The 112,782-nt window shown below is 75.1% G+C and carries 101 protein-coding genes (2 of these 101 only partly in view); 38 read left to right on the forward strand and 63 right to left on the reverse strand.

The features are described from left to right. Both RMN56_RS31860 and RMN56_RS31865 read right to left on the reverse strand, forming a co-directional pair. Positions 1-71: the 5' portion of a sensor histidine kinase gene (locus RMN56_RS31860; RefSeq protein WP_313721572.1), read on the reverse strand. Its footprint begins 1,435 nt before the window's first position; the window shows 71 of its 1,506 coding nt (coding positions 1-71); its start codon is at positions 69-71; its stop codon lies beyond the left edge, outside the window. Next, positions 49-789: a response regulator transcription factor gene (locus tag RMN56_RS31865; RefSeq protein ID WP_376787252.1), complete on the reverse strand. Its 741-nt coding sequence runs from the start codon at positions 787-789 to the stop codon at positions 49-51. Before RMN56_RS31865 ends, RMN56_RS31860 begins: the two co-directional genes overlap by 23 nt. A gap of 140 nt (positions 790-929) precedes the next feature. Between RMN56_RS31865 and RMN56_RS31870 the strand changes: the two genes are divergently transcribed. Then, complete coding sequence (locus tag RMN56_RS31870; protein WP_313721574.1) at positions 930-1,883, forward strand: SDR family oxidoreductase; 954 nt, start codon at positions 930-932, stop codon at positions 1,881-1,883. After that, positions 1,880-2,677, forward strand: a complete 798-nt coding sequence (locus RMN56_RS31875) for an alpha/beta fold hydrolase (protein WP_313721575.1) — start codon at positions 1,880-1,882, stop codon at positions 2,675-2,677. Before RMN56_RS31870 ends, RMN56_RS31875 begins: the two co-directional genes overlap by 4 nt. A 6-nt stretch (positions 2,678-2,683) precedes the next feature. Here RMN56_RS31875 and RMN56_RS31880 read toward each other — a convergent pair whose 3' ends face one another. Further along, positions 2,684-2,911 (reverse strand): DUF8847 domain-containing protein, encoded by a 228-nt coding sequence (locus RMN56_RS31880; protein WP_313721576.1) that lies wholly within the window; start codon positions 2,909-2,911, stop codon positions 2,684-2,686. Positions 2,912-3,062: 151 nt separating this feature from the next. Here RMN56_RS31880 and RMN56_RS31885 point away from each other — a divergent pair, with 151 nt between their 5' ends. Both RMN56_RS31885 and RMN56_RS31890 read left to right on the forward strand, forming a co-directional pair. Further along, positions 3,063-4,007, forward strand: a complete 945-nt coding sequence (locus tag RMN56_RS31885) for a serine/threonine-protein kinase (RefSeq protein ID WP_313721577.1) — start codon at positions 3,063-3,065, stop codon at positions 4,005-4,007. 75 nt (positions 4,008-4,082) lie between these two features. Next, positions 4,083-4,511, forward strand: a complete 429-nt coding sequence (locus RMN56_RS31890; RefSeq protein WP_151464846.1) for an OsmC family protein — start codon at positions 4,083-4,085, stop codon at positions 4,509-4,511. Positions 4,512-4,515: 4 nt separating this feature from the next. Here the strand turns inward: RMN56_RS31890 and RMN56_RS31895 are convergent, their stop codons facing one another. Then, positions 4,516-5,466 carry an endonuclease/exonuclease/phosphatase family protein gene (locus tag RMN56_RS31895; protein WP_313721578.1) on the reverse strand — a complete coding sequence of 317 codons (951 nt, stop codon included), beginning with the start codon at positions 5,464-5,466 and terminating at the stop codon, positions 4,516-4,518. Between the two features lie 331 nt (positions 5,467-5,797). On the opposite strand from RMN56_RS31895, the gene RMN56_RS31900 reads away from it, so the two are divergent. Further along, positions 5,798-6,640 carry a hypothetical protein gene (locus RMN56_RS31900; RefSeq protein WP_313721579.1) on the forward strand — a complete coding sequence of 281 codons (843 nt, stop codon included), beginning with the start codon at positions 5,798-5,800 and terminating at the stop codon, positions 6,638-6,640. A gap of 7 nt (positions 6,641-6,647) precedes the next feature. On the opposite strand, the gene RMN56_RS31905 is transcribed toward RMN56_RS31900, so the two are convergent. The 5 genes from RMN56_RS31905 to RMN56_RS31925 all read right to left on the reverse strand — a co-directional run bounded on the left by RMN56_RS31905 (position 6,648) and on the right by RMN56_RS31925 (position 11,000). After that, positions 6,648-7,133, reverse strand: coding sequence for an ATPase (locus RMN56_RS31905; protein ID WP_313721580.1), 486 nt, complete (start codon positions 7,131-7,133; stop codon positions 6,648-6,650). Between the two features lie 119 nt (positions 7,134-7,252). Then, positions 7,253-7,699, reverse strand: a complete 447-nt coding sequence (locus RMN56_RS31910) for a response regulator (RefSeq protein ID WP_091266200.1) — start codon at positions 7,697-7,699, stop codon at positions 7,253-7,255. Positions 7,700-7,771: 72 nt separating this feature from the next. Continuing rightward, positions 7,772-8,119 carry an STAS domain-containing protein gene (locus tag RMN56_RS31915; RefSeq protein ID WP_313721581.1) on the reverse strand — a complete coding sequence of 116 codons (348 nt, stop codon included), beginning with the start codon at positions 8,117-8,119 and terminating at the stop codon, positions 7,772-7,774. An 86-nt stretch (positions 8,120-8,205) separates the two neighbouring features. After that, positions 8,206-9,255: a cobalamin B12-binding domain-containing protein gene (locus RMN56_RS31920; RefSeq protein ID WP_313721582.1), complete on the reverse strand. Its 1,050-nt coding sequence runs from the start codon at positions 9,253-9,255 to the stop codon at positions 8,206-8,208. Beyond that, positions 9,252-11,000: a PP2C family protein-serine/threonine phosphatase gene (locus RMN56_RS31925; protein ID WP_313721584.1), complete on the reverse strand. Its 1,749-nt coding sequence runs from the start codon at positions 10,998-11,000 to the stop codon at positions 9,252-9,254. Before RMN56_RS31925 ends, RMN56_RS31920 begins: the two co-directional genes overlap by 4 nt. Positions 11,001-11,256: 256 nt before the next feature. On the opposite strand from RMN56_RS31925, the gene RMN56_RS31930 reads away from it, so the two are divergent. Together RMN56_RS31930 and RMN56_RS31935 are read left to right on the forward strand one after the other, a co-directional pair. After that, positions 11,257-11,589 carry an STAS domain-containing protein gene (locus RMN56_RS31930; protein ID WP_313721585.1) on the forward strand — a complete coding sequence of 111 codons (333 nt, stop codon included), beginning with the start codon at positions 11,257-11,259 and terminating at the stop codon, positions 11,587-11,589. Between the two features lie 46 nt (positions 11,590-11,635). Then, positions 11,636-11,983 carry an STAS domain-containing protein gene (locus tag RMN56_RS31935; RefSeq protein WP_313721586.1) on the forward strand — a complete coding sequence of 116 codons (348 nt, stop codon included), beginning with the start codon at positions 11,636-11,638 and terminating at the stop codon, positions 11,981-11,983. A 59-nt stretch (positions 11,984-12,042) separates the two neighbouring features. Here the strand turns inward: RMN56_RS31935 and RMN56_RS31940 are convergent, their stop codons facing one another. Continuing rightward, a complete protein-coding gene (locus RMN56_RS31940; RefSeq protein WP_313721588.1) occupies positions 12,043-12,357 on the reverse strand; it encodes a hypothetical protein in 315 nt (104 codons plus the stop codon). Positions 12,358-12,542: 185 nt separating this feature from the next. Between RMN56_RS31940 and RMN56_RS31945 the strand changes: the two genes are divergently transcribed. The 3 genes from RMN56_RS31945 to RMN56_RS31955 all read left to right on the forward strand — a co-directional run bounded on the left by RMN56_RS31945 (position 12,543) and on the right by RMN56_RS31955 (position 15,545). Further along, positions 12,543-13,517 carry a DUF2267 domain-containing protein gene (locus RMN56_RS31945; protein WP_313721589.1) on the forward strand — a complete coding sequence of 325 codons (975 nt, stop codon included), beginning with the start codon at positions 12,543-12,545 and terminating at the stop codon, positions 13,515-13,517. Positions 13,518-13,587: 70 nt separating this feature from the next. Further along, the gene (locus tag RMN56_RS31950; RefSeq protein ID WP_313721590.1) at positions 13,588-14,379 is read left to right on the forward strand and encodes a spermidine synthase; all 792 of its coding nucleotides are present in this window, start codon (positions 13,588-13,590) and stop codon (positions 14,377-14,379) included. A 41-nt stretch (positions 14,380-14,420) separates the two neighbouring features. Beyond that, positions 14,421-15,545, forward strand: a complete 1,125-nt coding sequence (locus RMN56_RS31955) for an AI-2E family transporter (protein ID WP_313721591.1) — start codon at positions 14,421-14,423, stop codon at positions 15,543-15,545. Positions 15,546-15,561: 16 nt separating this feature from the next. Here RMN56_RS31955 and RMN56_RS31960 read toward each other — a convergent pair whose 3' ends face one another. The 3 genes from RMN56_RS31960 to RMN56_RS31970 all read right to left on the reverse strand — a co-directional run bounded on the left by RMN56_RS31960 (position 15,562) and on the right by RMN56_RS31970 (position 19,753). Beyond that, complete coding sequence (locus RMN56_RS31960; RefSeq protein WP_313721592.1) at positions 15,562-16,860, reverse strand: NAD(P)/FAD-dependent oxidoreductase; 1,299 nt, start codon at positions 16,858-16,860, stop codon at positions 15,562-15,564. Positions 16,861-16,902: 42 nt separating this feature from the next. Continuing rightward, the gene (locus RMN56_RS31965; protein WP_313721593.1) at positions 16,903-19,053 is read right to left on the reverse strand and encodes an amylo-alpha-1,6-glucosidase; all 2,151 of its coding nucleotides are present in this window, start codon (positions 19,051-19,053) and stop codon (positions 16,903-16,905) included. Between the two features lie 166 nt (positions 19,054-19,219). Next, entirely contained in the window at positions 19,220-19,753 is a 534-nt protein-coding gene (locus RMN56_RS31970; RefSeq protein ID WP_313721594.1) for a GNAT family N-acetyltransferase, read from the reverse strand. Positions 19,754-20,198: 445 nt separating this feature from the next. Between RMN56_RS31970 and RMN56_RS31975 the strand changes: the two genes are divergently transcribed. The 3 genes from RMN56_RS31975 to RMN56_RS31985 all read left to right on the forward strand — a co-directional run bounded on the left by RMN56_RS31975 (position 20,199) and on the right by RMN56_RS31985 (position 24,845). After that, complete coding sequence (locus RMN56_RS31975) at positions 20,199-21,425, forward strand: MFS transporter (protein WP_313721595.1); 1,227 nt, start codon at positions 20,199-20,201, stop codon at positions 21,423-21,425. A gap of 208 nt (positions 21,426-21,633) precedes the next feature. Further along, entirely contained in the window at positions 21,634-23,205 is a 1,572-nt protein-coding gene (locus tag RMN56_RS31980; RefSeq protein ID WP_313724913.1) for a glycosyltransferase family 4 protein, read from the forward strand. After that, on the forward strand, positions 23,187-24,845 hold the full coding sequence (locus RMN56_RS31985) for a glycosyltransferase family 2 protein (protein ID WP_313721596.1): 1,659 nt from the start codon (positions 23,187-23,189) through the stop codon (positions 24,843-24,845). Before RMN56_RS31980 ends, RMN56_RS31985 begins: the two co-directional genes overlap by 19 nt. A gap of 28 nt (positions 24,846-24,873) precedes the next feature. Here RMN56_RS31985 and RMN56_RS31990 read toward each other — a convergent pair whose 3' ends face one another. The 4 genes from RMN56_RS31990 to RMN56_RS32005 form a co-directional block, all read right to left on the reverse strand. After that, positions 24,874-25,167 (reverse strand): DUF6510 family protein, encoded by a 294-nt coding sequence (locus RMN56_RS31990; RefSeq protein WP_313721598.1) that lies wholly within the window; start codon positions 25,165-25,167, stop codon positions 24,874-24,876. 17 nt (positions 25,168-25,184) lie between these two features. Continuing rightward, entirely contained in the window at positions 25,185-25,946 is a 762-nt protein-coding gene (locus RMN56_RS31995) for a ferredoxin reductase (protein WP_313721599.1), read from the reverse strand. 1 nt (position 25,947) lies between these two features. Further along, on the reverse strand, positions 25,948-26,547 hold the full coding sequence (locus RMN56_RS32000; protein WP_313721600.1) for a sulfite oxidase-like oxidoreductase: 600 nt from the start codon (positions 26,545-26,547) through the stop codon (positions 25,948-25,950). Between the two features lie 85 nt (positions 26,548-26,632). Further along, a complete protein-coding gene (locus RMN56_RS32005; protein ID WP_313721602.1) occupies positions 26,633-27,652 on the reverse strand; it encodes a TerC family protein in 1,020 nt (339 codons plus the stop codon). A 250-nt stretch (positions 27,653-27,902) separates the two neighbouring features. Here RMN56_RS32005 and RMN56_RS32010 point away from each other — a divergent pair, with 250 nt between their 5' ends. Beyond that, positions 27,903-29,051: a CaiB/BaiF CoA transferase family protein gene (locus RMN56_RS32010; protein ID WP_313721603.1), complete on the forward strand. Its 1,149-nt coding sequence runs from the start codon at positions 27,903-27,905 to the stop codon at positions 29,049-29,051. A 12-nt stretch (positions 29,052-29,063) separates the two neighbouring features. Here the strand turns inward: RMN56_RS32010 and RMN56_RS32015 are convergent, their stop codons facing one another. Next, the gene (locus RMN56_RS32015) at positions 29,064-29,468 is read right to left on the reverse strand and encodes a DUF2267 domain-containing protein (protein WP_313721604.1); all 405 of its coding nucleotides are present in this window, start codon (positions 29,466-29,468) and stop codon (positions 29,064-29,066) included. A gap of 158 nt (positions 29,469-29,626) precedes the next feature. Here RMN56_RS32015 and RMN56_RS32020 point away from each other — a divergent pair, with 158 nt between their 5' ends. Both RMN56_RS32020 and RMN56_RS32025 read left to right on the forward strand, forming a co-directional pair. Further along, positions 29,627-29,896, forward strand: a complete 270-nt coding sequence (locus RMN56_RS32020) for a DUF2795 domain-containing protein (RefSeq protein WP_151465257.1) — start codon at positions 29,627-29,629, stop codon at positions 29,894-29,896. A 9-nt stretch (positions 29,897-29,905) separates the two neighbouring features. Further along, positions 29,906-30,568 (forward strand): DUF1345 domain-containing protein, encoded by a 663-nt coding sequence (locus tag RMN56_RS32025; protein ID WP_313721605.1) that lies wholly within the window; start codon positions 29,906-29,908, stop codon positions 30,566-30,568. 241 nt (positions 30,569-30,809) lie between these two features. Here the strand turns inward: RMN56_RS32025 and RMN56_RS32030 are convergent, their stop codons facing one another. From RMN56_RS32030 to RMN56_RS32045, 4 genes are all read right to left on the reverse strand, one after another. Further along, on the reverse strand, positions 30,810-31,505 hold the full coding sequence (locus tag RMN56_RS32030) for a hypothetical protein (RefSeq protein ID WP_313721606.1): 696 nt from the start codon (positions 31,503-31,505) through the stop codon (positions 30,810-30,812). A 32-nt stretch (positions 31,506-31,537) separates the two neighbouring features. After that, a complete protein-coding gene (locus RMN56_RS32035) occupies positions 31,538-32,509 on the reverse strand; it encodes a pirin family protein (RefSeq protein WP_313721607.1) in 972 nt (323 codons plus the stop codon). 85 nt (positions 32,510-32,594) lie between these two features. Then, complete coding sequence (locus RMN56_RS32040) at positions 32,595-33,539, reverse strand: toast rack family protein (RefSeq protein ID WP_313721609.1); 945 nt, start codon at positions 33,537-33,539, stop codon at positions 32,595-32,597. A 125-nt stretch (positions 33,540-33,664) separates the two neighbouring features. After that, the gene (locus tag RMN56_RS32045; RefSeq protein ID WP_313721610.1) at positions 33,665-34,213 is read right to left on the reverse strand and encodes a hypothetical protein; all 549 of its coding nucleotides are present in this window, start codon (positions 34,211-34,213) and stop codon (positions 33,665-33,667) included. Between the two features lie 835 nt (positions 34,214-35,048). On the opposite strand from RMN56_RS32045, the gene gdhA reads away from it, so the two are divergent. The 3 genes from gdhA (at position 35,049) to RMN56_RS32060 (ending at position 37,914) form a co-directional block, all read left to right on the forward strand. After that, positions 35,049-36,386: an NADP-specific glutamate dehydrogenase gene (gene gdhA, locus RMN56_RS32050; RefSeq protein WP_313721611.1), complete on the forward strand. Its 1,338-nt coding sequence runs from the start codon at positions 35,049-35,051 to the stop codon at positions 36,384-36,386. 164 nt (positions 36,387-36,550) lie between these two features. Next, entirely contained in the window at positions 36,551-37,486 is a 936-nt protein-coding gene (locus RMN56_RS32055; protein ID WP_313721612.1) for an alpha/beta hydrolase family protein, read from the forward strand. Continuing rightward, on the forward strand, positions 37,483-37,914 hold the full coding sequence (locus tag RMN56_RS32060) for a hypothetical protein (RefSeq protein WP_313721613.1): 432 nt from the start codon (positions 37,483-37,485) through the stop codon (positions 37,912-37,914). The genes RMN56_RS32055 and RMN56_RS32060 overlap by 4 nt, the downstream gene beginning before the upstream one ends. 75 nt (positions 37,915-37,989) lie before the next feature. On the opposite strand, the gene RMN56_RS32065 is transcribed toward RMN56_RS32060, so the two are convergent. Beyond that, the gene (locus RMN56_RS32065) at positions 37,990-38,742 is read right to left on the reverse strand and encodes a DedA family protein (protein ID WP_313721614.1); all 753 of its coding nucleotides are present in this window, start codon (positions 38,740-38,742) and stop codon (positions 37,990-37,992) included. 205 nt (positions 38,743-38,947) lie between these two features. Here RMN56_RS32065 and RMN56_RS32070 point away from each other — a divergent pair, with 205 nt between their 5' ends. Beyond that, positions 38,948-39,775: an MOSC domain-containing protein gene (locus RMN56_RS32070; RefSeq protein ID WP_313721615.1), complete on the forward strand. Its 828-nt coding sequence runs from the start codon at positions 38,948-38,950 to the stop codon at positions 39,773-39,775. A gap of 10 nt (positions 39,776-39,785) precedes the next feature. Here the strand turns inward: RMN56_RS32070 and RMN56_RS32075 are convergent, their stop codons facing one another. The 5 genes from RMN56_RS32075 to RMN56_RS32095 form a co-directional block, all read right to left on the reverse strand. Next, a complete protein-coding gene (locus RMN56_RS32075; RefSeq protein ID WP_313721616.1) occupies positions 39,786-41,240 on the reverse strand; it encodes a serine/threonine-protein kinase in 1,455 nt (484 codons plus the stop codon). Between the two features lie 133 nt (positions 41,241-41,373). After that, positions 41,374-41,577 carry a hypothetical protein gene (locus tag RMN56_RS32080; protein WP_313721617.1) on the reverse strand — a complete coding sequence of 68 codons (204 nt, stop codon included), beginning with the start codon at positions 41,575-41,577 and terminating at the stop codon, positions 41,374-41,376. Positions 41,578-41,579: 2 nt separating this feature from the next. Then, positions 41,580-42,626: a LacI family DNA-binding transcriptional regulator gene (locus RMN56_RS32085; RefSeq protein WP_313721618.1), complete on the reverse strand. Its 1,047-nt coding sequence runs from the start codon at positions 42,624-42,626 to the stop codon at positions 41,580-41,582. Positions 42,627-42,713: 87 nt separating this feature from the next. Continuing rightward, complete coding sequence (locus RMN56_RS32090) at positions 42,714-43,601, reverse strand: Sco1979 family transcriptional regulator (protein ID WP_313721619.1); 888 nt, start codon at positions 43,599-43,601, stop codon at positions 42,714-42,716. A gap of 111 nt (positions 43,602-43,712) precedes the next feature. Further along, positions 43,713-43,967 carry a DUF397 domain-containing protein gene (locus tag RMN56_RS32095; RefSeq protein ID WP_313721620.1) on the reverse strand — a complete coding sequence of 85 codons (255 nt, stop codon included), beginning with the start codon at positions 43,965-43,967 and terminating at the stop codon, positions 43,713-43,715. A 250-nt stretch (positions 43,968-44,217) separates the two neighbouring features. Here RMN56_RS32095 and RMN56_RS32100 point away from each other — a divergent pair, with 250 nt between their 5' ends. Continuing rightward, positions 44,218-44,853 (forward strand): GGDEF domain-containing protein, encoded by a 636-nt coding sequence (locus RMN56_RS32100; protein ID WP_262285270.1) that lies wholly within the window; start codon positions 44,218-44,220, stop codon positions 44,851-44,853. A 10-nt stretch (positions 44,854-44,863) separates the two neighbouring features. On the opposite strand, the gene RMN56_RS32105 is transcribed toward RMN56_RS32100, so the two are convergent. Together RMN56_RS32105 and RMN56_RS32110 are read right to left on the reverse strand one after the other, a co-directional pair. Continuing rightward, complete coding sequence (locus RMN56_RS32105; RefSeq protein WP_313721621.1) at positions 44,864-45,358, reverse strand: type II toxin-antitoxin system PemK/MazF family toxin; 495 nt, start codon at positions 45,356-45,358, stop codon at positions 44,864-44,866. 122 nt (positions 45,359-45,480) lie between these two features. Further along, positions 45,481-46,767, reverse strand: coding sequence for an MFS transporter (locus RMN56_RS32110; RefSeq protein ID WP_313721622.1), 1,287 nt, complete (start codon positions 46,765-46,767; stop codon positions 45,481-45,483). A 75-nt stretch (positions 46,768-46,842) separates the two neighbouring features. Between RMN56_RS32110 and RMN56_RS32115 the strand changes: the two genes are divergently transcribed. Continuing rightward, on the forward strand, positions 46,843-47,808 hold the full coding sequence (locus RMN56_RS32115) for an ArsR/SmtB family transcription factor (protein ID WP_313721623.1): 966 nt from the start codon (positions 46,843-46,845) through the stop codon (positions 47,806-47,808). Positions 47,809-48,039: 231 nt separating this feature from the next. Continuing rightward, the gene (locus RMN56_RS32120; protein ID WP_313721624.1) at positions 48,040-48,462 is read left to right on the forward strand and encodes an OsmC family protein; all 423 of its coding nucleotides are present in this window, start codon (positions 48,040-48,042) and stop codon (positions 48,460-48,462) included. A 26-nt stretch (positions 48,463-48,488) separates the two neighbouring features. On the opposite strand, the gene RMN56_RS32125 is transcribed toward RMN56_RS32120, so the two are convergent. Further along, positions 48,489-49,226 carry a class I SAM-dependent methyltransferase gene (locus tag RMN56_RS32125; RefSeq protein WP_313721625.1) on the reverse strand — a complete coding sequence of 246 codons (738 nt, stop codon included), beginning with the start codon at positions 49,224-49,226 and terminating at the stop codon, positions 48,489-48,491. A 56-nt stretch (positions 49,227-49,282) separates the two neighbouring features. Here RMN56_RS32125 and RMN56_RS32130 point away from each other — a divergent pair, with 56 nt between their 5' ends. Continuing rightward, on the forward strand, positions 49,283-49,801 hold the full coding sequence (locus RMN56_RS32130; RefSeq protein WP_313721626.1) for an NUDIX hydrolase: 519 nt from the start codon (positions 49,283-49,285) through the stop codon (positions 49,799-49,801). Between the two features lie 40 nt (positions 49,802-49,841). Further along, on the forward strand, positions 49,842-51,077 hold the full coding sequence (locus RMN56_RS32135; RefSeq protein WP_313721627.1) for a hypothetical protein: 1,236 nt from the start codon (positions 49,842-49,844) through the stop codon (positions 51,075-51,077). Between the two features lie 40 nt (positions 51,078-51,117). Here RMN56_RS32135 and RMN56_RS32140 read toward each other — a convergent pair whose 3' ends face one another. From RMN56_RS32140 to RMN56_RS32190, 11 genes are all read right to left on the reverse strand, one after another. Next, a complete protein-coding gene (locus RMN56_RS32140) occupies positions 51,118-56,607 on the reverse strand; it encodes a non-ribosomal peptide synthetase/MFS transporter (protein ID WP_313721628.1) in 5,490 nt (1,829 codons plus the stop codon). After that, positions 56,607-59,726, reverse strand: a complete 3,120-nt coding sequence (locus RMN56_RS32145; RefSeq protein ID WP_313721629.1) for a non-ribosomal peptide synthetase — start codon at positions 59,724-59,726, stop codon at positions 56,607-56,609. Before RMN56_RS32145 ends, RMN56_RS32140 begins: the two co-directional genes overlap by 1 nt. 55 nt (positions 59,727-59,781) lie before the next feature. Next, positions 59,782-59,970 carry an MbtH family protein gene (locus tag RMN56_RS32150; protein WP_313721630.1) on the reverse strand — a complete coding sequence of 63 codons (189 nt, stop codon included), beginning with the start codon at positions 59,968-59,970 and terminating at the stop codon, positions 59,782-59,784. Position 59,971: 1 nt separating this feature from the next. Next, on the reverse strand, positions 59,972-60,925 hold the full coding sequence (locus RMN56_RS32155; protein WP_313721631.1) for a TauD/TfdA family dioxygenase: 954 nt from the start codon (positions 60,923-60,925) through the stop codon (positions 59,972-59,974). 26 nt (positions 60,926-60,951) lie between these two features. Beyond that, positions 60,952-66,411, reverse strand: coding sequence for a type I polyketide synthase (locus RMN56_RS32160; RefSeq protein WP_313721632.1), 5,460 nt, complete (start codon positions 66,409-66,411; stop codon positions 60,952-60,954). 46 nt (positions 66,412-66,457) lie between these two features. Further along, positions 66,458-69,958, reverse strand: coding sequence for a non-ribosomal peptide synthetase (locus RMN56_RS32165; RefSeq protein ID WP_313721633.1), 3,501 nt, complete (start codon positions 69,956-69,958; stop codon positions 66,458-66,460). Further along, positions 69,955-72,258, reverse strand: coding sequence for a lantibiotic dehydratase (locus tag RMN56_RS32170; protein WP_313721634.1), 2,304 nt, complete (start codon positions 72,256-72,258; stop codon positions 69,955-69,957). Before RMN56_RS32170 ends, RMN56_RS32165 begins: the two co-directional genes overlap by 4 nt. Then, positions 72,255-75,374: a thioesterase domain-containing protein gene (locus RMN56_RS32175; protein WP_313721635.1), complete on the reverse strand. Its 3,120-nt coding sequence runs from the start codon at positions 75,372-75,374 to the stop codon at positions 72,255-72,257. Before RMN56_RS32175 ends, RMN56_RS32170 begins: the two co-directional genes overlap by 4 nt. After that, a complete protein-coding gene (locus tag RMN56_RS32180; protein ID WP_313721636.1) occupies positions 75,371-78,826 on the reverse strand; it encodes an AMP-binding protein in 3,456 nt (1,151 codons plus the stop codon). The genes RMN56_RS32175 and RMN56_RS32180 overlap by 4 nt, the downstream gene beginning before the upstream one ends. A 338-nt stretch (positions 78,827-79,164) precedes the next feature. Next, positions 79,165-79,560 carry a DUF2267 domain-containing protein gene (locus tag RMN56_RS32185; RefSeq protein ID WP_313721637.1) on the reverse strand — a complete coding sequence of 132 codons (396 nt, stop codon included), beginning with the start codon at positions 79,558-79,560 and terminating at the stop codon, positions 79,165-79,167. A gap of 158 nt (positions 79,561-79,718) precedes the next feature. Further along, a complete protein-coding gene (locus RMN56_RS32190) occupies positions 79,719-80,117 on the reverse strand; it encodes an NUDIX hydrolase (RefSeq protein WP_313721638.1) in 399 nt (132 codons plus the stop codon). Between the two features lie 193 nt (positions 80,118-80,310). Here RMN56_RS32190 and RMN56_RS32195 point away from each other — a divergent pair, with 193 nt between their 5' ends. Both RMN56_RS32195 and RMN56_RS32200 read left to right on the forward strand, forming a co-directional pair. Then, positions 80,311-80,703 (forward strand): hypothetical protein, encoded by a 393-nt coding sequence (locus RMN56_RS32195; RefSeq protein ID WP_313721639.1) that lies wholly within the window; start codon positions 80,311-80,313, stop codon positions 80,701-80,703. 48 nt (positions 80,704-80,751) lie between these two features. Then, a complete protein-coding gene (locus RMN56_RS32200; protein WP_313721640.1) occupies positions 80,752-82,893 on the forward strand; it encodes a molybdopterin-containing oxidoreductase family protein in 2,142 nt (713 codons plus the stop codon). Positions 82,894-83,047: 154 nt separating this feature from the next. Here RMN56_RS32200 and RMN56_RS32205 read toward each other — a convergent pair whose 3' ends face one another. The 3 genes from RMN56_RS32205 to RMN56_RS32215 form a co-directional block, all read right to left on the reverse strand. Further along, the gene (locus tag RMN56_RS32205) at positions 83,048-84,412 is read right to left on the reverse strand and encodes an MGH1-like glycoside hydrolase domain-containing protein (RefSeq protein ID WP_313721641.1); all 1,365 of its coding nucleotides are present in this window, start codon (positions 84,410-84,412) and stop codon (positions 83,048-83,050) included. Positions 84,413-84,489: 77 nt separating this feature from the next. After that, positions 84,490-85,308 carry a sugar phosphate isomerase/epimerase family protein gene (locus RMN56_RS32210; protein ID WP_313721643.1) on the reverse strand — a complete coding sequence of 273 codons (819 nt, stop codon included), beginning with the start codon at positions 85,306-85,308 and terminating at the stop codon, positions 84,490-84,492. Beyond that, entirely contained in the window at positions 85,305-86,345 is a 1,041-nt protein-coding gene (locus RMN56_RS32215; RefSeq protein ID WP_313721644.1) for a zinc-dependent alcohol dehydrogenase, read from the reverse strand. The genes RMN56_RS32210 and RMN56_RS32215 overlap by 4 nt, the downstream gene beginning before the upstream one ends. 251 nt (positions 86,346-86,596) lie before the next feature. Here RMN56_RS32215 and RMN56_RS32220 point away from each other — a divergent pair, with 251 nt between their 5' ends. The 5 genes from RMN56_RS32220 to RMN56_RS32240 are packed head-to-tail and all read left to right on the forward strand — an operon-like array spanning position 86,597 to position 90,966. After that, the gene (locus tag RMN56_RS32220; protein WP_313721645.1) at positions 86,597-87,856 is read left to right on the forward strand and encodes an ABC transporter substrate-binding protein; all 1,260 of its coding nucleotides are present in this window, start codon (positions 86,597-86,599) and stop codon (positions 87,854-87,856) included. Next, complete coding sequence (locus RMN56_RS32225) at positions 87,853-88,815, forward strand: carbohydrate ABC transporter permease (RefSeq protein WP_313721646.1); 963 nt, start codon at positions 87,853-87,855, stop codon at positions 88,813-88,815. The genes RMN56_RS32220 and RMN56_RS32225 overlap by 4 nt, the downstream gene beginning before the upstream one ends. Then, entirely contained in the window at positions 88,815-89,681 is an 867-nt protein-coding gene (locus RMN56_RS32230) for a carbohydrate ABC transporter permease (RefSeq protein ID WP_262285375.1), read from the forward strand. The genes RMN56_RS32225 and RMN56_RS32230 overlap by 1 nt, the downstream gene beginning before the upstream one ends. Before the next feature lie 35 nt (positions 89,682-89,716). Continuing rightward, positions 89,717-90,319: a phosphatase PAP2 family protein gene (locus tag RMN56_RS32235; protein ID WP_313721647.1), complete on the forward strand. Its 603-nt coding sequence runs from the start codon at positions 89,717-89,719 to the stop codon at positions 90,317-90,319. 44 nt (positions 90,320-90,363) lie between these two features. Then, positions 90,364-90,966, forward strand: coding sequence for a class I SAM-dependent methyltransferase (locus RMN56_RS32240; protein WP_313721648.1), 603 nt, complete (start codon positions 90,364-90,366; stop codon positions 90,964-90,966). A gap of 40 nt (positions 90,967-91,006) precedes the next feature. Here RMN56_RS32240 and eccB read toward each other — a convergent pair whose 3' ends face one another. Then, positions 91,007-92,389, reverse strand: coding sequence for a type VII secretion protein EccB (eccB, locus tag RMN56_RS32245; protein ID WP_313721649.1), 1,383 nt, complete (start codon positions 92,387-92,389; stop codon positions 91,007-91,009). A gap of 173 nt (positions 92,390-92,562) precedes the next feature. On the opposite strand from eccB, the gene RMN56_RS32250 reads away from it, so the two are divergent. Then, the gene (locus RMN56_RS32250; RefSeq protein ID WP_313721650.1) at positions 92,563-93,168 is read left to right on the forward strand and encodes a class I SAM-dependent methyltransferase; all 606 of its coding nucleotides are present in this window, start codon (positions 92,563-92,565) and stop codon (positions 93,166-93,168) included. Positions 93,169-93,184: 16 nt separating this feature from the next. Here RMN56_RS32250 and RMN56_RS32255 read toward each other — a convergent pair whose 3' ends face one another. Continuing rightward, positions 93,185-94,189, reverse strand: a complete 1,005-nt coding sequence (locus RMN56_RS32255) for a zinc-binding dehydrogenase (RefSeq protein ID WP_313724914.1) — start codon at positions 94,187-94,189, stop codon at positions 93,185-93,187. Positions 94,190-94,398: 209 nt separating this feature from the next. Here RMN56_RS32255 and RMN56_RS32260 point away from each other — a divergent pair, with 209 nt between their 5' ends. The 3 genes from RMN56_RS32260 (at position 94,399) to RMN56_RS32270 (ending at position 97,164) form a co-directional block, all read left to right on the forward strand. After that, the gene (locus tag RMN56_RS32260) at positions 94,399-95,112 is read left to right on the forward strand and encodes a polyamine aminopropyltransferase (RefSeq protein ID WP_313721651.1); all 714 of its coding nucleotides are present in this window, start codon (positions 94,399-94,401) and stop codon (positions 95,110-95,112) included. Positions 95,113-95,184: 72 nt separating this feature from the next. Then, positions 95,185-95,361, forward strand: a complete 177-nt coding sequence (locus RMN56_RS32265) for a hypothetical protein (protein ID WP_313721652.1) — start codon at positions 95,185-95,187, stop codon at positions 95,359-95,361. Between the two features lie 123 nt (positions 95,362-95,484). Next, positions 95,485-97,164, forward strand: coding sequence for a long-chain-fatty-acid--CoA ligase (locus tag RMN56_RS32270; RefSeq protein WP_313721653.1), 1,680 nt, complete (start codon positions 95,485-95,487; stop codon positions 97,162-97,164). Positions 97,165-97,182: 18 nt separating this feature from the next. On the opposite strand, the gene RMN56_RS32275 is transcribed toward RMN56_RS32270, so the two are convergent. The 6 genes from RMN56_RS32275 to RMN56_RS32300 all read right to left on the reverse strand — a co-directional run bounded on the left by RMN56_RS32275 (position 97,183) and on the right by RMN56_RS32300 (position 101,259). After that, a complete protein-coding gene (locus RMN56_RS32275; protein ID WP_313721654.1) occupies positions 97,183-98,148 on the reverse strand; it encodes a CU044_5270 family protein in 966 nt (321 codons plus the stop codon). 15 nt (positions 98,149-98,163) lie between these two features. Further along, positions 98,164-98,715 (reverse strand): RNA polymerase sigma factor, encoded by a 552-nt coding sequence (locus tag RMN56_RS32280; RefSeq protein WP_313721655.1) that lies wholly within the window; start codon positions 98,713-98,715, stop codon positions 98,164-98,166. Positions 98,716-98,823: 108 nt separating this feature from the next. After that, positions 98,824-99,402 carry an alpha/beta hydrolase gene (locus RMN56_RS32285; RefSeq protein ID WP_313721656.1) on the reverse strand — a complete coding sequence of 193 codons (579 nt, stop codon included), beginning with the start codon at positions 99,400-99,402 and terminating at the stop codon, positions 98,824-98,826. A gap of 61 nt (positions 99,403-99,463) precedes the next feature. After that, positions 99,464-100,333, reverse strand: a complete 870-nt coding sequence (locus RMN56_RS32290) for an AraC family transcriptional regulator (protein WP_313721657.1) — start codon at positions 100,331-100,333, stop codon at positions 99,464-99,466. A gap of 97 nt (positions 100,334-100,430) precedes the next feature. Beyond that, positions 100,431-100,724, reverse strand: coding sequence for a hypothetical protein (locus RMN56_RS32295; protein ID WP_313721658.1), 294 nt, complete (start codon positions 100,722-100,724; stop codon positions 100,431-100,433). 151 nt (positions 100,725-100,875) lie between these two features. After that, entirely contained in the window at positions 100,876-101,259 is a 384-nt protein-coding gene (locus RMN56_RS32300; RefSeq protein WP_376787253.1) for a nuclear transport factor 2 family protein, read from the reverse strand. A 157-nt stretch (positions 101,260-101,416) separates the two neighbouring features. On the opposite strand from RMN56_RS32300, the gene RMN56_RS32305 reads away from it, so the two are divergent. After that, positions 101,417-102,070 carry a class I SAM-dependent methyltransferase gene (locus tag RMN56_RS32305; protein WP_313721660.1) on the forward strand — a complete coding sequence of 218 codons (654 nt, stop codon included), beginning with the start codon at positions 101,417-101,419 and terminating at the stop codon, positions 102,068-102,070. 6 nt (positions 102,071-102,076) lie between these two features. Here the strand turns inward: RMN56_RS32305 and RMN56_RS32310 are convergent, their stop codons facing one another. The 5 genes from RMN56_RS32310 to RMN56_RS32330 all read right to left on the reverse strand — a co-directional run bounded on the left by RMN56_RS32310 (position 102,077) and on the right by RMN56_RS32330 (position 109,136). Continuing rightward, positions 102,077-103,897, reverse strand: coding sequence for an acyl-CoA dehydrogenase (locus RMN56_RS32310; protein WP_313721662.1), 1,821 nt, complete (start codon positions 103,895-103,897; stop codon positions 102,077-102,079). Between the two features lie 23 nt (positions 103,898-103,920). Next, the gene (locus RMN56_RS32315) at positions 103,921-105,393 is read right to left on the reverse strand and encodes an ATP-binding protein (RefSeq protein ID WP_313721663.1); all 1,473 of its coding nucleotides are present in this window, start codon (positions 105,391-105,393) and stop codon (positions 103,921-103,923) included. 76 nt (positions 105,394-105,469) lie between these two features. Beyond that, positions 105,470-106,642, reverse strand: coding sequence for an alanine--tRNA ligase-related protein (locus RMN56_RS32320; protein ID WP_313721664.1), 1,173 nt, complete (start codon positions 106,640-106,642; stop codon positions 105,470-105,472). A gap of 243 nt (positions 106,643-106,885) precedes the next feature. Then, entirely contained in the window at positions 106,886-108,028 is a 1,143-nt protein-coding gene (locus RMN56_RS32325; RefSeq protein ID WP_313721665.1) for a fatty acid desaturase family protein, read from the reverse strand. Between the two features lie 16 nt (positions 108,029-108,044). Beyond that, the gene (locus tag RMN56_RS32330) at positions 108,045-109,136 is read right to left on the reverse strand and encodes a ferredoxin reductase (RefSeq protein WP_313721666.1); all 1,092 of its coding nucleotides are present in this window, start codon (positions 109,134-109,136) and stop codon (positions 108,045-108,047) included. Positions 109,137-109,219: 83 nt separating this feature from the next. Between RMN56_RS32330 and RMN56_RS32335 the strand changes: the two genes are divergently transcribed. Next, a complete protein-coding gene (locus RMN56_RS32335) occupies positions 109,220-110,443 on the forward strand; it encodes a PucR family transcriptional regulator (RefSeq protein ID WP_313721667.1) in 1,224 nt (407 codons plus the stop codon). A gap of 28 nt (positions 110,444-110,471) precedes the next feature. On the opposite strand, the gene RMN56_RS32340 is transcribed toward RMN56_RS32335, so the two are convergent. The 5 genes from RMN56_RS32340 to RMN56_RS32360 all read right to left on the reverse strand — a co-directional run. Next, positions 110,472-110,882 (reverse strand): hypothetical protein, encoded by a 411-nt coding sequence (locus tag RMN56_RS32340; protein WP_313721668.1) that lies wholly within the window; start codon positions 110,880-110,882, stop codon positions 110,472-110,474. An 81-nt stretch (positions 110,883-110,963) separates the two neighbouring features. Continuing rightward, entirely contained in the window at positions 110,964-111,149 is a 186-nt protein-coding gene (locus tag RMN56_RS32345) for a ribonuclease (RefSeq protein ID WP_262285321.1), read from the reverse strand. A gap of 65 nt (positions 111,150-111,214) precedes the next feature. After that, a complete protein-coding gene (locus tag RMN56_RS32350; protein ID WP_313721669.1) occupies positions 111,215-111,715 on the reverse strand; it encodes a hypothetical protein in 501 nt (166 codons plus the stop codon). A gap of 117 nt (positions 111,716-111,832) precedes the next feature. Further along, the gene (locus RMN56_RS32355) at positions 111,833-112,552 is read right to left on the reverse strand and encodes a hypothetical protein (protein ID WP_313721670.1); all 720 of its coding nucleotides are present in this window, start codon (positions 112,550-112,552) and stop codon (positions 111,833-111,835) included. Then, positions 112,545-112,782, reverse strand: the 3' portion of a protein-coding gene (locus RMN56_RS32360; RefSeq protein ID WP_313721671.1) for an RNA polymerase sigma factor. It continues 215 nt past the right edge of the window; only the last 238 of its 453 coding nucleotides appear in the window; the start codon falls outside the window, past its right edge — the gene reads right to left on this strand; its stop codon occupies positions 112,545-112,547. The genes RMN56_RS32355 and RMN56_RS32360 overlap by 8 nt, the downstream gene beginning before the upstream one ends.

The following is a 112,782-nucleotide window of genomic DNA, read 5'->3' on the forward strand; positions in this document are numbered from 1 at the left end:
CGGCGCAGCGACCACCCGGCCAGCCGCCGCCGGAGCCGCCCGCCCCGGTCACTCGGCGGGCTTGAGGACATAGCCCGCGCCGCGCAGGGTGTGGATCATGGGCTCGCGGCCCGCGTCGATCTTCTTCCGCAGGTACGAGATGTACAGCTCGACCACGTTGGCCTGGCCGCCGAAGTCGTAGTTCCAGACCCGGTCGAGGATCTGCGCCTTGCTCAGCACCCGGCGCGGGTTGCGCATGAGGTAGCGCAGCAGCTCGAACTCGGTGGCGGTGAGGTTGATGAGGTCGCCGCCGCGGCGTACCTCGTGGCTGTCCTCGTCGAGGCTGAGGTCGCCGACGGTGAGCACGGCCTCCTCGCGGGCGGCGACGGCGAACCCGGAGCGGCGCAGCAGGGCGCGCAGCCGGGCGATCACCTCTTCGAGGCTGAACGGCTTGGTGACGTAGTCGTCGCCGCCGACGGTGAGCCCGGCGATCCGCTCCTCGACCGCGTCCCGGGCGGTCAGGAAGAGCACCGGCACGGTGGGCGCCTGCTCGCGCAGCCGGCGCAGCACCTGGAAGCCGTCGAGGTCCGGGAGCATGACGTCGAGCACCACGGCGTCGGGCTTGACCTGCCGGGCGGCGCTGATCGCCGCCATCCCGTTGCCGGCGGTGGTGACCTGCCAGCCCTCGTAGCGCAGCGCCATCGAGAGCAGGTCGGTGAGCGTCGGCTCGTCGTCCACCACCAGCACCCGCACCGGTTCACCGTCCGGTCGGCGCAGCTCGATCCGGCCCTGCGCGGCCTGCCCGTTCATGACCATGCTCCCCATCGTGGGCGCACCCGCTGTGTCGGGCCTGTCCCGATCCTGTGTACCAGCTGTGCGGGTCGGCCGTCGCGATCCACGCTCACCGGACGGCCCTTCCCCCGCACGCTACCCGGTGGTAACTTGCCGGCATGTCCATCGACGGTCGTCCCGCCGGCCGGCTGGCCGGCAAGGTGGTGCTGGTGACCGGGGCGGCCCGGGGCATCGGCGAGCACACCGCCCGGCTCGCCGCCGCCCGGGGCGCGCGGCTGGCCCTGGTCGGCCTCGAACCCGACCGCCTCGCCGCGCTCGCCACCGAGCTGGGTCCCGGCCACGTGTGGTTCCCCGCCGACGTCACCGACCAGGCCGAGCTGGCCGCCGCGGTCGACGGCACGGTCACGGAGCTGGGCGGCATCGACGCCGTGGTGGCGAACGCCGGGGTCGCCAACCGGGGCACCATCGCCGTCGGCGACGTCGAGGCGCTGGTCCGCACGGTCGAGGTGAACCTGATCGGGGTGATGCGCACCGCCGCGGCGACCGTGCCGGCGCTCACCGCCCGCCGTGGCTACCTGCTGATCGTCTCCTCCGCCGCCGCGTTCGCGGCGCTGCCCGGGATGGCCGCCTACTGCGCCTCGAAGGCCGGCGTCGAGCACTTCGGCACGGCCATCCGGCTGGAGCTGGCGCACCGCGGGGTGGCCGTGGGCACGGCGCACCCGTCCTGGGTGGACACCGACCTGGTCCGGGAGGCGCGGGCCGACCTGCCGGCGTTCGAGACGGCGCTGGCGAAGCTGCCCTGGCCGATGCGGCGCACCACCACGGTGCAGGAGTGCGCGGCGGCCTTCGTCCGGGCGATCGAGCGCCGCAGCCGCCGGGTCTACGTGCCGCGCGCCGTCGGCGGCGTGCAGGCGGTCCGGTCGCTGCTGGTCAGCCCCCTCGCCGACAAGCTGGTCGGGCGGACCGCGAAGGAGACCGTCCCGCTCATCGAGGAGCAGTCCCGGGCGTTGGGGCGGGGCTTCGGCGCGAGCACCCCGGAGGTGCCGGCCAGCGCGAGGAGTGAGCCGATTCCGCGAGCCCCGCGGTCGCGAGCGGAGGAGACGCGGCGATGAGCGCTCCCGTGGAGGTGGTCTTCGAGCGGCGCGGGGCCGGAGCGCCACTGGTGCTGCTGCACGGCATCGGCCACCACTGGGCGGCCTGGTCGCCGGTGCTGGACCGGCTCGCCGAGGCGCACGACGTGATCGCCGTCGACCTGCCCGGGTTCGGCCGCTCGCCGGTGCCCGCGGCCGGCCTGCCCGCGGACATGCCCGGCCTGGTGGCCGCGATCGCCGAGCTGTTCGCCGCGCTCGGGCTGGACCGCCCGCACGTGGCGGGCAACAGTCTCGGCGGGGCCATCGCCCTGGAGCTCGCCGCCGCCGGTGCGGTCTCCTCCGCCACGGCCCTCTCCCCCGCCGGCTTCTGCACCCCGCGTGAGCTGCGTTGGGCGCTCACCGTGCTCAGCCTGCACCGCAACGCGGCCCGGCTGCCGGAACCGGTGCTGCGGTCGCTGTTCGCCAACCCGGCGCTGCGCACCCTCGCGCTGGGCATGATCCTGGCCCGGCCGAACCGGATGGCGCTGGCCGAGGCGCTCGCCGACGCGCGGGCGCTGCGCGAGGCGCGGGCGTTCCGCGCGGTGGCCCGCGCCGGCCGGGGCTACGCCTTCGCCGGCACGCCGGCCGTTCCGGTGACGGTCGCCTGGGGCACCCGGGACCGGATCCTGCCCTACCGGCAGGCCGCGCTGGCGCGGACCCGGCTGCCGGCGGCCCGGCACCTGGAGCTGGCCGGCTGCGGGCACGTGCCGATGCACGACGACCCGGAGCTGGTCGCCTCGGTCATCCTCGACACCACCGGCGCGCGGGGGGCCTGAGCGGGCTCACTCGGTGGCGCCGAACGGGTCGGTGCGCACGTACCGCATCGTCCAGTCGCCTGCCCCGCCCCGATGGTGGTCGCGCTCGTAGAGGTGGTCGGCCTCGCCACCGGGCGGCCGGTCGGGGTGGCGCAGGATCCACCGCGGCGGCGGCGCCCCGTCCGGCTCGGCGGGCAGATCCCGGACCAGGTCGTCGGCGGGCCCGCCGACGAACCGCACGCGCACCAGAGCCACGGTCACCCTCCGTCTCACCGTCGACACGCTCCCCTGCCCGCGAAGCTACCCCGCGCCGGGGCCGCCCGGTGGCCGGAATCCCCGGCGGTTTGCCCTGCTCCGGGGCCGGGTAGCGAAACCGGAGGGGACCGACGAGGGCGAGGAGTGGTCGATGAGGACGCTGGGCGGGCGGTACGAGCTCGAACGGCGGGTCGGCATCGGCGGGATGTCCGAGGTGTGGCGGGCGCACGACCTCGTGCTCGACCGGACGGTCGCGGTGAAGCTGATCTCGCCGGGGCTGGACGGGGAGTCCACCTCGGTGGACCGGATCCGGCGCGAGGCCCGCTCGGCGGCCCGGCTCGTGCACCCGAACGTGGCCAGCGTGCACGACTTCGGCACCGCCGCCCTGCCGGACGGCCGTGCCGTGCCCTACATCGTGATGGAGCTGGCCGAGGGTGAGACGCTCGCCGCCCACCTGCGCCGCGGCCGGCTCGACTGGCGGATCGCCGTGCGGGTCTGCGCCGAGGTGAGCGCCGCGCTGGCCGCCGCGCACACGCACGGCATCGTGCACCGGGACGTGAAGCCGGCGAACGTGATCCTCACCCCGGCCGGTGTGAAGGTGCTCGACTTCGGGATCGCCAGCCCGGCCGGCGCACCCGACCACACCCCGGACGGGATCGTGGTCGGCACGCCGGCGTACCTGGCGCCGGAGCAGCTCGACCGGCAGCCCGCCACCCCGGCCGCGGACATGTACGCCCTGGGCGTGCTCCTCTACTACTGCCTGACCGGCCGGCTGCCGTACACGGCGGACAGCACCACCCAACTGCTCGGCTCCGGCCGGCGCCGGGTGCCGGAGCCGCTGCCCGACATCGACGGGTTGCCGGCCGAGGCGGCCGACCTGTGCCGCCGCTGCCTCGCCGAGGACCCGACCGCCCGGCCGACCAGCCTGATGGCGGCGCTGCTGCTCGCCGAGGTGGTGGACGCCCGGGTCTACGTGCCGATGGTCGCGCCGGCGCCCCGCCAGCGCGGCGAGGTGTCGGCGTGGACCGACCAGGCGGCGGCCGAGGCGACCGAGGCGATCGCCGTCGACGCGCAGCCGACCGGCCGGGCCCGCTGACGGCCTGCCTGCTCAGGCGCGGTTTCGCCGGCCCGGGGCCGGGTAGCCGGGCGGGTGAGTGACGGGAGGAACGCGATGCCGGATCCGAGTTCCTGGCTGGCCGAGACGGCCACGGCGACCGCCGCGGGCGGTCACGTACGCACCGACGACGGCGGTCTCTCCTCCGCCCTGGCGTCGCCCCTGGCGCCGCACTGCACCGGCCTGACGCCCGAGCAGCTCCTGGCGGCCGCGTTCGCCTCCTGTCTGCACCACGCGGCGGTGGAAGCGGCCGGTGAGATCACCGACGAGGCACACACCGTCGAGGTGACCGCGGAGGCGAAGCTGGGGCGCGACGACGACGGCCGCTACCGGGCCGATGTGCACGCCGAGATCTCCTCGGCCGGTCTCACCCGGGAGCAGCTGGCCGACCTGGTCGCGCACGCCGACCGGCTCTGGCCGTTCTCCAGCGGCGACAACAGCAGGCACCGGCTGACCGTCACCCCGGCGGAGAACGGCCGGCACTGACCGCTCACCAGCGGAAACCGGCGGTCACCGCGCGGTGGTCGCTGTCCGGGGTGTGCAGCACCCCGGCCGCCGTGGGGATGAGCCCCCGGTAGAGGACGTGGTCCGGGCGGGTCACCGGGAGTTCCGCCGGCCAGGTGAAGCCGAAACCCCGCCCGGCCTCGGCCTGGGCGTCGCCGAGCAGCCGGGTGAGGGGTCCGAAGACCCGGTCGGTGGTGGCGGTGTTCAGGTCGCCGAGCACCAGCAGCCGCGGCGCGTCGTCGGCCCGGACGGTCGCGGCGAGCGCGGCGAGGGTCTCGTCCCGGGTGGCGGTGTGCCCGGCCCGGGCCGAGCCGAGATGGACCACGTAGACCGCGAGGTCGCCCTGCGGGGTGGCGACCACGGCCCGGAGCGCGCGATCCCATCCGAGGCCGGTGTCCACGCCGTGCGCCTCGCGGATCGGCCAGCGGCTCCACAGCGCGACCGTGGAGACCGCGGCCCGGTGCGGGTAACGCCCGCCCAGAGCGCCGGCGACCCGTTCGGCGTCGTCGACCTCCTGGAGCCCGATGAGGTCCGGAGCGGCGTCGGCGAGGGCGTCGACCGTGGCGGCCGGGTCGGGGTTGCCGGAGCGCAGGTTCTGGCTGGCCACCCGCAGCGAGGCGGCGCCCGCGCCGGCGGCCGGCGGCAGCCAGGCGCCGCCGTAGAACGCCAGCCACACCAGCGCCGGCAGCAGGACCACGAGCAGGGCCCGGCGGGACCGGCGCAGCAGCGCCGCGAGGGCGAGCAGGGGTATGCCGAGCCCGAGCAGCGGGGTGGCGCTGTCCACCAGGCTGCCCAGGCCGTGCACGTTGGGCACCGCGCGGTGGCCGACGATCAGCAGGGCGAGCAGGACCGCGCACAGGGCGACGACCAGCCCTCGCCGGCCCTGGCGGCCGGCGGGTTCGCCGGCGGCCCGCTCATCGACCATCTGCTCCGTCACCGTCCGCATCGTATCGAGCGGCGGGACCGCCGGTGGGGTCGATCCGGACACCCGGGGTCACCGGCCCCCTGGGCTTTCCGGCCCAGGCGTGTACGCCCAGGTGACGGGCGTACACCTCCGCCGAACGGAGGAGGGCGAGCCGAACCGCCGAGAAGAGGATCATGCGTGCAGTCTGTCCGGCGGTTTCCGACATGAACGGAAAATGCGAAAGACGAGGATGATCGAATTCGTGGTCCACCGAGCGTAATGTGCGGGCCGATCATGGCAAAGTGTGGCGCATGCCACCAATCACCCCGATGGCAAGCGCCGAGAAGCTTTCTAGCCTCGGCGAGTGCATCCCGACCACCCCGACACGCAGCAGCCGACCGAGACGCGACCCGTTCGCCGTACGATCGACCCGGCATCAGCCGAACGGAGGATCGGGCGGCACCGGGCCCCGGAGCCGGCCCGCCGCGGACCGGTCCGCTCCGCCCCCGCCCGGGTCGCCGTCGCCACCGGCGTGACCTGCTGCCTCGGTCTGCTCGGCGTCATCGGCGCGCGGGAGCCCGGGCAGCGGCACGAGCCGGTCCAGGAGGCGCTCGCCGACCGGGCTGCCGCGGCCGCCGAGCAGCGGGCGTCCCGGGACTTCGAGCGCGCCGCCCCGCCGGTCGCCGTGCCGGTCACCCCGATCCCGGCCGCCAGCCCGAGCCCGACGCCCACGAAGAAGAAGACGCCGAAGAAGCCGGTCCGGCCCAAGCACCCCCGGCCCGTGGCCGGGCTGGACCAGCGGCAGATGGACAACGCCAAGGCGATCGTCGACGCCGGCCTGGCCATGAAGATGCCGCGCCGGGCGCTCGTGGTGGCCGTGGCCACCGCCATGCAGGAGAGCAACCTCTACAACCTGGCCAGCGACGTGCTCCCCGAGTCGTTCGACTACCCGCACCAGGGCAGCGGCTCCGACCACGACTCGATCGGCCTGTTCCAGCAGCGGCCCAGCAGCGGCTGGGGCACCGTCGCCGAGATCATGCGCCCGGCGTACGCGGCCCGCGCCTTCTTCACCGCGCTGAAGGAGGTGCCCGGCTGGACCGAGATGAGCCTCACCGCGGCGGCCCAGGCCGTGCAGGTCTCCGCCTTCCCCGACGCGTACGCGCAGCACGAGGATCGGGCCACCACGGTGGTGGCGGCGCTGGTCTGAGCGGCGCTCAGGCGGCGCTGCGCTCCGCGGCGCCGCCGGTCGGCACGCCCGCGGCGGCGGTCGGCGTGTCCGGGGGCACCGTGTCGCCCCGCGCCCCGGCGAGGATCTCGTCGACGCGGGCCTCCCGCCTGCGGCGGGCCAGCAGCGCCGCCTCGAAGTCCCGGCGCGCCCGGACCGCGTCGGCGTACGCCTGCTCGCGTACCCGGCGGGCCTCCTCCCGGGCGGCCTCCAGCTCGCTGCGGGCCTCGTCCAGCAGCGCGGCGGCCTCCCGTTCGGCGGCCGTCCCGACGGCCTCCTCGCCGTCGACGACGGCGGTCCGGCGGCGCAGGAAGTCGCAGAGGTGGGTGGCGTCCTCCCGGACCTGGTCCCACTCGCGTCCGGCGCCGGCGTTCTCCGCGCGCGCCGCGAGCCGGACCAACCGGATTTTCAGCTCGTCCAGGCAGGAGTCCACCTGCCGCCGGTCGTAACCGGTCTCGACCACGGAGAACCTCATCGGTGTCGCCCCCCAGGCAGCTGGTGTCACGTCCCCCACCTGACGATCCTGGGCGGCCGGCGGCCACGGCGCGGCGCTTCCCGCAAAATGTTCAGCATCCGGACGCCCGGACGAAGCGCTCAGGGGTGCTTGGGGAGCACGACCACCCGGCCGAAGAACTCGTCGATGCGGCGCACCACGTCGTTGAAGTCGTCCAGGTCGATCGGCTTCGTCACGTACGCGTTGGCCTGGAGGGTGTAGCTGCCGAGGATGTCGGTGTCGGCGTTGGAGGTGGTGAGCACGACGATCGGGATGGTGCGCAGGTCCTCGTCCCGCTTGACCTCGCCGAGCACCTGACGCCCGTCCATCCGCGGCATGTTCAGGTCGAGCAGGATGACGTCGGGACGCCGGGCCTCGGTGTGCCGGCCCTCGCGGCGGAGGAACTCCATCGCCTCCTGGCCGTCGTTGACCACGTCGATGACCTTCTCGACGTCCGAGTCCTCGAGGGCTTCCTCGATCATCAGGACGTCACCCGGGTCGTCGTCCACCACCAGGATGCGAACGGGGCTCGGGGTGCCATGACCCATGGGACTACCTGCTTCGTCTCGGGAGGCGGACGCCGACGGCGGGGTCGACGGCTGGCGGGGCAATCTATCCGATCAGGAGGCGGCCGGCGTGGCCGGGTCGGCCACCTGCGCCTCGTGGCTCAACACCTCGGCCAGCCCGGTCACCTGGAGCACCCGGGCCACCCGCCCGGTCGCCCCGGTGATCCGCAACCAGCCACCCGCCGCGGCGGCGAGATTGTCGCCGCGGACGAACGCGGCGATGCCGGTGGAATCGCAGAAGGTCAGCTCGGTGAGGTCCAGCAGGATCTCGCGGTGCCCCTCGGCGGCCAGCCGGTCGATGGCCGCGTTGAGCTCCGGCGCGGTGCCCAGGTCGAGCTCACCCTCGAGCCGCAGGCAGGCCGGAACGCCCTCCCGCTGGCCGTGCGTGACGGCGAACGTCACCGTGGCCCCTCTCGCTCCGACCGCAGGCCAACCCTTGCAGTACGGCAAGTATACGCGGATCTCCCCGGCGTGCCCGCGCCCGGCGGTCACCGCCCCGGCGCGGCGGACAGCCCGCCGACCAGCGCGCGGGCCCGGTCGAGGAACCGGGCGGCCCGGGGGAAGTCGCGCAGCCGCTGTCCATAGTGGTCGAGGGTGAGCCCGACCGCACCCGCCGGGACCCGGCGGCTGACCAGGATCGCCACCAGCCACTCGACGAACTCGGTGAAGAGGGTCTCGTCATCGACGTAGAGGGCGGCGGCGAGGAAGTCGATGATGTAGCCGAGGTCGCTGACGGTCGAGTCGAGCTGCGCCGGGGTGTAGTCGCGCACCCCGGGCACCCGCTCCCGCAGGTCCGCTAGGGCGCTGTCGATCAGCTCACCGCGCCGCTTGGCCAGGCTCGCGTACTCGTCGTCGGCGAGGTGGTCGAGCCGGGCCGGCGGCGCCGCCCGCAGCGCCCGCTCGTCGGCCACCAGGTCCGCCGCGGTCGGCGCGTCCGGCGCCCACGACACGCCGAGCACCCGGGCCCAGCGCCCGTCGCCGCCGAAGCCGCGCCCGCCGACCACCACCGGCACGTCCGAGCGGCGGCACGCCTCGATCATCCGGTGGGCGTGCGGCAGCCGCATCGGCAGCGCGCAGGCGAGAGCCACCGCGTGCGCGTCGTAGCGGTGCAGGTAGGACACCAGGTGCGCGGCGGGCACGCTCGCCCCGAGGAAGGTGATCTGCCAGCCGCGCAGCCGCAGCACCTCGGCCACCAACCGGGCCGGCAGGGCATGCCACTCACCGTCCATGCAGGCGACCACGATCCGGCCGCGGGTCGGGCGCGGATTCGCGTACGCGGCGACGGCCGCCACCACCCGCTCGCTGATGTGGGTGGCGGCGTGCTCCTGGGCCACGCTCCACTCGTCGCGCGCCCACCGCTCCCCCACCTCGGCCTGCGCCGGGGCGACCAGGTCCAGCAGCACCCGCTCGGCCGGCACGCCGGACTTCTGCAGCCCGGCCGCCACCTCGACCGCGGCGTGCTCGTCGGCCTCCGCCAGGCACTCCAGGTAGCCGGGGAAGGCCTGCGTCGGGCCGGCCTCCGTGGTCGTCGCGGTCACGCGTCGGTCTCCCTCGTTCGCTCGGCGTCGGTCGGGCCGGGCACGGCGTGCAGGTGGCGGCCGGAACGGACCGGGTTGGCCGCCCGCAACGCGAGCACGGCGATGTCGTCGTGGTCGCCGTGGCCGAGCCAGTCGCAGGTCACCTGCTCGACGCGCTCGGCCAGCGCCGGTGCGGGCATCCGGTGGCAGCCGGTCACGGCGTGCACCAGCCGCTCGGGGCCGAACTGCTCGTCACCCCGCCGGCCGCCGCGCGCCTCGGTGACCCCGTCGCTGTAGAGCAGGCAGGTCTCGCCCGGCGCCAGGCGCACGGTCACCTCGCCGATGCGGGGATCCGGCACCACACCGATCAGCATCCCGCTCAGCGGCACCACCTCGACCTCACCGGAGGCCCGCAGGACCAGGGGCGGGAGGTGGCCGCCGCCGGCCAGGGTCAGGGTGAGGCCGCCGTCGCGCTGCGGGCGCACCACGCCCAGCACGACGGTGGCGAACCGGCCCTGCCCGTTCGCCTGGGTGGTCTCCAGCAACGCGTCGTTGAGCAGCTTCAGCAGCCGGCCCGGCTGCGACTCGACCCGGTGCAGCGCCTGCAGGCACTGGCGGAGCTGGCCGGTGAACACGGCCGCCTCGACGCCCTTGCCGGAGACGTCGCCGAGGAAGAAGACCGAGCCGCCGTCGACGAGCCGGTGCGAGCCGTAGAAGTCCCCGCCGATCCGCAGCCCGGCCTGCGCCGGCCGGTAGGCGGTCCCCCACTGCACGCCGGGGGCCGCCGCCGGCTCGACGGGCAGGAGGCTGGCCTGGAGGGTGTCGGCGACCTCGGCCTGGTCGCGGTAGAGCAGCGCGGTGGTGAGCGCGGCGCCGGCCCGGGCCGCGAACGCGCGGACCAGGTCGAGGTCGGCGTCGTCGTACCAGCGGTCGGCCCGGCGGGCGACCAGCAGCACCCCGGCCGGGGCCTCCCGACCGGGCAACGGCACCACCCGCGCGGTGACGCCGGCCGCGTCGAGACCGGGCAGCCAGCCCGCCTCGACGGCCTGCTCCACCAGCCAGTCCAGGGCGTGCGGCTCGACACCGCCGAGCCCCTCCCCGATCGCCGACGGCAGCGCCGCGGCGGCGAGCACGCCGCTGTCCACGGCGGGCGCCTCGTCGTCCGCGCGCACGGCCCGCCACCAGCGGGCCCGGCCGGAGCGCGGGGTCAGCACCAGCACGGCGACGTCGGCCACGGTCGGCACGGCCAGCCGGACCACCGCGGCGGCGGCCCGGTCGGGGTGCAGGGGGTTGCCGAGCTTCTCGCCGACCACGGCGAGGAACGCCGAGCGGGCCCGCTCGGCGAGCAGCGCGTCGGCCCGGCTGACGCTCTCGGTGACGTCCTCGACATACCAGCAGCGGCGGCCGGCGGAGAGCCCGACCCGGCGCAGGCGCAGTCGCCGGCCGTGGTGGGTGAACTCGCCCGGGTCGTCACCGCACAGGGCGGGCACGCCGGCCGCGGCGAGCACCTCGCCCGGCACCACCTCGGGAACCAGCCGCTCGGCGACCGGGCTGAGGTGCCGCACCACGCCGTCGGCGTCGCAGACGATCAGACCCTCGCGGAAGTGCTCCACGACCTCCGACCAGTCGGGGGTGGCCGGGCCACGGTCCGGGGCCAGGGGCGGCAGGGCCGGCGCGGCGGGCGACCACGCCCGAGCCCGTCTGGCACTCGGCGTGGAGATCCGTCCGTCGCCCGGGTCAGCGCCCCTGACGTCGGCAGCAGTCACCAGCTGAGCCCCACTCCTGTCGATACCCGCGGTCCCCGCGAAACGGCGCGTATGGTCAAATCTTCCTTCGCCCACCCTACGCCGGTGCACCGGTACCGCCACCCCACGCTCATGCCATGGCCTGCGGACGCGCCATCCGGCGGGGCGGTCGGGAGGTTGTTACGATCCGGGCGACCCGGCCCGACCGGCAGCCGCGAAAGGCGTGATGGTGGCACCCCGACGGAGAACACCCGAGGCGACGCCCCTGCGCATCTCCGTGGACCGTTCCGACCCCACCGCGCCGGCCGTCCGGATCGGCGGGGACCTCGCCTTCACCACGGCCGCCCCGCTGCGCACCGAGGTGGACCGGCTGCTGGCCCAGACCCCGCAGACGCTCGTGCTGGACTTCCGCGACCTGCTCTTCATCGACAGCACCGGCCTGTCGTTGATCGTCCACGCCTGGCGGGACGGCCAGCGGGGCGGCACGGCCATCCAGCTCCGGGAGACCCCCCGCTTCCTGGCCACCATCCTCGACATGACCGGGGTCGCCGGCCTGCTGTCCCGGCCGCAGCCCGACCGGCCGACGACCGGCCCGTCCGCCCGTGTCTGAGCACCCTGGGCTTTGCGGGGCCGGCTCGAGCTGGAAACATGGCGGCATGCGCCCGCAGCTGTTGACCATCGAGGTGGACCGGCTCGACGCCGGACGTGCCCGGCTTCGGCTGACCGGCGAGCTGGACTTCGACACCGCGCCGGAACTCGTCGCCGCCGCCGCCGAGCTGCGCCGCGACGGCTGCCGGGAGCTGCTCCTCGACTTCTCCGCCGTGGCGCTCTGCGACTCCTCCGGCCTCAGCGCCCTGGTCGTCATCCACCGTGCCGGCGCCGGCCCGGTGCGGCTGGACGCCGTGAGCCCCCAGGTGCGGCAGCTGCTCGACCGCACCGGGCTGGCCGAGCTGCTGGCCGTCCCGCCCGCCGGGGAGACGGCGGCGACCCGCGACGTCGGCTGACGGCGAACGGGGGTGGCCCCCGACCCTGGGACCAGGGGCCGGGGGCCGGGGAGGGTGGCTCAGGCGGCGGGGACGGCCTGCAGGCGCGGGCCGGACTCGCGCAGCTCCCCCACCGTGGGCGACGCCGCGTCCTCCGGCGTGCCCGAATCGGGCGTCTGGAACAGGTAACGGACGAACTCCCCACCCACCTCGTTGTCGTCGGCTCCCGGCCACTGCCCCACACAGTCGACGCCGACGACCTCGCGTCCGCTGCCGTCGTTCTCCTCCAGCAGCGCCCAGAGGGTCACCGGGTAGCTGCGGGTGGCCTCCGGGTCGACCTGCCACCTCGCGTACCAGCCGGGCCGGGCGGGGACGATCTCCACGATCCGTTTCATGACGACCTGCCCTTCCGCGTGCGTCGGAAGTTCTTCCGGTCCACCACGATCGTGCGGCCCCCCGGGGTGACCGGCCCTCACCCGCAGGGAGTGAAGCCGGCCGGTCCGTCGGCGGCTGTTTCCTTCCCGGCAGCGCCGGGAAGGCCACCGGCGCAAGCGCAACCGACCAGGAACGAGGTGCGACGATGCGCAAGCAGATGGAGGGCGACAACCAGCGCCGCCGGGCTCTGGCCCGGGACGCCCGGGGACGCGGTCGGCTTCCCAGCCAGACCGGCGCCAGCCTGAGCGCGTCCAAGCAGATCACCTCGCTGGACCGAGGCGAACGGTCCGGCCCGCCGCCGGCCGGCCGGCGCAAGCCGGACACGACGCGCGGCGGTCCCGCCCCGCCGCCCGCGGCCGTGGCGGAGCGCCCGCGCCCGCTGCCCGACGAGCGGCCGGCCCCGGTGACCACCCTGGGCTACCGGGACCTCGTCGGCGACGTGAGCCGGCGGGCGGGAGTCGACTTCGCCACCGCCAAGGTGGCGGCGGAGGCGACCGTGCTCGCGCTGGCCCGGGCGCTCGACGAGACCGAGCGGGAACGGCTGCTCGAGGCGGTGCCGGTGAAGCTGCACGACGTGGTGCCGGTCGACGGGCTCGCGCGGCGGCACGATTTGCCCGGCTTCCTCGCCGAGGTGGGCCGGCGCAGCCGGCTGACGCCGGAACAGGCCCGCTACCAGGCGCAGGCCACCCTGGCCGCGCTGGCCGACGCGGACGGCGAACTCGTCGAGTCGCTGCGCGTACCGGACGGGTTGCAGGACCTGCTCCCGCCGCCGCCGGCGGTCGGCGGCGGCCTGGTGGGCGCGACGTCCGCCACCGCCCCGCTGGACGAGGCGGAACTGCGCGACGCGCTCGGCCGGCTGCCGTACTGGTCCAGCGACCGGCAGTCGCTGGTGCGCACCATCGAGCTGCCGAACGGCAACCTGGACCGGGTGCTCGACCGGCTCGACCAGCTCCGGGGCGAGACCGGGCGCGGCCCGCAGATCGGCCGTCCCGGCCCGGACAGCGCCGTGCTCACCGTGCGCAGCCAGCAGGTCGACGGGGTGACGGCGGCGGACGTGGACCTGGCCCGGCGGGTCGACGACGCCATCGACGAGGCCGGCGCCGGGATGAACGCCGGCTGAGCCACGGCCGGTCCGGGCCGGCGGGCGCCACGCCCGCCGGCCCGGGGTGCGCCGGGTACCGTTGCCCGCCGTGGACAGCGACGCCGAGGCCCTGGAGATCGTCGTGGACCCGGCCCGGCCCACCGGCCGGACGCTGCTCGCCGCGGGGGTCGAACAGTCGTACGTCGACCTGGCGGACCCTCGCCACCTGCACTTCGAGTACGTACGGCGGATGGCCGCCGTGGTCGACCTGGCCGCCCCGCCGGGTCGGCCGTTGGCCGTCCTGCACCTGGGCGGCGGGGCGCTCACCCTGCCCCGCTGGCTGGCCGCCGCCCGGCCCGGCTCACCCCAGCGGGTGATCGAGCGGGACCCGGCGGTGGTCGAGCTGGTCCGCCGCGAGCTGCCCCCGGTGCCGCCGGAGGTGGTCGTCGAGATCGGCGACGCCCGGGACGCGGTCGCCGCCGCCCCGGCCGGGGCGTACGACGTGGTGCTGGCCGACGTCTACCGGGCGGCCCGGATGCCCCGGCACGTGGCCAGCGTGGAGTTCGCCGCCGAGGTGGCCCGGGTGCTCCGCCCGGACGGCGTCCTCCTGGTCAACGTCACCGACCTGCCGCCGCTCGTGCACACCCGGACCCAGGTGGCCACCCTGCGGGCGGTCTTCGCCGACGTCTGCCTGGTCACCGACCGGCGGATGCTGCGCGGCCGGCGGTACGGCAACCTGGTCCTCGCCGCGTCCACCCGTCCCGACCGGCTGCCGGTACGCCGGCTCGTCGCCCGCGCCGCCGGCGACCCGGTGCCCGGGGGCGTGCTGCACGGGGCGACGCTCGACGCGTTCGTCGCGGGGACCCGGCCGGCCACCGACGCCACCCTCGCCGAGCGCTGACGGCGGGGTTTCCCCTCATCCGGTGCGGGTAGCCGCGCCGGATGAGCAGAGCCGACGACCGGTCCACCGCCCGCCGGGCGCTGATCGTGATCGGTCTGGTGCTCGCCACGCTGATGGGGCTGGCGCTCGTCTGGGCGACCCGGCGGGTGCTGGTCTGGGGCCTCGTCGCGGCGTTCTTCGCGGTGGCCCTGAACCCCCTGGTCGACCGGGTGGAACGGCGGCTGGTGCGGCGCCGGGCCCTGGCCACCCTGCTGGTCTTCCTGGCCGCCTTCGTGCTGCTGGCCGCGCTGGGCGCGATGATCGTGCTGCCGCTGGCCGACGAGCTGGGCCGGTTCGCCGACCGGGCGCCGGAGCTGCTCCGCGAGGCGCGCGCCGGGCGCGGACCGGTCGGCGAGGTCCTCAACCGGTTCCACCTGCTCCGGTACGCCGACACCCACGCCGACCAGATCCAGCGCTACGGCTCCCGGCTCGGCCAGCCGGCGGTCGGGGTGCTCCGGGGCGTGCTGGAGATCGTCGCCGCGGTGCTCACCGTGGTGGTGCTGGCCTACCTGATGGTGCTGGAGGCCCCGAAGATCATCGCCGGCACGCTCCAACTGATCGGCGACGGCGCGGCGGAGCGGCTGCGGCGCATCGGCCGGGACTCCTCCCGGATCATCACCGGCTACCTCAGCGGCAACCTGCTCATCAGCGTCATCTGCGGCGGCCTGACCTTCGCAGTGCTCGTCCTCGTCGGGGTGCCGTTCGCCGGGGTGATCGCCCTGGTGGTCGCGCTGGCCGACCTGGTGCCGCTGGTCGGGGCCACCATCGGGGCGATCGTCGCGGCGGGGGCCGGGTTCCTGCACTCCCCCACAGCCGGCGTGGTGGTGCTGGTCTTCTTCGTGGTCTACCAGCAGGTCGAGAACCACCTGCTGCAACCGGTCATCATGGCCCGCGCGGTCCGGCTGAACCCGTTGACCGTGCTGGTGAGCGTGCTGCTCGCCGCCGAGCTGGCCGGCCTGGTGGGCGCCCTGCTGGCCATCCCGGTGGCCGGGATCGGGCAGGTGCTGCTGCGCGAATTCGCCCGGACCGGCCGGCAGGCCCTGCCCGTCCCGGCGCCCGCGGGCCCGGACGCGGCGGCCGGCGGACGGGCTCCCGGGGACGGGAAGCCGCCGCCGGCCGGCGGTTAAGCCGCGCGGACCGGAGTCAGCGCCGCCGCACCATCTCGGGCGACTCGCTCTCCAGCGGCACCGCGTTCGCCGGGACCAGGCCCAGCTGCACGGCCGGCCGGGGCAGGGCGGCGTCGAGCAGCCAGTCCGCGCCGACCCGCGCCCGGTTGCTCGGCATGGCGTACAGGTGGTAGCCGCGGGTGACCGTCTTGGCCGGCAGGCCGGCCAGCGGCACGTGCAGCGGGTTGGCCGCCGCCTCCTTGCCGCCCAGGTCGACCACCCAGCCCAGGTCGCGGTGCTTGTACGTCTTCCGGGTGCCCCTGCCGTAGGAGGCGGCGATGTTGTGGGCCGCGAGCTTGCCCTGCCGCTGCGCGTGCTGGGCGGTCATGGCGCAGATCTGCCCGGGGCGGGTCGCATCGGGCACGGCCGCCGCGTCGCCGCAGGCGAACACCTCCGGGTAGCCGGGAACGTTGAGGTACTCGTCCACCACGAGGCGGCCCTTCTCGGTGCGCAGCCCCAGCTCGGCCACGAACGGGTCGGGGCGCACCCCGACACACCAGACCAGGCTGCACGTCGGGACGTACTCGCCGTCGGTGAGCATCACCCCGTCCGGGGTGGCCTCGGAGACCGAGGTGCCCATGCGCACGTCGACGCCGCGCCGGCGCAGCACCCGGTCGGCGGTGACGGACAGGCGCTGGTCCAGCTCGGGCAGCACGCGCGGGGCCACGTCCAGCAGCATCCAGCGGGGACGCACCTTGAGGTGGGGCCGCTGGGCCATCAGCCGGTCGGTGAAGAGCTGGCCGTGCGCGGCGACCTCGGTGCCGGTGTAGCCCGCGCCGACCACCACGAAGGTGGTCCGGGACCGCTGCTCGGCCGGGTCCTCGGCCAGCTCGGCCAGCTCGACCTGCCGGACCACGTGGTCGTGCAGGTAGAGCGCCTCGGGCAGGCCGCGGAAGCCATGCGCGTACTCGGTCACCCCGGGGATCGGCAGCAGCTTGTTGACGCTGCCGACGGAGAGCACCAGCCGGTCGTACGCGAGCTGGCCGTGGTCCCCCTCGACGGAGCGGTAGCCGACCCAGCGGTTCTGCAGGTCGACCCGATCCGCCTCGCCGACGACCACCCGGACGCCGTCGAGGGTGCCGGCGAGCGGCACGGCGATCCGGGTGGGCTCGACCACGCCGGCGGCGACCTCGGGCAGCAGCGGCAGGTAGAGGAAGTAGTCGGTCGTGTTCAACACGACGATCTCGGCCCGCTTGCCGGCCAACCGGCTCAACGCCTTCGCCGCGTGGTATCCGGCGAACCCGGCCCCCACGATCACCACACGAGGTTTCGTCATGCCCGCTGCCGTTCCCGTCGAGGACCCCGACAAACGTGGCCGTCAGTCGGGGGCGAGCCGGACGTACCCGGTCCGGCCGACCGCCTCCACGTCCCAGCAGCGGCCGAAGGCGCGGACCCGCTCGGCGGTGATCCGACCCAGTTCGGGCGGCACGTCCGCGTCGATCTCCAGCCGGCCGCCTACCGGGTTGAGGTTGAGCATGGCCCGGACCAGCGCCAGCGGCGCGCCGGCCGCCCAGGCCTGCGGGCTGCACGCGGTGGGGTACGGCACCGCGAACATGGTCCGCTCCCGCATGTAGCCGCTGAGCGCCTCGGGAAGCCGGTAGCCGAACTGCTCGGCCGCGTCGAGAAGGGCCAGGCTGATCCGGTTGGCCTCCGCCCGGTAGCCGTAGCGGACCAGCCCGAGCACAGCGATCGAGTTGTCGTGCGGCCACACCGTGCCGAGGTGGTAGCCGAGGGCGTTGTACGGCCGGTCCTCCCGAGACAGGGTCCGGATGCCCCAGCCGGAGAACATGTCCTCGTGCATGAGCTGGCGCACCACCGCCTCGGCGCGCTCAGGTGGGACGATGCCGCTCCACAGCAGGTGTCCCATGTTGGAGGTCTTCGAGTCGATCGGGGTCTTGTCGCCGTCCAGGCCGACCGCGTAGAAGCCGCCCCGCTCATCGAGCCAGAAGTCTCGGTTGAACCGCTCGTGGAGCCGGGCCGCGTCGGCGCGCAACCGGGTGGCCAGCCGCGGGTCCGCGAGCGGCCCGTCGGCCAGTTCGGCCAGGCGCAGTTTCGCGTCGTAGGTGTAGCCCTGGAGCTCACAGGTGGCGATCGGCAGCACGGGGATCCGGCCGTCGGAGAAGCAGACCCCGTCCGGGGAGTCCCGCCAGCACTGGTTGCCCAGTCCCTCGGGCGAGCGGGTGGCGTACTCGACGTAGCCGTCTCCGTCCCGATCCCCGTAGGTGTCGATCCAGTGCAGTGCGGCGAGTGCGTGCTCCCGCAGCCGATGCACCATGTCGTCGTCGCCGCTCCACCGCCAGTACTCGGAGAGCAGGATCAGCCAGAGCTGGGTGGCGTCGGCGGTGCCGTAGTACGGGGTGTACGGCTTCGTCCCGGTGCGGGTCAGCTCCCCGCTGCGCACCTCGTGCAGGATTCGGCCGGGCTCCTCGTCGGTGAAGTCGTCACACCGGGTGCCCTGGAGCCGGGCGAGCGCCAGCAGCGCCCCCTGGGCCAGGCCGGGTCCGGCCACCAGCGTCTGGTAGGCGGTGATCAGGGTGTCCCGGCCGAACACGGTCAGGAACCAGGGCAGCCCGGCCCCCGGCAGCATGATCCGCTGGCCCTTGACCTCCAGGTCGAGCCGGAGCGCGGCCAGGTCGTACCGGGACCGGCGGACAATCCGCTCCAGCGCGGTGCTGTCGCTGCGCAGCACGGCCCGGGTCTCCACCCAGCGGCGCAGCGGGTCCTCGCCCCGCCCGTGCAGCACGTCGGCGATGTCCCCGCGCACCGGCTCCACCACGCCCAGCCCGGGTGGCAGCGGCACCTCCAGGTCGACCTGCCACTCCTGCCGGGATTGCAGCTCCACCTCCCAGACCAGCTCGTCGCCCTCCACCCGGTCCGGGGGCAGTGAGGAGCGCACGTCGGCGCGGGCCTGGAAGCCGTTCCGCTCGTACCGAAAGGACAGCGCCGCGCCGTCGACGCCGTGCCGGCGGACGATGTCGGCCGACCGGTCGCGTACGCCGGACTTGACCTCGAACAGGTCGGCGAAGTCGGCGGCGACGGCGAGCCGCAGCTCGATCCGCACCGGTTCGGTGCGGTACGAGAGCAACTCGATTCGCTCGTGGAAGCCCTCCCCGACGTAGCGCAGACGGCGCGCGCCGACGGAGTCCGGCGGCAGACCGGGCAGCTCGGGATTGGTGAGTACGAACTGCGCGGAGTAGTGGTCGACGGTCTCCGAGCGCAGCGCCAGAAGCCGGCCGCCGTTGACGGTGAGCAGCCAGCCGCTGAGCAGGCGGGTGTCGAGATGGACCAGCCCGCCGATGCTGCCCGGCGGCACGTCCCCGCACCGGTCCGAGTACAGGAACGTCGGCCCGCTGAGCACCGCGATCGAGTCGGGACCCAGTTCCGGCGGGACGGCTCGCTGGTCGCCGGGCTCGGCGGCGGTGACCACTCCGGGCGTCGCGTCGGCGGGAGTCGGGCGGACGACGGCCATGCTCCCCACCGTAGGAACGGCGGTCACCGAGCGTCATCACCCGCTCCGGGTGAAAGCTCCATCTGCGGCCGCCCGTATGGGCAACTGTCACGATGCCGGGCAGCTGACCCGACGCGAGGCGACCGGACCGGTGGCGGCCGCCGTTCGGGCGGCCGTCGCCGCGCCGTCAACCCTGAGGCGGCTCCGGCGCGGTGATCGCCCAGCGCTCGTGGTCCCGCCAGGCGCCGTCGATGAACAGGTAGTCCGGCGAGAATCCCTCCCGCCGGAACCCGAGCCGCCGGGCCAGCTTCTTCGACGGCTCGTTGCCGGGCTGGATGTTCGCCTCCAGCCGGTGCAGCCCCAGCGCGGTGAACGCGTGCTCGACGACCAGCCGGACCCCGGCCGAGGTGTGCCCGGTGCCCGCGTACGGCAGGAAGGCGGCGTAGCCCAGGTAGCCGCCGCGCAGCGCGCCCAGCACGATGCCGCTGATGTTCGCGTACCCGGCGATCGCGCCGGTGGCCCGGTCGCAGAGCAGGTACCCGGAGCTGTTCCGCGCCCGGATCTTGCGCAGGTAGGCGGCGTACTGCTCGGCGTCGTCGGGCGCGGCGAGCCACGGGTGGTGCAGGTCACGGCTGCGCCGGGCGGCGGCGACGAACTCCGGCTCGTCGGTGGGACGGGGACGGCGGATCGCGACGCGGCCGTCGCTGCGCAGGTACCTCACGGTGATCCACTCTCGGTCACGCGCCCGCCCGCTGTCCAACCGGGGTCGCGCCGCCCGCCGGGGTGCCCTAGCGTGGCACCCGAGGACGGGAGGTCGATCATGAGGACTGCGCCACTCGGCACGGTGCTGGTTTCCGCTTCGCCGCTGGGCGGCCCGGTGTCCTGACCTGACCGGCGCGGCTCCGCCGGCGGCTCCCGGTCGCCCCCGCGGTGTCAGACGCGCCGAGCTGGAGTCGTCGAAGCCCGACGCACCCGGTGCTCCCCACCGGGCCCGACACCACCACCCTCGCCGCGAAGCGATGCGGTGATCCGCCCTGCGCGGGTCCCGACGTCCCGGCGTGCCCGCACGCCACCACATCGCTTCCGAGGGAGTTCCTCGTGTTTCCGGACAACCCGTCCGGGTGCCGCGTCGCACCCGGACCGCATACCCCTGCCCGGTGGCCGGCATGACGGCCATCCGTTCCGCCGACCGGCTCGGCCCCGACTTCCGGCGGCTCTGGACCGCCTCCGCCGTCTCCAACCTCGGTGACGGCGTCACCCTGGTGGCCGCGCCGCTGCTGGTCGCCTCGCTCACCCCGGATCCGGTGGCGGTGGCCGCCGCGGCGCTCGCCCCGCAACTGCCGTGGCTGCTCCTCGCCCTGGTCAGCGGGGCGCTCGTGGACCGGCTCGACCGCCGCCGGCTGCTCGTCGCGGTCAACCTGAGTCGGGCCCTGGTGCTGGCCGCGCTGGCCGGGGCCGTGCTCACCGGGGTGGCCACGGTGCCCCTGATCTGCCTCGCGTTCTTCCTCACCGGCGTCGGCGAGACCCTGGCCGACACCGCGGCCGGGGCGCTGCTGCCGTCGGTGGTGCCCGCCGACCGCCTGGAGCAGGCCAACAGTCGGCTGTCCGCCACGTTCGTGATCGGCAACCAGTTCGTGGCCAAGCCGCTCGGGGCGTACCTCTTCGTGTGCGCGGCGGCACTGCCGTTCGGGGTCGACGCGGCCACCTTCGGGCTGGCCGCGCTGCTGCTGGCCCTGCTGCGCTGGCGACCCGTCCCGTCCCCGGCGCCGCGGGCGCCCGCTGCGGCGCGCCGGTCGCTGCGGGCCGACGTGCGGGAAGGCATCCGCGCGCTCTGGGCCGTGCCGGTGCTGCGCACCCTGGCCGGCTGCATCGCCGTCATGAACATCGCCTTCTGCGCCGCGTTCGCCGCCTTCGTGCTCTACGCCCGCCAGCGGCTCGGCCTCGCCGAGGTCGGGTACGGGCTGCTGCTGACCGCCTCGGCGCTCGGCGGGCTGGCCGGCAGCGCGCTGGCCACCCGGCTGCGGGCCCGGTTCGGCACGCCCGCGCTGCTGCGGGCCGGGCTGCTGATCGAGATCGGGCTTCAGCTCGTCCTGGCCGGCACCCGGAATCCGGCGGTCGCCGGCGTGGCGCTGGCCGTGTGGGGCGGGCACGCCATGGTCTGGGGCGTGCTGGTCGTGTCGCTGCGGCAGCGCCTCGTGCCGGACCGGCTGCGCGGCCGGGTGACCAGCGTCTACGCCCTGGCCGACCTGGGTGGGGCGGCGCTGGGTACCACCGCGGGCGGCGTCCTGGCGCGGGCGACCGGGAGCATCCTGGCACCGTTCTGGCTGGCCGCGGCGGCGCTCGCGGTGCTCACCGTGCTGGTGTGGCGCCGGCTGGGCGACACCGGGCGCTGATCCGCCCGGCACCGGTGGGGAGGCCGCCCGGTCTCCCCACCGGCATCCCCCAACCGCCTCCTCTCGGTCACCTCGGCGTCACGTCGGTGTCGCCGCGCCGACCGATGCCTCCAGCAGGTTGGGGTCACGCCGGAGCGGCCGGCCGACCAGCGGAGGACCAGCAGTGGCACACGACGAGGCGACACCGCCGCGCCGCGGCCGGATCGTCATGCTCGTCGACAACAAGGTCGAGGGCGACTCCCGGGTGCAGAAGATCGCCCGGTCCGCCGCCGAGGCCGGGTGGGACGTCACCCTGCTCGGCCGCTCCCCGGACGGCACCGAGCGGACCTGGCGGCTGGGCGCCGCCGAGGTGCGGCTGCTGCCGGTCCCGGAGCCGCTGCACCGGCGCCGGCACGAGTTCCGCCGCTCGCTGCGCTGGCCGCTGGCGTACCGGTCGGGGGGCGTCGCCGAGCACCGGGCCCAGTGGGTCCGGGCCTGGCGGGCCGACCTGGCCGTCCGCGGCGCCCTGGTGGCGCGGCGGGCCGCCGACGGCGAACTGGCCGGCGCCCGGCTGGGCCGGGCGCGGAGCGCGCTGCGCCGGCGGGAGGTCGCCGCCCGGCTGCTCGACCGCTGGGTGTGGCTGCGCACGAAGATGATGAACCGGGTCCGGTACGGCCGCCGCTTCCGCGGCCCGTGGGACCGGGCCTACACGCTGTTCTGGCAGCTCGTCCAGGGTGACCGGGCGTGGCGGCGGCTGGAGCCGGGGCTCTGGGACTACGAGCTGGCGTACGGCCCCGAGGTGGATCGGCTGCGCCCGGACCTGATCCACGCGCACGACTTCCGCATGCTCGGCGTCGGCGCCCGCGCCAAGATCCGGGCCGCCGGGCAGAGCCGCCGGATCGCACTGGTCTGGGACGCCCACGAGTTCCTCCCCGGGATCAAGCCGTGGCGGGACCACGCCCGCTGGCTGCCCGCCCACCGGGCCCACGAGCGGGAGTACGCCCCGTACGCCGACGCGGTGCTCACCGTCTCGGCGGACCTGGCCGAGCTGTTGCGCCGCGAGCACCGGCTCGCCGAGGCGCCGGGCGTGCTGCTCAACGCCCCCGCCGACGAGCACCGCCCGGCCGACGACGCGCCGCCGCCGGACCTGCGGGCCGAGTGCGGGATCGCCCCCGAGGTGCCGCTGCTGGTCTACAGCGGCGCGGCGGCCCCGCAGCGCGGGCTGGACACCCTGGTCGAGGCGTTACCGCGGCTGCCGGGCGTGCACCTCGCACTGGTGGTGAACCCGGCGCTGCGGTACGTCGAGCGGCTCGCCGGACGGGCCGCCCGGCTCGGCGCCGCCGACCGGCTGCACGTGCTGCCGTACGTGCCGCACTGGCAGGTGGTGCCGTTCCTGTCCGGCGCCGACGTCGGCGTGATCCCGATCCACCGCTGGCCCAACCACGAGATCGCCCTGATCACCAAGTTCTTCGAGTACGCGCACGCGCGGCTGCCGGTGGTGGTCAGCGACGTGCGGACCATGGCGGCGACGGTGCGGGAGACCGGCCAGGGCGAGGTCTTCCGGGCCGGCGACGTCGACGACCTCGTCCGCGCGGTGACCGCCGTGCTGGCCGACCCCGCCCGGCACCGCGCCGCGTACGACCGGCCGGGCCTGCTCGCCGCCTGGACCTGGTCGGCGCAGGCCGAGGTGCTGGAGGCGGCGTACCGCCGGCTGCTGCCCGACGCCCCGCCCCCGCCCGACACGGACCCGTCCGCATCGTCGACTTCCCGAGGAGCGCTCCGGTGCCCACCCCAGACGTGAGCGTCGTCATCCCGGTCTACAACACCCGGCCCTACCTGCGGGCCTGCCTAGACTCGCTGCTGCGCCAGACGATCGGCCGCGACCGCCTGGAGATCGTGGCGGTGGACGACGGCTCCACCGACGGCAGCGGCCGGCTGCTGGACCGGCTCGCCGCCCGCCACCCCGGCACCGTGACGGTGCTCCACCAGGCCAACTCCGGCGGCCCGGCCGCACCCTGCAACCGCGGCCTGGAGGTGGCGACCGGCCGGTACGTCTTCTTCCTCGGCTCCGACGACCACCTCGGCCCCGAGGCCCTGGAGCGGCTGGTCGCCGCCGCCGACCGGTACGGCTCGGACGTGGTCCTCGGCAAGGTGGTCGGGGTGAACGGCCGGCACGTCTTCTCCGACGTCTTCGCCGCCGGCAACGCGGTCGACGTGAGCCTGTTCGACTCCGCGCTGCCCTGGTCGCTGGCGAACACCAAGCTGTTCCGCCGGGACCTCGTGGACCGGCTCGGGCTGCGCTTCCCCGAGGACATGCCGGTGCTCAGCGACCAGCCGTTCACGCTGGCCGCCTGCTACCACGCCCGGCGGATCTCGGTGCTCGCCGACTACGACTACTACCACGCGGTGCGCCGCCTGGACGCCCGCAACATCACCTACCACAGCCGCGTCGACCAGCGCCTGGTCAGCGTGGAGCGGCTGTTCGCCTTCGTGGCCGGGCTGATCCCGGCCGGGCCGCGGCGGGACGCGGTGCTGCGCCGGCACGTCGGGCTGGAGCTGGCCAACCTGGTCGGCGACGACTTCCGCCGCCTGGACCGCGCCGCGCAGGAGCGGGTGCACGCGGCGGTGCGCCGCCTCGTCGAGCGGTACGTCACCGACGGGCTCCGCGACCGCCTCGACATCGAGGCCCGCCTGCGGCTGGGCGCGGTGACCGCCGGGGGCGTCGACGAGCTGCTGGCGATCATCGACCAGGACGCCGAGCGGGGCGTCCCGGCCACGGTGGTGGCCGACGGCCGCTGGCACGCCGGCTACCCGGGCGCGCCGGCCGACTGGACCGACGTCACCGAGGTACGCGCCGACTGGCTGGCCCGGCTGGACACCGTGACGGTGAGCTGGACGGACGGCCACACGCTCGCGGTGACCACGCGCAGCCCGTACCCCCGCTTCGCCGCGGAGGCGGGGCCGGTGCGGCTGGTGGCCGGCCCGGTCACCGGCACCACCCTGCTGGACGCCACCGACCCGACCGGCCGGACGGTGCGGACCGACTTCCCGGTCGAGCGGCTCCTGGCCGGCAGCGCGGCCAGCGGCCAGCGCCACCCGGTGCGCGCGGAGGTCGACGGGGGCCACGGCCGGGGCAGCGCCCCGGTCCGCGCGCCCCGGCTCGCCGCCGGCCGCCCCCGGCTACTGCGCCAGGGCGCCCGCCTGTACGGGATCGCCGCGACCGTCGACCCGCGCAACGGCCAGCTCGTGCTGTCGGTGGTGCCGGTGACCGCCGGGCAGCTGGTCAGCCGCCTGCGCCGGCGGTGGCGGCGGACCGCGCCGGCCGCCGCCCGCCCGGTGCCGTCGCCGGCGCGGCCGGCGGGCGCCCCGGCGCCGCTCCACCCGACGAACCACGCCGAGCCGGCCCCCAGCCAGGTGGGTCAGCTCACCGTCGCGTCCTGAGCCGCGGACCCGGTCGCTCGCGGCGGCCTCAGAGCGGGCGGGGGTGCGGCTGGTCGAGGGCCATGGGCACCCGGAGGTAGGTGGTGCCGCGCAGGTCCAGCCAGGCCTGGTCGGGGGCGCGGACCAGGCGCAGCATCACCTCGGTGCACGCCGGGCAGCGTCCGATCAGCCCGGGCGCGTGCGAGTAGACGTGCAGCCCCGCCACGGGGCCGGTCGTGCCGCAGTGGTCGCAGCGCCCGATGGCGGAGCTCAGGTCGACCGCGAAGATGTCGCGCAGCGGCCCGTCGAGCATGTTGCCGTCCAGGTAGGACATGTCGGTCATGCGCTCTCCTCGGGTGGTCAGCCGGTCGGGCCGAACCGCTCGGTCTTCACCCGCCGGGTCGGATGGCCCAGCCCGACCAGCAGGTCCGCCACGGTCTCCACGAAGCCGGTGGGGCCGCAGACGTAGCAGAGCGGCTCCAGATCGGGCGGCCAGCCGTGGGTGTTCACATCGGCCAGGCCGATCCGGTGCGGCTCCCCCCGCCAGCCCTCCGGCGCCGCCCGGGTGTAGACGTACGCGACGTCGAGGCCCTGGTCCTCCCGGGTGCGGCGGCGCAACTCGTCGGCGTAGATGACGTCGTCGGGGGTGCGCACCGAGTAGATGAGCCGGAACGGCGCCCGGCTGCCGGCGGCCCGCCGGGCCCGGACCATCGCCATCAGCGGCACCACCCCGGAGCCGCCGGCGACCAGCAGCACCGGCGCGGTCTCGTCGGTGCGCCAGACGAACCAGCCGCCGACCGGCCCGCGCACCTCCACCGGGTCGCCCTCGGCGTAGGTGTCGGTGAGGTACGGCGACACCTCCCCGTCGGGTACCCGCTGCACGGTCACCGCGATCCGCTCCCCCTCGGCCGGCCCGGCCAGGGAGTACGAGCGGGCCGCCTGGTAGCCGTCGGCGGCGGTGAGCCGGATGTCGAGGTGCTGCCCGGGCTCGTGCCCCGGCCAGCCGGGCACGTCCAGCACCAGGGTCTGCGCGCTCGGTGTCTCGACCCGCCGCTCCACCAGCCGGGCGACCCGCCAGGTCAGGGGGGCGACCATCCGGGCGCCGGTCGTCGGGGCGGCCACCTCAGTCGCCCTGGTAGCGCTGCTCGCGCCACGGGTCGCCGTAGTCGTGGTAGCCGGCGGTCTCCCAGAAGCCCGGCTGGTCGTCGACGAACAGCCGGACCCCGCGCACCCACTTGGCCGACTTCCAGAAGTAGAGGTGCGGCACGAGCAGCCGGGCCGGGCCGCCGTGCTCGGCCGGCAGCGGGCCGCCCTCGTAGGTGTGGACCACCCAGGCCCGGCCGCCCCGCAGGTCGTCCAGCGGCAGGTTCGTGGTGTAGCCGCCGTACGAGTGGGCCAGCGCGTACCGGGCGGTGGTGTCGACGCCGTCGAGCAGGGTGTCCAGCGAGACCCCCTGCCAGTCGGTGCCCAGCTTCGACCAGCGGGTGACGCAGTGGATGTCCACGTGCGGCGTCTCCTGCGGCAGGCCCATCAGCTCGTCCCAGGACCAGCGGTACTCGGCGCCCGTCTCCGTGGTGAGCACGAACTCCCAGGTGTCCAGGGGCACCCGGGGCGTCGGCCCGGCGGAGAGCACCGGGAAGTCCTCGGTGAGGTACTGGCCCGGCGGCAGGGCCGGTTCTGCCGTACGGGGCCGGCCCTGAAAGCCTGGCGAGACGATTCCCACGCGTCAGTCGTACCACCTGGGGCGGGTCGGCACCACGGGTTCGGCCGGGAGCCGCCGCGCCGGGTGACCGGCGCGGCGGCCGGGATCAGCGCCGCTCGGCGACCACGGCCTCCTCGCCCGTGGCGCGGTCGCGGGTGGCCCGCAGGCTGGTCAGCGTCACGATCACCAGGATGCCGATGATGACGCCGAGCGAGGCCAGGGTGGGGATCTGCGGCACCCCGGGCCAGATGCCGTGCGCCCAATGCAGGCCCAGCTTGAGGCCAATGAAGGCCAGGATGGCGGCCAGGCCGTAGCTGAGGTGCACGAGGCGGCTCAGGGCGGCGTGCAGGACGAAGTAGAGCGCCCGCAGGCCGAGCAGGGCGAAGGCGTTGGTGGCGAAGACCAGGTAGGGGTCCTCGGTGATGCCGTAGACGGCGGGCACCGAGTCGACGGCGAAGACCACGTCGGTGGCGAGCACGGCCACCACCACGAGGGCGAACGGGGTGAGCGCCCGCCGGCCGTCCCGCCGGACGGTCATCTTCGGACCGTGGTACTCGTCGACCACCGGCATGACCTTGCGGAGCAGCCGGACCGACCGCATCTTGTCGATGTCGACCTCCTGCTCGTGCCCGGTGAGGGCGTCGCGCAGCAGCTTGACCGCGGTGGCGACCAGGATGAGCGCGAAGAGCAGGAAGGCGAAGTCGAGGGTCTGCAGGGCGGCGGCGCCCAGGGCGATGAAGATCGCGCGCAGCACCAGCGCGCCGGCGATGCCGTAGAGCAGCACCCGCTGGGCCAGCACGGCGGGCACCGCGAACGCGGCCAGCAGCAGCATGAAGACGAAGAGGTTGTCGACCGAGAGCGACTTCTCCACCAGGTAACCGGTGAGATACTGGACGCCCTGCTCCGAGCCGTAGCGACCCCACACCCAGGCGCCGAAGGCCAGCGGCAGGGCGACGTAGAAGGCCGACCAGCCCAGCGCCTCCTTCAGGGAGACCTCGTGCGGCTTCCGGGTGACCAGGAAGTCCAGCACCAGCAGCGCGAGCACGCCGGCGATGGTCACCGCCCACAGGGTGGGGGTGCCCACCGACGACAACTCGGCGGCTGACAGGTACGACAACTCGGTCATGGAGCCTCCTCGAACACGGTGCCATGTCCGAGGTCTCCTTCACCCACCGATCGTGGGCAACCACCCGAGGCGGACCCGGGGCCCGCCGTACTGACCGGAATGGTTCGTGGGAAGTACTCCCCTCGCGGCTCCAAGGTTAGGGCAACCTCAACCCGCGCGCCAAGTCTCGACGCGGATGATTGCCCTGGTCAACCGCTGTGCGGGGCGGTCGGGCGTGGTGCCCCGCCGGCCGGGGCCCTATGGTGGCGCGATGAGCAGTCAGGGGCCGCTGACCGGCGTACGGGTGATCGAGCTGGCCGGTATCGGCCCCGGGCCGTTCGCCGCCATGATGCTCGCCGACCTCGGCGCGGACGTGGTGCGGGTGGACCGGATCGGCGGCGGCGGCTTCGGCGACGTCCCGGGCGACCTGCTGAACCGCAACCGCCGGTCGGTCGCCGTCGACCTCAAGACGCCCGAGGGACGCGAGGTGGTGCTGGCCCTGGTCGCCGGGGCGGACGCGCTGATCGAGGGCTTCCGGCCCGGGGTCACCGAGCGGCTCGGCCTCGGCCCGGACGACTGCCGCGCCGCGAACCCCCGCCTGGTGTACGGGCGGATGACCGGCTGGGGGCAGGACGGCCCGCTCGCCCACACGGCCGGCCACGACATCGACTACCTGGCGCTGACCGGCGCGCTGCACGGCGTCGGCCGGGCCGGCGAACGCCCGGTGCCGCCCATGAACCTGCTCGGCGACTTCGGCGGCGGCGGGATGATGCTGGCCCTCGGCGTCGTGGCGGCGCTGTACGCGGTCCGCGCCGGCGCCCCCGGCCAGGTGGTCGACGCGGCCATCGTGGACGGCGTGTCGGTGCTGTCCACCCAGATCCACGCGCTGCGCCGCGCCGGCATGTGGCAGGACCCGCGCGGGGTGAACCTGCTCGACGGCGGCGCGCCCTTCTACGACACCTACGAGTGCGCCGACGGGCGGCACCTCGCGGTCGGCGCCCTGGAGCCGCGGTTCTACGACGAGCTGGTCCGGCTCACCGGTTTCCCGCTCGACGGCGACGAGGCCCCGGACCGGTACGACCCGGCGAACTGGCCGGCGCTGCGGGCGGCCTGGGCCCGGCTGTTCCGCACGCGCACCCGGGACGAGTGGGCCGCGCTGCTGGCCGGCTCGGACGCCTGCGTGGCGCCGGTGCTCGACTGGGCCGAGGCCCCGGAGCACCCGCACCTGGCCGCCCGGGAGGTCTTCGTCGCGCCCGACGGGGTTCCCCAGCCGGCCCCCGCGCCGCGCTTCTCGGCCACCCCCACCTCGGTACGCCGGCCGCCGCCGCGGCCCGGTGAGCACACCGACGAACTGCTGGCCGAGGCCGGGCTCGACACCGCCCGGATCGCCGCCCTGCGCGCCGCCGGAACGGTCGCCTGACGGCCGGCCGGGTCAGCGGCGGGTGGCGCCGGGCGCCAGGGCGGGTTCCACCATGTCCCGGTAGTCGCGGGGCATCTGGACCACGACGTCGTCGAACTCCCCGCCGGTGACCGCCTCGCGCAGGGTGACGAACACCGCGCACACCGCCTCCCGGGCGAGGTTGCCGTCCACCCCGGCGCGCCGGCTCACCCGGGCCACGAACTCGGCCGCGCCGAACCGGTCCGCCGCCTCGGTGGCCGGGTGCGGTTTGAGCACCCGTTGCAGCTCCTTCGGCAGCTGTGCGGCGAGGTCCAGCACCTCGCCCCCGGTCAGCCGCTCGGTCAGCGTCTCCAGCGTGGCCCGCGTCAGCTCGGCGGCCCGCTCCGGCGCCGTCCGGGCCCGTTCGGACACCCGGTCGACGAAGGTCTCGTAATCCATCGGTGTACCCCCTCAGGGCTGCTCACGCGCCCCGGGCGTACCCGCCGGGGCGGGTCGGAAACGGTCGCATTTTCCGCGCCGGAGGGCGCGTGACCGGCCCGGTGCCGGGTAACCGCCGCCGGTCGTGACCGCAACTACAGGCGCGAGGAGCCCCACCCATGGCGAGTTACACCGACGTCCTCGAGTATCTGTCCGCGCTGGACTACCCGGCCGGCAAGGACGACGTCATCCAGGAGGCCGAACGGGAGGGTGCGCCGCCGGAGGTGTTGAAGGCGCTGCGGGCGCTGCCGCCGGTGGACTACGCCAACGGCACCGAGGTGGCCCGCTCGGCGGGCATCGACGCCGCCCCCGAGGTGGGCCGCTCCCAGCGCGCCGCGCAGGCCCGGGAGCCGCACACGCGGGTTTCGCAGCACCTGCGCGGCATCTGACCCCGTCCGGTGCCCCGCCCGACGGCCGAGCGGGTCCACGAGCACGTCCCGGCGGCGGTCCAGCTCGTGGTGATCGCGTTGGTCGGCGTCTTCGCCGCCGCTGCCGCCGCCGTCATGCTCACGCCGGCCCTCGCTCCGCTCGTCGGCTGGGACGGCGCCGCGTTGAGCTGGCTCGTCCTCCAGTGGGGGCGGCTGTCCCGGCTGGACGCGGTCCGGACCGCGCGGTTGGCGAAACTGGAGGACCCCAACCGGGCGACGCGCGACGCCCTGCTGCTGGCCGCCTGCCTGGCCAGCCTGCTGGCGGTCGGCCTGGTGCTGACCACCGCGCACAACGTCCCGCCCGGACTGCCGCGGGACCTCTACGGGGGGCTCGGTGTGCTGAGCATCGTGGTCTCCTGGTTCGTCGTACACACCGTCTTCACCACCCGGTACGCCCGGCTGTACTACAGCGGCGAGCCGGGCGGGATCGACTTCCACCAGACCGAGCCGCCCTGCTTCTCCGATTTCGCGTACGTCGGCTTCACGGTCGGCGCGACCTTCCAGGTCTCCGACACCGACCTGTGCAGCTCCGAGATGCGCCGTACGGCGCTGCGGCACCTGCTGCTGTCCTACCTGTTCGGCGCGGTCATCATCGCCGCCACGGTGAACCTGCTCGCCAGCCTCGCCCAGTGACCGCCCCCTCAAGCAGGCGGGCGCCCCGGGTCACGAACCGCGACCTGGGGCGCCACGCAGCACCTGTCCCCGCCGGTCCGCGCCCGAACCGGGTCGCGACCGACAGGCGGTGGATGTTCGCCCGAACCGGGCGGGCATCGCTGCCACGATCATCATACGACAGGGCATCAGCCGAACGGGTGAGTATCGCGTTATTGTGGCCCGCGGCACGTCCCGCTCCCGACGACTCCAGCTCGGCGCGTCATCCGCCGCGCCGCGACCGGGAACCGTCGGCCGTCACCTCGGCGTACCGCTTCTCCAGATCCACCCGGGCCAGCGCCCCGACCAGCCAGGCCAGGCGCTCCGACTCGCCGCTCCCGGCCAGCCCGGCCAGGTCGTCGGCGGAGCGGCCCAGCCCCAGCCGGCGGGCCGCCGCGAGCGCCCGCCGGTCGGCCACCGGCGCCACCTCGCGCCACACCGCCTGCACCTCCCGCAGGAACAGGTCCGCGACCTCGTCGTCCACACCGGGCAGCGCGGTCAGCAACCGCCGCTCCCGGCCCGCATCCTGGTGCGCCTCGGTGCGCAACCGGCGCAGGTCCCCCCGGTACGCGTCGACTAGGTTCTGCGCCAGGTCACCGAGCGTGGCGCTTAGCGCGTCCACGTCACCGCGCTGCCCCGCGGCACGCAGCACGCGGACCCGGTCGGCGTGCAACGAACGGGCCAGCCGGGCGGCGCTGTCCCAGCCGGCGTCCCGCAGCCCCGTCGCCGCGTCGATCGCCTTGTGGAAGTCGCCCCGCCGGGCGAGCAGAACGGACAGGTAGAGCACCTGGAACAGCTGGGACGGGTTGTTCGTGACCCGGAACCCGTACCGTTCGGCGAACCCCCGCCCGTCCCCGGCGAGCCGGCGGACCAGCCGCTTCTTGTCCTCGACACTGGAAATCGCACTGGTGGTGGGCATGCCCGCCGTCTACCCGGGGCGGGCCGGGGCATTCAGCCGACCATGCCGCCGCGCCGGTCCCGCGCCTTGAGCCGGGTGGTGGGCAGCGCCGGGGCGGGCAGCGGAGGCGCCGCGTCGTCGGCGACCGTGCCGAACCGCCGGCCCGCCATCCAGTCCTCGCGGGCGGCCACGACCTCCTCGTGCGACCGGCCCACGAAGTTCCACCACATCACCAGCGGCTCCTCGAACGGGGTGCCGCCGAGCAGCAGCAGCCGGCTGCCGGGGGCGGCCCGCAGGGTCAGCGCGTCCCGGCCGGCGCCCAGGTAGAGCAGCGCGCCGGGGGCGAAGGCCACGCCGTCCACCTCGGCGGAGCCGGACATGGCGAGCAGCCCGTACTCGAAGTCGCGGCGCAGCGGCAGCGTGGCCGGCGCGGGGCCCCGGACCTCGAGCTGCGCGCCGACCAGCGGCGTGTGCACCACGGCCGGGGAGCGTTCCCCGCCCACCTCGCCGACGAGCAGGGTGACGTCCAGGTCGCCGTCGCGCCACCGGGGCAGCTCGGCGTGGTGGGCGAAGTCGGCCGCGCCGGCCCGCGCGGGGTCCGGCAGCGCCACCCAGAGCTGCACGCCGTGCATCACCGGCGGATGCACGAGGGGTGAGCGTTCCGAGTGGGCGATGCCGTGCCCCGAGGTCATCACGTTGAGCTGGCCGGGCCGGATCGGCTGGACGTTGCCCAGGCTGTCCCGGTGCAGGATCTCCCCGTCGAGCAGCCAGGTGACCGTCTGCAGCCCGGTGTGCGGGTGCGGCGGCACCTCCATGCCGGGGCGCTCGGCCACGTCGTCCGGTCCGAAATGGTCGACGAAGCACCACGCACCGACCAGCCGCCGCTGCCGCTGCGGCAGCAGCCGGCGCACCGTCGTGTAGCGCCCCAACGGCACGTCGTGGCCGGGCAGCAGCACGCTGCCCGGGTCGGTGGAACCCACGCCAGGTGGGAGGGTCTGCGCGGGCAGGGATTCGGTACGGTCCACCGCCCGACTGTACGCTCAGCCGACCGCGACGCTCACGGCGTTCCCCCTGCTCAGCCTGCTGCGACACGCACCGCGCTCGCGCCGCTCAGCCTGCCGAGACGTTCACCGTGTTCGCGCCGGCTGTCAGGTCGAGGTCGAGTCGGTCCCGGGCCCCGTCCCAACCGGCTGAGCTGACGAGCTGGCCGGCGGCCACCCCGGTGCGGCGGACGTCGTACACGGCCACCGAGCCGGCGCCGGCCGCGACCCGGACCCGGGCCGGCGACCCGCCGGGAACGGTCACGGTCAGCTCGCTGACGCCGCCGCTCACCCGTACGGTCAGCGTGCCGCGCAACGGGGGTAGCCGCAGGCCGGTCCGGGACGCCCCGCCGGCCAGCTCGATACCGGCCAGCCGGGCCGAACCCAGGTCGAGCTGCTGCTCGCTGACCCCGCCGGTCAGGCGCAGCCGCCAGGTCACCCGGGAGTTGAGCACCACCTCCACGGCGGCCGGACCCGACCGGGCGTTGCCCTGGACGCGCAGCCGGACCAGGTCTCCGGTCACCTCGGGCCGCGGGGTGACGCCCGCACCGTCCGGCGCGCCGACCCGGTACAGGTCGTCGCCGAGGTCGGCGGCCCGCAGGGTGAAGCTCGCGAGGGGGTCGACCAGCTCGAAGTCGGCCTGCCGCCGCTCGCCGCGCGGGGCGGTGAGCGTCTCCTCGGCCGCGGTGGTCACGCCGCCCGGCTGACGGCCCTCACCCGCCGGGGGCCGGTGACCGTCGGCGGGGGTCAGCTCCGGCGGCGTGGACCTGTGGCCCTCGGCCGGCGCCGGATCGCGGCACACCGAGGGCGTGGGATCGTGGCACACCGTGGGCGTGGGCGGGTGGTTCCTCGCCTGCGGGGGCGCCTCGCCGGAGAAGACGATCCCGAGTCGGGTCGGGTGGGACAGCGTCACGACCACGGCCGCCACGCCGAGCGCCACCACCAGCACGGCGGCGGCGGCCAGCAGGCGGGTGGTTCGGGACCATCCCGACCCGGTCGGCTCGGTGTCGGTCATGGTCGTCCCCTCTCGCCGGTCCCCGTCGGCTGATACGTCTCCGTTCCGGGCGCAGTTCATTCCTCGGAGACGCCGCTGGCCGGCACCCCGTCGGGGGTGCCGGCCAGCGGTCGGTTCTGTTTGGGTCAGCTGTTCCAGTGCTGGGCGACGATGTCGGTGGCCTGCTGCTCCCACTGGGCGTAGGCGTCCGGGTAGGCCGAGACCTGCACGGTCTGCGCGGCCTCGGTCAGCGGCATGGTCTCCCAGCCGTCGACCTGCTTCAGACCCTTCTCGAAGGCCAGGGTCGCGTACTCGGGGTTGGTGATCTGCTCCGGCGTACCCCAACCACTGGAGGGGCGCTGCTGGAACAGGCCCAGCGAGTCGTGGTCGTTGGCGTCGCCGAGGTGGCCGAGGTTCTCCAGCTTCGACTCCTGCAGGCTCGTGGCGATCGAGATCACCGCGGCCCGCTCGGGCAGACCGGCCTTCTTCGTCGCCGCGATGATCGCCTTCGCGTTCGCGAGCTGCTCGTCGTTCAGGTCGATGTGGGACTGGGCGCCCTGCACGGTCGCCACGGCGGCCGGCTTGCCCTCGACGGGGCGGGCGTCAGCGTGGGCGGCGACCGGACCGGCGAAGACACCACCGGTGAAGGCCAGACCAGCAATACCCAGCACACTCTTACGCAGCATCGTGTTCATGGGGGATGGCTCCATTCGCGGGTCGGCGCACCACCACACCGACCGGGGGGGTCGGCTCTTAGCTGGTGGGCGCAAGCACCGTCAGGCGCTCAAGAAAGTCTCAAGGGGGATCATCCAGCGGACGGGGCGGGGGCCTCTTCGTCGCGCCGGGACCATGTACAACGACCGACCAACCACCATCATTCCCGGGGGCCGGGCACGGGTAGCGGGGCGGGGCGGCCCCGTCGGGCGGGGCGTGGTCCTCGGTCGTGCACCGGGTATAACGACCCCCACCCACCCGGCATTCCACCGCCGGGATGCCGCCGGTCACCCCGCGAACCGGACACCACACCCAAGGCAGGACGGTCGGTGGAACGGTATGGGTGTATCCCGGCACCGGAGACACCCACAGCATTCCACTCACCGCCCGCGTCAGCGCCCGAAACGGACATCCACCCCAGCCTGGGGCTGCCCCTGTCGGCGCAGCGTGATGCCGAGGGATGCATCGACGCGGCGGCCCCCACCCCACCCACGGGCCACCCAGCCACCCGCCCACCCAGCCCCGCCCGCTTTGCTCTGCAGCCATCCACGCACCACCTCCGCTCCGCGCCCGCTGCGTCGATGGCTGCAGAGCAAAGGCGGTGGTGGGGCACCTGTCGACCCGGCGGCACCTGCCGCGTTGCCTGGAGGCGGCAGCCCCGGTGCTGTTGGCGGCGTCCAGCCGCGCGGGCGTCCCTCGCCCGCCTCCAGATCAACTCGTCGACCGCCACGGTGAACCGGACGACCGTGACGATCCGTACCCCGGGGCGGTGACGGCGACGAGGCCGGCGCCGGGACCGAAAGGGGCGTGTCCGTGATGCCGGAGACCGTCGAGACGGTGTTCGCGAACGTGGTCAAGCGGAACCCGGGTGAGCCCGAGTTCCATCAGGCCGTCCGGGAGGTGCTGGAGAGCATCGGGCCGGCCCTGGCCCGCCACCCCGAGTACGCGCACGCGTGCGTCATCGAGCGGATCTGCGAGCCGGAGCGGCAGGTCATCTTCCGGGTGCCGTGGGAGGACGACCACGGCCGGGTCCGGGTGAACCGCGGTTTCCGGGTGGAGTTCAACAGCGCGCTGGGCCCGTTCAAGGGCGGGCTGCGGTTCCACCCGTCGGTCTACCTGGGGATCGTGAAGTTCCTCGGTTTCGAGCAGATCTTCAAGAACGCGCTGACCGGCCTGCCGATCGGCGGCGGCAAGGGCGGGGCGGACTTCGACCCGAAGGGCCGCTCGGACCGGGAGGTGATGCGGTTCTGCCAGAGTTTCATGACCGAGCTGTACCGGCACATCGGCGCGCAGACCGACGTGCCGGCCGGGGACATCGGGGTGGGTGGCCGGGAGATCGGCTACCTGTTCGGCCAGTACAAGCGGATCACCAACCGGTACGAGTCGGGTGTGCTGACCGGCAAGGGGCTGGCGTACGGGGGCGCGCAGGTGCGGCGGGAGGCTACCGGTTACGGGGCGGTCTTCTTCGCCGAGGAGATGCTGAGGCAGACCGGGGACAGCCTGGACGGCAAGCGGGTGGTGGTCTCCGGTTCGGGCAACGTGGCCATCTACGCGATCGAGAAGGTGCACCAGCTCGGCGGCACGGTGGTGGCCTGCTCCGATTCGGACGGCTACGTGCTGGACGAGAAGGGCATCGACCTGGCCCTGCTCCGTGAGCTGAAGGAGGAGCGCCGGGCCCGGCTCGACGACTACGTGCGGCACGTGCCGCACGCCGTGGCGGTCTCCGGTCGTACCGTCTGGGAGGTGCCCTGCGATCTGGCGCTGCCCTGCGCGACGCAGAACGAGATCGGCGGCGCGGAGGCCGCGGCGCTGGTCGCCGGCGGCTGTGTCGCGGTGGTCGAGGGGGCGAACATGCCCACCACGCCGGAGGCGGTGCGGATCCTGGGCCGGGCCGGGGTGCGGTTCGCCCCGGGCAAGGCCGCGAACGCCGGCGGGGTGGCGGTGAGCGCCCTGGAGATGCAGCAGAACGCCAGCCGCGACTCGTGGACGTTCGCCCAGTCGGAGCAGCGGCTGCGCGAGACGATGCGGGACATCCACGCCCGCTGCTGGGCCACCGCGGAGGAGTACGGCCTGCCGGGCGACTACGTGGCCGGCGCGAACATCAACGGCTTCCGGCGGGTGGCGGAGGCGATGCTGGCGCACGGCCTGGTGTGAGCGGCCACTGTGGGCGGACCGGCCGAATCTGGCTGACCGTTCGGTCAGTCAACGATTGACAGGCTTCGAGGCCCGTCCTAGGTTCAGGGCGCTACCGGCCGGTAGGCATCCGTCCCGCCTGGCCGCCCCGGTCCGGGGCGGCACCCGTCCCCGGGGGAGCACCGATGCTGACCTCATCCACCCGCTTCCTGCGCCGGCTGCTCGCCGTCGGCGCGACCCTCACCCTCGCGGTCGGCCTCGCCGGCGCCGCGCCCGCCGTCGCCGCCGCGCGCGACGACGGCACCCAGCCACTGCCCGGCTACACCATCAGCAATCCGCCGTTGGCACCACTGGTGATCGACGGCGCCACCACCACCGTCCGGCAGGGCGTGCACGCGCACACCGGCTTCATCATCGAGACCCCCGCCAGGTGGAACGGCGACCTGGTGATGTGGGCGCACGGCTACCGCGGCCAGGGCACCGTGCTCTCCCCCGAGCCGCCCGCCTACGACCTGCGGCAGCGGATGTTGGCGCAGGGGTACGCGTGGGCGTCGTCCTCCTACGACCGCAACGGCTACGACATCCGCTCCGGCGTGCTCGGCACCCGCGAGCTGGCCGACTTCTTCGCCGACACGGTGAAGCGGCCGAGGCGGGTGCTCATCGCCGGCGTCTCGATGGGCGGGCACATCATCGGCCGCTCCCTGGAGCAGTACCCGGGCTACTACGACGGCGCGCTGCCGATGTGCGGGGTGCTCGGCGACCAGGAGCTGTTCGACTTCTTCCTCGACTACAACCTGGTCGCGCAGGCTCTCGCCGGGGTGCGCGCGTACCCGACGCCGGACGACTACCTGACCAACGCGGTGCCGCGGATCCAGATGGCGCTCGGGCTCGCCGACCTGAAGCCGGGCGGCCCGGACACCACCAACGACCTCGGCAAGCAACTGCGGGCCATCACGGTCGAGCGGTCCGGCGGCCCGCGGCCCGGCGCCGACGCCGCCTTCGCGGTCTGGAAGGACTTCCTGTTCAGCATCACCGTCACCGACGGCGGGGACTCTCCCGCCCAGCGCCCGGGCCAGCTCGCCACGAACCTGCTCACCCGGTACTCCCCGAACAGCCCTTGAACGTCAACGCCACGGTGCAGCGGGTCGCGCCGGAGAATCTGTGGCAGCGGCTGTCCCCGACGCTGACCGAGGTGCCGCGGATCAGCGGCCGACCCACCGTGCCGGTGCTCACCCTGCACGACCTGGGCGACCTGTTCGTGCCGTTCGGGATGGAGCAGGCGTACGCCCGGGACGTCGCGTGGCACGGCCGCAGCCGGCTGGTCGTGCAGCGGGCGATCCGGGCCGCGCAGCACTGCGAGTTCAGCCCGGCCGAGGCCGGCGCCGCCTGGGACGACCTGGTCTCCTGGGTACGCACCGGCAAGCGCCCGGCCGGCGACGCGGTCACCGATCGGAAGGCGGTGGCGGCGCCGGACTTCGGCTGCCGGTTCAGCGACCCGGCCGCCTGGACAGCCGGCTCCGGAACCCGTCGCCTGTACGCGCCCTGCTGACCGCCCGTCCAACCCGCCGCTGGCCGGCACCCCGCGTCCCGGGGTGCCGGCCAGCGGTCCGTCAGCTCGGCAGCGTCAGCGGTCCTCGGGCTCCTCGGGGGTCCACCAGCCACCCCGGTACAGGGTGCCGCGGGGCGGCTCGGCCGGGGCGGGGCGGGGGCGGCGCGCCCGGCGTACCCGGCTGAACACGAACCAGCCGACCGCGCCCACGCAGACCACGATGACCACGTTCTGCAGCGTCCCGACGTACGCCTCCACGACGTGCCAGTTCTCGCCGAGCAGGTAGCCGGCCAGCACGAACGCGCTGTTCCAGACGAGGCTGCCCAGCGTGGTGAAGAGCAGGAAGACCGGCACGGGCATCCGTTCCACGCCGGCCGGGATGGAGACGAGACTGCGGAAGATCGGAATCATCCGGCCGAAGAACACCGCCTTGACGCCGTGCCGGAGGAACCACGCCTCGGTGCGGTCGACATCCTCCAGTTTGACCAGTGGCAGCCGGCCCACGAGGGCCCGCATCCGGTCCCGGCCGAGGGCCGCGCCGATCTGGTAGAGGGCCAGCGCTCCCAGCACCGACCCGAGCGTCGTCCACGCGATGGCCCCGATCAGGCTCATCCGCCCCTGGCTGGCCGTGAACCCGGCCAGCGGCAGGATCACCTCGCTGGGGATGGGCGGGAAGAGGTTCTCCAGGGCCACCGCGAGGCCGGCCCCGGGGCCGCCGAGCCGTTCGACCAGGCCGGTGACCCAGCCGACGGGTCCTTCGCCGGCCGGCTCCGCGGCGCGCGGGGCCGCCACCCGGGGACCGACGAGGAGTTGCGCGTTTCCGATCATCCGACAACGTTACGAGGGGACGGGACCGGCGACCACGAAAACCTCCGCGGGCGGGTCGTGGTTCGCCGTCCGGCCCGGACCGGCGGCGTCGGCCCGGTGACCTACGGTGGGGCGGTGGGGCGGCCGGGCCCCGGGGGGCGGGGAGCCGATGACGGGCAGCATGCCGGGTGGGCGGGGACGACCCGGGACGACGGGTGGCGGACCGGTGATCGGGCGGGTGGTGCGCATCCGGCGTTACCCGGTCAAATCGCTGCTCGGTGAGGACCTCGACGCCGCCGCCGTGGACGAGGCCGGGTTGGCCGGGGACCGGCGGCTGGCCCTGCTGCACCGGGAGACCGGGCGGGTGGCGAGCGCCAAGAACCCGTACCGGTGGCGGGCGCTGACCACGCTGGCGGCCACGGGCGGCGACGGCGCGGTGCGGATCACGCTGCCCGACGGCCGCAGCGTGTCGGCCGGCGACGACGGGGTGGACGACGTGCTCTCCACGCTGCTCGGCGAGCCGGTGACGCTGATCGACACCCCGCCGCCGGACGCGGTGCTCGAACGGTCCCGCCCCGAGGAGGTGCTCGCCGCCGGGGTGGCCGTGCCGGTGCCCGTGGAGGAGGGGCGGCTCGGGGGCGCGGCGCCGCCGGGCGGCTTCGTCGACTTCGCCCCGGTGCACCTGCTGACCACCGCGACGCTGCGCCGGGTCGGGGCGGAGCTGCCGTCCGGCGCGGTGGACCCGGTGCGCTACCGGCCGAACCTGGTGCTGGACACCGCCGGCGCCGGGTTCGAGGAGAACGACTGGCCGGGTCGGGAGCTGCGGGTCGGCGCCGAGCTGGTGCTGCGGGTGCTGGCGCCGACACCCCGCTGCGCGGTGCCGACGCTGGCGCACGGCACGCTCCCCCGCGAGCCGGAGGCGCTGCGCGTACCGGCCCGGCTGAACCGGGTGGTGCCGCTGGACGGGATGGCGCCGCAGCCGTGCGTCGGCGCGTACGCGCAGGTGGTGCGCGCCGGGCAGGTCCGGGCGGGTGACCCGGTCCGGCTGACCTGAGCCGGGCGGCTCAGCCCTCGCCCCGACCGCCCTCGCGCAGACCCGCGTACGCGTCGAGCAGGTCCTGGAGGGCGGCGGCGGTGTCGTCGTCGAGCTTGCCGTCCTCGGCCAGGTCGTCGATCCGCTCACGCAGGTCCTCGGCCCGCTTGGCCCGGTCCCTGGGCTTGCCGCGGTCCAGTTGGGCGGCCTTCTCGCGCAGGTCGTTCGCGGTCTTCGGGTCGAGCCGGCCGTCGGCCACCGCCCCGTCGAGCACGTCGGCGAACTGCGCGGCGAGCTGGCGCAGGGTGACCGGCGCGGGCCGGGTGCCGGCCGGGCCGGAGGTGGCCGGCGCGGACGGCTCCGACGGGCCGGGCTCCTCGGCCGGTCCGGTGCCGGTCGAGGGACCGGTCGACAGCCCGACGACCGGCCCGGCGCCGGTCGTGGTGTCGGGGTCGTGGTCGAGCAGCAGCGTGCCGACCAGGGCGAGCAGCAGCACCACCCCGGCGGCGACGAGCACCCCGACGAGCCGGTTCGACCGGGCGGCCGGCCGCGCGGGCGGCGGCGGGACCGGGCGGGGCGCCCGCTCGATCAGCGTCGGCGGGTGCTCCGGCCGGGACACGGTGGGCAGGATCGCGGTGGGCGGGTCGGCCGGGCGGCCGGCGCCGAGCCGGGTGGCGAGCTGGGCGGCGGTGGGCCGGCGCGCCGGGTCCACGGCCAGGCAGGCCAGGGTGAGCTCGGCGACGTCGGCGGGCAGCCCGGGGATGCGCAGCGGCGGCACCGGGGGGCGGTGGGCCTGCACGTCGAGCACGTCGTCCCAGGTCTGCACGGGCAGCGGGGCGCGCCCGGTGAGGGTGCGGTAGAGCAGGGCGCCGAGGGCGTACACGTCGCTGGCCGGGTTCGCCGGGCCGGGGGTCATCCGTTCCGGCGCGAAGTACGCCGGGGTGCCCATCAGCAGTTCGCCGGTCTGCCCGGCGAGGGGGTGCCGCGGCCCGGCCAGGGTGGCGATGCCGAAGTCGAGAACTTTCGCCCCGGTCTCGGTGAGCATCACGTTGCCGGGCTTGATGTCGCGGTGCACCACGCCGATCCGGTGCGCGGCGGCCAGGGCGGCGGCGATCTGCCCGGCCAGCTGGACGGCCTCCGGCCAGGCGAGCGGCCCCGCGGTCAGCCGGTCGGTGAGGGTCTGGCCCTCGACCAGCTCCATGACCAGGTAGGGCACCACCGAGGCGTCGGGGAGGGTCGCCTCGCCGTAGTCGTACACCTGGGTCACGTGCGGGTGGGTGAGCCGCGCCGCGGCGCGGGCCTCGCGCTGGATGGTGGCGCGCAGCTGCGGGTCGGCGGCGAGCTGGGTGGCGAGGGCCTTGACCGCGACGGGGCGGTGCAGCACCTCGTCGTCGGCCCGCCACACCTCGGACATCCCGCCGAGCCCGATGCGCTCGCGCAGGACGTACCGGTCGTGCAGCCGGAGCGAGGGCGTGAACGGCGACATGGTGGTCCAGTGTGCCTGGCCGCAGGGGCGACGCACCAACCCGGTGCCCGGTTCCGCGCCGATCGGGCGCTTCTCGACCGAACGGGGCGCCGGCCGGGTGGTGCGGGCCACCCGGCCGGGCGGTCGACCGGGGTCAGGACCGGCAGCTGGGCATCGCGGCCGGGCGGGGCTCCATCCGGTCGGCGAGGCGGCGCAGGGCCGCCGCGGCGGCCAGCCGGGTGGGCGCCAGCCGGGGGGCGCGGGGCCGGTCGGGGCGGACCGGGGCGTCGGGGCGGGCGGAGTTCACGTGCCGCGTCACGGCGTCGACGGCGAGGACGAATCCGGTGGACTGTTCCATGGTCAACTCCTGGGGACGGGACCGGTGGAGGTCCGGATGACGAGGTCGGTGGGGAGCAGGAGGTGGCCGGCGGCCGGGTCGGCCGGCGGCTCCAGCAGCAGCGCGGCGGCGAGCCGACCCTTCTCCTCGGCCGGCTGCCGGACGGTGGTCAGCCCCGCGTCGGCGGCCTCGGCGACGTCGTCGAAGCCGGTGACCGAGAGGCCGGAATGCGGGCCGGCCGCGTCGAGCACGCCGAGCGCCAGCACGTCGGAGCAGGCCAGCACGGCCGTGGGCGGGTCGTCGCCGGCCAGCACCGGTGCGATGGCCGCGGCGGCGGCGGCTCGGCTGTTGCCGGCGGCGTTGACCACGGTGATCTCCGGCCAGGCGACGCCGACGGCGGCGAACGCGTCGGCGAACCCGCTGAGCCGGCCGTGGGTCGTGGGGCGGGGGGCGTCGCCGGGATCGGCCAGCCGCAGCGGCCCGGGCGGCGCGTCGGGCAGCACGGTGTCGCCGAGCAGGGCCACCCGCCGGTGCCCGAGGCCGGCGACGTGGGCGGCGACGGACCGGGCGGCGGCGCGCTCGTCGATGCCGACGAAGCGGTCGGCGGGGCCGGCCGCGGCGGGGGCGGTGGTGACGAGGGGCAGCCCCCGGTCCCGGATCGCCCCGAGCACGTGCTCCTCGTCGCCGACGCAGTAGACGCAGAAGCCGTCGACCGCGGCGTTGTCGACGGCGGCCCGGGCCCCTTCGCGGTCCCGGGGCAGGGGCACCAGCAGCAGGCTGGCGCCGTGCTGCTCGGCCACCTGCCCGACACCGGCGAGGAAGCGCACCGCGAACGGGTCGGTGAAGGCGTAGGACAGCTCGGAGGTGAACAGGACGCCGATCGCGCCGACGAAGCCGCGGCGCAGGGAGCGGGCGGTCGGGTCGGGGCCCGGGTAGCCGAGGCGGCGCGCGGCCTCGAGGATCTTCGTTCGCAGGGCCGCGGACAGCTGGTCGGGCCGGCTGTAGGCGTTGGAGACGGTGCTGCGGGAGACGCCCACCGCGTTCGCGACGTCCTGCAGGGTCGGCTTCACCGGTCTGCCCTTCTGGATCGATTCAGTACTGTATCGATTCAGAAGCTACTCCGCCGCTCGGCGGACGTCAATCGGAAACCGTCCCGGTCAGGCCGGGTAGAGCTCGTCCCGGATGCGGGCCAGCAGCTCGGGGGTGCGCTCGGGCGGCGCGGCCTCGCCGCACAGCCGCTCCATCGCGGTCCCGTAGTGGTCGAGGTCGTCGCGCTTGTCGAGATAGACCGCGCTGGTCAACTGCTCGATGTAGACGATGTCCGGCAGGTCCTGGTCGCCGAAGCGCAGGATGCTGAAGGCCCCACCGGCGGCGGCGTGCCCGCCCGCGTCGAACGGGACGATCTGGAGCCGGACGTGCGGCACGGCGGTCGCCTCGATGAGCGCGTCCACCTGCTCGCGCATCACGGCGGCGCCGCCGACGGGCCGCCGCAGCACCGCCTCGTCGAGCACCGCCCAGAGCTGCGGCGGATCGCCACGGCGCAGCAGTCCCTGGCGTTCCATCCGCAGGCGCACGCGCCGGTCGACCTCCGCCGGCGGCGCGTCGCGGTGGCCCAGCAGGACCACCGCCCGGGCGTACGCGGGGGTCTGCAGCAGCCCCGGGACGAACTGCACCTCGTACGTGCGGATCAGCGTGGCGGCGGCCTCCAGCCCCAGGTAGGACTGGAACCAGCCGGGCAGCACGTCACCGTAGCGCTGCCACCAGCCGGGGCTGTTCGCATCGCGGGCCAGCCTCAGCAACGCCGCCCGCTCGTCCGGCGCGGTGACGCCGTAGAGGGTGAGCAGGTCGGCGACGTCGCGCTCCTTGAAGCCGACCCGGCCCAGCTCCATCCGGCTGATCTTGGACTCGGAGGAGCGGATCTCCCAGCCGGCGCTCTCCCGGCTCACCCCGGCGCCCTCCCGGAGCCGGCGCAGCCGGACCCCGAGCAGCATCCGCAGCACGGTCGGACCGCTGGTCGGGCCTCCCTCGACGGGCACCGTCGTCACCTGGCCGTCCTTTGCCGACTGTCCGCACCGGACGCCCCAGCCCGGCGAGGAGTAAGCATGCCATGGACCGACAGTGAGGTGAACTCCTCCGGACGGAGGAGGCCGGTCCCGTCAGCGGGACGGCGGGCGGGCGATCAGGTGGTCGAAGTCGCCGTCGCGGGCGCCGAGCACGAACGCGGCGATCTCGTCGACGGTGTAGATGAGCGCCGGCCCCTCGGGGTGGCGGGAGTTGCGCACCGCGATGCCGCCGCCGTCCGGCAGCTCGGCCAGCTCGACGCAGTTGCCGCTCGGGTTGCTGCGGCGGCTCTTCAGCCACCGCACCGGCGGCAGCTCGGAGGTGGGTACGCCGTTCGCGGGGTGGGGCACAGGGGCGTCCTTCGTGGGAAGAGCCAGCCGATGCCGCGGGGAGGAGCGGTGGGTGGCGACGGGGGCTGTCGACAGAGGACGGATGCACGTGCATCTGCTATTGCATCTGCAATGGACAGCGAGCATGATATCGCACGTGCGGTGTACCCGGACGTTCACGTTCGGTTACCCGGATCCCGGTTGCGAGCAGACAGAACAGGTCCGGCCCGGCACCGTCCGGCGAGGCCGGGGCCGCGGTGAGGGAGGGTGCGTGCCGGATCCGATGACCGTCGCCTCCGGCATCTCCGCAGCTGGCGCCCTGGTCTCCGCCTGGCAGCTACGCCGCCGGGCGCTGCGCGCCGAGGCCGAGATCGAGCTGCTCCACGCCGAGCTGGCGGCCGAGCGGCATGCGGCCAGCCACGACCCGCTCACCGGGCTGCCCAACCGGCGGGCCTTCTTCCGGCTGGCCGCCACCCTGCTCACCGACGCCGCCGGCAAGCCGCTCGTGGCGATCGTGCTCGACCTCGACGATTTCAAGCAGGTCAACGACCGCTACGGCCACGCCGCAGGCGACCAGGTGCTGGTCAGCGTGGCGCAGCGGCTGGCCGCGTTCGCCGGGGACAACCTGGTCGCCCGGCTCGGCGGCGACGAGTTCGCCGGCCTGCTGGTCAGCCCGACGGTGGACCGGCGGTGGATCGAGCACGCCACCCGCCGGCTCTGCGAGGCGCTCGCCGCGCCCATCCCGCTGGGCGCCCGCAGCGTGCGGGTGACCGCCTCGGTGGGGCTCGCCCCGGTGCACGGCCCCACCCAGCTCACCGACGCGCTGTGCCGGGCCGACGCCGCCATGTACCAGGCGAAGACGGTCGGCGCCGCCCGCGCGGCCCGCCAACTCGTCGGCGAGTGCTGAGCGGCGCCCGTCAGCGCCAGCCGTAGCCGGCCCGCAGCGCCTGGCCCACCCGGTCGAACCGGCGCCGGTCCAGCACCGCACCCTCGCGGCGGATGCTGTCCTCGCGCATGGTGAGCACCCGGTCCAGGCGGACCCAGCTCGGCCGCTGGTCCCGGTCCCACTCCCCCGGGCCCAGCGCCAGCCAGTGCCGCTGGCCGTCACGGTCGCTCTGGCTGGACAGCATGAGCCCGAACAGCGTGCGGCTCTGCCGGCCCACCACCAGCACCGGGCGGTCCTTGCCCTGGCGGGGGTCGTCCTCGTACGGCACCCAGGTCCAGACGATCTCCCCCGGGTCCGCCTGCCCGTCCGGCTCCGGCGCGTACGCCAGCTCGCGCCGCTGCAGCACGGTGACCTGGCGGCGCCGGGCGACCTGAGCCGGGATCGGCCGGGCGGTACGGGTGGGCGCGGCGGCGCCCCCGGCGATCCGGCCGAGCCGCGACGCCACGTTCCTCAACAGACCTGCCACGGCGGGCAGCCTATCCCCGGCCCCGCTCTCGCGCCTCGCGGGGGAACGCCGTGACCCGGCCGGGGCCGGTTCGGCAGCAGCGCCGATTTGACGGGCCCTGGCCCACCAGCGCGACGAGCACCTCACCCGGTGCCGGCGGCAGGGCTTCCGGGGGCGTCGAGGGTCTGCCGGCGCATCGGGGAGCGCAGGATCGGCACCCACACCAGCGCGAGCGCGGCGCAGGCGACCCAGGTGGCGGCGCGCGGACCGGCGTGGTCACCGACGTATGCCGCCGTCGCCGCGCCGAGCGTGAGCGCGCCACTGAACATCACGCGCAGGGTGCCGTTGACGCGTCCCAGCAGCCGTGACGGCGTGACGTGCTGGCGGAACGACATGAGGACCACCCCGTCGAAGCCGACCTTGAAGATCACCAGTGCCCACGCCACCGCGGCGACCAGCCCGGGAACGGGCTGACCGACGAGCGGCAGCACGAGCGAGACCGGGGCGATGGCCAGCCCGATCGCGAGCACCGACCGGCCGGCGCCGAAGACTCTCGACATCCGCTGCCCACCGAACACCCCGAGCAGGCCACCGATTCCGCCGGCACCGAGGAAGAGGCCCAGTTGGCTCTCCGACCAGTGCAGTTCCTGCACCAGGAGAAGCGGCAGCATCGCCACCGTGCCCGCGGTCGCAAAGTTCACGAGCGCGCCGGCCGCGGCGATCGCACGCAGCGTGTGGTTGCGCCGGACGAACGACAGGCCTTCCCGCACCTCAGCCGCGAGCGAGCGTCGTACGACGTCGACCCGACGCGGCTCCGGCCGCTCGATGCGGCGGATCCAGAGCGCCGACCACAGGTAGCCGAGCGCCGTCGCGACCAGGACCGCCGCCGCTGTCGACAGGCCGATCAGCCAGCCGGCCAGCGCGGGTCCGCCGATCAACGCCATCTGGTCCACGACGCCGAGTCGCCCGTTGGCCGCGACCAGGCGCCCGCCGTCGCCACCCCCGAGAAGGTCCGGCAGGTGGCTCTGCATCGCGACGTCGAAGAAGACGGTCGCGACGCCGTTGAGGAACACCACCACCCAGAGCTGGGTCATGGTCAGGGCGGAAGCCGCGGCAGCGACCGGCACCGAGCCGATCAGCACGAATCGGGTCAGATCCATGGCGACCATCACCGGGCGACGAGCAACCCGGTCCAGCCATGCGCCCGCCGGCAGCCCGAGCAGCAGGAACGGGGCCGTACCCGCAGCGGCCAACGAACCCGCCGCGCCCGGCCCGGCGCCGAGCGACGTGATCGCGACGAGCGGAACGGCCACCTTGGCGATGTTGAAGCCCCATTTCGCCGCAACCGCGGCCACGAGGTAGCGAGCGAAGTCGCGGGGCAGGGACCGGGCAGCGGCGTGCCCGCGACGTGAGGCGTACTGGATCGACATGCCCGAACCTTCGGCGTCGGCCGCCGCAGTGCGCCAACGATTCGCATTACAGTGAATCCTCGTGGAGCCGATCTGATGCTGCGGATGTCACTGTCCCTGGCCGACCTCGCGAGTATCAGGTTCGCGATCTCCCCCGCCTGGGAGGTCGTCGCGAGTCTGCGTGTCCTCCGCGATCCCGGTGCGCACGCCGTGCACCTGCCCTGGGTGACCCGACACCGTGCCACGGTGCTGGCCTCACCCGGCCTGCGTCAGCTGCGCGACCTGGTGATCGCACCGGAGCGGCACCTGCCGGGCTTCCTCGCGCCGGCGCCGCACTCACCGGTCGCCGAGCCCGAGGCGGAGTTCGCGGCGGTGCGGGAGACGCCGGCGGCGGTCGTGCGCGAGGAGCTGGACGCGGTATACGGCGACCGGCTGCCGGCCTCACTGTCGGACCTGCGCCGCGCGCCCCGCCGTACCCTGCCGATGATCGTGGGCCAGATGCGGACCTACTGGGGCCTCACGCTCGCACCGCACTGGGGTCGGATGCGCGGGATCCTGGAGGGCGACGTGATGTTCCGGGCGCGGCGGCTGGCGGACGACGGTCCGCAGCGGATGTTCCCCGAACTCGATCCCGCGATCTCGTGGTCCGACGACGTCCTGTCCGTGGACCGGCCCAGTCTGGACCGGGACTACGAACTCGGCGGTCGCGGCCTGGTGCTCGTGCCGTCGCTGTTCGCGTGGCCGAACGTCTTCGTCAAGGCGTCCGAGCCCTGGGCTCCGGTGCTGCGATATCCCACCCGAGGCGTGGGCGCGATGTGGCACAGCGAGCCGCCCGCGGCCGACCTCGCCCCGGTGATCGGCCAGGCTCGCGCAACCCTTCTGGTCGAGCTCGCGACGCCGTCGACGACGACGTCGCTGGCCCGCCGCACCGGGCTGACCCCGAGCGGGGTCTCGGCCCACCTCACGCGACTCGTGAACGCCGGCCTGGTCACGCGGCGGCGGGCCGGGCGCCTGGTCTTCTACCTGCGTACCCCGCGAGGCGACGCGATCCTGGGCGGCTGACACAGCCGTCCGGGCGGCCTTCGAGCCGGCCGACCCGCAGCGGCCTCACCGAGCCGCTCCCGCTGGTCACCGCGGCCACCGCGCCGTGGGAGCGGACGCCGTTCGAGCGGCCGTACCCGCTGCCGGCCGACGTAGCCCGGGTGGCCGACGCCGGTTCGGACTGAAGCGACGATCGCCGCCGGCCGGCCCGGGGTGGTTGACTCGGCCTGGCCGGAAGCGGAGGTGGTCGGCATGACCTTCGAGGTACGTACGCGCAGCCTGCCGGGCCGGCCCGCGGCGATCGGCGCGGCGGGCCCGTTCACGCTGGTGGTGGACCGCCCTGCGGACGGCGGCGGCGACGGGCTCGGCTTCAACGGCGGGCAGCTGCTCTACCTGGCGGTGGCCGGCTGCGTGTCCAACGACCTGTTCCGCGAGGCGCGGGCCGCCGGGATCACGTTGCACCGGGTCGAGGTGACCGTGCACGGCGACTTCACCGGCGACCCGGCGGTCTCCACCGAGGTCGGCTACGACGTGCGGGTCGAGGGCGATGCGGCCGAGGCGCGGTTGCGCGACCTCGTGGCCCGGGTGGACGCCATCGCGGAGATCCCCAACTCGCTGCGCCGGGGCACTCCGGTTCGGCTGCGGCACGCCGAGGTGGCGGGCACCACCGGCTGACCGGGCCGGCGTCAGGCGGGCACGGGTCAGGCGGGGCGGCGGGCCAGGACGAGCGTGGTGCGCAGGTCGAGGACCACGCTGCCCCCGAACCCGTCGATCGTCGCGACGAGCGCGGCGAGGACCCGCTCCCGCAGTGCGGGCGGGCGGCGCAGCTGCGGTGAGAAGGTGGCGACCAGCCGCAGGTAGGCCGCGGTGTCCAGCGGCAGGTCGCGGCGGTACAGCGACGCTCGGACGTCGGTGAAGAGGCCGCTGCCCGCGATGTCGTCGCGGAACCAGGTCTCGGGGCGGTCGGCCTGCCGCTGCGGGTCGGCCGACTCGAACGCCGCCCGGATGGCCGCACGCTGGGCCGGGTCGACGTAGTCGTAGCGGTGGCCGAAGACGGCGAGGGTGCCATCGGGGCGCAGCGCGTCGTGCGCGCGCCGGTTGCGGGTGGCCGGGTCGAGCCAGTGCCACGCCATGGCACAGGCCAGCGCCGACACGCCGCCCGCCGGCGGGGTCCACTCCTCGAAGGCGGCCGTCTCCACGTCGACCTGCGGGAAGCGCGCGGCCAGCACCGCTGCCATCCGGGGGTCCGGCTCGACGCAGACGGTCGGCGCGCCGAGGCCGAGCAGGGTGGCGGTGGCCAGGCCGGTGCCGGCGCCCACCTCGGCCAGGAGGTCGGGCGTTCCGCCGTGGTAGGCGCGGATCGCCGCGACGATCTCGGCCGGATAGCCTGGGCGGGCCTCGTGGTAGGCGCCGGCCACCTCACCGAAGAGCTGCGACATGATCGCCATCATGGCAGGGCCGGCCGGTCGCCGCCGCCGGAGAGGGAGGGAATGCCGTGGATCCGGAACTGCCCGACGACCTGCCGTTGTTCGAGCGGGAGGCGGTCCGGCTGGTGGTGCTGGACGCCACCGAGCGGGTGCTGCTGTTCCACACCCGCGACCCGGACCATCCCGTGCTGGGCACCTGGTGGGAGCTGCCCGGCGGCGGGCTCGACCCCGGGGAGACCTACCTGGAGGCGGCGGTGCGGGAGCTGCGCGAGGAGGCCGGCATCGTGGTCGCGCCGGCGCAGGTGGGCGCGCCGACCTGGCGGCGGCGGGCCAGTTTCCGGCATCGGCAGCGGCGGCACCTCCAGGACGAGGTGGTCGTGCCGGTACGGCTGCCCGGGCCGGGGCCGGACGTGGACGAGGCGGACCGGCTGGACTACGAGGTGGAGGACTACTTCGGGTTCCGCTGGTGGCCGGTGGCCGACGTGATCGCCGAGCGCCCCCGCTGCTACCCGGGACGACTGCCGGAGCTGCTACCGGCGTTCCTCGCCGGCGAGGAGATCGACGAGCCGTTCGAGCTGTGGTCCTGACGGGCGTGCCGTGAGCCGCGCCGACCGGCACAGTGGAGCGGTGAACCCACTCCACGCACCCCTGGCCCACTACGCCGAGCGGCTGCACCGCGCCGCCGGCGACGCCCACCAGGTCGCCTCGACGCTGGGCGCCTGGCTGCTGCTCGCGCTGACCGGCCCGGCGGCCACCGGGGAGGCCCGGGCGACCCTCACCGAGGCGCTCGGCACCGACGCGGACGACGCCGCCGCGGCGGCCCGCGCGCTGCTCGCCGAGCCCCACCCGCTGGTCGCCGCGGCGACCGCGCTGTGGGAGCGGACGCCGTTCGAGCAGCTGGCCGCCTGGCGGGCCGGCCTGCCGGAACGCACCGAGCGGGGCCCGCTGCCCGACCAGGCGGCGCTGGACGCCTGGGCCCGGGAGCGCACCGGCGGCCTGATCGAGCGGTTCCCGGTCGTCGTCGCCCCGGACACCCTGCTGATCCTGGCCAGCGCGCTGGCCACCCGGGTGTCCTGGGCCGACCCGTTCCAGGTGGCGCCCGCCGCCGAGCTGGGGGCCGGCAGCGCCTGGGCCGGCCGGCTGCGGCGGGTGCTGCGCACGCCGCCGTGGGGGCACCGCTGCTGGGTGGCGGCCACCGACCGGGCCGGCGACGTGGCGGTGCACGTCGCGCCGGCGCGACCGGCGGACGACGGGGCCGGCCTGCTGGTGGTGTCCGTGGCCGCCGCGCCGGACGTGCCGGCGGTGGACGTGCTGGCCGCCGCGCAGGAGCTGGGCGCGACGGCCGCCACCGTTCCGGCCGGGACCGAGCCGGGTCGCCGGTCGCTGTTCGACCTGCCGCTGGGCGAGACGCCGCTGTGGACGCTGCGGGAGGAGCCGACCCGGACGTTCGCCCGGGACGGCCGGGAGGAGCGGGCCGCGGCGGTGCTGCCCTGCTGGTCGGCGGAGAGCCGGCACGACCTGACCCCGGCCGGGTTCGGCTTCGACGGGGCGGCGCGGGCGCTGGGCGCGCTGCTCGGGCTGGCGGAGCCGCCGTTCGAGGCGGTGCAGTCGGCGGTGGCCCGGTTCGGGCGGTACGGCTTCGAGGCCGCCGCGGTGACGGCGTTCGGCGTCGCGGCCGGGCTGCCGCCAGAGGGGGTCGCCCGGGTCGCGGAGCTGCGGTTCGGGCACCCGTACGCGGTGGTGGCGGTGGCCACCGACGAGGCGGGCGGGCCGTGGCACGGGCTGCCGGTCTACTCGGGGTGGGTGGCCGAGCCGGCGGAGCTGCCCGAGGAGGAGGTGGCGGACCCGCCGGTGCAGTGGTGAGCGTGGGGGGCCTCCGGCCGGAACCGGAGGCCCCCGTGGCTCAGACGGCGACCTTCTCCCGCTCGGCGGCCCGGGCGGCGAGCCGCCGCTCCCGCTCCTGCGCGCCGATCAGGTCGTCGGGCAGGGAGTCCTCGACCTCCAGGTCGAATCGGCGAAGCAGGCGGATCGCGAAGCCGCCGAGGGTGATGAGGATCAGGGCCACCCCGAAGCAGACGTACGCGAAACCGATGCCGCGGCCCGGTCCGGTGCCGATCACCGCGCCGACCGACCCGGCCAGCGCCCCGCCCGGGGCGAGCATCGGCTCGAACAGGACGGTGGCGCCCGGCGCGAGCAGCGCGAACCCGATGGGCAGGGTGGACCAGGCGATGGTCTGGTTGAGGCTGAACACCCGGCCGTGGAAGCGCTGCGGCACCTTGACCTGGACGATGGTCGCGTAGATCGACTGTGCGGTGGTCATGGCCATGGCCAGCCAGCACATGCCCACGCAGATCATCGCGAGCGAGGCGTCCAGCCCGATCAGGACGCAGCCGATCGCGGTGCCCAGGTTGCCGATGAGCACGCCGATCATCCGTCGCTTGCGCGGGCCGCCCCAGAGCGACATGAGCACGCCGCCGGCCACCGCGCCGACCGCCTCGGCGAGGGCCACCTGGGCCACCTGGGTTGGGCTGCCGAAGGACAGCACCAGCGGGGTGGTGAGCACCAGCGCGGGCGCCAGGAAGATGTTGCCCAGCGCGAAGTAGCCGAGCATCAGCCGGAAGCCGCGGTGCTGCCAGGAGTAGCGCATCCCGTTGGCGATGGCCACCAGCAGCCGCTCCCGGGGCCGCCAGCCGAGCAGGTCGGGAAAGCGGACCACGGCCAGGGTGAGCACGGCGACCACATAGCTGGCCACGTCGATGAGCAGGATGCCCTTCAGGTCGATCGCGGCGAGCAGGCCGGCCGCGAAGACCGGCATGAGCAGGGTGGCCACGCCGGTGGAGAGCTGGGTGATGCCCATGGCGTGACCGAGGTAGCGCTTCGGCACGAGCTGCGGCACCGCCGACTGGAACGCGATCCGCTGGAACGACCCGGCGACCGAGCTGAGCGCGACCAGCAGGTAGATGTGCCAGAGCACCAGGTTGTCGGTCCACAGCAGGCTGGCCAGGACCAGCTGGATCGAGCCGGCCACGGAGCTGGCCAGCATCATGATCCGGCGCCGGCTGACCCGGTCGACGATGGCGCCGGCCACCGGGAGCATGAGCACGCCGCAGATCAGCGCGAGCGCCCAGAGCAGACCCAGGTCGGCCACCGACCCGGTCCGGTTGAACAGCCAGATCGGCAGGGCGAACGCGGTCAGCGCCGAGCCGGTGCTGGAGACGAGCTGCCCGACGGTGATCGACAGGAAGCGGGCCATGCTCGGCTTGACCGTCGTGGCCGCCGGCCGCTCCTCCGCGCCGACCCGGAGCCGGTCGAGGACCGCCCAGCCGGCGTCCTCGCCCCGGGCCTGCGGGCCGAGGTCCGTGACGTCCCCGGCGACCACGGCCGGGTGCACCCGGGTGACGATCTCGGCCAGTTCCTCGGCCCGGTACTTCAGGAAGAAGTGCCCGGCCTGGTCGAGGACGACCAGCCCGAGGGTGTCGCTGAGGAACTGCCACTCGGCGTACCGCTCGCGGTAGTAGTCGGTGACCGGGTCCTCGGAGCCGACCACCGAGATGATCGGGGCGCGCAGCTTCGTGGCCCGCTGGTCGAGCAGCCGGGTGAAGTACTCCTCGGAGGCGCGGGAGTCGGCCCGCATGTTGCTGATGATCCGGTCGGCCTGCTCCGGGTCCAGCTCGTCGGTGTCCACGCCCATCGACTTGAGCCAGCTGGCGTAGTGCTTGTTGCTGCGCAGCTGTTCGAGCCGGTTGCGGGCGGCCGCGAAGAGGCCCTTCGGGCGGGCGAACGGGAACATCGCCCCGATGTAGACGGCGTCGAGGTCCCGCCCGGCCGCCTCGACCTTGCGGGCCACCTCGGCGACGATGGCGCTGCCCACGCCGCAGTGGCCGTAGAGGGCCAGCGGCCCCTCGACCCGTTCCAGGATCTCCTCGGCCACCCGGGTGGTCAGCTCGTCGAACGGCAGCGCATCCTCGCTGAGGCCGACGTCGTGGCCGGGGATGGCCAGGGACCACAGCGCGTGCCCGGGCGGCAGCGCGTCGGCGAGCGGCTGGTAGACGATGGCGCTGCCGCCGCCGTACGGGACGCAGACGTAGGTGAGCACCCGCTGGGCGGCGGGGGTCGGCTTGGTCAGCTCGTAGAGCAGCCGGCGCGGGCCGGCCTCGGCGGCGTCGCCGGCGATGAACGCGGCCAGCTCGCGGATCGTCCGCTGCTGGAACAGGTCCATGACGCCGACCGCCCGGCCGCCCAGCTCCGCCTTGCGGATCTTCGCGACCACCTGGGTGGCGAGCATCGAGTGCCCACCCAGGTCGAAGAAGTCGTCGTCGATGCCGAGCGTGTCGACGCCGAGCACCTCGGACCAGATGGCGGCGAGCGCGCGCTCGGTGTCGTCGCGCGGCTCGACCAGGGCCACCGACGCCTCGCGGGTGACCACGGGCGCTGGCAGCGCCGTGCGGTCGAGCTTGCCGTTCGGGGTCAGCGGTAACGCGTCGAGGGTGACGAACGCGGCCGGCACCATGTATTCCGGCAGGGTGTCCTTGAGCGCCGCCTTCAGCGCCGCGTGCTCGGCCGGCCCGACCAGGTACGCGGTGAGCCGCTTGTCGCCCGGGCTGTCCTCGCGGACGATCACCGCGGCCTCGGTCACCCCGGGCTGCTCGCGCAGCGCGCTCTCGATCTCGCCCAGCTCGATGCGCAGGCCGCGCAGCTTGACCTGGTGGTCGATCCGGCCGAGGAACTCGATGACCCCGGCCCCGTCCGGTCCGACGACCCAGCGGGCCAGGTCGCCGGTGCGGTAGAGCCGGGCGCCCGGCTCACCGGACCAGGGGTCGGGGACGAACTTCTCGGCGGTCAGCGCCGGCCGGCGGTGGTAGCCGCGGGCCAGCCCGACGCCGCCGATGTGCAGTTCCCCGGCCACCCCGACGGGGCATTCGGCGCCGGCCGGGCCGAGCACGTGCAGCCGCAGGTTGGCGATCGGCGCGCCGATCGGCACGCTCGCCGCCACGGCCAGCCGGGCCGGGTCGCAGTGCCAGGCCGTGACGTCGATGGCCGCCTCGGTCGGCCCGTACAGGTTGTGCAGGCCGCACCAGGGCAGCCGGGCCGTGAAGTCGAGCGCGGAGGCCAGCGGCAGCTCCTCGCCCGAGCAGATCACCCGGCGCAGCGCGGTGGCCGCCTCGATGCCCTCCTCGCCGAGGAAGACCGTCAGCATGGACGGGACGAAGTGGGCCGTGGTGATCCGCTCGGCCACCAGCAGGTCGCGCAGGTAGCCGGCGTCCTTGTGGCCGCCCGGCTTGGCGAGCACCAGCCGGGCGCCGGTGCGCAGCGGCCAGAAGAACTCCCAGACCGAGACGTCGAAGCTGGCCGGGGTCTTCTGGAGCACCGAGTCGTCGCCGCCGAGGCCGTAGGTCTTCTGCATCCAGTCGAGCCGGTTGACGATGCCCCGGTGGGTGTTCGGCACGCCCTTGGGCCGGCCCGTCGAGCCGGAGGTGTAGATGACGTACGCCAGGTGCTCGGGGCCGGCCGTGGGTGCCGGGTCGGTGGCCGGCTGGTCGGCCCACACCGTGGCGTCGTCGAGGGCGAGCACCGTGGCGGCGGTGGCCGGCAGCACGTCGCGCAGGTGCTCCTGGACCAGCACCACCGGCGCGTCCGCGTCGGTGACCATGAAGGCGAGCCGGTCCGCCGGGTACTCCGGGTCCAGCGGCAGGTAGGCGCCGCCGGCCTTGAGCACGCCGAGCAGGCCGGCGACCAGCTCGACGGAGCGTTCCGCGCAGACCCCGACCAGGGTCTCGGGGACGACGCCGGCGGCGCGCAGCCGGTGCGCGATGCGGTTGGCCGCCGCGTTCAGCTCGGCGTACGTGAGGCTGCGTCCCTCGATGGTGACGGCGACCGCGTCCGGGGTGGCGGCGGCGCGCTCCTCGATCGGGCCGTGCAGGGTCTCGTCGCGCGGGAAGTCCGCGGCCGTGTCGTTCCACCCGGCCAGCAGCGCCCGCTCGTCGGCGGGCAGCAACGCCAGCCGGGAGACCGGGGTGTCCGGCGCGGCCACGATCGCGGCCAGCAGGGTGGTCCACCGCCGCGCCATCCGCTCGACGGTGTCCCGGGTGAACAGGTCGGTGTTGAAGACCAGCTTGCCCCAGAGCCCGTCGACGGTCTCCACCGCGTGCAGCTCGAAGTCGAACCGGGTGGCCCGCAGCTCCATGGGGGTCCACTCGAAGGTGACCTCGTCGGTCCGGGACACCCCGCGGAACCGGCCCATCTCGTAGTTCTGCAACACGAACATGGTCTGGAACACCGGGGAGCGGCTGACGTCGCGGGGCAGCCCCAGCTCGTGGACGACCTTGGCGAACGGCACCTCGGCGTGCTCGAAACCGTCGAGCACGCTGCGCCGGGTGCGCGCCAGCAGCTCGGTGAAGGTGGGGTCGCCGGCCAGCTCGGCGCGGAGCGGCAGCATGTTGATGAACATGCCGACGACGTTCTCCAACTCGGGCTCGGAACGGCCGGCCACCGAGGCGCCGACCGCGAAGTCGTCCTGGCCGGCGTGCCGGGCCAGCAGCACCTGGTACGCGGCGAGCAGGGTCATGAACAGCGTGCCGCCGGTGGCCCGGGTGAGCGCGTTGAGCGCCTCGGTCTCCGCCGGGTCGAGCTGGAACTCGACGAAGTCGCCCCGGTAGGTCTGGGTGGCCGGACGGGGCCGGTCCAGCGGCAGCTCCAGCGGGGTGATCCCGGCGAGTCGCTGCTTCCAGTAGTCGACGTGCGCCCGGGCCTGCGGCCCGTCCAGCTCCTCGGCCTCCCAGACGGCGAAGTCGCCGTACTGGATGGGCAGGGCGGGCGGCTCACCGCCGCGGTAGAGGGTGATGAGGTCGCGCAGCAGCACGTCCACCGACCAGCCGTCGCCCACGATGTGGTGCTGGCCCAGGAAGAGCACGTGGTCGTCGGCGGCCAGCCGGATGAGCAGGGCGCGCAGCAGCGGCCCGTTCGCCAGGTCGAACGGTTCGGCGGCGGCCGCGTCCACGAGGGTCTGGGCGGCGGCCTCGTCGGGGGCGTCCACGATGGTCAGCGGCACCTCGACGGACTCCTCCACCACCACGGTGGGGCGGCCGTCGGCGTCGGCCGGGAAGCGGGTGCGCTGCGACTCGTGCCGGGCGCCGAGCGCGGCCAGGGCCGCCCGCAGCGCCTCGACGTCGAGCGGGCCGCGCACCCGCAGCGGCACCGCGATGTGGTACGCCGCCTCGCCCGGGGCGAGCTGGTCCATGAACCAGACCCGCTCCTGGGCGTACGACAGCGGCACCGCCGCGCCGGGGGGCCGGGGGGTGATCCGGGCCGCGGGGGCGGCCTGGCGGGCGCGCAGCCGCTTGGCGATCAGCGCCTGCCGGGCCGCCTCGCGGGCCGGATCCTTCAGGTCGGTCATCAGCTGCTTTCCTCTTCCGCCGCGAGCAGCGCGGCGACCTCGCTGTCGGAGAGCCCGTCGAGTTCCGCGGCGATCCGCTGCTCGATCTGGGCGGCCAGGTCCGCCACCACGGGGCTGCTGAACAGCGCCCGCATGGGCAGGTCGACGTCCACTTCGGCGCGGATCCGGGCCATGGCCCGCATGCCGCGCAGCGAGTTGCCGCCGAGGGTGAAGAAGTCGTCCAGGGCGCCGACCTTCTCCACCTGGAGGATCTCGGCGTAGACCTCGGCGACCAGGGACTCGGCCTCGGTGCGCGGCGCCACGTAGGTGCCCTCGGCCGGGGCGGCGGCGGCCGGGGCGGGCAGCGCGGCCCGGTCCAGCTTGCCGTTCGGCGTCAGCGGCAGCGCGTCGAGCCGGACCAGGTGCGCCGGCACCAGGTGCGCGGGCAGCTCGCGGGCCAGCTCGGCGCGGACCGAGTCCTCGTGCGCGGGGCCGACCAGGTAGCCGACCAGGGCCGGCTCGCCGCTGTCGGTGCGCACCGCCGCGGCGGCCGCTCGGACGTCCGGGTGGGCCAGCAGGGCGGCCTCGACCTCGCCCAGCTCGATCCGCATGCCGCGCACCTTGACCTGGTCGTCGCGGCGGCCCAGGTAGTCCAGGGTGCCGTCGGGCCGCCAGCGGGCCAGGTCGCCGGTGGCGTACATGCGCGCGCCGGGCGGGCCGTACGGGCAGGGCAGGAAGCGCTCGGCGGTGAGGCCGGGACGCCGGTGGTAACCGCGGGCGAGCTGCGCGCCGGTGACGTACAGCTCGCCGACGACGCCCGGCGGGACCGGCTGGAGGGCCGCGTCGAGCAGCAGCGCGCGAGTGTTCCAGGTGGGCGTGCCGATCGGCACCGGACCCGGCGGCACCGGCTCGCCCGGGGCGATCCGGGCGGCCACGCAGCCCACGGTGGCCTCGGTCGGGCCGTACTCGTTGGTCACCGCCACGCCGGGGTGGGCGGCCCGCCAGCCGGCGAGCTGCTCGCCGGTCAGCGCCTCGCCGCCGATCACCAGGTCGGCGGTGGGCGACAGCTCGGCGTCGAGCAGCGGCAGGTGGCTCGGGGTGACCTTGAGGAACGCCGGCCGGCCGCCGGCCCGGGCGGCGGGCGAGTCGATGGCGGCGAGCCGGACCGTGCCGCCGGCGGTGAGCGTGCCGAGCAGGCCCGTGACGGTGAGGTCGAAGGAGACCGGCGAGTGCAGCAGCGCGGCCCCGGCCAGCCCCGGGTAGGTGTCCCGCGCCCACGCCAGGTAGGCGGTCACCGCCCGGTGCTCCACCACCACGCCCTTGGGCCGGCCGGTGGAACCGGAGGTGTAGAGCACGTACGCCGGGTGCTCGGGGCGCAGCGGGGCCGTCCGGTCGGCATCGGTCAGGTCGCCGCCCGGCTGGTCCGCGCCGAGCTCGCCGTCGAGCACCAGCGCCCCGCCGGGCACCAGGGCGGCGGTGTCCGGAGTGGCCACCACGAGGGCCGGCGCGGCGTCCTCCAGCAGGTACGCGATCCGCCCGGCCGGGTACGCGGTGTCCACCGGCACGTAGGCGGCGCCGGACTTCAGCACGGCGAGCATCGCCACCACCAGCTCGCAGGAGCGGGGCAGGGCGAGCGCGACGCGGGTCTCCGGGCCGGCGCCGCGGGCCACCAGCAGCCGGGCCAGCCGGTTCGCGGCGGTGTTCAGCTCGGCGTACGTGAGCGGCACGCCGTCGCAGACCAGCGCGGTGGCGTCCGGGGCGGCAGCGGCCCGCCGCTGCACCTCGTCGACGACGGTGGCCGGCGGCACCTCGCGCGCCGTGTCGTTCCAGGCCCCCAGCACCAGGTCGCGCTCGGCGTCGGTGAGCAGCGGCAGCGCGGCGACGGTGCGCTCCGGGTCGGCCACCGCGGCGGTGAGCAGCCCGACGTACCGCCGGACCACCGTCTCGGCGGTGGCCCGGTCGAACAGCGCGGTCCGGTAGACCAGCCGGCACTCCCCCGCGGTGATGTCGAAGGCCAGGTCGTCCTTCGTGGTGCCCAGCTCCACCGGGTCGAGGCCGGAGTCCGGGATGTAGTTCAGCGCGGTCTGGAAGATCGGCTGGACGGACGGGTCGCGCTGCGGGTCGACCGCCTCGACGATCTTCTGGAACGGGGTCTGCCCGTGCTCCATGGCGTCGACCAGGCCGTCCCGGACCCGGCCGAGCAGCGCGCCGAAGGACGGGTCGCCGGAGACGTCGCAGCGCAGCGCCACCGGGTTGACGAACATGCCGATCAGCGGGGCCAGCTCGGGGGTGTCGCGGCCCGCCGTGGAGACGCCGACCACCACGTCGGTGTCGCCGGAGATCCGCGACAGCAGCGCCGCGAAACCGGCCAGCAGCACCATGTACGGCGTGGCCGCCGCGCCGGCCGCCAGCGTGCCGACCCGGTCGAGCAGCCCTGCGGGCAGCTCGAAGCGCACCTCGTCGCCGGCGAAGCCGAGCTGGGCCGGGCGGGGCCGGTCCAGCGGCAGGTTGGTCACCGGCGGCGCGCCGGCCAGGTGGCCGGTCCAGAAGGCGAGCTGCCGGTCCAGTTCCGCCCCGGCGAGCTGGTCGCGCTGCCAGACCGCGAAGTCGGCGTACTGGATGGGCAGCTCGGGCACGGCGGGCTCGACGCCGGCCCGCGCGGCCGCGGCGAACGCGGCGAGTTCCGCGTGGAACAGCACCGCCGAGTGGCTGTCGAAGACGGCGTGGTGCACCACGAAGACCAGCGCCCAGGCGTCGCCGATGCGGACCAGCCGGGCCCGCCACAGCGGCGGCGTGTCCAGCGGGATCGGGGTGCGGGCCAGCTCGGCCCGGATCTCCTCGAACGCGGCCAGCCGCTCGGACTCGGGCAGGTGGCGCAGGTCGGTGGTGGGCAGCGGGACCGGCTCGTGGGCGCGGACCACCTGCACGAGCGCGCCGTCGTCGACCCGTAGGTGGGTGCGGAGCGCCTCGTGCCGGGCCACCACCCGGTTGACCACGTCGCCGGCCGCTTCGGCGTCGAGGCCGGCCGGGAAGCGCCACGGGATGGACACGTTGAACACCGGCGAGCCGGCGTCGAGCTGGTTGGCCATCCACACCCGCTCCTGGGCGAAGGAGGCCGGGAAGGTCCACTCCTGACTCATCGTTGCCGCCTTCCGTTCGCGACTGCGGGGCTCCGTTTCGCTGCACTCCTCGCGCTCACTGACTGGCCTCGCGGACGGAGCGGGGACGCATGTCGGTCCAGACCTCGTCGACGTGGGCCAGGCACTCCTCGCGGGTGCCGGCGAAGCCGGTGTCGTGCCAGCCCGCGGGGAGGTCCCGGTCGGCCGACCAGATCGAGTACTGCTCCTCGTCGTTGCGGACGACCAGGAATCGGGGTTCGGCCATCTCAGTTCGCTCCAGGGGTGTCGGGGGTGTGCGGCTCGGCCATCGCCACGGCGATCTTGCGGGGGCCGGTGAACGGCTCCCGGCCGTGCGCGGCGGTCATGTTGTCCACCACCAGCACGTCGTCACGCTGGTAGTCGAAGCGGACGGTGGCGGCCCGGTAGGCGGCGCGCAGGTGGTCCATGACGTCGGCGGGAATCTCGCCGCCGTCGCCGTAGTAGGTGTTCGACGGCAGCCCGTCCGCGCCGAACATGGCCAGCAGCCCCTCCTGGTAGTCCTTCGGGAGGGTGCTCACGTGGAAGAAGGTGGCGTGGTTGAACCAGCGCGGGGTGTCCGAGCCGGGCCGGTGGTGCACCACGTCCCGCACGGCCCGGGTGCGCAGGCCGTCCGTGCCCACCCACTCCACGGTGATCCCGTTGGCCGCCGCGTACGCCTCGACCTCGGACCGGTTCTCGGTGTTGAACACCTCCTGCCAGCGGGTGCCGAAGTCGCCGTGGAAGTTGCGCACCAGCATCCAGCGCCGCCGGACGAACTCCTCGCGTACCGCCGGGTCGATCAGGTCGTGGACCCGGCGGACGTCGGCGAGCGGGGTGGCGCCCCGGGTCTCCGGCGCGGTGAGGCAGTAGAAGAACAGGGTCAGCGGCCAGCGCGCCTGGTACGAGTTCTCGTTGTGCAGGAAGATCTCCTCGTCCGGCGGGTAGTCGGTCGAGGTGTACACCCGGCCCTTGATGGAGTGCCGGGGCGAGGAACGCTCCGTGTAGGTCAGCGGCTCGCCGGACAGGGCGCGCACCACCCCGTCGAAGCCGTCCACCCCGCCGACGTCGAAGCCGCGGAACAGCAGCCCGCCGTGCTCGACGAGGGTGGCCCGCAGCTCGGCGCGGCGGGCCGCGATCAGGTCGGTCAGGGCCCGGCCGTCGTTCTCGACGACCACCGGCAGCGTGGCGATCGTGTCGCTCATGATGCGGTGTCTCCTTGTTCTCGTGGTCAGGCGCGGGGCAGCCGCGGGATGGCCGGGATCGTCGCCGGCGCGGCCGGTTCGTCGGCGGGCTGGCTGGCCCGCAGCTCCTCGATCCGGGCGGCCAGCCCGGCGACCGTGGGGGTCTCGAAGAGGCTGCGCATGGGCAGCCGGACCCCGGTGGCCTTGCGCATCGCGGCGATCAGCTGCACCGCGACCAGTGAGTTGCCGCCGAGGGCGAAGAAGTCGTCGTCCACGCCGACGTCGGTGACGCCGAGGCCGTCCCGCCAGACCTGGGCGATGGTCCTCTCCAGCTCGGTCGAGGGGGCGGCCGAGCCGCCCCCCGTCCCGGCCGCCGCGGTGGCCGGGGCGTCGGTCTCCGCCTCCAGGCTGTCCGTGGTCACCCGGGCCGCGCGCCGCCGGATGTCGGCGACGGTGCGGGTGGTGATGACCACCTGCGCGCCCAGGCCGGCGGTGAGGCTGCGGCGGAACGCCTCGGCCCCGTCGACCGGCCGGATGTCCTCGGTGACCGCTGCCGGCGCGGCGGCGGCGGCGGCCGGGGTGTCGGCGAGGCCGCCGGTCACCGCGCCCTGGTCCACCTTGCGCAGCACGAAGTCGCTGATCGCGACCAGCTCCCGGCCCTCGGTGTCGCGCAGCGACAGGTCGGCCGCCACCACCTCCTCGGTGGCGCTGGGCCGGTGCCGCAGGTGGCTGTGGAAGGTCGCCGGCAACGCCCCGCGCACCACGATCCGGCCGTACGACAGCGGCAGGTACGTGCCGGAGCCCTGGCCGCGGCCGAACGCGGTCGCCACGTCCAGCAGCGCCGGGTGCAGGCCCCAGGAGGGCAGGTCGCCCAGCGCGGCGTCGGGCGCCTCGACCCGGGCCAGCTCCTCCCCGTCGGCCAGGTGGTGCTCGGCCAGCGCGGCCCAGCGGGGGCCGAAGGTGAGCATGCTGGTGCGGCCCCGGCCGAACGAGGCGTCGTCGTCGACCCGGCGGCCGGCGACGGCGGGCGTGCCGGCCGGCGGGGCGGGCTCGGTGGTCCAGCCGGCGGCGCCGCGCACGTGGGTGCGGAGCTGACCGGCGGCCAGGCTCGCCACGGTGAAGTCGACCCCGTCCTCGGTCGGGGTCAGCTCCACCCGGTACTGGGCGACCGTGCCGGCCGGCACCGAGAACGGCTCCAGGAAGACGACGTCCCGCAGTTCCACGGCGGCGTCCGGCGCCGGGGCGGGCAGCGCGGCGGTCACCGCGGCCCGCACCGACTCCAGGTGTGCGGTGCCCGGCACCACCGGCACCCCGCCGATCCGGTGCTCGTCGAGCAGCCAGTGGGTGCCGGCGGAAACCAGGCCGTGCAGGACGGTGCCGCCCGGGCCGGTCACCCTGGTGGTGAGCACCGGGTGGTCCACCGGGGCGGTGACGGTGTCCCGTCCGGCGGCCCGGAAGGCGGCCGGCGCGTTCGTCTCCACGGCCATGCCGACCTCGGCCCAGCCGCCCCAGTTCTGGGAGACCACCGGGGCCCGGAAGCCGGCGCCGGCGCGCGCCCAGGCGTCCAGGAAGGCGTTCGCCGCGCAGTAGTCGACCTGGCCGAAGCCGCCGATCACCGCGGTGATCGAGGAGCAGAGCGCCACGAAGTCCAGCGGCAGGTCACCGAAGACCTGGGCCAGGGCGAGGGTGCCGGCGAGCTTCGGGGCGAGCACCCGCTCCGCCTCCGCCCGGTCCTTGATCTCGGCCATGCCGCCGCCGGGCAGGCCCGCGGCGTGCACGATGCCGTCCAGCCCGCCGAACCGCGTCTCGGCGGCCTCGCGGACGCGGCGCAGGTCGTCCGGGTCGGTGACGTCGGCCGCGAGCACCAGCACCTCGGCACCGGCCGCCTCCATCCGGCGGATCGCCGCGATGGCCCGGCCGGCCCGGTCGGCGCCACCGTGCACGGCCAGGTGCTCGTCCCAGCCGTCCCGCTCGGGCAGGCCGGAGCGGGCCAGCAGCACCAGCTTGGCGTGGGCCCGGCGGGCGAAGTCCTCGGCCAGGGTGACGCCGATGCCGCCGAGACCCCCGGTGATCAGGTAGCGGCCGGCCTCGCGCAGCACGCCCGGTGCGTCCTCGGCGTCCACGGTGACCTGCTCGTAGCCGGCCACCCAGCGCCGGTCGCGGCGCAGCGCCACCTCCGGGTGCTCCGGGTCGACCGGGCCGCGCAGCTCGGCCGCGAGCGCGGCGATCCCGCGCGCGGCGGTGTCCGCGTCGACCAGCCGGACGGTGAGCCCGGGCAGCTCGACCGGGAGCACCCGGGCCAGGCCGGCCAGGGTGGCGTGCTCCGGCCGGACCAGGTCGTCGCCGCGCACGTCGCCGGTGCCGGCGGTGACCAGGTCGAGGCGGATCCCCTCCTCGTCGGCGGTCAGCCCGGCCCGGGCGAGGGCCTGCACCAGGTGCAGGGCGCTGAAGAAGCCCCGGTCCTGGGCGGCCCAGGCGGCGACGATGTCCGTCCCGGCCGGCTCGCCGTCGAGGGCGTACGCGTGCACGATCCGGCGCGGCAGGTCGGCGCCGAGCGCGGCGACCAGGGCCTCGTGGTCCTCGCGGACGCCGGGGCGCAGCCGGAAGCCGCCGGCCGTGGCGGCGAAGGCGTCGCCGGCGCGTACCTCGACCGGGTCGTCGCCGGCGGCGCGCAGCGCGGCCACGAGTGCCTCCCCGCGCGGGCCGTCGGCCAGCACGAGGCACCGGCCCAGCGGGACGACGGTCCGTGCCGGGGCGGCCTGCCGCCACACCGGCACCGCGAACCACTCCGGCAGCGGCCGGGGCCCGGTCTCGACCGGGGCCGCCGCCTGCTCCACCGGGTCCGGCGCGACCCAGTAGCGGCGACGTTCGAAGGGGTACGTGGGCAGCGGCACCCGCCGGGCGTCCGGGTCGACGTCCAGGGCCACCGGCACCCCGGCGCACCACAGGGCCCCGGCGGTGCCGAGCAGGGTGGCCAGGTCGCCGGTCGACTCGCCCGGCCCCGGCAGGCTGCCCAGCGGGGTCAGCTTCCGCTGCGCCTCGGACGCCTTGGCGACCTGCATCCGGGCCAGGTTGGCGAGCTGCCGGCCCGGGCCGCACTCGACCAGCGCCCAGGTGCCCTCGGCCAGCAGCGTGGCCACGCAGGCGCCGAAGCGGACCGGCCGGCGCAGGTGCGCGGCCCAGTACGCGGGGTCGGTGGCCTGCGCCTCGGTGATCCAGGTGCCGGTCACGTTGGACAGGAACGGCACCGTCGGCGGGCGCAGCGGCACGCTCGCCATGAGCGCGGTGAACTCGTCGAGGATGGGCTCCATCATCGGCGAGTGGAAGGCGTGCGAGGTGCGCAGCAGCTTGGACTTGTTCCTGCCGCCCAGGCTCGCGGCGAACTCCTCGACCAGCGTGGTCTCGCCGGCCACCACGCAGGTGCCCGGGCCGTTGACGGTGGCCACCGACAGGCCCTCGGGCAGCCGGTCCGCGACCGCCGACTCGTCCAGCGTCACGGCGAGCATCGAGCCGGCCGGCAGCGAGTGCATGAGCCGGCCCCGGGCCGCGACGACCCGCAGCGCGTCGGGGAGGGTGAGCACGCCAGCCACGGTGGCGGCGACGTACTCGCCGATGGAGTGGCCGAGCATCGCGGCCGGCGCGACCCCGGCCCGCCGCCAGGCGGTGGCGAGGGCGTACTCGACGGTGAACAGGGCGGGCTGGGTGTAGCGGGTCTGGGTGAGCTTGTCCCCCGCCTCCGGGTCCCGGCCGAGGATCAGGTCCCGGATGTCCAGGCCCAGCTCGGGGCGGAGCAGCTCGGCGCACTCGTCCACGGTGGCCGCGAACGCCGGGTCCTCGGCGTAGAGCTCGGCGCCCATGCCGGCGTACTGGGAGCCCTGGCCGCTGAACAGGAAGGCCACCCGCGGGGCGGGGCCGTCGAGGGCGCCCCGGTGCGCCTTGCGCTTGTCCCGCAGGGCGGCCGCCGCGGACGGCAGGTCGGTGGCGACCACGGCGGCGCGGTGCGCGTACTGCTGACGGCCGACCCGCAGGGTGTGCGCCACGTCGGCCAGCAGTTCGGGACCGCCCGCCGTGCCGTTCTCCAGGTGGTCGGCGAGTCGCTCGACCGCGGTGTCCAGCGCTGTCGGGGTCTTCGCCGAGACCTGGAGCAGGTGCGCCGGGCGGACCCGCCGCTCGGTCCGGTACGCGGCCGGCGCCTCCTCCAGCACCACGTGCGCGTTGGTGCCGCCGATGCCGAACGAGCTGACCCCGGCGCGCCGGGGCCCGCCGTCGGTGTCCCACTTGGTCAGGGTGTTCGCCACGTAGAACGGGGTGTCGGCGAAGTCGATGGCCGGGTTCGGGGTCTCGTAGTTGATGGTCGGCGGGATGAGGCCGTGCTCCATGGCCAGCACCGTCTTGATCACGCTGACGATGCCGGAGGGCTGGCTGAGGTGGCCGATGTTGGACTTCACCGAGCCGATGCCGCACCAGCCCCGGTCGTCGGTGTCCTTGGTGTACACCGCGGAGAGGGCGGCGATCTCGATCGGGTCGCCGAGCGCCGTGCCGGTGCCGTGCGCCTCGACGTAGCTGATGCTGCGTGGGTCGATCCCGGCCAGGCCGACCGCCTGGGCCACCGCCTCCATCTGGCCGTCGATGCTGGGGGCGGTGAAGCCGACCTTGCCGGCGCCGTCGTTGTTGATCGCGTTGCCGAGCACCACGGCGCGGATGGTGTCGCCGTCGGCGATCGCGTCGGAGAGGCGCTTGAGCAGGGTGACCCCGACGCCGCTGCCCCAGACCGTGCCGTTGGCTCCGGCGTCGAACGGGCGGCAGCGGCCGTCCGGGGAGGTGAAGCCGTCCATGCCGAGGTAGCCGACGTGCGGCAGCTCGATGTTGACCCCGCCGGCCAGGGCCATGTCGCACTCGCCGTTGCGCAGCGCCTCGCAGGCCAGGTGGAAGGCCACCAGCGAGGTGGAGCAGGCGGTGTGCACGGTGAGGCTGGGCCCGCGCAGGTCGAGCCGGTAGGAGACGTTGGTGGCCACGTAGTTCGGCGAGTTGCCGGTGGCCAGGGAGACCGCGCCGTGCGGGCTGCCGCCGACCCGCTTGTTGCGCAGCACGTTGCGGTGCAGGTAGGTGTTGCCGCCGGTGCCGGCGTAGACGCCGACCGCGCCGTCGTAGCGGGACGGGTCGTAGCCGCCGTCCTGGAGCGCGGTGTAGCAGGTCTCCAGGAAGAGGCGGTGCTGCGGGTCGGTGATCTCGGCCTCGCGGGCGGTCATCCCGAACAGGCCGGCGTCGAACTCGTCGTAGCCGTCGACCAGCGGGGCGCGGTTCACCCAGCCGGGGTCGTCGACCTCCTCGGGGGTGGCGCCGCGGGCGATCTGCTCCTCGCGGGTCAGCTCGGTCACCGACTCGACGCCGTCGACCAGGTTGCGCCAGAACTCGTCGATGTCGCCCGCGCCGGGTAGGCGGGCGGCGAGACCGACGATCGCGATCGGTTCGATGCCGTCGTCGGTGGTGGGAATGTCGTTCTGCATCCGGGGTGTCCTTAGCTCACGCGGTGCGTCGGGGCGGGGTACGGCGTCAGGGCTGGTTCGGTCGTCGGGGTGGGGTACGGCGGGCGCGGCCACGCCGGGCGGCGGCGCGCAGCGCGGCCCGGGCGAGTTCCGGCCGGTCGGCGGCGCCGTCGAGGCTGGCGGCGAGGGCCCGTACGGTCGGGTGGCGGAACAGGTCGAGCATGGTGAGGGAGCGGCCGGTGGCCTCGGTGAGCCGGGCGTGCACCGCGGCGAGGGCCATCGAGTGGCCGCCGATGTCGAAGAAGTTGTCGGCGACGCCCACCCGGTCCCGGCCGAGCACGTCCCGCCAGATGCCGGCGATCAGCTCCTCGGTGGCGGTGAGCGCGTCCGGCCCGGTGGGCAGCGGGGCCCGGGCCGGCTCGGCGGCCGCCACGGTCATCGCGCCGAGCGCCGCCACCCGTACGGCCGGGCGGGGCAGCTCGGTGGCGACCTCGTCGGCGGGCGCGTCCGGGTCGGCCGCGAGGGCGCCGACCAGGTCGGCCAGGTCGGCCAGGAGCGCCTCGATCCGCTCGGCGTCGAACAGGTCCGGGTTGTGCACCACCTCGACACCGGCCCGGCCGTCGCGTTCCACCACGTAGACGGTGATGTCGAACGGTGAGCCGGGCTTCGGCACCGGCACCGGCTCGACCGACAGGCCGGTCAGCGCGAGCCGGGGCGGCACGAAGTTGAGCACGTTGAACAGCACCTGCACGAGCGGGGCGCGGGAGGTGTCCCGGCCGACGCCGAGCGCCTCGACGATCCGTTCCAGCGGGGCGCCGGGATGCTCGGTGACCGCGTGCAGCTCGGCGGCGCACCGGTCGACCAGCCCCGCGAAGGTCGCCCCACCGGTGCGGACCCGCACGGGCACGGTGTCGATGAAGAAGCCGATGACGTCGTCGAAGGCGGCCAGCCGCCGGTCGGCGACGATCGCGCCGAGCACGTGGTCGTCGCCGCCGGTGAGCCGGCGCAGCAGCTCGCCGAAGCCGGCCAGCAGCACGGCCGCCACGGTGGTGCCGCGCCGGGCGGCCAGGTCGCGCACCGCCCGGTCGGCCGCACCGGTGAGCCGCACCGCGGCCTCGACGCCGGCGTAGGTCTGCACCGCCGGGCGGGGCCGGTCGCGGGGCAGGTCCAGCACGGTCGGGGCGCCGGCCAGGTGCCCGGTCCACCAGGCCAGGTCGGCCGCGCCCCGGCGGCGGTCGCGCTCCGCCCGCCAGACCGCGTAGTCGGCGTACGTGGCGGGCAGCGGCGGCCGGGCCGGCGGCTCACCGGCGACCGCCCGGGCGTACGCGCCGGCCAGCTCGTCGTAGAGCAGCGCCTCGGACCAGCCGTCGAAGACCGCGTGGTGCACGGTGACGGCGAGCACGTGGGTGTCGGCGGCCAGCCGGTAGACGGTCACCTGCCAGGGCGGCCCGGTGGCCAGGTCGAACGAGTGCCCGGCGCCGGCCGCGAGCATGGTGGCCAGCTCCGCCTCGGCGTCGGCGGCGCCGGTCAGGTCGACCACCGGCACGGCCACGTCGGTCGGCTCCTCGCGGACCGCGTACGGCACGCCGCCGGTCTGCGGGATCCGCCAGCGCAGCACGTCGTGCCGCTCGGCCACGGCGCGCAGCGCGGCGCCGAGCGCGGCGGTGTCCAGCGGCCCGCTCAGCCGGTGCGCGACGGCGATGTTGTAGGGCGCGCTGGACGGGGCGAGCTGGTCCATGAACCAGAGCCGCCGCTGCGGCGGGGAGAGGGTGGGCGGGTTGCCGGTGGTCAGCTCGTCGCCGTCGGCGGGCGCGGCGGCCCGCACCCGATCGACCAGCGCGCCGAAGGTGCGGTCGGTGAACAGCACCCGGGTGTCCACCCGCCGGCCCAGCTCGGCGCGGAGTGCGGCGACCAGTCGCATGGCGGCGATGGAGTTACCGCCGGCGGACAGGAAGTCGCTGTCCGGGCCGGGGTTCGCGCCGAGCAGCCGGATCCAGAGCCGCCGGACGGCCGCCTCCACCGGGTCGCCGCCGGGGATCTCCGCCGCCTCCGGCAGCGCGGCGACCGCCAGCGCGCGCAGCGCGGGCCGGTCCAGCTTGCCGCTGGTCGGGCTGACCGGCAGCGCGGCCAGCCGCACCGTCCGGGCCGGCAGCATGGCGGTGGTCAGCCGGGGCCCGGCGTACGCCCGCAGCGCCTCGTCGCCGGGCGCGCCGGCGGGGGTGAGGAAGGCGACCAGCTCGGTGCCGGCCGGGCCGGGCACGGCCTCCACGGCCACCCGGTCGACGCCGGGGTGGCCGGCCAGCACGGCCTCGACCTCGCCCAGCTCGATCCGCTGGCCGCGCACCTTGACCTGCCGGTCGGCCCGGCCGAGGTAGACGATCCGGCCGTCCGGCGCCTGCCGGACCAGGTCGCCCGTGCGGTAGAGCCGCTCCCCCGGCCGGTCGCCGAACGGGTCGGGCACGAACCGCTCGGCGGTCAGCCCGGGCCGGTCGAGGTAGCCGTCGGCCAGGCCGGGACCGCCGATCAGCAGCTCGCCGGTCTCGCCCGCTGGCACCGGGCACAGATCGGCGTCCACCACGTACGCCCGGTGGTTGGGCAGGGGCAGGCCGATCGGCACCGGGTCGGTGTCGGCGGCGGTGAGGTCACCGCTGACCGCCAGCACGGTGGTCTCGGTGGGGCCGTAGCCGTTGAGGAACCGCCGGCCGGGGGCCCAGCGAGCGACCAGCTCGGCCGGGACCGCCTCGCCGCCGCAGAGCAGCACCCGCCACGACGGCAGCTCCGCCGGGTCGAGCAGGGCGAGCACGGTCGGGGTGATGAAACCCCAGGTCACCTCGTGCGCGGCGACGAACCGGGCCAGCCGGACGGGGTCGGCCCGGTCGTCGGTGCCGAGCAGCTGCACCGCGCCGCCGAGCAGCAGCGGCACGAACAGGTCCATGGTGGCCGCGTCGAAGCCGAGCGAGGCGATGCCGAGGCTGCGTACCGAGGCGTCGGCACCGGTCAGCGCGGCGACCCCGGTGACGAACTCGACGGCGTTGCGGTGGGTGGTGAGCACCCCCTTGGGCCGGCCGGTGGAGCCGGAGGTGAACAGCACGTACGCCGGGTCGCCGGGGCACGCCGGGCAGGGTGCGAGGGGAGCCGGGCCGGGCAGCCCGACCGCCTCCACACCGGGCTCGCCGCCGAACTCGGCCGCCGCGGTGTCGCCGACGACCACCCGGACCCCGGCGTCCCGGGCGATCTCGCGCAGCCGCTCGCGGGGGCCGCCCGGCTCCAGCGGCACGTACACGGCGCCGGCCAGCAGCACGCCGACCACCGTGACCACCAGGTCGGGGGTACGCGCGCCGCACACCCCGACCCGGTCGCCGCGGCCCACGCCGCGCTCGCGCAGGGCGGCGGCCACCCCGGCGGCCCGCTCGACGAGCTGCCGGTAGGTCAGCCGGGTGTCCCACTGGCGTACCGCCACGGCGTCGGGGGTGCGGGCGGCCTGCGCGGCGATCAGTTCGGCCAGGGTGGCGTCCGGCCAGGGCAGGTCCGCCCCGTACGCGGCGCTGACGGTCAGGATGTCGGTCACCCGTGGTCTCCCCGGTGCTCGGCTGGGTCGGTGATCTGGAGGCGGAGTTCGTTGACGTAGCCCCGCCCCCGCGCGTCGGTGATCCACGACTCGGCCGGGTCGGGCAGCAGCTCGGTGACCACCACGGCCACGTCGGGGCCGGTGCGGGCGGCGGCGTCGACCATGGCGCACAGCGAATGGGCGTGCAGCGGGCCGGTCAGGTCGACGTAGCAGGGCTTGACCTCGGTGCCGACCTTCACGAAGACCCGCTCGGGCAGGCCGAGCCGCTGCCGCAGGCGCCGCACCGCGAGGTAGCGCTCGGCCTCGCCGCTCACCCCGGCCAGCCCGGACTCCCCGACCGTGGTGCGCCAGGTGCGCCGGGCCACCACCAGCCGGTCGATGGTGATGCGAGGCATGTGCGGGGCCGGGTCGAGCAGCTTGAAGCTGTCCAGCAGCAGCGCGGCGAGCAGGTTGCCGAACACCTCGGTGAGCGGCCACCGCCGCCCGTCGGGGAAGACCGCGTCGAACTCGCCGCCGGCGCGCTCGATCCGCACGTCGGTGGCCGGGACGAGGCGGTCCAGGTCGGCGCCCCGGGCCGTGTCGATGCCGATCTGCCGGTCCTGCGGACCGGTCAGCTCGTAGGTGGTCCGGGTGGTCAGCCGCGGGTAGTTGGCCGGGTAGACCACGCGCAGCCGGACCGGCCCGAGGTCGGCGTCGAAGCCGGCGCGCAGCACCGCGGGGTCCGGGTGGAACGGGGTGAGCACGGCACTGTCGAAGGTGGCCAGGCTCGGGTGCAGCTCGCCGAGGACCAGCAGGAACTCGCCCCGGTTGAGCGCGCCGAGGTCGGCGGCGGCGATCTGCACGTCGGGGCTGTGGATCCGGGCGGACGGCCAGCCGGGGCCGTCGGCGGCGAACAGCTCGGCGGCCCGGGCGGCCAGGTCGGCGCTGCGCAGGGTCAGCTCCGCCTGTCCGGGCGGCAGGTCGGCCAGCCCGCACAGCTCTCGCCAGCGGGCGGTCAGCCCGGCGGCGGCGCGCTGGAGCGGGCCGCCGGGGGCGAGCAGCAGCCCCTGGGCGGGCGCCCACACGTCGGCGAGCCGGACCGGGCCGTCCTCGGCCAGTTCGGCGTGGAGGTCGGCGACGACCGCCGTGCAGGCCGCGCCCACCTCGGCGGTCAGCCAGCGGGCCGCCGTCAGCACCACGGCGAGCGGCTCGGCCAGCGCCTCCCGCACCGGCGCGCCCACCCGCACGTCCAGGTCCCGTTCGGTCTCCTCGTAGACCAGGGTGCGGCCGGCGTACATCTGGCCGGCGTGCCGGGTCGCGGCGGCCCCGGTGACCGCGGTGAACTCGTCGTTCAGCGCGGCCAGCGCGGCGCCCAGCCGGTCCGGGTCGCCGGCCGCGGCGGCCACCGCGTCCCGGGCCGCGCGGAGCCGGTCGAGGCCGGCCTCGGCCACCGCCCGGGCCGCCGGGTCGCCGACGGCGGCGATTCGCTCGGCGAGCACCCGTTCCGCGGCCGGGCTGGTGGGCAGGGCGGCGTCCCAGGCGAGCAGCCCGCGCTCGACCAGCCGGGCGAGCAGCAGGTAGCCGTCGTCGGCAGTGCGCAGGTCGCCGGCGGCCCGGAACCGCTCGACCAGCTCGGCCGCCGTCGTCCGGCCGTCGGCGGCGGCGACCAGCCGCGCCTCCACCGGGGGCAGCTCGACCGGCGGGTGCAGCGGCCGGTGCAGCCGGTTGCCGACCACGGTCAGGTGCGGCGGCCGGGCCGGTGGCCACCAGCGGCGCACCGCCAGGTCGGTGCCGAGCCGGTCGGCGTACGCGGACAGCGCCCACGCCTCGAAGTGGACCCGGCGGCGGCGGACCAGGCCCGCGCCGGGGGTCACCCGCGAGGTGGCCGACTCCGGTTCGAGGGTGCCCCAGGCGACCGGCCCGAAGAACCCGATGGTCTCGGCCTTGCCGCAGTAGCGCTGCCAGTAGCGCAGCAGCGTCATCTCGCGCTTGCGGCGCCGGCTGTTGCGGGTCGCCGGGTCGGTGCGCAGCAGCCCGTCCAGGGCGACGAGCATGTCCCGGTTCTGCCAGGTAACCGCCTCGCGGAGCAACGGGTCGGCGGCGAGGTCGAGGGCCGCCGCGGAGCCCTCGGCGGTCGCCTCGTCCAGCGCCTTGTCGAAGACCTCCCGCGTGCCCTCCGCGGCGAGCAGGGCGTCGGCCGCGGCGGCGGCCTCCGGGGCCGCGAACCGGTCCAGCCCGGCGGCCGGGAAGCCGGCCGTCCGCACCACGGTGTCCCGCCAGACCGACCAGCCGGTGTCTCCCAGCGGCAGCAGGTGGCTCATCGGGTCTCCGTCCCCTGGGTGTCCACGATGTGCAGGCGCAGCTCGCTGAAGTAGCGGCGGCCGGCGCCGTCGGGCACCCAGGCCTGGTCCGTGGTCGGGAGCATCTCGCTGACCGTGAGCGAGACGTCGTCGCCGCCGTCGACCCGGGCGGCCCGGACCATGGCGCAGAACATGTTGGCGAAGCCCGGGCTGGACAGGTCCACGAAGCACGGCTTGGTCTCGGTGCCGAGCTTGACGTAGACCTGCTCGGGCAGGCCGAGCCGGCGCCGCCAGTCCCGCACGGCCAGGAAGCGCTGCCGCTCGCCGGTCGCCGCCGCCAGCCCGCTCTCCCCCACCGTGGTCCGCCAGGTCTGCCGGGCCACCACCAGCCGGTCCAGCGTGATCCGGGGCGTGTACGGCGCCGCGGCGACCAGCTTGAAGCCGTCCACCGCGTGCGCGCTGAACAGCTCGGCGAAGATCTCGGTGAGCGGCCACCGCTGCCCGTCCGAGGCGGTGGCCACGAGCCGGCCGTCGACCTCGCCGACGGTGAGGTCCACTGTGGGCAGCACCCGGGCCGGCTCCCCGCCCGGCGCGTCCTGGAAGGCCAGGTGCCGGTCGGTCGGCCCGGTCAGCGACTCGGAGGTGCGGCTGGTCCGGCGGGGCCACTCGGTGGGGAAGAGCAGCCGGATCCGCCGCTCGCCCAGGTCCTCGGCCAGCGCGGCGCGCAGCCGCTCCACCTCGGGGTGCGACGGGGTGAAGACCGCGCAGTCGAACGACGACCAGGCGGCGTGCAACTCGCCGAGCACCACCGTGTACTCGCCCCGGGCCAGCGCCGCCGCGTCGGTGGCGCAGATCTGCAGGTCGGGGCTGTGCATCACGGCGTTGGACCAGGTCGGCCGGGCGCCCGGGAAGACCGCGTCGATCCGGTCGGCCAGATCGGCCACCCGCAGCCGCACGTCGGTGGTGCCGGGTGGCAGCGCGTCCAGCCCGAACAGCCCGGCCCAGCGGGCGGCGAAGTCGGCGGCGACCCCGTCGACCGGCCGCTCGCCCCCGCCCCAGAACAGGCCCTGGGCCAGGAACCACAGGTCCGCCAGGGCGACCGGCCCGCCGCCGGCCTCGGCGCGCAACTCGTCGTGGAGCCCGCGGAACACCTCGTCGTACGCGTCGGCGAGGGCGTTCGCCATCCACCGGGCGGCGCGCAGCAGCACGTCCAGCGGGGCGGCCAGCTCGGCGAGCAGCGGCGCGCCGAAGACCACGTCCAGGTCGCGGGCGGTGTCCTCGTAGCAGATGGTGCGGCCGGCGTACATCTGGCCGGCCCGGCGGACGGCCGGGCGGCCGGTCAGCTCGGTGAACGTGGCGTCGAGGGTGTCCAGCGCGGCGCGCAGCCGCACCGGGTCGCCGGCCGCCTCGGCCACCGCGTCGCGGGCGGCGCGGAGCCGGTCGAACCCGGCCCGCGCGGCGCTCCGGGCGGCCTCGTCGCCGATCGCCGCGATCCGGTCGCCCAGCACCCGCTCGGCGTCCGGGCTGACCGGCAGGGCCGCGTCCCAGCTGATCAGCTCCCGCTCCACCAGCCGGTCGAGCAGGGCGTAGCCGTCCTCGGGGCGGCGCAGGCCGATGGCCGGGTCGGCCACCAGGTCGGCGGCGTGGCGGTGGCCGTCGGCGGCGGCGAGCAGGGCCGCCTCCACCGGGGTCAGCGCCAGCGGGGGCCGGCCGGGGCGCAGCACGGTCCGGTCCCGGACGGCGAGGTGCGGGCGCAGCACCGGCGGCCACCACCGGCGGACGGCCAGGTCGGCGCCGATCCGCTCGGCGTACGCGGCGAGCGCCCAGGACTCGAACCAGACCCAGCGCCGGCGGGTCAGCCCGGCGCCGGGGCGGATCCGGGCGGTCTCCGGCTGGTCGGGGTCGACGGTCACCCAGCAGCTCGGGCCGAAGAAGCCGACCGTCTCGTTCTTGCCGCCGTAGCGCTGCCAGTACTTGAGCAGCGCCCGCTCCCGGTCCCGCCGCCGCACGTTGCGTGCCGCGTCGGCGCCGCCGCGGGCCAGCCCGTCGAGCGCGACCAGCGCGCCCCGGTTCTGCCAGGTGACCGCCTCGCGCAGCAGCGGGTCGGCGGCCAGCTCGCTGATCCGCTGGGCGCCGGCGCGGACCGCCTCGTCGAACTCCTTGTCGTAGCGGTCCTCGCCGGTGCCGGTGGCGAGCAGCTCGTCGGCCGCCGCGGCGGCCCGGGGCGCGGCGAACAGGTCCAGGCCGTCGGCCGGGAAGCCGGTGGTGCGCAGGATGGCGTCGCGCCACACCGACCAGGCGGTGCCGCCGAGCGGCACCCGGTGCACACCGCCGGCGGTCCCGCGGCCGGCGGTGTGCACCCGGTCCGTACCCGCGGCCGGCCCGCCGGCGCGGGTGGTCCCGGCGGCGAGCGCCGCGGCCAGGTCGGCGCGGATCAGCGCGAGCAGCTCGGGGAGCCGGTCGTGCAGGAAGAAGTGGCCGCCGGCCAGCTCGTGCAGGGTGAACCCGGCGGCGGTGTGCGCGGCCCAGGCGGCGTGCTGCTCGCGGGTGACGGCCCGGTCGTCCCGGCCGCTGAACGCGACGATCGGCAGCGGCAGCGGCTCGCCGGGCACGTACCGGTAGTCGTCCACCCGGCCGAAGTCGGCCCGCAGCAGCGGCAGCAGCAGCTCCACCAGCTCCGGGTGCTCGAACAGCTCGGCGGGCAGGCCGCCGCCGTCGCCGAGGCGGCGCAGCAGCTCGTCGTCGTCCGCGCGGGACAGGCCGTCGAAGGGACCGGGCGCGGTCACGTGCGGGGCGCGGGCGCCGCCGACGTAGAGCCGCAGCGGCAGGGGCCGGCCGGTCCGGCGCAGCTCCCGGACCACGTCGAAGCCGAGCCGGCCGCCCATCGAGTGGCCGTAGAGGGCGTACGGGCGGTCGGCCCGGGCCGCGACGGCGTCGGCCACCTCGGCGACGTCGAAGCGCGGATCCTCGTTGATCCGGTTCTCCCGGCCGGGCAGTTGCACCGGCAGCACCTCGACGTCCGGGCCGATCCCCTCCTGCCAGCGCCGGAACGCGCTCGCGCCGGCACCGGCGTAGGGCAGGCAGAACAACCGCACCGGCGCCTGGGGTCGGCTTCCGGCGGAGACGAACCAGTTCACCGCGGACCTTTCTGGACGGGGTCGATCCAGTACCGCCGGCGCTGGAACGGATAGGTGGGCAGGCCGGTGCGCCGGACCGTGCCCTCGGGGTGCAGGGCGTCCCAGTCGACGTCCCGCCCGGCGACCCAGTCGGCGGCCAGGTCGCGCAGCGGGCCACCCTCGCCCGCGATCCGGGCGCCGGTGTCCAGCAGCGTGTCCAGCCCGGCCAGCGCGCCGGCCAGGTCGGCGGCGACGACCGCGGCCCGGTGGGCGAAGGCCCGCCGGCCGAGCGCCAGGGTGGCGGCCACCTCGGGCAACGCCGGGGCGTCGCCGCCCAGGTGGGCCCGCAGCCGGGCCAGCGCGGCCCGCAACGCCGCCGGGGTACGCGCCGACACCGGCAGCAGCCACGGCCCGTCGCCGGGCGGGTCGGCCGGGTCGGCCGGCGGCGGCTGCTCCACGACGACGTGCGCGTTGGTGCCGCCGAGGCCGAAGGCGCTGACCCCGGCCACCCGGCGCGGCCCCTCGGGCCAGTCGCGGGCCTTGGTGGGCACGTAGAACGGGCCGGCGGACAGGTCGATCTCCGGGTGCGGGCGGGTGAAGTGGAGGTTCGGCGGGATCACCCCGTGCCGCACGGCGAGCACCGCCTTGATCAGCCCGGCGATCCCGGCGGCCGCGTCGAGGTGGCCGATGTTGGTCTTCACCGACCCGAGCGCGCAGCTCTCGGCGGGTGCGGCCCCCGCGTACACCTCGTGCAGCGCGGCGACCTCGATGGCGTCACCGAGCGGCGTGCCGCTGCCGTGCCCCTCCACGAGGCCGACCTCGCCGGGGGCGACCTCGGCGGTGGCCAGCGCGTTGGCCACCGCGGCGGCCTGCCCGGCCGGGCCGGGCACGGCGAAGCCGGCCCGGTCGGCGCCGTCGTTGGTGACCGCCCAGCCGGGCAGGACGGCGTAGATCCGGTCGCCGTCGGCCTGCGCGTCGGCCAGCCGGCGCAGCGCGACCACCCCGCTGCCGGAGCCGAAGCCGGAGCCGTTGGCGCCCTCGTCGAAGGCGCGGCACCGGCCGTCCGGCGAGGCCAGCCCGCCCGGGACGTGCCGGTGCCGGGGCCAGGTGACGGTCACCCCGCCGGCCAGGGCGAGGTCGCACTGGTAGTCGGCCAGGCTCTGCGCGGCCAGGCAGACCGCGACCAGTGAGCTGGAGCAGGCGCTCTGCACGGCCAGGGCGGGCCCGGTGAGCCCGAGCCGGTAGGCGACCTGCCCGGGCAGGTGGTCGGTGAACTGCCGGCCGATCAGCCGGGCCTCCCAGTCATCCGGGTCGACGTCGCCGACCACGGCCGGGTTGTCCATGAGGTGGAACAGGAAGTACCGGTTGGCGGAGGTGGCCGCGTAGACCCCGACCAGGCCGGGAAAGCGTTCCGGGTCGTGCCCGGCGTCCTCCATGGCCTCCCAGGCGGTCTCCAGGAAGAGCCGGTGCTGCGGGTCGGTCCGGGCCGCCTCGTCGGCGGCGAAGGAGAAGAACTCGGCGTCGAAGTCGGCGACCCCGTCGAGCCGGCCGACGGCCCGCACGTGCCGGGGGTCGGCGCGCAGGCCCGGCCCGACGCCGAGCGCGGCCAGCTCCTCGTCGGTGTGCTCGTGGATCGAGTCGACGCCGGTGCACAGGTTCCACCAGAAGGTGGCCACGTCCGGCGCGCCGGGGAAGCGGCCGGCGAGGCCGACCACCGCGATCTCGTCGCCGGTGTAGTCGCGGGCCGCGGCGGCCGGGGCGGCGGGCGCGGGCAGCACCGGGGCGCGGACCGCCTCGGGCGGGGCGTCGAGCAGCGCCGCCTGGGCCGCCACGGTCGGGTGGTCGAAGAGGCGCAGCAGGGGCAGCCGCACGCCGAACGCGTCGGCGAGCCGCTGCTGCACCTGACCCAGCAGCAGGGACTGCCCGCCGACGTCGAAGAAGCTGTCGGTGCGGCCGACCGCCGGGCGGCCGAGCACGGCGCACCAGATGTCGTGCACGGCCCGCTCGGTGTCGGTGGTGGGCGCGGCGCCGGCCGGCGCCTCGGCCGGCGGGTCGGGCAGCGCCCGCTCGTCGACCTTGCCGGTGACGGTGAGCGGGAACTCGTCGAGCAGCACGACGGCGCGGGGCAGCGCGTAGCCGGGCAGCGCGGCGGCGAGCGCGGCGCGCAGCGCGGCCGGGTCGGTGCGGTCGCCGGCCGGGCGGGCGTACGCCAGCAGCTCGCCGTCGCGGGCGATGGCGCGCACGCCGGCCACGCCGGGCTGGGCGGCCAGCACCGCCTCGATCTCGGTCAGCTCGACGCGGTGGCCGCGCACCTTGACCTGCCGGTCGAGCCGGCCGAGGCAGACCAGCTCGCCGTCGGGCAGCCGCCGGCCGAGGTCGCCGGTGCGGTACGACCGCACCCCGGCAGCGTCCACGGTGAACCGGTCGCTGTCCTGGTTGAGGTAGCCGGGCGCGAGGTGCCGGCTGCGGACCACCAGCTCGCCGGTGTCCGGGGCGAGGTCGACCTGGTAGCCGGGGAACGCGGTGCCGATCGGCAACGGGCCGGTGGAGGATGACTCCACGGTGGACAGCGGCAGCACGTGCCGGGCCACGAAGGTCATCTCGGTGGCGCCGTAGCCGTTGACCAGCCGGCAGTCCGGTGCGAACCGGTCCCGGCCGCGGAGGGCGTCCGCGTAGGTGGCCTGCTCGCCGCCGAGCAGCACCACCCGGACCGCGTCGAGGCGCCGGTCGCCGAGGGCGTCCAGCAGGTAGCGGTAGACGGTGGGCGTGCAGTGCAGCACGGTGGCCCGGTGCCGGTCGAGCTGGGCGACGGCGTGGGCGAGCCCCTGCCGGCGCAGGTCGACCGGGACCACCGCGGCGCCGGTGAGCAGCGCCGGGTAGAGGTCGGGGATGGCGGCGTCGAAGCTGAACGAGGCGAGCAGGCTGAGCCGGTCGCTCGGGCCGATCGCCAGCGCGGCGATCTGGTTGTCGGCGACGTGCGCCAGGTTGCGGTGCGTCTGCCCGACGGCCTTCGGCACCCCGGTGGACCCCGAGGTGAACAGCACGTACGCCAGCGCGTCCGGGTCGACCGGCACGGGCCGCAGCGGGGCCGGCGACACCCGGTCCAGCGGTACGACGGTCCGCCCGTCGGCGAGGTCCCGGGCCAGCTCGCGGTGCTCGGCGGCGCAGGCGAGGGCGGTGACCCCGGCGGCGGCGAGCATGTGGCGCAGCCGGTCGACCGGGAAGCCCGGGTCCAGCGGCACGTACGCGCATCCCGCGGCGAGAGCGCCGAGCAGCGCCGCGACGGTCGGAGCGCCGTGCGGGGTGAGCAGGGCGATGCGGTCACCGGGTCGGACGCCGGCGGCGACGAGCGCGGCGGCGTGTCCCCCGGCCATCCCGGCCAACCCGGCGTAAGCGACCTCGTGGGTCTCACCGAGCAGGGCCGGACGTTCACCGTGACGCGCTGCGACCTCGCCGAAACGATTGATGATCATCGGCTGTGCCATGTCAGCGGGCTGATGTTTCCCCATTGACGACAGGCGCGCAGCGTTCAACGAATGTGATCATGATCCCCCCCAGGACTTCACATTGGAGCCAGAATAAAGCTCGATTTCTCGATGGGGAGGGCATCGATGCAGGTCGAGCCGAAGGGATGACGACCCGTGGAAGCTCGGACCGAGGAAATCGACCGATCATCCCTCTAGCGCGTAGACGATTTACCGCGTAAGCGCCTACTCGCGAGTTATTTTACGGTGAAAATACTTCCGGACCGTGGATTTTCCACCGCGAGGGCCTCGTCTCCGCAGCTCAACACGCGTTTCGGGGGGCCCGACTACACATCGTACGGTGGCCGCGGGATCGGGTCGACCATCGCGTCGAATCCCTTGGGGAGCTGCGCCACGAGATCCTGGAACTCGCCGACCGTGACCGTCTCCCGCAGGGTGGCGAGCACCGCACGGGCGCCCACCTCGGCCACCGCCGGGTCCACTCCGGCCCGCTCCGCGACCCGGTACAGGAAGGCGACCCCGCCGCCCGTCGTGCCGCCGTCGCCCGGCGCGACGAGATAGCTGCCGACCTCGTCCGGCAGCTGCGCGGCCAGGTCCGCCGACTCGGTGGCGGTGATCCGCTCGGCGAGGGTCTGCAACACCGCCCGCGAGATCGTGGCGGCCTGACCGGTGGGCAGCTCGGCGCGCCGGGACACCGCCTCGACGAATCGGGGAAACCGCACAGCCGCACTCCTGTCGTCGCCGGCCGCCGCCGGATGTCCGACAGCCCCGGCACCCGAGCCGGCCGGAGCGTCGCGTCCGCGGTTACCCGCGCCCGGCGGCCGCAAACGGCCGGCGACCCGGGCGGCACCCACCGCGCCGGGCGGGGGGGCCGGCGGGGTCAGCGCAGCGCGCCGAGAGCCCGGAAGTGGTCGAAGATGAGCTGGTCGACCGGGGAGACCCGGGACCGGTTGGCGTAGCCGAGCCAGGCCAGCTCCGCGATCTCGCTCGCCGGCCGCAGCGTGCCTCGGTAGTCGGCGGCGTAGCAGGTCATCCGGACCAGCGTGCCGGCGCCGTGGCCGTGGGCCTGCGCGGTGAAGACACCGACCGGCACGGCGGACTCCGGCACGACGGCCACGGCCAGCTCCTCGGCGATCTCCCGGACCAGGGTCGCCAGGTCGGTCTCACCGGCTTCCCGCTTGCCGCCGGGCAGGTACCAGACGTCCCTGCCCCGGGACCGGGTGCTCAGCACCCGGCCGTCCTCGATCCGGATCCAGGCGACCTTGTCGATCTCGGGCACCGTGCTCCTCGGGTCTCGGGCGCGTACGCGGGGATGACGCCAGGGAGCGACCCTACGCTCGTCACCCCGGCGGCCGACGCGCACCGCCGCTCCTGGTGATCGGGCGGCCGGCAGGTTTGCCGGCGTCGCCCGAGGGGGCACTCCCGCCATGACGCCCGGGACGCCGGGCACCGACTCGGGACGGAGCATCCGGATGGAGTGGCTGAGGAGACTCCTGGGTGGACCGGAATCGGCCCGGCAGGACGTCGCGGAGCGGTTGACCACGTACGGCCTCTTCCGGAGGGCGACCGAGACGGTCGGGTTGGACGACCGGGAGACCGTCCGGCGGTGGCTGCGGGAACTCGATCCGGACCTCCAGCAACAGGTGCACATCCGCCGGCCGTGGGGGGTCATCGCCGCCGTGAGCGACCACCGCGACCCGGTGGGTGTGGTCATGCAGGAGCCGGACGGCCGGGCGTGGGGCGCCTACGTGCCGGGCGCCGACCGCCGGGAGCACCTGACGCCCGAGCAGGTCGAGGCCGTGATGCTCGCGGCGCTCACCTCGACCGGACGGCCCGACGGGCCGGACTGGCGGCCGATCCGCTGACCCGGCAGCGGGAACCGGACGGGTGCCGCCGGTCGGTAGGCTCGCCGCATGGCCCGCACCACCCATCCCGGCGCCTGCCCGCTGGACTGTCCCGACACCTGCGTCTGGCAGCTCACGGTCTCCGACGGCCGGGCCGTCGCGCTCCGCGGCGACCGCGAGCACCCGTTCACCCGGGGCGCGCTCTGCGGCAAGGTCAACCGCTACCTCGACGCGGTCAACGGCCCGGACCGGCTGACCACCCCCTACGTGCGCACCGGCCCGAAGGGCGCCGGGCGGGTCGCGTACCGGCCGGCGAGCTGGGCGGAGGCGGTCGACCGGGTGGCCGCCGGGCTGCGCGCGAGCATCGAACGGGACGGCCCGGAGTCCGTGCTGCCCTACTACTTCGCCGGCACCATGGGCCACGTGCAGGGCTGGACGATGGGCCAGCGGCTCTTCGCGTACCTGGGTGCGTCGCGGCTGGACACCACCATCTGCACGGGCGCGGCCCGCGCGGCGCTGCGCTCGATCTACGGGGGCTCGGTCGGCTTCGAGCCGGAGTCGATCGTGGCGGCGAAGCTCATCGTGCTCTGGGGCGCCAACCCGCTCGCCACCAACCTGCACCTGTGGCCGTTCGTGCAGCAGGCCCGGGAGCGCGGCGCGTACCTGGTCACCATCGACCCGCTGCGCACCGACACCGCGGCCCGCAGCGACGAGCACGTCGCCCCGCTGCCCGGCACCGACGCGGCGCTCGCGCTCGGGCTCATGCGGCACGTACGCGACGCCGGCGCGACCGACGAGGAGTGGCTGGCCGCGCACACCGTCGGCTGGCCCGAGCTGGCCGCCCGGCTCGACGAGTGGCCGGTGGAGCGGGCCGCCGCCGAGTGCGGCCTGCCCGTCGAGGTGGTCCGCCGGCTCGGCGACCGGATCGCCACCACCCGACCCACCGCCGTCCGGGTCGGGCTGGGCCTGCAACGGCACCACGGCGCCGGCCAGGCGATCCGGGCGATCTGCGCGCTGCCGCTGGTCACCGGCGACTTCCGGTACCCGGGCGGCGGCGCCCTGGTGTCGACCAGCGGGCACCACCCGATCGACGAGGGCCCGGTGGTCCGGCCGCCCGGCATGCCGGCCCCGCCCGCCCGGTCGGTGAACATGAGCCGGCTGGCGACCGTGCTCACCGGGGAGGCCGACCCGCCGGTGACCTCGCTGGTGGTGTTCAACGCCAACCCGGCCGCCACGGCCCCGGACCAGAACCGGCTCCTCGCCGGCCTGCGTCGCGCCGACCTGTTCACCGTGGTGCTGGAGCAGCGCTGGACCGACACCTGCGACTACGCCGACGTGGTGCTGCCGGCCACCATGCAGCCGGAGCACCTCGACCTGCACTCCTCCTACGGCCACCACTACACGACGTTGAACCTGCCGGTCACCCGGGCGCCGGGCGAGGCCCTGCCGAACACCGAGATCTTCCGGCGGATCGCCGCCGCGCTCGGCATCGACCACCCCCGGTTCTCCGACAGCGACGAGGACCTGGCCCGGCAGCTGCTGACCGGCACGCCGGTCAGCTTCGAGGAGCTGCGCGAGCGGACGTACGCCCGGGCCACCGGGGTGCCGGTGGGCGCCGCCCCGTTCGCCGCCGGCGGTTTCCCCACCCCGGACGGCCGGGCCCGGCTGCACGACCCGGGGCTGGCCCGGCTCGGGGTGGACCCGCTACCCGGACACACCCCGCCCGTGGAGGCGGCCGACCCCGAGCTGGCCCGCCGGTTCCCGCTGGTGCTGATCGCCCCGGCGGGCCGGTTCCTGATGAACTCCACCTTCGCGTCGCTGCCCTGGCACGCGCGGCGGACCGGCCCGCCCCGGGTGCACCTGCACCCGGACGACGCGGCGGCGCGCGGCCTCGCCGACGGCGACGCGGTGCGGGTGCGCAACGACCGGGGCGCGTTCCTCGCGGCGGCCGCCGTCGACGGGGCGACCCGGCCGGGGCTGGCGTTCACGTACAAGGCGTACTGGGCGCGGCTGAGCCCGGGCCGGGCCACCGTCAACGCGGTCACCGCCGTGCGCGACACCGACCTGGGCGAGGCGCCGACGTTCCACGACTGCCGGGTCGAGGTCGAGCCGGTGCCGGCCGAGCTGCTGATCCCCGAGCCGCCCGCCGACGCGGCGGCCGTGCCGGCGCCCGCCGCACCCGCCGACCCGGCGCCGGTGCCGGCCGGCTGAGCCGGGACTTCCGGCCCGTGGTCGGCGCGCTCGGCTACGCGATCGACGACGCCCCGATGGCCGCGCTGCGGGCCGGAGGCGGCACCCCGCCGGCATCGCCTGATCCGCGCGGCCGGCCCGCCGGCGTCGCCGTCCCCCGGGCGACGCCAGCGGCTCAGCCCTCGGCGAGGGCGTCCAGCACGAGCGCGGCGGTCCAGCTGAACGCCGGTGAGCCGAGCCCGGCCCCGGTGTCCGGGTGGAAGTACTCGTGGCAGCCGGCCCCGTCGACGAGGTCCAGCAGGGACTCGCGCAGCCCGGCGGCCAGGTCGGGGCGGTCGTGGGCGCGCAGCCCCCGCCACAGCAGCCAGCCGGTGTTGACCCAGCTCGGGCCGCGCCAGTAGCGCAGCGGTTCGAAGTCCGGCGCGGTTCGGTCGTGGGTGGGCAGCGGGCGGTCCATCCGGGCGGCCAGACCGAACCGGGGCGAGCACGCCTCGGCGAGCACCGCCCGCACCTGGTGGGCCGGCAGGTCGGGCAGGATCAGCGGCATGAGCCCGAGCACCGTGCGGGCCGGGACGAGCCGGTCGGCCCGGACGTCGCGCGGGCGGAAGGTGCCGGTCACCGGGTCGTAGAGCCGGTCGACCAGGGCCTGCGTGATCCGCGCCGCGCGGTCCCGGTGCGGCCCGGGGTCGGCGCCCACCACGGTGGCGATGCGGGCCAGGGCCTGCTCGGAGACGCCGAGCGCCGCGTTGACCAGCGGGCACTCCACCAGGAACGGGTGCCGGTCGAGCAGCCCCTCGTCCCGGTAGCGGCCGGCCCGGTAGGCGTCCACGAGCGCCACGTAGCGTGCGTAGTCCAGGTCGGTGGGGCGGTGCGCCGCGTCGGCGTGCGCGGTGTCGTGCCGGCGGTACGCCCGCAGCACCGCCTCGTCGGCGGGCACGGCGGCCAGCGGGACGTCCCAGGCGGGGCTGTTGTCCAGGCCGGACTCCCACGGGTGCACGACGGCGGCCAGCCCGCCCCCGCCGACGTCCCGCCGGCCGGTCAGGTAGCGCTGCTGGGCGACCAGCCGCGGATAGAGCCAGCGCAACGCGGCCACCGACGCCTCGGAGGGGGCGCGGCGGTGCACCAGCCAGGCGGCCGGGGCGTGCACCGGCGGCTGGACGATGCCCGAGGTGGCCGCCGCCGGGGCGCCGTCGGCCCGGGCCGAGTCCCAGAACTCGGGCCCGGGGAAGTACGCGCCGACCCGCAGCGCCGGGTTGAACACGATGTGCGGCACCCGCCCGTCGGCCCACTGCGCGGTGAACAGGGTGCGCAACTCCCGCCAGGCCCGGTCCGGGCGGACGTGCGCCAGCCCGACCGCGATGAACGCCGAGTCCCAGCTCCACTGGTGCGGATAGAGGGTGCGGGAGGGCACGGTGTGGTCGTGCTCCCAGTTGGCGTCCAGCGTGGCCAGCGCGAGCCGCCGCAGCCGGGCGGCCCGCTCGGCGTCGCCGGGACCGGGACCGCCGGGCCGCACCCGGGCCGCCCCACCGGGGGCGCTCATGCCGCCGCCTCGCTGTCGCTCGGCACCGGCGCGAGGCGCCGCGCTACTGAGCCCCATGGCTCGCTCGCTCCGCTCGCTCACGCCGCCGCCCGCCGCGGCCGGGCCTGGGCGAGGACGGTGGCGGCCTGGCGCAGGGCGGCGACGGGCTCGCCGCGCAGCCGGCACTCCAGCGCCAGCCAGCCGGGATAGCCGATCGCGTCCAGGGTGGCCAGCAGCGCCGACCAGTCCAGGTGCCCGGCCCCCGGCTGGTGCCGGTTGGAGTCGCTGACCTGCACGTGCCCGAGGTACGGCGCGGCCGCGCGCAGCGCCGCGCAGGCGTCGTCCTCCTCGATGTTCATGTGGTAGGTGTCGGCGACCACCCGGACCGAGGGCAGCCCGACGGCACGGCACAGGGCGACCGCGTCGTCGAGCCGGTTGACCATGTGGTCCTCGTACCGGTTGAGGGGTTCCAGGAAGAGGGTGACCCCCTCGGCGCGGGCGTGCTCGCCCAGCTCGCCCAGGGCGTCGACGAGCACCCGCCGGTCGCCCTCGGGCGGGCGGGGCGGCTCGAACGGCGGCAGCCGGCGGGAGAACATCCCCCAGGCGGCCGGGGTCATGGCGCCGATCCCGCCGAGCTCCGCGATGACGGAGAGCTGGGAGCGCAGGTTGCGGACCGCGTCCCGGGAGCGCGCGGGGTCGAAGTCGCCGATGAAGTGGTCCATCTCGACGCAGACGGTCGGCATGACCACGCCCTCGGCGCGGGCGCGGCGCAGCTCCGGCAGCCGCCGGGCCAGGGCCAGGTCGCCCCGGCCGCGCAGCTCGATGCCCTGGTAGCCGAGGGAGACGGCGAGGGCGTACTTCTCGGACAGGCCGGCGCCGGGGAGCAACTGCTCCTGGCAGGCCAGGGGGATGGTCATGGGAACCTCAGCACCACTTGGAGGACGTCACCGTCACCGCGGTCGAGCAACGCGAGCGCGTCGGCCACCGCGCCCGCGTCGACGACGTGGCTCACCAGCGGCAGCGGGTCGACGCTGCCCTCGGCCACCAGGTCCATGAAGGTGTGGGCGATCCGGGTCCCGGTCCACCGGCCGGCCGTGCCGGGTGCGGGGGCGGGCCCGGAGATCTGGGCCGCCACCAGCTGGATCCGGTTGTGGTGGAACTCCTCGCCGAGCCCCAACCCGTGGGCGTACCCCTGGTAGAAGCCGGCGGCCACGACGCGGCCGGCGTGGGTGGTGGCGCGGATGGCCTCGTGCAGCGCCGGGTACGACCCGGACAGTTCGAGACAGACGTCCGCGCCGCGGCCGCCGGTGGCCGCGTGCAGCGCGGCGGCGGCGGAGTCGACGGTGGCGTCGACCACCCGGCGGGCGCCGAGCCGGGTGGCATGGGCGAGCCGGTCCGGTACCCGGTCGACGGCCACCACCCGGGCTCCGGAGAGGACGGCGAGCCGGGTGCCGAGCAGGCCGATCACCCCCTGGCCGAAGACACCCACCCAGTCGCCGAGGTGCAGGTCACCGGCGAGCACGGCGGTGAGCGCGATGGCGCCGGGGCGGGCGAAGACGGCGGCCAGGGGGTCGAGCCCGGGGGCGAGCGGGGTGACCGCGCCGGCGGCGAGCACGGCCTCGGCGCGGTGCCCCCAGATGCCCCAGACGACCTGCCCGGGCCGGCGGTCGGCGACGTCGGGCGCGACCTCGACGACCTCGCCGACCTCCTCGTAGCCGAAGCCCACCACCGGGTACGCGGGCGCGGCCTGCCGGGGCACGAACATCCGGGTGGCGTCGTCCCAGTCCTTGTTGAGCCGGGGATTGCTGCCCCGGTAGAGGGTCAGCTCGGTGCCGGCGGAGATCCCGGAGTAGCAGGTGCGGACGCGGACCTGGCCCGGGCCGAGCGGGTCCGGGGGGCAGGGCTCCAGGCTCACCCGCCGGGGCCCGGCCAGAGAGACAACCCAGTTGGCCATGGCGTCGCTCCGAGAAAAGTGCCGGAGCCAATTCTAAACCGAAATATTGGTAATTGTCTTGTAAACGATCAATCGAGAGCGTTAAATCCCTGATGTACCCTTCGAGAGGAGTGCCACCGATGCCATCACCCTCGATGCGGATCCTCGCCCCCACCCTGATCATGGCACTTGCCGGGACAACCCTGCTGGCCTGCGGTGACGACGAGCCGAAATCCGACAGTTCTCAGATAACCGTGTGGAGCCTGGAAGACGTGGCGGACCGCGTGAACGCCACCAAGGCCATCATCGCCGACTACACCGCCAAGACCGGCGTCAAGGTCAACCTGGTCACCGTCAACGAGGACCAGTTCCCCTCCCTCATCGCCTCCAGCGCCGCCGCCGGCGACCTGCCCGACGTGGTCGGCTCGGTCTCCCTGGCCGGGGTGCGCACGCTGTCCGGCAACGACCTGCTGGAGCCGGACGCCAACAAGAAGGTCGTCGACAAGCTCGGCCGGGACACGTTCTCCCCGCGCGCCCTCGAACTGACCAGCGAGGACGGCAAGCAGCTCGCCGTGCCCAGCGACGGGTGGGGCCAGCTGCTGGTCTACCGCAAGGACCTGTTCGCCGCGGCGGGCCTGCCCGCCCCCGACACGTACGAGAAGATCGCCGCCGCGGCGGCGAAGCTGAACACCGGCGGCCTCGCCGGCATCACCGCGGCGACCGCGCCCGGTGACGTCTTCACCCAGCAGACGTTCGAACACCTCGCGCTGGCCAACAACTGCCAGCTCACCGACGACGCCGGCAAGGTCACGCTGGACTCCGCCGAGTGCGTCGAGGCATTCCGCTTCTACGGCGACCTGATGCGGAACAACTCGGTCAAGGGCGCGCAGGACGTGGACACCACCCGGGCCACCTACTTCGCCGGCAAGGCGGCCATGCTGATCTGGTCGCCGTTCATCCTCGACGAGCTGGCCGGGCTGCGCAACGACGCCAAGCCGACCTGCCCGCAGTGCCAGTCCGACCCGGCCTGGCTGGCGAAGAACAGCGGCTTCGTCACCGCGATCAAGGGCCCGAACGGCGCCGAGCCGGCCCAGTACGGCGAGATCAGCTCCTGGGCGGTGCTCGACGGCGCGAGCGACCCCGCGTCGTCCTTCGTGGAGTACATGCTCTCCGACGGCTACCCGCGCTGGTTCGGCATGTCCCCCGAGGGGCGCTTCCCGGTCCGCACCGGCACGGCGGAGGACAAGCAGAAGTTCCTCACCGCCTGGAACACCAGCCAGGCCGGGGTGGACCGCAAGCAGCCGCTGTCGGCGGTCTACGGCGACGACGTGCTCGCCACCCTGCGCAAGAGCCCGGACACCTTCCAGCGGTGGGGGCTGACCCAGGGCCAGGGCAAGCTCGTCGGGGCCATCCTCGGCGAGCTGCCGGTACCCAAGGCGCTCGCCGACGTGATCGGCGGGAAGTCCGACGCCCGGGCCGCCGCCGACCGGGCGAAGAAGGACGTCGACGCGATCGCCAAGGGCGTGAATTGACCACCACCGCGCCGGAGGCCGGCCGCTCCCCCACCGGGGAGCGGCCCCGCCGGCCCGGCCGACGCCCCCTCACCCTGCGCCGCCGCGAGTCCCACGCCGGGCTCGCGCTGGTCGCCCCGACCCTGCTCGTCGTGGTCGCGGTGATCGGCATACCCATCGTGTGGACCGTAGTGCTGGCCTTCCAGCGGGTACGCCTGGCGACCCTGCGCCGGACCGGCCTCTTCGGCGAGCTGACCCTGGACAACGTCGACCGGGTGCTGCACACCCCGGGATTCGCCGACACGCTCTGGACCACCGTGCTCTACAGCGCCGGCGGGACCGTCGGCTCGATCCTGGTCGGCCTGGTGGCGGCGCTCGTGGTCCGCCGGCCGTTCCGGGGCCGCACGATCGTCCGCGCCTCCATGCTGCTGCCGTACGTGGCACCGGTGGTCGCCATGACGTTCGTCTGGCAGGTCATGCTCGACCCGCAGCTCGGCTTCGTCAACGACTGGGGCCGACGGTTCCTCGGCTGGGACGAGCCGATCCCGTTCCTGTCCCAGGAGTCCACCGCGCTCTGGACGGTCATCGCGTTCGAGGCGTGGCGCTACTTCCCGTTCGCCTTCCTGTTCCTGCTGGCCCGGCTCCAGGCCGTGCCCGGCGAGCTGGAGGAGGCGGCCCGGGTCGACGGCGCCACCCCGACCCAGCGCTTCCGGTACATCCTGCTGCCCCAGCTCATGCCGGTGATCGCGCTGATCGGTGTGCTCCGGTTCATCATGACCTTCAACAAGTTCGACGACGTCTACCTGCTCACCGGGGGCTCGGCCGGCACCGAGGTGGTCAGCGTCCGGGTCTACCAGTTCCTCACCGCGCGGACCGACATCGGCGCGGCCGCGGCGCAGGCGGTCGTGCTGGCCGTGGTGCTGATCGTCTTCGTCGCGATCTACCTGCGCTTCTTCAGCGGCCGACGGGAGGGGGCGTGATGGACCGGGACCGGATCGAGACGGTGAGCCTGCGCTGGCTGCGCCGGCTGGTGATCACCGCGTTCCTGCTGGTCACCCTGCTGCCGTTCTGGTACATGCTGGTGCTCTCGGTGCGCCCCATCGAGCGGCTGCTGCTCGACCCCGGCTCGCTGGTCGTGCCGTTCGGCGAGCTGACCGTCGCCACCTACGCCGAGGTGCTGAAGTCGGTGGAGGACGGCGGGCAGGGCTTCCTCACCTTCATCCGCAACAGCGGCATCGTGGCGCTGGCCGCCACCGCGCTCACCCTGGTGATCGCCATCCCCGGCGCGTACGCGGTCTCCCGGCTGCGGTTCTTCGGCCGGCGGCAGGTCAGCGCGCTGTTCCTGGCGGTCTACCTGTTCCCGTCGATCGTCATCGCGATCCCGCTCTTCGTGGTCTTCACCCGGGCCGGGCTGCGCGGGTCGCTGGTCGGGTTGGTGCTGGTCTACATCTCGCAGACCCTGCCGGTCTCGGTCTACATGCTGAAGAACTACTTCGAGACGATCCCGGTCAGCCTGGAGGAGTCCGCGGCGATCGACGGGGCCGGCCGGCTCGGCATCATCCGCCGGGTCAGCCTGCCGCTCGCCGCGCCGTCGGTGATGGCGGTCGCGCTCTACGACTTCATGATCGCCTGGAACGAGTTCCTCTTCGCGCTGCTCTTCCTGGTCGACCGGCCCAACCGGTGGACCGTCTCGCTGGGTCTGTCGCTGCTCTCCGACGGTGTCGAGGTGCCGAAGACGGTGCTGATGGCCGGCTCGGTGATCCTCACCCTGCCGATCGTGATCCTCTTCTTCGCCAGCGAGCGGCTGCTCACCGAGGGCCTCACCAGCGGCGCGGAGAAGGGGTAGTTGACCTTGGCGGGCGGCTCCACCAGGATGGCCCGGTGCGGGCGACCCGGGAATGGACGGTCAGCGGGCGCCTGGCCCGGCTGATCACCGAGGTGTTCGCGCCGGGCGTCCTGGTGACCGCCCTGCCGCTGGTGGCGGCCGCCCGGGTCAGCCACTCCCCGCAGCAGTTCCTGCTCTGGGCCGGCACCGCCCTGCTGTTCTGCGCGGTGATCCCGGTCGGCGTGATCGTCCACGGCGTACGCCGCGGCCGGCTCACCGACCGGCACGTCGGCGACCGCACCCAGCGGGCCCGCCCGCTGCTGACCGGCCTGGCCTCGGTGGCGCTCGGCATGGCCCTGCTGGCCGCGCTGCGCGCCCCGGCCGAACTGTTCGCCGTGATCGTGGTGATCTTCGTGGTCGGTGTGGCCTGCACCCTGGTGAACCGCTGGTGGAAGCTGAGCATCCACGCCGCCGTCGCGGCCGCCACCACGACCGTCCTGGTGCTGCTCCTCGGCCCGGCGCTGCACGCCGGCTGGGTGCTGGTGGCCGCGGTCGGCTGGTCCCGGGTGGAGTTGCGGGACCACACCTGGCCGCAGGTGGTCGCCGGCGCGGTCACCGGCGCCCCGCTCGCCGCCGGCGCCTTCCTGGCGCTGGGCTGAGGTTCCCCCGACCGGCCCTCACAAGATCAGCTACCGTGGGTGGCATGGGCAAGCCGACCCGCTGGGTGACCGACACGAAGCCCGGCCACTCGCAGTGGTACGTCGACCGGTTCCGCCAGCTCGCCGCCGAAGGGGCGGACCTGGCCGGCGAGGCCCGGCTGCTGGACGCGCTCGTCGCGCCGGGCGCGCGGATCCTCGACGCCGGCTGCGGCACCGGGCGGGTGGCCGCCGCGCTGGCCGCCCGGGGCCACACCGCGGTGGGCGTCGACGCCGACCCGGTGCTGATCGACGCCGCCCGCACCGACCACCCCGGCCCGCGCTTCCTGGTCGCCGACCTGGCCGAGCTGGACCTGGCCGCGCAGGACGAGCCCGAGCCGTTCGACGCGGCCGTGGTGGCCGGCAACGTGATGGCGTTCGTCGCCCCCGGCACCGAGCGCGCCGTGCTGACCCGCGTGGCCGCGCACGTGCGGCCGGACGGCCTCGTGGTGGTCGGCTTCGGCACCGACCGCGGCTACCCGCTCACCGGGCTGGACGCCGACGCGGTGGCCGCCGGGCTCCGCCGGGAACACCGCTTCGCCACCTGGGACCTGCGCCCCTGGCACGACGACGCGGAGTTCGCGGTGACCGTGTTCCGCAAGCCGGCCTGAGCCGTCCCGGCGCTGCTCCCGCCGAGGGCGGCGACCGGCCTCACGCCGGGGCGGCGACCGCGCGGGCGGCGGCCGGGTCGAGCGGGCTGCCCGCCGGCACCAGGCTGACCAGGCCCGCCGGCAGCCGGACCGGACGCACCCCGGCGTAGCCGAGCATGCCGGGCACGTCGGCGCCGGCCAGCACGTAGCGCCGGCCGAGGTCGGTGACCACGCAGATCGCCCCGCCGGTGGCGCCGGGAGCGGCCACCGACTCGACGAGCGCACCCCGCCCCGGCTCGACCACCACCTGGTCGGCCAGCCCGCCCCGGCCGGCCGGCGTCCGCGCCGCCGCGGAGAGGTCCGGCGGGGCGGCGCCGAGCCGGACCTCGCGTACGCCGGTGTCGTCGCCGGCGCTGGCGCACAGCGCGCCGCCCTCCACCGTCGCCAGCGCGGGCGGGACGGCGGGCGGGGCGGTCGGCCCGGAGGGCACCAGGTCGGGGAGCTTCGGCAGGGCGGCGAACCGGCCCAGGGTGATCGGTTCCGGGTCGCCCTGGCCGGTGCGGGCGAGCAGCAGGGCCGCCTGCAACTCGGTGATGCCGGCCAGGCCGGTCCGCCCGGCCACCGCGTACTGCCGGCCGCCCCCGGAGTTGCGGACCAGGTAGACGTCGCCGACCGTCGCGCCGGCGACCCGCTCGGACGGGGTGCCCAGGTCGCGCAGCGGGGGCGGCGCCAGGTCGGCGCCGGCCGGCACCGTGTTGAGCAGCGCCGGGGCCACCGGCACCGCCCGTTCCCGGGTGGCGGCCAGCGCGGCGAGCACCAGGTCGGTGTCCCGGAGCAGGTAGCGCCGCTCGTGCCAGAGCAGGTGCAGGCTGCCGTCCGGGTGGCGCAGCAGCAGGCCCTGGTCGCCGAGGGGCCGGCCGCCGGTGGGGTCCCGCCCGACCAACAGCGCCGAACGGACCTCCGTGCGGCCCGCCTCGGCGGCGGTGACCGAGCAGACCGTCCACGCCGCGGCGGTGAGCCGCCCCGGCGCGGGCAGCGAGTCGGGGGCGTCGGCGATGCCGAGCGGCAGGCCGCGCGGCACGCCCTCGATGGAGCGGCGGGAGACCAGCACGGTCTTCGGCCGCTCCGCCCCGAGGACCAGCAGCGCCGAGGCGTAGTTGAGGACCGGGTGCAGCTTCTCCTCCCGGTAGACGAACCGCGCGCCGGACTCCTTCTCCACGATCACGGCGCCCGTGTCGCGCCAGGCGCTGCCGCCGCCGGCGAACAGGCCGTAGAGGGCGACCCCGCCGAGCGCGATCACCGCGACCAGCACGCTGGCCAGGCCGGCGCCGGCCAGCCGCCGGAACGGCGACTGCGCGGGGTCGGTCTCCCGCATCACGAGGGCGGCGACCGCCCGCTGGACGGTGAACTGATAGGAGTGGAGCTGGTCCTGCCGGGACGGCATCGGGCCCCTTCCCGAGAGCGATCGTCGGCGCACAGGATAAGCGCTGCGTCGATGCCGTGCGGACCCTCCGTGTCGCCCGGTGAGCGTGGGCGATCGCGGGACTCACCGTGGGAGCGGTTGCCGGGACCGGTACGGTCACCATGGCGGTGTGGGCCGCCGAAGGAGGGGACACAGTGGACAGCAGCGCCTGGGACGCCCGGTACGCGAGCACGCCCGGGCTGGTGTGGAGCGCTGAGCCCAACCGCTTCGTGGTCGAGTCGGTCACCGGGCTCGCCCCCGGCGCCGCGCTGGACCTGGCCGCGGGTGAGGGGCGCAACGCGGTCTGGCTGGCCGAGCAGGGCTGGCGGGTCACCGCGGTGGACTTCTCGCCGGTGGCGGTCGGCCGGGGCCGGGAGCTGGCCGCCGGCCGCGGCGTCCAGGTCGAGTGGCGGGTCGCCGACGTGACCGCGTACCGGCCGGTGCCGGGCAGCTACGACCTCGTGCTGATCAGCTACCTGCACCTGCTCGCCGGCGATCTCGCCCGGGTGCTGGCCGCGGCCAAGCAGGCGCTGCGTCCGGGCGGGAGCCTCGTGGTGGTCGGCCACGACCTGGCGAACCTGACCGGCGGCACGGGTGGCCCGCAGGACCCGGCCGTGCTGCTCACCCCGGAGGCGGTCGTCGACGGGCTGGCCGGGCTGCACATCCGGCGCGCCGAGACGGCCCGCCGTCCGGTGCCCACCACCGACGGCGGCACGGTCGACGCCCTCGACACGGTCGTCGTGGCGAGCCGCCCCGACTGACCGGCGCCGCGAACCGTCAGGGCCGCAGGATCAGCCGGATCGGGTTGCCCTCCTTCTCCCGCACCCGGCGCACCGCCTCCGGTGCGTCCGCCAGCGGCAGCACGTCGCTGACCGACGCGGACAGGTCGAGCCGGCCCAGCCCGGTGAGGGTGACCAGCTGCCCGACGTGCTCGGCCTCGGAGCCGTAGTGGCCGAGCACCGCCTGCCGGTTGTAGGTGAACCGGCTGTCCGACGGGATGCTGATCGGCTGGTTGGCGATGCCGGCGAGCACCAGCCGTCCGTGCCGGCCGAGCACGGTCATGGCCTGCTCGCGAACCGCGTTGACGCCGGCGAAGTCGAACGCCACGTCGAGCCCCCGGGTGCCGACCAGTTCGAGCACGGCGTCCTTGAAGCCGTCGTCCGCCGGGTCGAGGGCCAGGTCCGCGCCGAGGGCGATCGCCCGGTCCCGTGCCGCCCGCAGCGGGTCCACGGCGATCACCGGGGCCGCGCCGACCAGCAGCAGCAACTGCACCGCGTGCGCGCCGAGGCCACCGACGCCCCAGACGGCGACCGCCTCCGCCGGCCGGACCCGGGCGGTCTCGGTCACCGCCGCCCAGGGCGTGGAGACCGCGTCGGGGATGATGCAGGCCTGCTCGAACGAGAGCAGATCCGGGACGGGAACGAGGGTGTCCTCGCGGGCCAGGGCGTATTCGGCCCAGCCGCCGTCGTAGTCGACGCCGCGGGTGAGCACGAGCCCGAACCGGTCCCGCTCCCCCGCCTGCAGCAGCACCCGCTGGCCCGGCTGCCAGCCCGTCACCCCGTCACCGAGGGCATCCACCGTGCCCGCGACCTCGTGGCCGAGGGTCACCACGTCCCCGCCGAGGTACAGCGGGGTGAGGGTGCCGTCGATCAGGTGCACGTCCGACAGGCACACCCCGGCCGCGGCGACCCGGATCCGCACCTGCCCGCGTCCCGGCTCGGGCACCGGCACCGATTCCATCCGCAGCGCCCGATCAGCCACGTGCAGCCGTCCGGCCAGCATCTCCGCCACGTCCGCATCCCTTCTCCGGCGTCCTCGACCCGCCACGTCCTCGACCCGCCGGCCGCGCCGGGCCGGGGTCGCCGTGGGCGTACCCGTCGCCGGCCCGGCGATGCCGGCAGGCACGGAAAAACGGCTCGGCCGCCCATATCCTCGGGTCCTCGGACGACCGGCCGGTAGCATCCGGTCACGGACCGGCGGAGAGGACACGCGTGGGCGCACGCTTCGAGGAACTGGCCTGGCGGGAGACGCCGATCGGCGAGATCAGTCTGCGCCGGCGCCGCGACCCGTCGCTCGACGTCGACGTGTACGAGGTGAAGCTCGACGACGAGTTCCTGATGTCCAGCCTCTTCCCGGTCGCGGAGATCGAACTCGCCCGGCTCGGGCTGGCGCCGCTGACCGGCACGGCCCTGGACGTGGTGGTGGGCGGGCTCGGCCTCGGCTACACGGCGCGCACCGCACTGGAGGATCCTCGGGTGCGCTCGCTGCTGGTGGTCGAGGCGATCGAGGACGTGATCGACTGGCACCGCCGGGACCTGCTGCCGTTCGCCGCCGGGCTGGCCGCCGACGCGCGGACCCGGTTCGTCCGGGCGGACTTCTTCGCGGCGGTCGCCGACGGCACCGGGTTCGATCCGGAGGCGCCGGGGCGCCGGTTCCACGCGGTGCTGCTCGACGTGGACCACTCCCCGCGCCAGGTGCTGCACCCCAGCCACGCCGCCTTCTACACGGTGGACGGGCTGCGCCGGCTGGCCGCGCTGCTGCACCCGGACGGGGTGTTCGCGCTCTGGTCGAACGACCCGCCCGACCCGGTCTTCCAGCGGACGCTGACCGAGGTGTTCCCGACCTCGGTGGCGCACGTCGTCCGCTTCCCCAACCCGTTGCAGGGCCGGGAGGCCGCGAACACGGTGTACGTGGCCCGGCAGTGACCGCCCCCGGACGGGCATGACGGGAGCCGGAGCGGGAAAGCGGGCGGCCCACCGTACTCCCGGGAGGATGACATGCGGGCGTTGCTCTGGATCGTCGGCGTCGTGGCCGGCGTGCTCATCCTGCTCGGGCTGCTGCTGGAGGCCGTCCGCTGGCTGATCATCATCGGCCTGGCCGCGCTGGTCGTGGTCATCGTCCTGGCCGCCGTGAAGACCCGGCGGGTGCTGAACCGGCCCGCCGGCCGCCGCTGACCGGGCGCGCGCCACTCCGCCACGCCACGTCGTGTGACGAACCCGGCAAAGTTACCGCGGGGTAAGTTACCGGGTGGTTAAGTTAGGCTGAGGGCCGTCATCCGGCAGCGAGGAGAGGCGGCGATGGACGCGACCGCGCAGCGGCCCTGGACGCGCAGCTACGCCCCGGGCGTACCGGCCGAGATTGCCGAGCCGACCGGCTCGCTGGTGGACCTGCTCACCGACGCGGCGCGCCGGTTCGGCCCCCGGGTCGCCCTCGACTTCTACGGCGCCACCACCACCTACGCCGAGTTGGCCGACCAGGTGGCCCGGGCGGCCGAGGCGCTGCGCCGGCTCGGCGTCGGCCGCGGCGACCGGGTCGCGCTGGTGCTGCCGAACTGCCCGCAGCACGTGGTCGCCTTCTACGCGGTGCTGCGCCTCGGGGCGGTGGTGGTCGAGCACAACCCGCTCTACACCGCCGACGAGCTGGCCCACCAGCTCACCGACCACGGCGCCCGGGTCGCCGTGGTGTGGGACAAGGTGGCGGCGCTGGTCGCCGGGCGGGGCGCGGTCGAGACGGTGGTGGCCGTCGACCTGCCCGGGGCGCTGCCGCGCCTCAAGCGCTGGGCGCTGCGCCTGCCACTGCCCAAGGTCCGCGCCGCCCGGGCCGCCATGACCGCCCCGGCCCCCGACGCGCTCTCCTGGCCGGCGCTGGTCGCGGACGCCGCCCCGCTGGCCGCCGACCACCCCGCGCCGCGACCCACCGACACCGCGCTGCTCCAGTACACCGGCGGCACCACCGGCGTCCCCAAGGGCGCCATGCTGACCCACCGCAACCTGCGGGCCAACGCCGCGCAGGGCCGGGCCTGGGTGCCCGGCCTGCGCGACGGCACCGAGACCGTGTACGCGGTGCTGCCGTTGTTCCACGCCTACGGGCTGACCCTCTGCCTCACCTTCGCGGTGAGCATCGGCGCCACCCTGGTGCTCTTTCCCCGCTTCGACCTCGACCAGGTGCTCGACGCGGCGCGCCGGTGCCCGCCGACCTTCCTGCCCGCCGTCCCGCCGGTCTACGCGCGCCTCGCCGCCGCGGCCCGGGAACGCGGCGTCGACCTCACCTCCGTCCGGTACGCGATCTCCGGCGCGATGGCCCTCCCACCGGCCACCGTGGGCCTCTGGGAGTCGGTGACCGGCGGCCTGCTCGTCGAGGGCTACGGGATGACCGAGACCTCGCCCATCACCCTGGGCAACCCGGTCGCCCCGACCCGCCGCCCGGGCACCGTCGGGGTGCCCTTCCCGTCCACCGAGGTGCGGATCGTCGACCCCGAGGACCCGACCCGGGACCGCGCCCCCGGGGAGGCCGGCGAGCTGCTGGTCCGCGGCCCGCAGGTGTTCGCCGGCTACTGGAACCGCCCCGAGGAGACGGCCCGGGTGCTGCTGCCCGGCGGGTGGCTGCGCACCGGGGACGTGGTCACCATGGACGCCGACGGCTTCGTCACCGTGGTCGACCGGATCAAGGAACTGATCATCACCGGCGGGTTCAACGTCTACCCGTCCGAGGTGGAGGAGGCGCTGCTCCGGGTCCCCGGCGTCCGCGAGGCCGCCGCGGTCGGCCTGCCCACCGGGGACGGCGAGGAGGTGGTGGCCGCCGTGGTGCTGGACCCGGGGGTGGGCGCCGGCCCGGAGTCGGTGCGCTCGTCCTGCCGGCAGCACCTCGCCGGCTACAAGGTGCCGCGCCGGGTCGTGGTGGTCGAGGAGTTGCCCCGCTCGCAGATCGGCAAGGTCCTCCGCCGCGAGGTCCGCGACCGCCTGCTCGCCGAGGACTGAGGGCGGGGCCGGCACCGGTCAGGGCAGTTGGCCCGGCCGGTCGACGATCGCGACCCGGAGGCGCGCGACGGCCGATTCCGGTGACTCCCTGCCGTCGCGTACCACCGACCTGCGGGTGCCGAGGTAGACGTGGCTGTTCCGGTCGAAGATGAGGTCGTTGTTGCCACCGATCACGCCGGGCATGCGGATCGCCACCCCGTGCCGGCCGGCGGCGTCCACCACGTCGCCGGAGATGACGACGGCTCCCGGCTCCCGCGCCAGCAGTTCGAACAGCGCCGCCAGCGCCCCGGGCGGCACGTAGCCGTCGAGCACCGACCGCGCCGTGGTGTACGGCATGCTCTCGCTCCCGTACACGGCCTTCTCGTCGGCTCCCGCGGGGAGATGCAGGTCGACCGGGTGTTCCCGGAGGTATCGGAGCAGCCGGTCCGGGTCGGTGGGCAGGTCGCCGTGGTACGCGGGCGACGGGAGCTCGTCGAGGTCCTTGCGGGGATCCGTCGGATCGATCGGGCGGAGCACCCGCAGTTCGCCCCACCCGTTCGGTTCGTTCTCCGGCCGGTACCGCGCCTGCGGGTGCGCGACTCCCCCGGCCGACTGCCACATCTGGACCCGGGTAGTGCGGTACGGGCCGCTGTCCGGCCGCTCCCGTATCGTCGCCAGCGCCTCGGTGAACACGTACTGGTCGGGTCGGGCGGTGAGCTCGGGCTGCTGCCGGGCGGCGTCGGCCGCCAGCCGGAGGATCTCCGATGCGCTGGCCGTGGGCGGTGGCTGGTCGCCGAGCCCCATTGTCTGGGCCACCAGGACGCCAGCGGTCAGCGCGACCGCCAGCCCGCACGCTCCGGCGAGGCGCCAACCCCGCGGGAACCGGATCCGGTGCCCGACCGCACGGGCCGCCGGAACGGTCTCGGACCGCTGGACGATGTGTGCCTTCAGATCCGTGAGGAGCTGCTCCTCGAAGCCGTGCGGTGACTGCTCGATCGTGTTCATGGCGTCGTCTCCGTTTCAGGCGAGGGTGGTGGCCGGCCGGGCGAGCACGGCGCGGACGAGGCGACGGGCGCGGTGCAGGCGGACCCGGGCGGCGACCGGGGAGATCCCGAGCGCGGTCGCCGCCTCCGCGACGGTGAGGCCGTCCACGGCGACGCTCTCGACCAGCGCCCGGGTGTGCTCGGGCAGCCCGCTCAGCGCCCGGCACGTGCGGCGCGCCGCCGCCTCGGCGTCGATCCGTTCCTCGATGCGGGCGATGTCGTCGGCGGCCAGGTCCCGCCGTCCGGCCAGCCGGCCGGTCACCCGCAGTCGTTGGGCCGCCCGGCGCCGCTCGTCGGCGATGACGTTGCGGGCCACCCCGAAGAGCCAGGCGATCTGGCTGCCCCGGTCCGGCCGGTAGCCGGCCGCCGACTCGATCACCGCGAGGAACACGTCGGCGGTCAGGTCGGCGGCGAGGTGGGGGTCGTCGACCCGCCGGGCCACGAACCGGCCCACCGCCTCCACGTGCCGCCGGTAGAAGATCTCGAAGGCCACCGGATCGGCTCCGATGCCGGAGATGTCACCCTCCACTGAGCCAGGATCATGCACGAGCCGTCCTCTCTCGTAGCCGTTACACCCCTTCTTCGTTCGGCGGGGCACGGGTGTTACCGGAACGAGAGCTCGTCCAGAGGCTCCGGACTATCCCGGCGTGACGGGCCCGAGGTCGCCCGAACGAATCGTCCTCGCCACCTCGCTCAGGTCGTTGTCCAGCTGGTGATCGCGCCCGGGCAGCCGGTGCAGCCGTGCCTGCGGGATGGCGCGGGCGTACCGGTCGGCGTGCGACGGTGGGGCGGTCTCGTCCCGGAGTCCGTGGAACACGTGCACGGGCACGCCGTGCGGCAGCCGCGCACCGAGGTCGTGCGGCAGCGCGAACTCCTCGCCGGGCCAGCCGCCCGCACCGACGAACGGCGCGGCGATCAGCACGATCGCGCCGAGCTCCCGTTCCGGTGGTCGCTCGGCGAGCGCAGCGACGAGGATCGTGGCGCCCACCGAATGGCCGGCGACGACCGCGCCGTCGTCCAGGGCCGCCACCTCCCGGCGGATGGCCGCGCTCCACCTGGCGTAGCTCGGGTCGTCCTCGTCGGGCATGCGCGGGTAGCGGACCTCGTACCCGTCTCCGAGCTCCCGCCTCAGGCTGTCGACCAGCCGGTCGTCCCACTCGTCGTGCGCGCCCGCGCCGCCGCCCTGGACGAACAGGACCTGCCGGGTCACTGCCATGACGATCCACCTTCGCGCGCTCGGGTCGGACGACGACGATTGTGCCGGCGGGAAGGGATCGTCACGCCGGCTCGACGGGCAGCCACAGTTCGCAGGTCGCCGTGCGGAAGTCGGCCGCGTGGTCGAGGATCGTGACGATCGAGGGGCCGGGCCGGAGACGCCACGGGTTGGAGGGGAACCAGTCGGTCGCGGTGGCCGCCCAGGTCTCCTGCAGGACCTGCGGGTGCGGTCCGGTGGTGCGGAAGACCGCCCACCTGCCGCCGGGGACATCGATGGCGTCGAGGTCGTCCGGGACCGGCCGGTCCGCCGAGACAGCGACCCCGTGCAGGTAGGTCAGTGCGCTGCCCTCGGCGCCGTCGGGGTCGACGTCGTCGGAGACCTGCAGGAGGCCCCGCGGCTCGGTGTCCCCGAGGCGCTTCAGCCGGAGATGCTCCTCCTTCGGCAGTGCGCTGATGTGCCGCTGGATGTGCGGGTTGACGCCGTGGTGGATCAGCGGCACCCGGACCGCGTGTCCGACGAGCCGGAACGCGGGGCGGTCGACGATGCGGGTGTCCATGGGTCTGCTCCCTTCGACGCTCAGGCGGAACCTGAGCTGCGGTTGTGTGCGAAGGGGGCCTCCGTCGCGGCGGACATCACCGGGGCCGGCACCGTGGACCGCCCGGAACGCACGTCCGAACGCCTCCGTCGAGCCGTATCCGTGCCGGACGGCGATGCTCAGCAGGTCGTCCCGGCCGCGAACGACGTCGGCGGCGGCGACGGTCATGCGGCGCCGGCGCACGTACTCCGACAGCGGCATGCCGGCCAGTGACGAGAACATCCGGCGCAGGTGGTATTCGGTCGTGCCGAGCGTCCTGGCCAGTCCGACGACGTCGAAATCCTCGGTCAGGTGCTCTTCGACAAAATCGACGAGCCGGTTGAGTGCCGAGATCACGAGGCCTCCCTTCGACGTCAAGACTGGCCCGGGGAACCCCGGCCGCGCCCGACCGCTGTGGCCCGATCCGATCATGCCGCTCCCCCGGGGCGGAGCGTCAGCCGAGACCGCGGTGCGTGGCCCACAGCTCCCCGGCGCGGCCGGCAGCCCGGTCGACCAGGGCCACCAGCTCGGGCCGCTCGGGCACGGGGAACGAGACGTAGGTGCCGCGGCCACCGGCGGTCGGGCGGCCGTAGGCCTTCGCCGCGAGGCGCCCGTCCGGCAGGAGCCGGACGTTGAGCGTGGTCAGCGTGAACTCCTCGCCGCGGCGGGTGTCGGTCCAGCGGAGCCCTTCGGGGATCGTGACGTTGATGGCCAGGGCGCTGACCTCGATACGGGCATCGCTGCTCATGGAGGCATGTTCTCACGCGGGCCGACACCCGCCTGCCGCTGAGGACGGCGTTCTCCCCGTCGCCGGGCGGGAACCGGCGGTCGGAGTCAGCTCCCCAGCCTGGTCAGGCTGATCCGGTCCCGGCCCCAGCAGGTCGCCGGGGCGGCGGTGATCACCACCGCTCGACGAGGTGTTCGCGGCCCTGCGGCGGCTCGTACGGTTCGGGCCAGTAGTCGACGATCCGGTTGATCAGACCGTGCTCGGACAGCTCCAGCCAGACACACGCGTCCTGCTGCTCGTCGCCCACCCGGACGTCGAGCCACAGGGCGGCCAACCGGCCGTCGGCGACCAGCCGGCGCACCCGCAGGTGCCAGTCACCGGGATAGTCGATGTTGAACCGCAGGAACGCCTCCCGGCCGCGGATGCGTTCCCGGGTCTGCGGCATCTCGTAGACCACGTCGTCGGTGAGCAGGCCCGTCAACCCGGGCCAGTCGCGGCGTTCGAGGCGGTCGACGTAGTCCTGGGCGGTCTGCCGGCTGATGGCGGTGTCACTCACGGCGCGGACGCTACCGATCGGCACCGACACCCTCGGGCGGCCACAACGCGGCGACCCGGATTTGCCGAAACAGCAAGAAAGGTTGTCACCGGCGGAGGGCGTTCCGGATGCTGGTGGCGTGGACAGCACGGAGCTCGACGGGGAAGGAAGCCGCCGCATGAGTGGACACGGACACCAGCACGCCGAGGAGGAGGCGACCGCCATCTTCGAGCCGCCCGCCTGGGACGAGCGGTACTCCGGCGCGGAGAAGATCTGGAGCGGCAACCCCAACGCGCAGCTCGTCGCCGAGGTGACCGGCCTGACGCCCGGCACCGCGCTCGACGTCGGCTGCGGCGAGGGCGGCGACGTGATCTGGCTGGCCCGGCAGGGCTGGAGGGTCACCGGCGCCGACTTCTCCGCCAACGGCCTGGCCCGCGCGGCCCGGCACGCCGAGCAGGCCGGCGTCGCCGCCCGCACCGACTGGTGGCAGGTCGACGCGCGGACCTTCGCGGCGGAGGGCCGGTCCTACGACCTGGTCACCAGCCACTTCCTGCACCCGCCGGACGGCGGGATGGTGGAGGTGACCCGCCGGCTGGCCGGCGCCGTCGCCCCCGGCGGGCACCTGCTCGTCGTCGGCCACGCGCCGCACGAGACGTTCACCCACCTGAGCGCGAGCCACCGCCAGGCCATGTTCCTCGCCGAGGATCTGCTGCCCGGGCTGCCGGACGACTTCGAGGCCCTCGTGGTCGAGCAGCGCCCCCGGACGGTGACCCGCGACGGTGTGACGGTCGACGTCGACGACTCCACGCTGCTGGCTCGCCGGAAGTCCTAGGCCAGCTCAGAACCAGCTCTCCCGGGTGTCCAGGGTGGTGCGGTCCAGGCTCTCCAACAGGTCGAACTGTGGCCCGGTGCGGGGCAGCTCGTAGCGGAAGAAGTACCGGGCGGCCTGCCGCTTGCCGGCCAGGAAGTCGGCGTCCGGGCCGTCCGGGCTGCCCAGCGCCTCCACGGCGAGCAGCTGCTCCAGCCACATCCAGGCGATCACCACGTGCCCGACGGCCTCCAGGTAGAGCGACGCGTTGGCCAGCGTCACCTCGGGATCGCCGGCGCCGTGCAGCCGCCGGGTGACCACGGCGATCCGGTCGACCGCCGCGCCGAGCCGGCCGGCCAGCTCGGCCGCCTCACCGTCGGTCTTCCAGGCCCGGGTGACGGTGGCCCGGATGGTCTCCAGCAGCAGCTCCAGGCCGGCGCCGTCGCGCATGGTGACCTTGCGGCCCAGCAGGTCCAGCGCCTGGATGCCGTGGGTGCCCTCGTGGATGGGGTTGAGCCGGTTGTCCCGCCAGTGCTGCTCGACGTCGTAGTCGCGGGTGTAGCCGTAGCCGCCGTGCACCTGGATGGCCAGGTCGTTGGCGGCCAGGCACCACTGCGACGGCCAGCTCTTGGCGATCGGCGTGAGCAGGTCCAGCAGCAGGTGGGCACGGCTGCGGTCGGCCTCGGCCGGGGCGGTCTTCTCCTCGTCGAGGAGCCGCCCGCAGTAGAGGATCAGGGCGAGCGCCCCCTCCACGTAACTCTTCTGCGCCAGCAGCATCCGGCGGACGTCGGCGTGCGCCACGATCGGCACCTGCGGGGCGGTGGGATCCTTGTCGCCGGCCGGCCGGCCCTGGGGCCGCTGCCGGGCGTACGCCACGGACTTCAGGTGGGCGGTGTAGCCGAGCGCGGTGGCGCCGGCGCCCACGCCGATGCGCGCCTCGTTCATCATGTGGAACATCTGCGCCAACCCCTGGTGCGGCTCCCCCACCAGGTAGCCGACCGCCCCGGGCCGCCCGTACGGCCGGTGCACGCCCTCGCCGAAGTTCAGCAGCGTGTTGGTGGTGCCCCGGTAGCCGAGCTTGTGGTTGAGGCCGACCAGCACCACGTCGTTGCGGGGCCCGAGCGCGCCGTCGTCGTCGAGGAGCACCTTCGGCACGATGAACAGCGAGATGCCCTTCACCCCGGGCGGCCCGCCGGGGATGCGGGCGAGCACCAGGTGGACGATGTTCTCGGCCAGGTCGTGCTCCCCGCCGGAGATCCACATCTTGGTGCCGACCAGCCGGTACGTCCCGTCGTCCTGCGGCTCGGCCCGCGTGGTGATGTCGGCGAGCGAGCTGCCGGCCTGCGGTTCGGACAGGCACATGGTGCCGAAGAACCGCCCCTGCACCATCGGCCGGACCCAGGTGTCGATCTGCTCGGCGCTGCCGTGGGCGAGCAGCAGGTTGGCGTTGCCGAGGGTGAGGAACGGGTAGGCGGCGGTGGCCACGTTGGCGGCCTGGAACCAGGCGGAGCAGGCGGCGGCCACCGCGTGCGGCAGCTGCATGCCGCCGACCGACTCGTCCATGGTGGCGGCCAGCAGGCCGGTGTGGGCGTACGCGTCGAGGGCGGCCTTGACCTGCGGGATGGTGCGGACCCGCTGCCCGTCGAAGGTCGGTTCGCTGGCGTCGGCGGCCCGGTTGTGCGGGGCGAACTGCTCGGCGGCGACCTGCGCGGCGAGGTCCAGCACCGCGTCGAAGGTCTCCCGCGAGTGCTCGGCGTAGCGCGGGCGTTCGGTCAGCCGGCCGACGTCGAGCCAGTCGTGGAGCAGGAACGCCAGATCGCGACGGGACAGCAGGGTGGACGACGACGACACGGGTCTCCTTCCGTCGACCGTCGTCAGCCGCGGCGCAGCCCGGCGACGGCCTCTCGGAGGTCATCCTGACTGATCGGGGCCGGCGGCGCACCCTCCGTCGCCTCCCGGAGCGCCTTGGCGAGTTGCACCCGGCGCAGCACCTCCCGCAGGTCGGCTCCGGTGAGCCCGGGTGTGGTCGCGGCCAGCGCGGCCGGGTCGACGTCGGCGGCGAACATCCGGAAGCCGGGCCGCTCGTGCCGGTCGATCAGCTCGCGGATCATCGTGGCGAGGATCTCCGCGCGGCCGGCCTCGTCGGGCACCGGGATGGCGATCTTGAGGTCGAAGCGGCCGGAACGGGTCAGCGAGGCGTCCACCCGCTGCGGGAAGTTGGTGGTGGCCACCACGATGACGTCCGGGTTCTCCTCGAACAGGGTGTTCATCTCCTGCTTGAAGATGCCGGCCACCGCGTTGACCGCCTGGCTGGCCGCGTCGCCGCCGGAGCCGGCGTAGCTGATGATGCTGTCGAACTCGTCGAAGAGCATGACGGTGGGCCGCCGGTAGCGGCGCGCCTCCCGGAAGATCCGCTTGATGTTGCGCTCGGAGCCGCCGAGGAACTTGTCGAGGATCTCCGGGGTGCGGATCTCCACGAAGTCCGCGCCGATCTCGTTGGCCAGGGCCCGGGCCAGCATGGTCTTGCCGGTGCCCGGCGGCCCGTACAGCAGGATGCCCTGCGGCCGGCGCGCCCCCCAGCGGGCCATCGCCTGCGGGTGCCGGAACGACACGGCGACCTCGCGGAACCGGGCGACCACCTCGGCCAGGCCGCCGACCTGGTCGAGGGTCACCGCCGCGCTGCGCGGCACCGCCGCGGCCGCGCGGTGACCCACGGGGTACGACCGGCCGCGCAGCAGCGTCGGCTCCGGGGTGTCGCCGGCCAGCTCCCGGACGGTCTGGAGCACCACGCCGACCATGGCGGTCAGGTGCGCCGGCGTCACGTCGGCGCTGGGCACCTCGGCGCGTACCCGCACGGTCGGCCCGTCGTGGCTGAACTCCGGGCGCAGGCCGGCCTCCTCGGCGGCCCGCAGCACGGCCCGGCCGGCCGGGTCACGCGACGGCTCGGCGACGACGGCCCCGGCGGGCCGCAGCCCGAGCCGGCGGCCGGCCTCGGCGGCGACCCGGCCGACGGCGGCGGCCGGCCCGTCGCCGCCACTCGCGGCGAGCCGCTGGGCGACGAGCAGCCCGACCGGCCCGGCCAGGCCGAGGGCGAGCAGCCCGGCGCCGGGCAGCGCGGGGTCCGCCCGCAGGTACGCCTCGAAGCGGTGCACCGGCCGCCCGTCCCGGCTGTCGGCGCGCACGGTGCAGCGCACCTCCCGCACGGGCGCCGGGAAGTCGCCGCCGGCGAGCAGCTCCACCGGCCCGTCCTGGGCGGCGGCGAGCAGCGCCGCCGCGTCGGTGACGGTCACCCGGGCGCCGAGCAGGGTCACCGTCTCCACGTCCGGCCGGACCTCGTACCCGGTCATGCGACCACATCCCTCGCTGCGGCGGTCTCCGCTGCCGAGTCTGGCACCGTGGCGCCGCCCCGGCCACCGGCGCGGGTCAGCCCGCCTCGGCCAGCAGGCCGTCGACCAGGTCCCGGGGCAGCCCGTGGGTGTCGTGCAGCCAGTGGTAGTCGCGCTCGGTCAGCGGCCCGCGCGCGCGTACCCGGTCGACCAGCGGCCGGCCCCGCTCCAGCAGGCCGCGGAAGCGCCGCTCCTCCGCCAGCAGCAGCTCGCGCAGCGGGCCGGCGTCCGCGTCCTGCCGGAACCGGCGCAGCGTGTCGCGGTACGCGTCGAGCGGCAACTCGGTCAGGCTCCGCGCCGGGTCGTCGCGCCACAGCACGGTGAGCGCCCGCCGGATCAGCCGGCGCAGCACGTATCCGCGGCCGGTGTTGCCGGGGCGTACCCCGTCGCCGAGCACGACCACCGCGGAGCGCAGGTGGTCGGCGACCACCCGCAGGTCCGCGCCGCGCAGGTCCCACCGGTCGCGGACCGCACCCACCCACGGGCTCAGGCCCGCGCCCTCGAAGACCGACCGGCCGCCGCGCAGCACCATCTCCAGGCGTTCCAGGCCCATCCCGGTGTCGATGCTCGCCATCGCCAGCGGCGTCAGCCGGCCGTCCGGGTGCCGGTGGTGGCGCATCTGGACGTGGTTCCACACCTCCATCCAGCGCTCGTCGGTGCCCGGGGTGCCGGTCGGCGGCCCGTCCCCGGTCCAGACGAAGATCTCCGAGTCGGGCCCGCACGGGCCGGTGGGGCCGTTGGACCACCAGTTCTCCGCGCCGTTGGTCTCGACGGGCACGCCGAGTCCGGTCCAGGTGGCGAGCGCCGTCTCGTCCGGGCCGACCTGCTCGTCGCCGCCGAAGACGGTGGCGTGCAGCCGCCCCGGGTCGATGCCGAAGCCCGCGGTGAGCAGCTCGTGGCCCCAGCGGAGGCTGGTCGCGATGTCGTACTCGCCCAGCGACCAGGAGCCGAGCATCTCGAAGACGGTCAGGTGGGTGCGGTCACCCACCTCGTCCAGGTCGGTGGTGCGCAGGCAGCGCTGCACGTTGACCAGCCGCCGGCCGCCGGGGTGCGGGCGGCCCAGCAGGTACGGGGTGAGCGGGTGCATGCCGGAGGTGGTGAAGAGCACCGGGTCGCCGGGCGGTGGGACGAGCGAGCTCTCCGGCGCGTCCCGGTGGCCCCGGCGGTGGTAGTGGTCGACGAAGGTGCGGACGATCTGGTCGGGTGTCATGGCACGGGCCTTCCGGTGGGGACGACCGGACGGTCCGCCGCGTGGGCGGTGGCGTGACACGACGACGCCGGCGGACCGTTTCCGGTCGCCGGCGGGAATGGGGCAGGTCAGGCGGCGGCAACCGGCGAGCGGGAAGCTCGCGCGGCCGCGGCGGTGGTGCTGCGCCTGATGTCCATGCCTGTGACGGTAGCCGATCGGCGGGGGCGCCGCCCACCGGAATTGTCACCGGTGGGCGGCGGCCGGTCAGGCCGTGCCGGAGGAGACCAGCGGGGCCGGGGCCACCTGCTGGCGGCGGGCGGCGCGCCGGTTGGGCAGCGACAGCCGGATCACCTTCCACCAGGCGGAGGCGACCTGCTTGGGCAGCGGGCCGGTGGTGTACTTCAGCCCGTACCGGTCGAACAGGGCCCGGACCTGCGGGGCGATCTCCTGGTAGCGGTTGCTCGGCAGGTCGGGGAAGAGGTGGTGCTCGATCTGGAACGACAGGTTGCCGGTCATGATGTGCAGCAGCCGGGGGCCGCTGATGTTGGCCGAGCCGAGCATCTGCCGCAGGTACCACTCGCCGCGGGTCTCGCCCTCGATGGAGGTCTTCTCGAAGGTCTCCACGCCGTTCGGGAAGTGCCCGCACATGATCACCGAGTGGCTCCACAGGTTGCGGATCAGGTTCGCGGTGAACGTGGCGGCGAGCGTGGACAGGAACGACGGGCCGGACAGCAGCGGGTGCAGCACGTAGTCCTTGAGCACCTGGCGGCGGATCTTGCGGCCGACCGCCCTGGCGCGGGCCCGGAACCCCGGGTCCTTGTGGCGGCCGTTCTTGAGGTTCTCCCCCAGCTCCAGGTCGTACGCGGCGATGCCGTACTCGAAGAAACAGGCGTTCACGAAGTTGTAGAACGGCTGGCCCAGGTACGCCGGGTGCCACGGCTGGTCCTCGTCGACCCGCATGATGCCGTAGCCGAGGTCGTTGTCCTTGCCGAGCACGTTGGTGTAGCGGTGGTGCAGCTCGTTGTGCGAGTGCTTCCACTGCTCGGGCGGGGAGACGTGGTCCCAGTCCCAGGTGGTGGAGTGGATCTTCGGGTCGCGCATCCAGTCCCACTGCCCGTGCAGGACGTTGTGCCCGATCTCCATGTTGTCCAGGATCTTGGCCACCGCGAGGCCGGCCGTGCCGACGATCCAGGCCGGCGGGAACAGCGAGAACAGCAGCACGGCGCGGCTGCTCAGCTCCAGCGTTCGCTGGGTCTTGATCACCTTGCGGATGTAGCGGGCGTCCCGCTCACCCCGGTCGGCGATCACCCGGTCCCGGATCGCGTCCAGCTCCTTGCCGATGATCTCGATGTCCTCGGCGCTGAGGTGGGCGATCGGGTTGTCCGCCTTCTTCTGGATCACTGTCACGTCGGATGGCCTCCTGTCAGAGTTCGATGTCGCAGGTACCGGCGGCCGCCGACACGCAGGTCTGCACGAGCACACCGTCCCCGGGCACGGCGGTGGTGACGTCGCCGTTGCGCAGGTCGCGCACCGCGCCCTCCCGCAGCGGGACGACGCAGCCGAAGCAGATGCCCATCCGGCAGCCGGACGGCATCAGCACCCCGGCCCGCTCGCCGGCGTCGAGGATCGGGGTGGCCCCGTCGGCCTCGACGGTCACCCCGGCCGCGGTGAACGTCACGGTGCCGCCCTCCCCCGGCGAGATCACGGTGGGCCGGAACCGCTCGGTGTGCAGCCGGTCGGCGAGCCCGTGTGAGTCCCAGTACCCCTCGACGGCGTCGAGCATGCCGATCGGCCCGCAGGCCCAGGTCTGCCGGTCGAGGTGGTCGGGCACCAGGCCGGCCAGCTCGTCGACGCCGAGCAGGCCGTCGGTCTCGGTGTGCCGCTCGACGAGCCGCAGCGCGCCGGCCTCGGCGAGCGCCCGCAGTTCCGGGCCGAAGATGACGTCGTCCCGGGTCGGCGCCGAGTGCACGAGCACCACGTCGGCGCGGTCGTGCAGGCCCGCGCGGAGCATCCCCATGACCGGGGTGATGCCGCTGCCGGCGGTGAGGAAGAGGACCCGTTGGGGGGTCGCCTCGGGCACGACGAAGTCACCCTGCGCCTGGTCGAGCTGGACGATCGTGCCCGGCCGGACCCGGCGGACCAGGTAATTGCTGACCTTGCCGTCCGGGATCGCCTTCACGGTGACGGAGATCAGGCCGTCCGCGGCGCCCGGTGTCGAGGTGACCGAGTACGCGCGCCACTGGCGCACCCCGTCGACGTCCACGCCGAGGCGCACGTACTGTCCGGGCAGGTGTCCCTGCCAGCTGCGACCCGGCTGGATGACCACGGTCGCCGCGTCCCGGGTCTGCGGGCGGACGGCGACGATCCGGCCGCGCAGCGGGGCGCCGGCGCGCAGCGGCGCCACGAGGTCGAGGTAGTCGCCGGGCAGCAGCGGGGTGGTGACCGCGCCGGCCAGCCGCGACAGTCTGTCCCGGAAGGTCACCTTCTGGGAGCGGCGGGGGGCAGTTGTGGTCATATCACCAGGGTGACTGCGTGATCGCATAACATCTTGACCGGCAAAGGTGAAATGGCCGCAGGTTTTTGTTCGGGGAGAACAACATGTCGGACGACCACGCGGGCTATCGCGCGGCCCATCTCGAACTCGACGCGCGGGTGTCGGCCCGCCTCCGGGACCGGCTCCCCGTCGTCGCCGAGCGTACCGTCAGCGCGATCACCGCCGAGGTGCCCGACTACTCCGGCGCGCTCACCGGCACGATGCGGGAGAAGATCGAGAACGCGGTACGCATCGCGCTGGGCACCTTCCTCCAGCTCATCGACGGGGCGCAGCTGGCCGATCCGAGCACCCCGCTGGCCCCCGCCCTGGAAGCCGCGTACGCGCTGGGCAGCGGTGAGGCCCGCTCGGGGCGCAGCATGGACGCGCTGCTGGCCGCGTACCGGGTGGGGGCGCGGGTGGCGTGGCGGGAGGTCTCCGCCACCACGGTGCGCAGCGGGCTGTCCGCCGAGACGGTGGCCGAGTTCGCCGAGCTGATGTTCGCGTACATCGACGAGCTGTCCGCGGCCAGCGTGGCCGGGCACGCCGACGAGCGGGCCAGCGCCGGCCGAGCGCGCCGCCGCAACATGGAGCGGCTCACCCAGCAACTGCTCGCCGGGGAACCCGAGGACATCCTGCGGCGCAGCGCCGAACGGGCCGACTGGCCGCTGCCGCAGACCCTCACCGTCGTCCTCCTGCCCCGCCGCAACCTGCGCGCGGTGCTCGCCCTGCTCGGCCCGCACACCCTGGAGAGCGGCGAGGACCTGCCCGGCATGGACCCGGCCGAGGAACTGGCCGTCCTGCTGGTGCCGGACACCCACGGCGCCCGGCGGCGCCAGCTCACCCGCCTGCTGCACGGGCACGGGGCGGTGCTCGGGCCGGCCCGGCCGTGGCACCGGGTCGCCGCCTCCTACCAGCGGGCCACCCGGGCGCTCGCCCTCGGCCTCGGCGAGCCGGACGCCGGGCCGGTCGACACCGAGCACCACCTGGCCGAACTGCTGCTCAGCATGGACCCGGAGGGGTTGGCCGACCTGCGCGCCCAGGCCCTCGCGCCGCTGGCCGACCTGCCCCCGGCCACCGCGCACCGGCTCGCCGAGACGCTGCGCTCCTGGCTGCTGCACCAGGGCCGCCGCGACGACGTGGCGGCCGACCTGTTCGTGCACCCGCAGACCGTCCGCTACCGGATGGGCAAACTCCGCGAGCTGTACGGCGACCGGCTCCACGAACCGGCCACGGTCCTCGCCCTCACCATCGCCCTGGCCGTCCCACCCACCCCGCCGGAGACGGAATGACCACCCAGGCGGCGCCGCGTTCCGGGTGTCAGTGGGTCCCGACGACGGCGGGCCGCGGTTCGCCCAGGAACGCGTAGGCGGCCAGCGCGCCGGCGAGGACGGCGTCCACCGCGATGACGAAGCCCCGGTCCATCCCGCCCGGGGCAAGGGCGAACCCGGTCGCCAGGGCGACCACGGCGATCAGCACCAGGATCACCCGGACCGCCCGCCGCGCGGCCGGACGGGTGGCGGGCGGCCGGAACCCGGCGACCGCCAGGACCGCCCGGACGGCGCCGGCGAGCCCGACGATCAGCGAGGGAACGGCCAGCCCGGCCACCTCCCGGTCCAGGCCGGCCAGCCCTGACCAGGCGAGCAGCCCGAAGACCACGACGGCGAGGACGTGCAGAGGGGTGTCGCCGAGCAGGCGGCGCCGCGCGGCTGGTTCGCTGTCCCGCGTCATGACCGTCCCCCGTCCGGATGCCGGCATCGTGGACGGTCATCGTCGCACTCCCCGGGGCCGCGCCCCAGCGGCCGACCGGGCCTATTCCTCCGGGACGCCGGGGCCGACCTCGCCGCGCCTCAGGTGCTCGGCGTTGCGGTCGGCTTCGCTGTCCGCGTTCGCGGCGCCGGCGCCCGCGTCCCTGGTGCGGCGCCCCTCGGCGTCCTGGTACACCGCGCCGGTCTCCAGCGCGTCCTCCTGCTGCCGACTCTGCTCAGGTGTGGTCATCACCACCGACTACCCGGCCATCGCCCCGGATATGCACCGGTCCCTGGCAGGGGGCATGCGGGCCGTCAGGCGGGGAGGTAGACGAGGTCCATGGTGTCGGTGCGCCCGGACCAGCGGAGGTCGAGGTGCCAGCAGCCGGCCTGCGGCAGGTCGATGATCGAGGGACCGGGGCCGCCGGCGACCGTGCGGGTCACCCGGGTCGTGGTGCCGTCCAGGGAGGCGGTGATGACGAGGGTGGCCGGCGCGCTCGGGTCGGGCGACGGTGTGGCCGCCGGCCGGGCAACCCAGAGGATCTTGTTGTTCGGTCCCTCCGTGCGGTCGACCGTCAGCGGATGGCCGAACAGCACGGCCACCATGTCGCCCTTCGCGCTGAACACGTGCGGGGCGCGGGCGTCCCCGCTGAACCCGGCGTCGGCCCAGTCGGGCAGCCGGCCCTCCTCCACCCGCGTGGCGCAGGCGGTGGGCGTGACCGCCGCCGCGCTGGGCGGCGCGGCCGACCGGCCGGCGGTGGTGCAACCGGCCAGCAGCACCACCGACCCCAGCAGGAGCCTGCCCCATGAACGCATCTCGCACCTCCGGACCGGGTGGGCGCCGGTCGGTGGCACCCCGTTGTCCTGAGGACACCGGTCGGGCCGCGCAGGTTCCTCCGCTGGCGGAGGAGCGTTGCGCGGTGCGACCCGCGCCTAGTCCAGGGAGGCGGCGATCCCGGTCGCCTCGTCCCGGCGGAGATCGCCTTCCAGCCGGTAGCTGACGCCGGCGTCCTCCCAGATCAGCGTGGCCGCGGCGAGCCGCGCGGTCTCCACCCGCACCGTGCCGGTGCGGTCGACGTACGCCAGCTCGTGCGGGCCGCCGATCCAGACGGCGAAGTCGCCGTCGACCTGGACCCACTCGACGCCGGGCCCACTGATCTGCTTGTGGAAGACCGGGTCGAGCTGACCGTCGAAGGCGTCGAGGCGCAGGGCGCCGCCGCGGTAGAGCAGCGTCACCACCCGGTACGCCCCGGCGCCGTCCGGGTCGGCGACCAGCACCTGTTCCGGCTCGCCCAGCTCGACCGGTACGCGGATCGGGAAGCGGACGTGCCGCTGCGCCTCGACGAGGGAGGCGGGCCGCTGCGCCGGCAACGGCGAGGGCGTGCCGGTGTGCGGCGCCGGCGCCGGGGTGGTCTCGATGACGATCCCCGAGAAGCGCAGCAGTCCCGTCACGGCGTCGGCGATGGCGGCCCGCCCCGGCGGCAGCAGGGCGACGATGAGCGCGGCCAGCGCCGCGGCGAGCCAGTAGCGCCAGCGGCGTCGGCGGCGTGCCGGCGCGGCCAGCCGGGCCCGCACCCGGGCGGTCACGTCGGGGGCCTCGGGTGTCTCCAGCCAGGTGGCGAGGTCGCGGAGTTCGCGTTCGAGGTCATCCACGGCGCACCTCCTCGCGGTCGAGCAGGCTGCGCAGCTTCGCCAGGGCCCGGTACGTCCGTGACTTGACCGTGCCCCTGGGCCAGCCGAGCGTCGTCACGGTCTCCTCCTCGGTCAGGTCGAGGAGGAACCGGCACACGATCACCTCGCGGTCCTTGACCGGCAGTTGGCGCAGCGCCGCGACCAGCGCGGCCCGGCGTTCCGCGGCGAGGACCCCGCCGACCGCGACGTCC

It is taken from the genome of Micromonospora halotolerans (genome assembly GCF_032108445.1).
Classification (GTDB): domain Bacteria; phylum Actinomycetota; class Actinomycetes; order Mycobacteriales; family Micromonosporaceae; genus Micromonospora; species Micromonospora halotolerans.

Excerpts from the sequence above, each read along its gene's own strand:
- RMN56_RS31865 (WP_376787252.1), bottom strand. The coding sequence starts at position 789 with ATGAACGGGCAGGCCGCGCAGGGCCGGATCGAGCTGCGCCGACCGGAC.
- RMN56_RS31870 (WP_313721574.1), top strand. The coding sequence starts at position 930 with ATGTCCATCGACGGTCGTCCCGCCGGCCGGCTGGCCGGCAAGGTGGTG.
- RMN56_RS31875 (WP_313721575.1), top strand. The coding sequence starts at position 1,880 with ATGAGCGCTCCCGTGGAGGTGGTCTTCGAGCGGCGCGGGGCCGGAGCG.
- RMN56_RS31885 (WP_313721577.1), top strand. The coding sequence starts at position 3,063 with ATGAGGACGCTGGGCGGGCGGTACGAGCTCGAACGGCGGGTCGGCATC.
- RMN56_RS31890 (WP_151464846.1), top strand. The coding sequence starts at position 4,083 with ATGCCGGATCCGAGTTCCTGGCTGGCCGAGACGGCCACGGCGACCGCC.
- RMN56_RS31905 (WP_313721580.1), bottom strand. The coding sequence starts at position 7,133 with ATGAGGTTCTCCGTGGTCGAGACCGGTTACGACCGGCGGCAGGTGGAC.
- RMN56_RS31910 (WP_091266200.1), bottom strand. The coding sequence starts at position 7,699 with ATGGGTCATGGCACCCCGAGCCCCGTTCGCATCCTGGTGGTGGACGAC.
- RMN56_RS31935 (WP_313721586.1), top strand. The coding sequence starts at position 11,636 with ATGCGCCCGCAGCTGTTGACCATCGAGGTGGACCGGCTCGACGCCGGA.
- RMN56_RS31940 (WP_313721588.1), bottom strand. The coding sequence starts at position 12,357 with ATGAAACGGATCGTGGAGATCGTCCCCGCCCGGCCCGGCTGGTACGCG.
- RMN56_RS31945 (WP_313721589.1), top strand. The coding sequence starts at position 12,543 with ATGCGCAAGCAGATGGAGGGCGACAACCAGCGCCGCCGGGCTCTGGCC.
- RMN56_RS31955 (WP_313721591.1), top strand. The coding sequence starts at position 14,421 with ATGAGCAGAGCCGACGACCGGTCCACCGCCCGCCGGGCGCTGATCGTG.
- RMN56_RS31960 (WP_313721592.1), bottom strand. The coding sequence starts at position 16,860 with ATGACGAAACCTCGTGTGGTGATCGTGGGGGCCGGGTTCGCCGGATAC.
- RMN56_RS31965 (WP_313721593.1), bottom strand. The coding sequence starts at position 19,053 with ATGGCCGTCGTCCGCCCGACTCCCGCCGACGCGACGCCCGGAGTGGTC.
- RMN56_RS31975 (WP_313721595.1), top strand. The coding sequence starts at position 20,199 with ATGACGGCCATCCGTTCCGCCGACCGGCTCGGCCCCGACTTCCGGCGG.
- RMN56_RS31980 (WP_313724913.1), top strand. The coding sequence starts at position 21,634 with ATGCTCGTCGACAACAAGGTCGAGGGCGACTCCCGGGTGCAGAAGATC.
- RMN56_RS31990 (WP_313721598.1), bottom strand. The coding sequence starts at position 25,167 with ATGACCGACATGTCCTACCTGGACGGCAACATGCTCGACGGGCCGCTG.
- RMN56_RS32005 (WP_313721602.1), bottom strand. The coding sequence starts at position 27,652 with ATGACCGAGTTGTCGTACCTGTCAGCCGCCGAGTTGTCGTCGGTGGGC.
- RMN56_RS32010 (WP_313721603.1), top strand. The coding sequence starts at position 27,903 with ATGAGCAGTCAGGGGCCGCTGACCGGCGTACGGGTGATCGAGCTGGCC.
- RMN56_RS32015 (WP_313721604.1), bottom strand. The coding sequence starts at position 29,468 with ATGGATTACGAGACCTTCGTCGACCGGGTGTCCGAACGGGCCCGGACG.
- RMN56_RS32020 (WP_151465257.1), top strand. The coding sequence starts at position 29,627 with ATGGCGAGTTACACCGACGTCCTCGAGTATCTGTCCGCGCTGGACTAC.
- RMN56_RS32030 (WP_313721606.1), bottom strand. The coding sequence starts at position 31,505 with ATGCCCACCACCAGTGCGATTTCCAGTGTCGAGGACAAGAAGCGGCTG.
- RMN56_RS32040 (WP_313721609.1), bottom strand. The coding sequence starts at position 33,539 with ATGACCGACACCGAGCCGACCGGGTCGGGATGGTCCCGAACCACCCGC.
- RMN56_RS32045 (WP_313721610.1), bottom strand. The coding sequence starts at position 34,213 with ATGAACACGATGCTGCGTAAGAGTGTGCTGGGTATTGCTGGTCTGGCC.
- gdhA (WP_313721611.1), top strand. The coding sequence starts at position 35,049 with ATGCCGGAGACCGTCGAGACGGTGTTCGCGAACGTGGTCAAGCGGAAC.
- RMN56_RS32055 (WP_313721612.1), top strand. The coding sequence starts at position 36,551 with ATGCTGACCTCATCCACCCGCTTCCTGCGCCGGCTGCTCGCCGTCGGC.
- RMN56_RS32065 (WP_313721614.1), bottom strand. The coding sequence starts at position 38,742 with ATGATCGGAAACGCGCAACTCCTCGTCGGTCCCCGGGTGGCGGCCCCG.
- RMN56_RS32075 (WP_313721616.1), bottom strand. The coding sequence starts at position 41,240 with ATGTCGCCGTTCACGCCCTCGCTCCGGCTGCACGACCGGTACGTCCTG.
- RMN56_RS32080 (WP_313721617.1), bottom strand. The coding sequence starts at position 41,577 with ATGGAACAGTCCACCGGATTCGTCCTCGCCGTCGACGCCGTGACGCGG.
- RMN56_RS32110 (WP_313721622.1), bottom strand. The coding sequence starts at position 46,767 with ATGTCGATCCAGTACGCCTCACGTCGCGGGCACGCCGCTGCCCGGTCC.
- RMN56_RS32115 (WP_313721623.1), top strand. The coding sequence starts at position 46,843 with ATGCTGCGGATGTCACTGTCCCTGGCCGACCTCGCGAGTATCAGGTTC.
- RMN56_RS32120 (WP_313721624.1), top strand. The coding sequence starts at position 48,040 with ATGACCTTCGAGGTACGTACGCGCAGCCTGCCGGGCCGGCCCGCGGCG.
- RMN56_RS32125 (WP_313721625.1), bottom strand. The coding sequence starts at position 49,226 with ATGTCGCAGCTCTTCGGTGAGGTGGCCGGCGCCTACCACGAGGCCCGC.
- RMN56_RS32140 (WP_313721628.1), bottom strand. The coding sequence starts at position 56,607 with ATGACCGACCTGAAGGATCCGGCCCGCGAGGCGGCCCGGCAGGCGCTG.
- RMN56_RS32145 (WP_313721629.1), bottom strand. The coding sequence starts at position 59,726 with ATGAGTCAGGAGTGGACCTTCCCGGCCTCCTTCGCCCAGGAGCGGGTG.
- RMN56_RS32150 (WP_313721630.1), bottom strand. The coding sequence starts at position 59,970 with ATGGCCGAACCCCGATTCCTGGTCGTCCGCAACGACGAGGAGCAGTAC.
- RMN56_RS32155 (WP_313721631.1), bottom strand. The coding sequence starts at position 60,925 with ATGAGCGACACGATCGCCACGCTGCCGGTGGTCGTCGAGAACGACGGC.
- RMN56_RS32160 (WP_313721632.1), bottom strand. The coding sequence starts at position 66,411 with ATGCAGAACGACATTCCCACCACCGACGACGGCATCGAACCGATCGCG.
- RMN56_RS32170 (WP_313721634.1), bottom strand. The coding sequence starts at position 72,258 with ATGAGCCACCTGCTGCCGCTGGGAGACACCGGCTGGTCGGTCTGGCGG.
- RMN56_RS32180 (WP_313721636.1), bottom strand. The coding sequence starts at position 78,826 with ATGATCATCAATCGTTTCGGCGAGGTCGCAGCGCGTCACGGTGAACGT.
- RMN56_RS32195 (WP_313721639.1), top strand. The coding sequence starts at position 80,311 with ATGGAGTGGCTGAGGAGACTCCTGGGTGGACCGGAATCGGCCCGGCAG.
- RMN56_RS32200 (WP_313721640.1), top strand. The coding sequence starts at position 80,752 with ATGGCCCGCACCACCCATCCCGGCGCCTGCCCGCTGGACTGTCCCGAC.
- RMN56_RS32205 (WP_313721641.1), bottom strand. The coding sequence starts at position 84,412 with ATGAGCGCCCCCGGTGGGGCGGCCCGGGTGCGGCCCGGCGGTCCCGGT.
- RMN56_RS32210 (WP_313721643.1), bottom strand. The coding sequence starts at position 85,308 with ATGACCATCCCCCTGGCCTGCCAGGAGCAGTTGCTCCCCGGCGCCGGC.
- RMN56_RS32215 (WP_313721644.1), bottom strand. The coding sequence starts at position 86,345 with ATGGCCAACTGGGTTGTCTCTCTGGCCGGGCCCCGGCGGGTGAGCCTG.
- RMN56_RS32230 (WP_262285375.1), top strand. The coding sequence starts at position 88,815 with ATGGACCGGGACCGGATCGAGACGGTGAGCCTGCGCTGGCTGCGCCGG.
- RMN56_RS32240 (WP_313721648.1), top strand. The coding sequence starts at position 90,364 with ATGGGCAAGCCGACCCGCTGGGTGACCGACACGAAGCCCGGCCACTCG.
- eccB (WP_313721649.1), bottom strand. The coding sequence starts at position 92,389 with ATGCCGTCCCGGCAGGACCAGCTCCACTCCTATCAGTTCACCGTCCAG.
- RMN56_RS32255 (WP_313724914.1), bottom strand. The coding sequence starts at position 94,189 with ATGCTGGCCGGACGGCTGCACGTGGCTGATCGGGCGCTGCGGATGGAA.
- RMN56_RS32265 (WP_313721652.1), top strand. The coding sequence starts at position 95,185 with ATGCGGGCGTTGCTCTGGATCGTCGGCGTCGTGGCCGGCGTGCTCATC.
- RMN56_RS32270 (WP_313721653.1), top strand. The coding sequence starts at position 95,485 with ATGGACGCGACCGCGCAGCGGCCCTGGACGCGCAGCTACGCCCCGGGC.
- RMN56_RS32275 (WP_313721654.1), bottom strand. The coding sequence starts at position 98,148 with ATGAACACGATCGAGCAGTCACCGCACGGCTTCGAGGAGCAGCTCCTC.
- RMN56_RS32285 (WP_313721656.1), bottom strand. The coding sequence starts at position 99,402 with ATGGCAGTGACCCGGCAGGTCCTGTTCGTCCAGGGCGGCGGCGCGGGC.
- RMN56_RS32295 (WP_313721658.1), bottom strand. The coding sequence starts at position 100,724 with ATGAGCAGCGATGCCCGTATCGAGGTCAGCGCCCTGGCCATCAACGTC.
- RMN56_RS32305 (WP_313721660.1), top strand. The coding sequence starts at position 101,417 with ATGAGTGGACACGGACACCAGCACGCCGAGGAGGAGGCGACCGCCATC.
- RMN56_RS32315 (WP_313721663.1), bottom strand. The coding sequence starts at position 105,393 with ATGACCGGGTACGAGGTCCGGCCGGACGTGGAGACGGTGACCCTGCTC.
- RMN56_RS32320 (WP_313721664.1), bottom strand. The coding sequence starts at position 106,642 with ATGACACCCGACCAGATCGTCCGCACCTTCGTCGACCACTACCACCGC.
- RMN56_RS32330 (WP_313721666.1), bottom strand. The coding sequence starts at position 109,136 with ATGACCACAACTGCCCCCCGCCGCTCCCAGAAGGTGACCTTCCGGGAC.
- RMN56_RS32335 (WP_313721667.1), top strand. The coding sequence starts at position 109,220 with ATGTCGGACGACCACGCGGGCTATCGCGCGGCCCATCTCGAACTCGAC.
- RMN56_RS32340 (WP_313721668.1), bottom strand. The coding sequence starts at position 110,882 with ATGACGCGGGACAGCGAACCAGCCGCGCGGCGCCGCCTGCTCGGCGAC.
- RMN56_RS32345 (WP_262285321.1), bottom strand. The coding sequence starts at position 111,149 with ATGACCACACCTGAGCAGAGTCGGCAGCAGGAGGACGCGCTGGAGACC.
- RMN56_RS32350 (WP_313721669.1), bottom strand. The coding sequence starts at position 111,715 with ATGCGTTCATGGGGCAGGCTCCTGCTGGGGTCGGTGGTGCTGCTGGCC.